General features: G+C 41.5%; 73 protein-coding genes and 2 pseudogenes (2 of these 75 only partly in view). 19 read left to right on the top strand and 56 right to left on the bottom strand.

Going from position 1 to position 115,343, the window contains the following annotated elements; translation table 11 throughout:
• The 13 genes from G4420_RS14985 to G4420_RS14925 form a co-directional block, all read right to left on the bottom strand.
• Window positions 1–25 carry the 5' end (the start) of a FecR family protein gene (locus tag G4420_RS14985; RefSeq protein WP_163324740.1) on the bottom strand. The gene continues 848 nt to the left of window position 1, outside the view, so 25 of the gene's 873 nt are visible here — the first part of the coding sequence; it begins with the start codon at window positions 23–25; its stop codon lies off the left edge, out of view.
• A gap of 4 nt (window positions 26–29) precedes the next feature.
• Entirely contained in the window at window positions 30–530 is a 501-nt protein-coding gene (locus G4420_RS14980; RefSeq protein WP_163324739.1) for an RNA polymerase sigma factor, read from the bottom strand.
• A gap of 139 nt (window positions 531–669) precedes the next feature.
• A complete protein-coding gene (locus G4420_RS14975) occupies window positions 670–1,188 on the bottom strand; it encodes an FKBP-type peptidyl-prolyl cis-trans isomerase (RefSeq protein WP_163324738.1) in 519 nt (172 codons plus the stop codon).
• A gap of 367 nt (window positions 1,189–1,555) precedes the next feature.
• Complete coding sequence (locus G4420_RS14970; RefSeq protein ID WP_163324737.1) at window positions 1,556–3,088, bottom strand: alpha-N-arabinofuranosidase; 1,533 nt, start codon at window positions 3,086–3,088, stop codon at window positions 1,556–1,558.
• 95 nt (window positions 3,089–3,183) lie between these two features.
• Complete coding sequence (locus G4420_RS14965) at window positions 3,184–4,161, bottom strand: arabinan endo-1,5-alpha-L-arabinosidase (protein ID WP_163324736.1); 978 nt, start codon at window positions 4,159–4,161, stop codon at window positions 3,184–3,186.
• A 9-nt stretch (window positions 4,162–4,170) separates the two neighbouring features.
• The gene (locus G4420_RS14960) at window positions 4,171–5,172 is read right to left on the bottom strand and encodes a glycoside hydrolase family 43 protein (RefSeq protein WP_163324735.1); all 1,002 of its coding nucleotides are present in this window, start codon (window positions 5,170–5,172) and stop codon (window positions 4,171–4,173) included.
• A complete protein-coding gene (locus tag G4420_RS14955) occupies window positions 5,172–6,863 on the bottom strand; it encodes an arabinan endo-1,5-alpha-L-arabinosidase (protein ID WP_163324734.1) in 1,692 nt (563 codons plus the stop codon). The genes G4420_RS14960 and G4420_RS14955 overlap by 1 nt, the downstream gene beginning before the upstream one ends.
• A gap of 88 nt (window positions 6,864–6,951) precedes the next feature.
• Window positions 6,952–8,709, bottom strand: a complete 1,758-nt coding sequence (locus G4420_RS14950) for a RagB/SusD family nutrient uptake outer membrane protein (protein WP_163324733.1) — start codon at window positions 8,707–8,709, stop codon at window positions 6,952–6,954.
• A 29-nt stretch (window positions 8,710–8,738) separates the two neighbouring features.
• Window positions 8,739–11,936 (bottom strand): SusC/RagA family TonB-linked outer membrane protein, encoded by a 3,198-nt coding sequence (locus G4420_RS14945; protein WP_163324732.1) that lies wholly within the window; start codon window positions 11,934–11,936, stop codon window positions 8,739–8,741.
• A 25-nt stretch (window positions 11,937–11,961) separates the two neighbouring features.
• A complete protein-coding gene (locus tag G4420_RS14940; protein WP_246241645.1) occupies window positions 11,962–13,719 on the bottom strand; it encodes a hypothetical protein in 1,758 nt (585 codons plus the stop codon).
• A 150-nt stretch (window positions 13,720–13,869) separates the two neighbouring features.
• A complete protein-coding gene (locus G4420_RS14935) occupies window positions 13,870–18,129 on the bottom strand; it encodes a hybrid sensor histidine kinase/response regulator transcription factor (protein WP_163324731.1) in 4,260 nt (1,419 codons plus the stop codon).
• 249 nt (window positions 18,130–18,378) lie between these two features.
• Entirely contained in the window at window positions 18,379–19,380 is a 1,002-nt protein-coding gene (locus tag G4420_RS14930; protein WP_163324730.1) for a family 43 glycosylhydrolase, read from the bottom strand.
• A 1-nt stretch (window position 19,381) separates the two neighbouring features.
• Window positions 19,382–20,722, bottom strand: a complete 1,341-nt coding sequence (locus tag G4420_RS14925) for an MFS transporter (protein ID WP_163324729.1) — start codon at window positions 20,720–20,722, stop codon at window positions 19,382–19,384.
• A gap of 335 nt (window positions 20,723–21,057) precedes the next feature.
• Here G4420_RS14925 and G4420_RS23595 point away from each other — a divergent pair.
• Window positions 21,058–21,180, top strand: a pseudogene (locus G4420_RS23595) (DDE-type integrase/transposase/recombinase); the annotation flags it as partial.
• Between the two features lie 184 nt (window positions 21,181–21,364).
• Here the strand turns inward: G4420_RS23595 and G4420_RS14915 are convergent.
• The 20 genes from G4420_RS14915 to G4420_RS14820 all read right to left on the bottom strand — a co-directional run bounded on the left by G4420_RS14915 (window position 21,365) and on the right by G4420_RS14820 (window position 59,770).
• Window positions 21,365–22,930, bottom strand: a complete 1,566-nt coding sequence (locus tag G4420_RS14915; protein ID WP_163324727.1) for a sulfatase family protein — start codon at window positions 22,928–22,930, stop codon at window positions 21,365–21,367.
• Between the two features lie 123 nt (window positions 22,931–23,053).
• Window positions 23,054–24,694 (bottom strand): hypothetical protein, encoded by a 1,641-nt coding sequence (locus tag G4420_RS14910; RefSeq protein ID WP_163324726.1) that lies wholly within the window; start codon window positions 24,692–24,694, stop codon window positions 23,054–23,056.
• Window positions 24,695–24,770: 76 nt separating this feature from the next.
• Window positions 24,771–26,411, bottom strand: coding sequence for a right-handed parallel beta-helix repeat-containing protein (locus G4420_RS14905; RefSeq protein WP_163324725.1), 1,641 nt, complete (start codon window positions 26,409–26,411; stop codon window positions 24,771–24,773).
• 137 nt (window positions 26,412–26,548) lie between these two features.
• A complete protein-coding gene (locus tag G4420_RS14900; protein ID WP_163324724.1) occupies window positions 26,549–29,689 on the bottom strand; it encodes a glycoside hydrolase family 2 TIM barrel-domain containing protein in 3,141 nt (1,046 codons plus the stop codon).
• A gap of 24 nt (window positions 29,690–29,713) precedes the next feature.
• Window positions 29,714–31,204, bottom strand: a complete 1,491-nt coding sequence (locus G4420_RS14895; RefSeq protein WP_163324723.1) for a sulfatase family protein — start codon at window positions 31,202–31,204, stop codon at window positions 29,714–29,716.
• 132 nt (window positions 31,205–31,336) lie between these two features.
• Window positions 31,337–32,746: a sulfatase-like hydrolase/transferase gene (locus G4420_RS14890; RefSeq protein ID WP_163324722.1), complete on the bottom strand. Its 1,410-nt coding sequence runs from the start codon at window positions 32,744–32,746 to the stop codon at window positions 31,337–31,339.
• Window positions 32,747–32,849: 103 nt separating this feature from the next.
• Entirely contained in the window at window positions 32,850–34,556 is a 1,707-nt protein-coding gene (locus tag G4420_RS14885) for a RagB/SusD family nutrient uptake outer membrane protein (protein ID WP_163324721.1), read from the bottom strand.
• Between the two features lie 19 nt (window positions 34,557–34,575).
• The gene (locus G4420_RS14880; protein WP_163324720.1) at window positions 34,576–37,794 is read right to left on the bottom strand and encodes a SusC/RagA family TonB-linked outer membrane protein; all 3,219 of its coding nucleotides are present in this window, start codon (window positions 37,792–37,794) and stop codon (window positions 34,576–34,578) included.
• A 385-nt stretch (window positions 37,795–38,179) separates the two neighbouring features.
• The gene (locus G4420_RS14875; RefSeq protein WP_163324719.1) at window positions 38,180–42,277 is read right to left on the bottom strand and encodes a hybrid sensor histidine kinase/response regulator transcription factor; all 4,098 of its coding nucleotides are present in this window, start codon (window positions 42,275–42,277) and stop codon (window positions 38,180–38,182) included.
• 123 nt (window positions 42,278–42,400) lie between these two features.
• A complete protein-coding gene (locus G4420_RS14870; RefSeq protein WP_163324718.1) occupies window positions 42,401–43,786 on the bottom strand; it encodes a sulfatase in 1,386 nt (461 codons plus the stop codon).
• A gap of 910 nt (window positions 43,787–44,696) precedes the next feature.
• Window positions 44,697–44,942 (bottom strand): sulfatase-like hydrolase/transferase, encoded by a 246-nt coding sequence (locus tag G4420_RS23590; RefSeq protein WP_163324717.1) that lies wholly within the window; start codon window positions 44,940–44,942, stop codon window positions 44,697–44,699.
• A 118-nt stretch (window positions 44,943–45,060) separates the two neighbouring features.
• A complete protein-coding gene (locus tag G4420_RS14860) occupies window positions 45,061–46,650 on the bottom strand; it encodes a sulfatase family protein (protein ID WP_163324716.1) in 1,590 nt (529 codons plus the stop codon).
• A gap of 72 nt (window positions 46,651–46,722) precedes the next feature.
• Window positions 46,723–48,618, bottom strand: coding sequence for a sulfatase family protein (locus tag G4420_RS14855; protein ID WP_163324715.1), 1,896 nt, complete (start codon window positions 48,616–48,618; stop codon window positions 46,723–46,725).
• A gap of 3 nt (window positions 48,619–48,621) precedes the next feature.
• Window positions 48,622–50,031, bottom strand: coding sequence for a sulfatase (locus tag G4420_RS14850; RefSeq protein ID WP_163324714.1), 1,410 nt, complete (start codon window positions 50,029–50,031; stop codon window positions 48,622–48,624).
• A gap of 5 nt (window positions 50,032–50,036) precedes the next feature.
• On the bottom strand, window positions 50,037–51,488 hold the full coding sequence (locus tag G4420_RS14845; protein WP_204273704.1) for a glycoside hydrolase family 30 protein: 1,452 nt from the start codon (window positions 51,486–51,488) through the stop codon (window positions 50,037–50,039).
• 29 nt (window positions 51,489–51,517) lie between these two features.
• Window positions 51,518–52,933, bottom strand: a complete 1,416-nt coding sequence (locus G4420_RS14840; RefSeq protein ID WP_163324713.1) for an arylsulfatase — start codon at window positions 52,931–52,933, stop codon at window positions 51,518–51,520.
• Window positions 52,934–53,010: 77 nt separating this feature from the next.
• Complete coding sequence (locus tag G4420_RS14835; protein ID WP_163324712.1) at window positions 53,011–54,600, bottom strand: RagB/SusD family nutrient uptake outer membrane protein; 1,590 nt, start codon at window positions 54,598–54,600, stop codon at window positions 53,011–53,013.
• An 18-nt stretch (window positions 54,601–54,618) separates the two neighbouring features.
• Window positions 54,619–57,927, bottom strand: coding sequence for a TonB-dependent receptor (locus G4420_RS14830; RefSeq protein ID WP_163324711.1), 3,309 nt, complete (start codon window positions 57,925–57,927; stop codon window positions 54,619–54,621).
• Window positions 57,928–58,112: 185 nt separating this feature from the next.
• Window positions 58,113–59,147, bottom strand: coding sequence for a FecR family protein (locus G4420_RS14825; RefSeq protein ID WP_163324710.1), 1,035 nt, complete (start codon window positions 59,145–59,147; stop codon window positions 58,113–58,115).
• Between the two features lie 62 nt (window positions 59,148–59,209).
• A complete protein-coding gene (locus G4420_RS14820; protein WP_163324709.1) occupies window positions 59,210–59,770 on the bottom strand; it encodes an RNA polymerase sigma-70 factor in 561 nt (186 codons plus the stop codon).
• A 233-nt stretch (window positions 59,771–60,003) separates the two neighbouring features.
• On the opposite strand from G4420_RS14820, the pseudogene G4420_RS14815 reads away from it, so the two are divergent.
• Window positions 60,004–60,687 (top strand): annotated as a pseudogene (locus tag G4420_RS14815) (IS6 family transposase).
• A 186-nt stretch (window positions 60,688–60,873) separates the two neighbouring features.
• Here G4420_RS14815 and G4420_RS14810 read toward each other — a convergent pair.
• Window positions 60,874–61,581, bottom strand: a complete 708-nt coding sequence (locus G4420_RS14810; RefSeq protein WP_163324708.1) for a FadR/GntR family transcriptional regulator — start codon at window positions 61,579–61,581, stop codon at window positions 60,874–60,876.
• A 224-nt stretch (window positions 61,582–61,805) separates the two neighbouring features.
• Between G4420_RS14810 and G4420_RS14805 the strand changes: the two genes are divergently transcribed.
• The 11 genes from G4420_RS14805 to G4420_RS14755 all read left to right on the top strand — a co-directional run bounded on the left by G4420_RS14805 (window position 61,806) and on the right by G4420_RS14755 (window position 81,179).
• A complete protein-coding gene (locus G4420_RS14805) occupies window positions 61,806–65,156 on the top strand; it encodes a SusC/RagA family TonB-linked outer membrane protein (protein ID WP_163324707.1) in 3,351 nt (1,116 codons plus the stop codon).
• A gap of 27 nt (window positions 65,157–65,183) precedes the next feature.
• Complete coding sequence (locus G4420_RS14800; protein ID WP_163324706.1) at window positions 65,184–66,749, top strand: RagB/SusD family nutrient uptake outer membrane protein; 1,566 nt, start codon at window positions 65,184–65,186, stop codon at window positions 66,747–66,749.
• Between the two features lie 120 nt (window positions 66,750–66,869).
• On the top strand, window positions 66,870–68,501 hold the full coding sequence (locus tag G4420_RS14795; RefSeq protein WP_163324705.1) for a sialidase family protein: 1,632 nt from the start codon (window positions 66,870–66,872) through the stop codon (window positions 68,499–68,501).
• A 14-nt stretch (window positions 68,502–68,515) separates the two neighbouring features.
• Window positions 68,516–70,483 carry a family 20 glycosylhydrolase gene (locus G4420_RS14790; RefSeq protein WP_163324704.1) on the top strand — a complete coding sequence of 656 codons (1,968 nt, stop codon included), beginning with the start codon at window positions 68,516–68,518 and terminating at the stop codon, window positions 70,481–70,483.
• Between the two features lie 15 nt (window positions 70,484–70,498).
• Entirely contained in the window at window positions 70,499–72,637 is a 2,139-nt protein-coding gene (locus G4420_RS14785) for a GDSL-type esterase/lipase family protein (RefSeq protein WP_204273703.1), read from the top strand.
• Window position 72,638: 1 nt separating this feature from the next.
• Complete coding sequence (locus G4420_RS14780; RefSeq protein ID WP_163324703.1) at window positions 72,639–73,313, top strand: GDSL-type esterase/lipase family protein; 675 nt, start codon at window positions 72,639–72,641, stop codon at window positions 73,311–73,313.
• 44 nt (window positions 73,314–73,357) lie between these two features.
• Complete coding sequence (locus tag G4420_RS14775) at window positions 73,358–74,287, top strand: dihydrodipicolinate synthase family protein (protein WP_163324702.1); 930 nt, start codon at window positions 73,358–73,360, stop codon at window positions 74,285–74,287.
• Between the two features lie 79 nt (window positions 74,288–74,366).
• Window positions 74,367–75,467 carry a Kelch repeat-containing protein gene (locus tag G4420_RS14770; RefSeq protein ID WP_163324701.1) on the top strand — a complete coding sequence of 367 codons (1,101 nt, stop codon included), beginning with the start codon at window positions 74,367–74,369 and terminating at the stop codon, window positions 75,465–75,467.
• Between the two features lie 25 nt (window positions 75,468–75,492).
• Complete coding sequence (locus G4420_RS14765) at window positions 75,493–76,665, top strand: AGE family epimerase/isomerase (protein ID WP_163324700.1); 1,173 nt, start codon at window positions 75,493–75,495, stop codon at window positions 76,663–76,665.
• 20 nt (window positions 76,666–76,685) lie between these two features.
• A complete protein-coding gene (locus G4420_RS14760; protein ID WP_214647209.1) occupies window positions 76,686–77,948 on the top strand; it encodes an MFS transporter in 1,263 nt (420 codons plus the stop codon).
• A 624-nt stretch (window positions 77,949–78,572) separates the two neighbouring features.
• Window positions 78,573–81,179 (top strand): TonB-dependent receptor, encoded by a 2,607-nt coding sequence (locus G4420_RS14755; protein WP_163324699.1) that lies wholly within the window; start codon window positions 78,573–78,575, stop codon window positions 81,177–81,179.
• 127 nt (window positions 81,180–81,306) lie between these two features.
• On the opposite strand, the gene G4420_RS14750 is transcribed toward G4420_RS14755, so the two are convergent.
• The 9 genes from G4420_RS14750 to ric form a co-directional block, all read right to left on the bottom strand.
• Complete coding sequence (locus tag G4420_RS14750; RefSeq protein WP_163324698.1) at window positions 81,307–81,504, bottom strand: hypothetical protein; 198 nt, start codon at window positions 81,502–81,504, stop codon at window positions 81,307–81,309.
• A 330-nt stretch (window positions 81,505–81,834) separates the two neighbouring features.
• Window positions 81,835–84,312 (bottom strand): alkaline phosphatase D family protein, encoded by a 2,478-nt coding sequence (locus G4420_RS14745; protein WP_163324697.1) that lies wholly within the window; start codon window positions 84,310–84,312, stop codon window positions 81,835–81,837.
• Between the two features lie 8 nt (window positions 84,313–84,320).
• Window positions 84,321–85,766 (bottom strand): sulfatase family protein, encoded by a 1,446-nt coding sequence (locus G4420_RS14740; RefSeq protein WP_204273702.1) that lies wholly within the window; start codon window positions 85,764–85,766, stop codon window positions 84,321–84,323.
• A 381-nt stretch (window positions 85,767–86,147) separates the two neighbouring features.
• Complete coding sequence (locus G4420_RS14735; protein ID WP_163324696.1) at window positions 86,148–87,335, bottom strand: DUF438 domain-containing protein; 1,188 nt, start codon at window positions 87,333–87,335, stop codon at window positions 86,148–86,150.
• A complete protein-coding gene (locus G4420_RS14730) occupies window positions 87,296–87,862 on the bottom strand; it encodes a DUF1858 domain-containing protein (protein WP_163324695.1) in 567 nt (188 codons plus the stop codon). Before G4420_RS14730 ends, G4420_RS14735 begins: the two co-directional genes overlap by 40 nt.
• Window positions 87,863–87,865: 3 nt before the next feature.
• Window positions 87,866–89,107, bottom strand: a complete 1,242-nt coding sequence (locus tag G4420_RS14725) for a DUF438 domain-containing protein (RefSeq protein ID WP_163324694.1) — start codon at window positions 89,105–89,107, stop codon at window positions 87,866–87,868.
• Between the two features lie 3 nt (window positions 89,108–89,110).
• On the bottom strand, window positions 89,111–89,308 hold the full coding sequence (locus G4420_RS14720; RefSeq protein ID WP_163324693.1) for a ferredoxin: 198 nt from the start codon (window positions 89,306–89,308) through the stop codon (window positions 89,111–89,113).
• Window positions 89,309–89,364: 56 nt separating this feature from the next.
• Window positions 89,365–89,805, bottom strand: a complete 441-nt coding sequence (locus G4420_RS14715) for an RrF2 family transcriptional regulator (protein ID WP_163324692.1) — start codon at window positions 89,803–89,805, stop codon at window positions 89,365–89,367.
• 4 nt (window positions 89,806–89,809) lie between these two features.
• Window positions 89,810–90,538, bottom strand: coding sequence for an iron-sulfur cluster repair di-iron protein (ric, locus tag G4420_RS14710; protein WP_163324691.1), 729 nt, complete (start codon window positions 90,536–90,538; stop codon window positions 89,810–89,812).
• 107 nt (window positions 90,539–90,645) lie between these two features.
• On the opposite strand from ric, the gene G4420_RS14705 reads away from it, so the two are divergent.
• Complete coding sequence (locus tag G4420_RS14705; protein WP_163324690.1) at window positions 90,646–92,886, top strand: nitric-oxide reductase large subunit; 2,241 nt, start codon at window positions 90,646–90,648, stop codon at window positions 92,884–92,886.
• A 323-nt stretch (window positions 92,887–93,209) separates the two neighbouring features.
• Window positions 93,210–93,749, top strand: coding sequence for a CHRD domain-containing protein (locus tag G4420_RS14700; RefSeq protein ID WP_204273701.1), 540 nt, complete (start codon window positions 93,210–93,212; stop codon window positions 93,747–93,749).
• Window positions 93,750–93,874: 125 nt separating this feature from the next.
• Here the strand turns inward: G4420_RS14700 and G4420_RS14695 are convergent, their stop codons facing one another.
• Window positions 93,875–94,909 (bottom strand): alpha/beta hydrolase, encoded by a 1,035-nt coding sequence (locus G4420_RS14695; RefSeq protein WP_163324689.1) that lies wholly within the window; start codon window positions 94,907–94,909, stop codon window positions 93,875–93,877.
• Window positions 94,910–95,335: 426 nt separating this feature from the next.
• Between G4420_RS14695 and G4420_RS14690 the strand changes: the two genes are divergently transcribed.
• From G4420_RS14690 to G4420_RS14675, 4 genes are all read left to right on the top strand, one after another.
• Entirely contained in the window at window positions 95,336–96,346 is a 1,011-nt protein-coding gene (locus G4420_RS14690; protein ID WP_163324688.1) for an aldo/keto reductase, read from the top strand.
• Between the two features lie 297 nt (window positions 96,347–96,643).
• A complete protein-coding gene (locus G4420_RS14685; protein WP_163324687.1) occupies window positions 96,644–97,513 on the top strand; it encodes an alpha/beta fold hydrolase in 870 nt (289 codons plus the stop codon).
• Between the two features lie 126 nt (window positions 97,514–97,639).
• A complete protein-coding gene (locus tag G4420_RS14680) occupies window positions 97,640–98,533 on the top strand; it encodes a carbohydrate kinase family protein (RefSeq protein ID WP_163324686.1) in 894 nt (297 codons plus the stop codon).
• A 203-nt stretch (window positions 98,534–98,736) separates the two neighbouring features.
• Complete coding sequence (locus G4420_RS14675) at window positions 98,737–99,111, top strand: DUF2147 domain-containing protein (RefSeq protein WP_163324685.1); 375 nt, start codon at window positions 98,737–98,739, stop codon at window positions 99,109–99,111.
• Window positions 99,112–99,391: 280 nt separating this feature from the next.
• Here the strand turns inward: G4420_RS14675 and G4420_RS14670 are convergent, their stop codons facing one another.
• The 12 genes from G4420_RS14670 to G4420_RS14615 form a co-directional block, all read right to left on the bottom strand.
• Window positions 99,392–100,513: an aldose epimerase family protein gene (locus G4420_RS14670; protein WP_163324684.1), complete on the bottom strand. Its 1,122-nt coding sequence runs from the start codon at window positions 100,511–100,513 to the stop codon at window positions 99,392–99,394.
• A 19-nt stretch (window positions 100,514–100,532) separates the two neighbouring features.
• Window positions 100,533–102,200, bottom strand: coding sequence for a ribulokinase (locus G4420_RS14665; protein ID WP_163324683.1), 1,668 nt, complete (start codon window positions 102,198–102,200; stop codon window positions 100,533–100,535).
• 89 nt (window positions 102,201–102,289) lie between these two features.
• Entirely contained in the window at window positions 102,290–102,973 is a 684-nt protein-coding gene (locus G4420_RS14660; RefSeq protein ID WP_163324682.1) for an L-ribulose-5-phosphate 4-epimerase, read from the bottom strand.
• Between the two features lie 17 nt (window positions 102,974–102,990).
• Window positions 102,991–104,670, bottom strand: coding sequence for a sodium:solute symporter (locus G4420_RS14655; protein ID WP_163324681.1), 1,680 nt, complete (start codon window positions 104,668–104,670; stop codon window positions 102,991–102,993).
• A 34-nt stretch (window positions 104,671–104,704) separates the two neighbouring features.
• Window positions 104,705–106,216, bottom strand: a complete 1,512-nt coding sequence (gene araA, locus G4420_RS14650; protein WP_163324680.1) for an L-arabinose isomerase — start codon at window positions 106,214–106,216, stop codon at window positions 104,705–104,707.
• A 45-nt stretch (window positions 106,217–106,261) separates the two neighbouring features.
• On the bottom strand, window positions 106,262–106,942 hold the full coding sequence (locus G4420_RS14645; RefSeq protein WP_045028179.1) for an NUDIX hydrolase: 681 nt from the start codon (window positions 106,940–106,942) through the stop codon (window positions 106,262–106,264).
• A gap of 318 nt (window positions 106,943–107,260) precedes the next feature.
• Entirely contained in the window at window positions 107,261–109,399 is a 2,139-nt protein-coding gene (locus tag G4420_RS14640) for a family 43 glycosylhydrolase (RefSeq protein WP_163324679.1), read from the bottom strand.
• A gap of 8 nt (window positions 109,400–109,407) precedes the next feature.
• The gene (locus tag G4420_RS14635) at window positions 109,408–111,213 is read right to left on the bottom strand and encodes a M61 family metallopeptidase (RefSeq protein ID WP_163324678.1); all 1,806 of its coding nucleotides are present in this window, start codon (window positions 111,211–111,213) and stop codon (window positions 109,408–109,410) included.
• A 140-nt stretch (window positions 111,214–111,353) separates the two neighbouring features.
• Window positions 111,354–112,073 (bottom strand): Crp/Fnr family transcriptional regulator, encoded by a 720-nt coding sequence (locus G4420_RS14630; protein ID WP_163324677.1) that lies wholly within the window; start codon window positions 112,071–112,073, stop codon window positions 111,354–111,356.
• An 18-nt stretch (window positions 112,074–112,091) separates the two neighbouring features.
• Window positions 112,092–112,925 carry a M90 metallopeptidase family protein gene (locus G4420_RS14625; RefSeq protein WP_246241643.1) on the bottom strand — a complete coding sequence of 278 codons (834 nt, stop codon included), beginning with the start codon at window positions 112,923–112,925 and terminating at the stop codon, window positions 112,092–112,094.
• Between the two features lie 20 nt (window positions 112,926–112,945).
• Window positions 112,946–115,195: a S9 family peptidase gene (locus G4420_RS14620; protein WP_163324676.1), complete on the bottom strand. Its 2,250-nt coding sequence runs from the start codon at window positions 115,193–115,195 to the stop codon at window positions 112,946–112,948.
• A gap of 43 nt (window positions 115,196–115,238) precedes the next feature.
• Window positions 115,239–115,343, bottom strand: the 3' portion of a protein-coding gene (locus G4420_RS14615) for a fibronectin type III domain-containing protein (RefSeq protein ID WP_163324675.1). 2,538 nt of this gene lie beyond the right edge of the window; 105 of the gene's 2,643 nt are visible here — the last part of the coding sequence; its start codon lies beyond the right edge, outside the window — the gene reads right to left on this strand; the stop codon is at window positions 115,239–115,241.

Below are 115,343 nucleotides of genomic sequence, written 5' to 3'. Positions count from 1 at the left end.
TTTTATTTCCGTTGTTGGTAGTCATTTTTCTAGAATTTGTGTTCAATCGTTTTTTTCAATTCAGTTAAGGCATTTTTCATACGTTTCTCAACAGCTTTTACGCTTATTCCCAGGTTGTCTGCTATTTCTTTGTAAGTGTATCCGTCTATTCTGTTCATTAAAAATACAGTCCTGTTCTTTTCTGTCAACCGGGCAATTTCATTCTGTAGCTTTGTATTAAATTCTTTTAGTTCAAGTTCAAATTCGGGCGACACATCCCACTGGTTACGGTCGTAGTTATTCGCAAACTCGTAAACCACCTGCTGATGCTCGAACCTGTTTTTGCACAAATTATTGGCAATGGTGTACAACAACGACTTCATGGTACTTTGCCTGATCTCCCGGCGCTTTTCCCACACTTTCGCAAATGTGTCCTGTGCAATATCTTCGGCCACCTCAATATCTCCAACCTTATAATAAACGTAGTTCTTTATCGGCTGGAACATTTCGTTAAACAAGTCTATAAATTCTCTTTTCTCTATACCCGGCATAGAAACAGTTTCTGTAAATCGAACTTAATTTAATCAATTTTCATCTGTTTGCAATTGTTTATTTTTACGGAAACAGATGAACTCATCCCGTTAATCCGGGACTCGTTTCATTTATTATACAGCTAGGCAGAATTTTACCCTACTCGGAGCTGTTGGAGACTGATTTTATTTCGTGCATTTCAATAGCAAAAACAAGTGTCTGGTATTCACCAATACTGCCATAACCGTATGAACCGTAAGCAAGATCGGAAGGTATTATAAATTGCATCTGGCTTCCGGCTTTCATCACCGAAAGTGCATTTGTAAATCCGGTTATCAGCGATTGTTCGCCATAAACAAATTCCCAAATACCGTCGGTTGCCCAATCATCTGAGGAGTCGAACAATGTGCCATCAGCAAAATAGCCATTATAATTTATTGAAATGGTATCTCCATCAACCGGGCAGGCTCCTGTTCCTTCTTCCACAACAATATAGTATACTCCCAGCGCCGTGGTATCAATATCATAGCCTTCTGCAACCAGGCTGCTCAACAATTCACCGAGCTCCAACATTTCGTCGGAATAAGTTCTGTCTTCCGTTTCAACGTCGATACACGATGTGAATAAGCCAAGAACAAAAACAAAGCTAAACATCAATCCTAAAGTAAATTTTCTCATTAGTTTCCTTTTTAAGTATTCATATTCCCGGATACAAAACAACCCGCCTCATCAGACGGGTTGCCACTAACTGTTTCCGTTTTTTACCATTAAAACCTCAAAATTGATTACAACTTTATGTGGCAATCATTCTATATACAGGTTTGGTTTGGAATACCCTACTTAATTCGAGAATATTTTGAATACAACTATAAGATTGAAATATCAAGCAGATCGATCATCTAAACAAGAATATAAAATATTGAAGATCAAATAGCTTTTATTGGAGAATTTCACATTACGAAAGAAAACAGAATACAAGCAACTTTTAAGTGCAAAAAAAGGAAGCAATATTGCTTCCTTTTCTATTTTATAAAACGATAATCGCTTATTGTAATTGTACCAAAACAACTGATTTTGATGGTAGCTCAACAGTTAATTTACCGTTTTTTGGTTTGGCAACATCAAAGTCTTTTAAGCTTACCGTTTCCTGCCTGCCAAAATCATTATAGTTATTCATTTTGTCAGAAGTGATAATTTGTCCGTTTGCTGATGAGAAATCATCTCCGGTCACTTCAATTTCGATTGATTCGCTTTCATTCGGATTCAGGTTACAAAGTGTAATTGAAACTACACCATCTTTTGTTGAAGCCGAAGCGTGAACAGTAGGAACTGATTTTCCATCGAGTTCATATTTGTCGGTTTTCAGGTTCGCCGGAATCATTGTTGCATCCTGGTGAACGCTGTACATTTTAAATACATAGTAAGTTGGTGTCAATACCATTTCATCGTCTTTGGTAAGAATAACCGATTGCAAAACATTAACGGTTTGAGCAATATTACTCATCTTAACGCGGTCGGCGTGGTTGTTAAATATATTCAGGTTGATACCGGCTACCAAAGCGTCGCGCAAAGTGTTTTGCTGGTACAGAAATCCGGGGTTTGTTCCTTCTTCAACATTAAACCAGTTACCCCATTCATCAACAATTAAACCAACCCGTTTGGCCGGATCGTATTTGTCCATAATGGTTGAATGACGGTTAACCAATGTTTCCATATTCAGCGTATTATTCAGTAACGAAATCCACTCTTTTTCGCCAAAATCGGTGGCATGTCCTTTATCTTCCCACGCAGTTGTAAAGGTGTAAGCATGCAACGAAACTCCCTGAACCAGGTGAGGATGACGCATGGTTTTTTGCATTACCACTTCCATCCAGTTGTAGTCGGCAACGTTCGGACCACCGGCAATTTTATACTCGGCACCCCCACAGTAGCTGGCAAAACGATTGTATAAATCAGAATAATATTCAGGAGTCATGTTTCCTCCGCAGCCCCAGTTTTCGTTACCAATTCCCCAGTATTTTACATCCCATGGCTCTTCGCGGCCGTTCTCTTTACGCAAGTCGGTCATTGGGCTAACGTTCGATGAAGTAACGTATTCAACCCACTCCGAAGCTTCCTGCACGGTTCCCGATCCAACATTTATATTAATGTATGGTTCAGCACCAATAATTTCACAAAAATCGAGAAATTCGTGTGTTCCAAAGCTGTTATCTTCGGTAACTCCACCCCAGTGAATATTTACCATTGACGGGCGGTCTTTTTGGGGGCCAATTCCGTCTTTCCAGTGGTAGGTATCTCCGAAACATCCTCCGGGCCAGCGCAATACCGGAATATCCATTTCCTGAAGCGCTACAATTACATCATCGCGGAAACCACGGGTATTCGAGATGTCGGAATTTTCTCCAACATAAATACCACCGTAAATACAGCGGCCAAGGTGCTCAGCAAAGTGTCCGTAAATTTCTTTGTTAATTTTTGTCTCTGCCTGATCGGTGTGCAGCTTAAGTGTACTTTGTGCAAAAGACACCGAAACTGCAAACAGAAGTAAAGCAGCTAATGTGATTTTTAATTTTAACATGATTCAGCTATTTTATGTATGTGTCCAATAAAATTTTAATCCAAAGTGGCTAAGCAGAAGCTCTTAAAACAAGCTGCCCAACATTCGGCAAATCGTTATTTCGTTTGATCAACCACCGGCCAGTCGTTCTTATCCCACTGTATTTCCCTAATAATCAGTTTTTGCCTGGCATTGTCGTGTTTGTCGTAGCCATGGCATACCAAATAATCTTTTCCATCAAAAGTATAGGCTGCATTGTGCCCAATGCCATACCAGTTTTCATTGCCTTTAAGCACCAGCGACCCTCCACCGTTTAGCATCGATTTTCCATTTTTATCGAAATAAGGGCCCTCGATGTTTTTTGCGCGACCGACCATTATCTTATAGTTGCTTTCGGCTCCACGGCAACAATAATCGAAAGATACAAAAAGGTAGTAATACCCATTCTGTTTGAATATAAACGGTGCTTCTATTGCACCATCTCCAGCATCTGCTTCTTCAATGTCAAAACTTCTTTGCCGTTTTGCAATAGTATGCCATTCCTCGGGTTGCGCAATGTTTTTTAGGTCGTTGTCTAATTTTACGAGTTTTAGTCCATTCCAAAACGATCCGAAAGACATCCATGGTTGCTCGTCGTCATCAAAAGCAATAGCAGGATCAATGGCATTCCAGTCGTCTCTTCCCGGTACTGACTGAATTACTATTCCGTGATCAACCCACTTATAATCCGTGTCTTCAGGGTTAAGGGTGCTGTTTGTGGCGACTCCAATACACGAGGTATTTTTACCAAATGCCGATACCGAATAATATAAAAAATACTGTCCATTATTGTAGATAATATCGGGCGCCCACATGTGCCCTGCAAAGTCGTCCAGTGTTTCCGAAACCCATTGAGGTGTTTGATCAAAAACGCGGCCTTCTTTTGTCCAGTTTTCCATATCTGGCGACGACCAGATTGTTATTCCCAATCCGGTGCAAAACAAATAATATTTATCGTTTTGTTGTGCTATAACCGGATCGTGAACAAAGATTTGCGAAAACACTTTTCCCGAAAAAAGGACCAGCGCTATTATGATAAAAATTGATTGCTTCATTTGATTTGATTATTGAATTCCTTCAGATGTCATAACTACCCGTTTCATTGTACCATCCGGGTTATAGTGCAGTTCGTCGATACAAACCGACCGGCGAAAACTTCCGCCGTTAGGCTGAATACCTCCGGTGTGATAAATAAAATACCACTGATCTTTAAATTCGATAATAGCCTGATGGTTTGTATTTGAATTGCCGGCCAGTTCATTTAAAATGCCTTTGTATTCCCATGGTCCGGTAATCGATTTACTCATGGCATAAGCCGTTTTCTCGGGAAATTGATAGGCGTATGACAGGTAATACCAATCGCCACGTTTGTGAATCCATGGAGCTTCGGTAAAATAAGGCAAATCAACGGTATGTATTTCGCCATCAAGTTCAATCATATTGTCTTTAAGTTTGGCCCAGTAACAAGCCGTATTTCCCCAATACAGGTAGGCCTGGCCATCCTCGTCGATGTAAACCGTCGGATCGATATCGTCCCAGCTGATTTGTGTTTTATCAGTGGTCATATCGTTTGTTATCAGAGCTTTCCCAAGTGCATCTTTAAACGGACCAACCGGACTGTCGGCAACAGCAATGCCAATTGATTTTCCGGGAATACTGCCGTGTTCAACAGTTACATACCAGTAAAATTTTCCGTTGCGCCCGATTACCTGAGCTGCCCATGCATCACCTTTTGCCCACTCAAAATCTGTTGTTTTAAGTGGAACTGCATGTTCTTTCCAGTTTACCATGTCGGTAGAAGAATACACAAGCCATTCGTTCATCCGGTAAAAGTTGAAATCGTCAGGTGCTTCATCGTGGCCTGCGTAGAGGTACACGGTGTTGTCAGATACCAAAGCTGCCGGATCGGCCGAGAACTTATCGGTAATAATAGGATTATTGATATTAACTTCCTTTACGGAAGTATTGGCCGCAACTTGTGTTTCACCATCCTTGTTTGCAGAAGTACAATTCAATAGGACTGAACCCAAAAGACACACTGCCAATATGTTTGCTGTTGATTTCATTATTTCGACTTTTTACCCCAATAGGTTGCGTTAAGATTTTTCTCCGTTCCGGCATACACCAGCGTAACACGTCGGGGAGAGGCTTCCCAGTCTACTTCGCGTTCAACGCAAACAATTACATTACCAAGTGTTAGTTGTTTTTTCGACTCATTGTAACTCCAGTTACCTGTTAGTGCACCTGTCATCGTACCGTCTGATTTGAGGGTGAGACCGGTGGCGCTATTTTGTTGAGCGAAGCGGTAGCTCAGATTTATATGCTCCCAGGTTCCTATCAGCTCGTTTTCGGTAATTGTACCGTATTCTTCAGGTACGCCGGCATATCGTTCGGGCAATGCAATAGGCCACAGGTTATTGGGTTCGTTTACCGAGGCCGGACACCAAACGATACGACGTACGTGCCCCATCATAATGGCATTGGAGAATGGATTGCCGCCAACGTTTACGGGCAATCGTCCCTGAGACATGTAGAACCATTCGTCGGTATTTTCTTTTTGGAATATACAGCAGTGTGCTATTCCTACCCATCCGTTGCTAAGATTGAATTTGTATGGGTGAGTTACAATCGGGTAACTGTCTCCTTGTCCGTTGGTAAAGTTACGCCCGGTAATATCGTAATAGGGTCCTTCAATATTTTCGCTTCGAACCACCCGCGTGTTGTATGGTACATCAAGGCCATCGTAAGCCATAAACAAATAGTAGTATCCATCTTTGTAAATTACCTCCGGGGCTTCGCTGGCTTGCCAACGCGAGCCATTCGAACGTGTACCGACTCTTGCTCCATATCTCGCAGTGAGTTCACTTGCATTGTCAGCCCAGGGGTTGCCAAGTGTGTTTAACGGTTTTCCGGTTGTTGCATCTACCTGCAAAAGAGCAAAGCCGCTATGCCACGAGCCGTGTATCAGGTAATGATTTCCTTCGGGCGATACGATGTATGTAGGATCGATAGCGTTGTAGTAGAAATATCCACTCCAGTCTGATATACTGGCACGGCTAAAATCAAGACCACGATCTGACGATGAAGTTGTAACAAAACCTTTGTCTTCCCATACCGCTCCTGCCGGATCGGTCGATTCGCACATGCCGATAAAGGCGCGTTCAGTCCAGCTTCCATCAAAGCTGGCAGTAGTGGGGTTTCCGGTTTTTATGTAGTTATGAATAACGATACTATAGTACATCCTCAAAATCTCTTGTCCTCCAACGTTAACCCGCCGTACTACCGGTGCCCAATAACCGTATTGTATATTGTCGTTTGCAATGGCCTCAAGATTCATACGCAAACGAATGGCGTTAAGTGAATCAGCTACCCAGGATGGTGCTTCATAAAAAGGTCCGCCTACCCATTCCCAGTTAACCAGGTCGGTTGAACGTTTTCCCTGAAAATGACCGTGTCCTTCGTGCGAATTACCATACGACGCATCGGTACCGTACATATAGTAATATCCGTTGTAGTAGGCAACTGACGGGTCGTGAACGTTGGCCAGATTCCACTCGTTACGTTTATCCCACGATGCTATTGCGGAATAGTCGTCGGCATATGACGGAATGATAAAATCTATATCGGGATCAGTATTATCATCCGGATCTTCAGGCTTTGTAGTTATGCCTGTTGGTCCCAGATCATCGTCACTGCATCCTACAATCGATAGAGCAGTAATGCTGATAAATAAAATCAGTAAATACTTTAGTTTCATTTCAAATTTGTTTTTGATTAAATGACCACCTTATCGGAGTACCGTTTTGTACTCCGATAAGGAAATCTCTGCTTCTCGCTAATTTTTCCTAATTCAAATCAACAACAGGACGAACCATGTACCCTTTCTCAAAAAAAGCAGGTCCGTTATCCTCGTTCTTATTTGCCGAGTTACCCACAAGATTTGGGTTGGCATTAAGAGTAGATTGAAATATTGGAAAATATTCATGTCCTTTATAGTAATACTTGAACGATGAATCGTCGGCATTTTCAGCAGTAAGTGGTTCTGTTGAAGCAGTACCATCACGCTTATAGTAACCATGTTCAACCAACTGATTCAAACGATCCGAATCGTAAAAGAATCCCCAGCGAAGTAAGTCAATTCCACGTCCGTTTTCGCAACCAAATTCTTTTGGGCGCTCAACGTTTGCAATTTGTTCGAACAACGCATTGGCCGACGGGAAGTCAGCAACCTCAAGATCTTCAAGAGCAACACGGCTACGTACTTCGTTAATGTAATCGATAGCCGTTTGTGTTGGGCCGTTGATTTCATTTTCGCATTCTGCTGCACGCAATAAAACATCGCTGTAACGCATTAGGCGAAGGTTAACACCGCAGTGCAATCCATTTGTAATTGAACTGTAGATGTTGTTTCTCGCATTTGTGAATTTCGCGATAGAGATACCACCCTGTGCATTGTTTGATAGCGGAGTTTCAGTAATTTCCTGCTCGTAAATTGTATTACTACGAGGATCTCCATTAGGATATGCATCAGTTTTCAGACCGGTATAAGTGCTATATTCCGGTTCGTAAGTTACCAGTGTCCAGTATAATCGTGGATCTAAACGGCCATCAGTACAATTCTCTGCTATGAACAGGTTATACAACCATGGAGCTCCTGCAAGGTCGCCCCAGCTACCCAATTGCTGAGAAGCAAAGTTACTTTCTACGGCGTGTCCCTGGGTGGCTTCCGGGCTAATGTTTACCGGAGTCCACTCTTCGTCAGTTCCGCCTGTTCCGAAGTCTAAAAATTGCACTTCGAAAAGACTTTCTGCGTTGTTTTCGGTATCCTCTTTAAAATTGTCACCATAGTCGGCCACCAACTCGTAATGTCCGTATTTACCGGCAATAATCTCTTTCAGTACCGCGTAAGCTTCGTTAAATTTATGACGGAACATTAATGTGCGAGCCAAATATCCGGCAGCAGCACCACATGTCGCACGACCTCCGGCCCACTCGCCACCTTCATCGCGCGACGGCAAAATATTCATCGCTTCGGCAAAGTCGGCCTCAATTTGATCAAATACTTCATCTTGCGTATTGTTAGCCGCATACATGGTATTTATGTCAGAATACGAAGCATAATCAGTAATCAAAGGAACAGTTTGATAATACGTAGCCAATGCGTAGTAAGCCAAAGATCTGAGGAACAGTGCCTGTCCTTTAATCTCGTTGTATGCATCGTCCGACAAATCAACTTCATCAACTTTCGATAATACAAAGTTGGTGCGGTTAACCACATGATAGTTGTCGCGCCAGGGCCACTCGTCACCAATTCCGATTGTTCCCGGAGAGTTGAGATTGTCGTAGTCTAAATACCACTGTTGGGATGAGTTCCAAACTTCATCGCCACGTACAGCATCTAAAGTATAACCAACACGGGCATACGTACCTTCAAGGCGAATGCGGTTGTAGCACGCAATAATCGCCTCCTGAAGTTCAGATTCTGTATTACCAAAATCATAGGTCGTCTGGTTGTTCGGATTCACTACATCCAGTTGCTCATTGCAGGCGGTAAAACCTCCAATAAGCGCCAACATTGCTAGAATTATATTTAATCTTTTCATAATGATTTCTTCTTTATTCGATTATAGTTTTAGAATGAAAGGTTTACTCCGAACATCATGCTTCGTGGTGTTGGATACGAAGCGTAGTTGTAACCCGGAGTAAATGTTCCTCCTGCAAAATCTACGTTGTAACCTTTGTATTTCGACAATGTGGCCACATTTTGAGCCGATGCGTAAACACGAACTCCGCTAATGTATCCGCCAAACCATTTGTCGGGCATATTGTAACCCAGTTCAATGTTGGCAATTTTCAGGTACGAAGCATCTTGAATATAACGCTGGCTAAACATGTCGTTGGTAATTGAACCTGACGATTTGTAAGCAACGCGAGGTACATCGGTGTTTGTATTGTCCGGTGTCCAGGCATTTAATAAATCAACGTTTTTGTTTAGTGCGCCATAAGAGCCTCTTAACGCAACATCAATAAAATCTACAGCTTTAAAACCTGCAGCTCCGTGTGTTGCCACACTCAGGTCCAAACCTTTCCATTCAGCACGTGCATTAAAACCAAAGTTAAAGTCTGGTAAACCGCTACCCAAATATGTCTGGTCTTCGTTGGTAATTTCGCCGTCGTTGTTCAGGTCGGCGTAAGCCACGTCGCCCGGTTGTGCTCCGTTTTGGTTCACGTAATTACCTTCAGAGTTGATACGGGTGTCAATCTCTTCCTGCGATTGGAAGATACCTTCGTAAACGTAACCATAAAATGAACCTACTTCACGACCCACTTCTGTGCGGCTGTTGCCATCGGTACGAGGTTCGCCCGAAACGCCCAACTTGGTCACCTTGTTGTTAAGGGTAGATAAATTGGCAGAAAGATCGAAATTAACAGCATGTTGATGATTGTGGTAAGCAACAAGGAACTCAAGACCCGAGTTTTCCATTGTTGCTGCGTTCATCGTTACAGTTCCGTTGGTAGCACCTGCATTGGTTGGAACGGCTACACTGTAAAGAAGGTCTTCTGATGTTGACTTATACCAGTCGAAAGTAAATTCCAACTTATTGTTGAACATTCCAAGATCAAGACCAAAGTCGATGGTTTTCTTCTTTTCCCACATGATACCTGTATTCACGTAGTTTGAAATTGCAGAACCGGTAACTTTATTATTATCAAAGCTATATGTATAGTTACCTCTTGACATCACATCCATGTACTGGTATTCGCCAATGTTTTCGTTACCCAATTCTCCATAGCTACCACGAATCTTGAATAGATTGACAGTCGATTCGTCTACAGGAAAGAAGTTTTCACGTTCTATACGCCAACCGGCTGATACGGATGGGAACCAGTCCCAACGGTCGTCAGAAGAAAGACGGCTTGAACCATCGCGACGCACTGTTGCCGAAAGCAGGTACTTATCATCGAAATTGTAGTTGACACGACCAATGTACGATGCCAACACGTGTTCGGTTTCAAACGTTGATGCTGCTGTCTCCTCCGCATTGTTTACTTGCAGATAGTATGGCTCGGGCAGGTTAACACCTTTGCCTGCAAGTGTGTGAAAGAGCTCGCGCTGGAATGTTTGACCAGCAAGTACATTAACGTGATGACGTCCAAATTTACCATCGTAATTTAATGTGTTTTCGATAAGTGCATCGCTAAAATTACGATAGCCTTGTGACAGGGTTTCGTTGCTTTTTGACAGGTAGTTTGTTGTACTCTGTATAAATGCAGGGACGAAAGTAAAGTCTTTTGCAGTTGTTTTACTGTACGACAAGTTAAGGTTGTATTCGAAACTGTGATTTTCGCTTTGTAATCCAACCATGTCAATCAGGTCAACATTTGCCGAACCTGAAGCAACAATACGGTCAACAACCGTGTTTCTTTCCAAAAGATTATTAGTAAGTAAAAGGTTGGTTACACGCAAGTCACCGTGAACGTCGTCATAGTAAGTACCATAACCGTAAGAGTCGTAGTTGTATTCTGATGCGGCCGAAATTTTATCGTCAAGCACCCAGGTCGATTCATCGTAAGCTTTAATACTTGGTGGTGTAAGCAATGCCGATGCCATAACCGGAAATTGTGCACCATATAAACCCTGAACATACTCGTTGGCGTTACTCAGCGACATATTGTCCTGGTCACTATGGCTATAAACGAAGTTCGTTTTAATTTTGATGAATTTTACATCCATACTGTTGTTTATACGGGCAGTATAACGTTCGAAGTTAGGACCGGCACCTTCCATTGTTCCTTCCTGGCTAAAGTAGTCGAGCGCAATGTTGTAGGTGTTGTTTTCGCCACCACCCGATAAGTTAATGTTGTGGTTCTGACGGATACCTGTTTTGAATGCTTCCTGAAACCAATCGGTGTTTACTTCGCTCGGATCAAGGTATTTATCACTTGAAGGATTGTATCCGGCAGGAACATCCATATCGCTGTTATTGTAGGCCATGGTAACGTATTGTGCGTATTGCGATGCATCCATAACATCGTAAACACCTTCCTGTACCTGGTCGATACCAACGTAACCTTTATAGTCGATTTTCATCGCCTGGTTCTTTTTTCCCTGCTTTGTGGTGATGATAACAACACCATTTGCAGCACGCGAACCATAGATTGCCGCAGCAGAAGCATCTTTAAGCACCTGCAGGGTTTCGATATCGTTTGGCGAGAAGTCGCGAATTGTTGTTCCCATTGGCACTCCATCAACAACATAAAGCGGAGCAGTGCTACCAAATGAACCAATACCACGAATACGTACTGTTGGGTCGGCTCCCGGTTGTCCGTCAGATGTAATCTGAACACCCGATACTTTACCCTGAAGCATGGTTGAGATGTTTGAGTTTGACACTTTTTTCATCTCTTCGGTATCAACAATTGCAACCGAACCAGTAAGATCAACTTTACGTTGTGTACCGTAACCTACAACCACTACCTGGTCGAGGCCGATCATATCCGGAGCCAATGTTATGCTTCCCAGTTGAGTTTTTCCTTCAACGTTTACTTCAATACTTTTGTATCCGATAAACGAGATTGAAAGTGCAGCATCAGAAGGAACAGAAAGAGAGAAGTTACCATCAATATCGGTAATGGTACCATTTGTTGTTCCTTTTTGTTGAATGGTTGCGCCCGGAAGCGGTTCTCCGTTTTCGTCAACGATTTTACCATTTACAGTTATGTTGTCTTGTTGAGCTATTGACACCTGATCGGCATTACCGCTGCCTTCCGCGTATGTTGCCGTTGAAAATGCCAGCAACCCCAGCAGGATTAAGAATAAATATTTCATGTCTAAATATGTTTTATCAAAGTGATTATTCAACAATTACGATGTAAGATCCTTCCAGCACGATCGCAGCATTCAAATCAGAGCTGTCTACCGTTATTCCTGCATATTCCTGGAAATGTGTTTCGCCGGTGGCATAAGTAACATCGTAACGAATGTCGGCAGTGTTGTCGCCGTTATTGGTAACAGTGATCTCAATTCTTGATCCACTTATGTTTGCTCCAAAAATGTCGAAGTTCCAGTCGTTGGTAGAAGTTGCTGTGGCATAACCATCGCCCCAACCGAAGTTGTCCATACGAACTACACCGTATTCAGTCATGTCAGCTTTACGAAGAATTGTACTCGGACTGTTCCAGTTATTAACTCCGTTAGAGTAGGCGTACATTTTAATTGTTTTGCTTGTGCCTGAAGCAACCGGGTAATCCTCAGAGAATTGTGACCACCAACCGGTAGAAAAATCGTAAACACCTACCTGGCCGATACCTTTAATAAGCGTCATCGTGCATGTTGTAGTTACTGTGCTTGTTGCACCAACATATGAAATAACTGCATCCTGAGCACCCTCGGCAGCCGGAATTGTGCTAAACTGTAGCGCTTCATTCGACAAAACGCCGGTTGTACCATCGGAATAGGTAGCTGTTACAACCAATCCCGTGGTGTTGAATATGATGCCCATGGTATCGGTATAGAAATAGTATTCAGTAATATTTGGCATTGTAGTAACCTCAAGGGCAGTAACCGAGTTGGTAACCTCCAAAGTATATAAGGTTGTTACAGGCGCGCTCAATTCGCCTTGTTTGGTTTTGTTATAAGCTACAATAACTGTTTTCTGTCCAAGCGTGGTCATATCAGGAATTACCGAGAATGAAATATCGGTAGTATCAACTACTTCAGACGAACCGTCGGCATAAGTAACCGTAGCCACTGCATTTCCCCAGAAATCTTCATTCCCGATTTCAACAAATTCAGGAGCTCCTGTAACCGAAATTTTTACTGGCGTAACATCTTCAACAACAGTAACTTTCGATGGCAGAAGATAAGCTTCTTTCATTTCGAAATAACTGGCATCACCAATTAAGAAAGCCGTGATATCTTTAGTGGCCGAAACCGGTTGCTGATAGGTTTGAACCAGTTCAATTCCGTTGGTTCCAACAGCGGTGGCAGTTACAAATACATTGCCGGTAGCAGAGTGGTCTATTTCTATTGTAACATAGGCGCCATCCATGGTCGCGCGGAAGTCGTTCCAAATATCGTCATCTCCATCGGTATCGGGATAGTTTTGAGAGATCATGGCCAGATCGAAATCTTCGTTACCCCAGCCGTAAGCATCAGAACGCAGTACAAAATATTCTGCGTACCCGTCAGCATCACGATCTGCTATTTCGTTGGCTACGCCAAGGTTCCAGTTATTCCAGTTGTTTTGGCTACCACCATTGTGATTCACAAACCCGATATGTAATAGTTTGTTAGAAGGAACAGTGAAATAATCAGAAAATGCAGTCCACCAGCCGGAACTGTAATCTTCAGCACCAACTATCGCTGTAGCAATGTTGATGTAAGTGGTATCACCTGTATCCATATTGGCTTTTGCATCTGCAATTGAGTCGATTCTGCTTTGCAGGTCACCGGGCGCATCAATTGAATAAGTATCCAACTCCTCGCACCCAACTATACTAAATGCTGCTAAAACTACCATATACAAGGCACGCCTCAACAGTTTAGAATTTTTACTTATTCCGGAAGTAAAAAGAAATAAGCTCAATAAATAAGTTAAGTTTCTCTTCATAATTAATAAAATTGGTTTACACGTAAATTCTGAGTGTAAAATTACGTCGGGAGGGTATCCAAAGTGGTGGACAATTTAATATTGATAGTGGACGAATTAGGAAATCTTGTCCAGGGAGGTTCTATAGATGCCTAAATAGCTGGAAATGTATCATTTAGAGAATCCACTGGGGCTTGACCCGTAGAATTTTTTGAAAATACGGCTGAAGTATTTTGGGTCGTTAAAACCGGTTTTAAAAGCGATTTCGGATATGGACTGATCGGTGGTTTTTATCATTTCAACCGCCTTTTTCAATTTGTATGAATTGATGAAATCGGTAATGTTGAGATCGGTTAATGCCTTAATTTTTTTATACAGCAAACTTCGGCTTACAAACATTTCACGGGCAAATTGTTCCACCGAAAAGTCTGGTTCGCTGTAATTTTTTTCTAATACCTGGTAAGCTTTTATAATAAACTCTTCGTCTAATTTGTTTGATGACAATCTTTCGGGGGCCACTGGATCGGGGCTGCTGAAAATGCTTTTAATCTTCCGGCGCGACTCAATGATGTTGCGCATTTTTATTTCCAGAATTTGCAGGTTAAACGGTTTCGGAATGTAGTCGTCGGCACCGGTTTCCAGTCCTTCAATCCAGCTTTCTACCATATTTTTTGCGGTAAGCAGAATAATGGGGATATGACTGGTTTGGATGTTCTTTTTCAGGCGGCTGCACAGTTCAATTCCGTCCATAACAGGCATCATCACATCGCTGATAATCAATTCGGGCGAATATTTTTTGGCCATTTCCAGACCGATTTTTCCGTTTTCGGCACCTAAAACCCGGTACCCCGATCGCAGCGTTTGCAGCAGGAAGCTACGTAAATCAAAATTGTCCTCCACTATTAAAATGGTAGGTTTTGTTTTGTTTCCGGATGTTACTTCATCCAGTTCGTAGTTGGTGTTTCGCGCTACAATATGCTCGGTAAGTACATTTACCCTGCCTTCGAGGTTGATTTCGGTTGGCACATTGGTTTCGTTAATGGCATCCGAATCAAAACGGTCTTTCGAATACGGCAAACACACCGTAAAGGTGCTGCCTTTTTTAGGTTCACTTTCCACTTTAATTTCGCCGCTTAAGGCCTGAATAATCTCGTAAGTAAGTGCCAATCCAATCCCCGAGCTGGTAAAATCGGTTTGTTTTCCCGACTCTGTATCTTTATAAAAGCGGTTAAAAATGTGGGGCATATGTTCTTTGGAGATTCCGCGTCCGGTATCAATAACACTTATTGCCACAAACGGAGTTGGAATACAATCTTCGTGTTTTTCTGTAATTTTCTCAACTTTTAAGGTGATTGACCCGGAAGCTGGAGTGTTTTTAAAGGCATTGGAAAGCAGGTTGTAAAATACGTTTTCCACTTTCTCAGCATCAAACCAGGTTTCTTCGTTTATTTCGGTTTCAATAAAGCGGTAGTTAATTTTCTGGTGTTCGGCCAGGTCTTTAAACGACTCGAAAATACCGTGTAAAAATCCCTGCAGGTTGCCTTTGCTAACGTATAGTTGCAGTTTTCCGGTTTCAATACGGCGGAAATACAGCAACTGGTTAATAAGGTGCAGCAAACGTTGCGCGTTGCGGTTAATAATATTAAGCGTATTTTGGGTGTTAACGTCGGCTTTCATGTTTTTCATTAACTGCTCAAGCGGGTCGATAATAAGCGTTAAGGGTGTGCGGAATTCGTGCGAAATATTCGTAAAGAAACGTAAACGTAATTGGTTTACCAGCTTCACTTTTTCGTTCAGTTCAATTACTTCGTCGCGCTGTTTGGCAATTTGTTGGTTTTGTTTTTCAAGTTCTTCTTTTTGCTCCTCAATTTTAAAAGTACGCTCCCGAACCTGTTTTTCCAGCTTGCGTTTTTGTTCTTTCAGGAATTGCGTACGGTAGCGAATGTAAACTAAAACCATTGCAATGATAAACAACACCGCCAGTATTTGAAACCAGGCCGTTTCCCAAAACGGAGGAACAATGGTTATGGTAAGTGCAGTGTAGTTTTCCGACCAGATACCATCGCTGTTGGCAGCTTTCACCTTAAAAACATACTCGCCCCCCGACAGGTTGGTGTAGTTGGCAAAACGGCGGTTCGACGAAACTTCAACCCAGTTTTGATCCACCCCTTCCATTTGATAGGCGTATTTTATTTTTCCCGGCTGAAAATAGTCGAGTGCCGAAAACTCGATGGAGAAAACAGCATCTTTATAGGAGAGCGAGATTTCCTGTGTTTCGCTTATCGGTGCGTTCAAAATTACTTTTGAATGGTATTTTTCGCCAATGATCACCGGATCGCTAAATACCGAAAATTGTGTAAATACCGGCTGCGGAATATTTGGATACGATTCGAATTCGGCCGGGTTAAAATAGTTCAGGCCCTCTACACCGCCAAAATATAAATTCCCCTGGTCGTCGGAGCAGGAGGCCGACCAATAAAACTGATCGCTCAACAATCCGTCACTTGAGTAGTAGTTCTGGAACGTTTCACTAACCGGATCAAACTTCGATAATCCGTTATCGGTAGATATCCACAAATTTCCTTCTACGTCTTCTTCAATTCCATAAGCAACATTATTGCATAATCCGTTCTGTTGGTTGTAATTAATAAAGCTGCCGCCATTCCCGTTTTCAATGTATTTGCAAATGCCGTTTCCGTAAGTGCCAATCCAAATGGTTCCGTCGTGCGCCTCACAAAAAGAGATAACATAATTGCCGGCTAACGATTCTGGATCAGCCGGATCGGTTAAATATTTCTCGAAATCGAGTTGTTCGGTATTTTCGTCAAGTGCAAGTAGTTCTGATCGTTTGAAACGGTACAAACCATTTTCGGTACCCACCCAGACTCTGTTTTTGCTGTCGGTTAAAATACAACCAATTTCGAGCGCCTGGTCGATGTTCATTTTTTCGTGAACATGCAGGAAAATATTTTCCCCGGGATTATAAATATCAAGTCCTCCTCGCGTTCCTATTAAAATATGTTTGTTGTCGAGGTATTCGAGACTGGAAATAAAGCTACTGCACAGACTTCTGTCGTCGCCGGGTATGTTTACCAGAATTTCAAAACGATTTTGTTTTTCGGAGAGCAATTTGTTTAAACCGCCACCCCAGGTCCCCACCAGCAGGTGGTTTTGGCTGTCGCGGATAAAAGAGGTTACAAAGTCGCTGTTTATACTTTGGGGATTTTCGTCTGAATGTTGGAAATGGATTGGGCTTAGGCCGTTGTCGCTAATACGGGTTACTCCACCACCGGCTGTTCCTACCCATAATACATCATCTTCGGCAAAGATGGAGTTGATGGTATTGTGGCTTATTGAATTAGGATTGGAAGCTTCGTGGGTAAGCGCATTAAATGGCTTTTGATAGGAATTATAATGGTTTATTCCTCCTTTTTCGGTACCAATCCAAATGTTGCCCACCTTATCGGCATACAACGAATTTACAAAAGGGCTGCTTAGTTTCGAATCGTTGGAAAGGTGCGAAAAAGTTTGGTTGTTTTGGTCGAAATAATTCAGTCCGCCAAGTGTGCCAATTATAATTACCCCGTTCTGGTCTTCAACAATGTCGCGAACTGTCAGGTGGTCAAGGTCTTCTTCGCTTGTATTTGTTGCGCCAAAAAACTGAATACTTTTTGAACTGCTTTCGAAATAGTATAAGCCCACTTCGGATGTGCCAATCCATAGATTGCTTCTTGAATCCTGAAAAACAGACTGTATACTAATAGTTCCTATTTCGTCGATCAATAAAGAATATTTGTCAATGATTTTGTCTGTGTTCAACGAAAGCACTGCCAAGCCATTGTCAGTGCCAATAAACATACTTTTTTCGGGGGTGATAAAAATATGGTTTATATTTTCTGCCGGAAGCAAATCGCCAAAACGTTTTTGGCATGATAATGTGCCCTCGACGCTTTTTGTTATTTTCCACAATCCATTTTCTTCAGTTCCAACCCAGATTGCACCTGTTTCGTCTTTGGCTATCGCAGTAACTGAAGAGTTCAGTACTTTACTGCTCAGCTCATTTACGGGTAAAAACCGAAATAACTGATAGTCGAAAAACGACAAGCCTTTATCGGTTCCAATCCAAAGGTTGCCGTCGTCGTCTTCACATAAAGCCTGAATCATATTGCCTTTCAGCCATTCATGCTCTTGTGTATGGAAGGTTTTAAAGGTGTATCCATCAAAACGGCACAGTCCGTTCCAGGTTCCAAACCACATAAAACCCTTGCTGTCCTTTGTAATAACATCAACTGTATTTTGTGGAAGCCCGTCGTTTGTAGTAAGCACATTTAGCCTGATTTGCTCGGTCGATTTTGCAAATACAGTATCTGTAGTAATACAAAAAATGAGGATCAGGAAAGCAACAAAGTATTTACCCGACAGTTTTACCATAAATATGCCCAATTTAAAACCTGGTCGTAAAAATACCTATTCTGACATGATTGACCAACAAGTGAGCGTTTAATTCGGTTTTGATACGCGCTTTGATGTCTTGGCAATCTAACCCTGCTTTATTGTTGCTACACTATTGGAGCATGAGATGGCTACTCAGAGCATGAAGCAAAATAAAAAGTGGGGAACGGTATTGTTTCATACTGCCCCCCACTTTGGTTTTGCCTTTTCGGCTTATAATCGTTTCAACTAAAACTCAAACACCGGTTTACCGTCAGCATCAAATTTAACTTCCATCACGCGTGCATGACGGTTTGGATCGTACAACGGATCCTCAATAATTTCTTCCAGTGGCCGTTTATCGCTTTCAGGAACAACTGCAGGATCACCAACAGCTTTCTCATAATCACGGGCATGATAGATACAAAGTGGCGTTACATCATCTTCAGCCACAGTAAAACAGTTGTGTCCCGGACCATATATTTTCTTTTCATAATCGGTTTCCAGAACCGGATATCTCGATTTCTTCCACGAATTACGATCCAGCAGATCTACATTCTCATCGGCTTCCATCATTCCCATACAATAACAGGCGCCGGTGGCACTTGCCGAAAACGTAATATAGATTTTACCTTTATTTTTGATGACTGCCGGTCCCTCATTCACCCAAAAATCTACTCTTTCCCAATCGTAATCAGGCGTTGTGAGCATAAACTGTACGGTTTTCAGTTTAATGGGCGATTCCATTTCTGCTAAATATAAATTGGAAGCAGCAAACTGACCACCGGTTTTTTCGGCCCAGCAAAAATAGCGTTTGCCCTTATTTTCGAATACTGTTCCATCGAGCGAAAAATCGATGAATGTTTTTTCATCGCCATCGGCGGCCTGCATCATCCCTAGCTCAATCCACTCATCTTTTAAAGGATCCTGGCCGGTGCACTCCAACACATAAGGTCGTAACGCCCAAATGTCTTCCTCTTGGCTGGCGGCAAAATAAACATACCATTTGCCATCGAGGTAATGAATTTCGGGTGCCCAGATATGACGGCTCATCGGCCCGGTTTCGTGCTTGAACCAAACATCAAACGTTTCAGCCTCCTTTAAGCCTTCAATAGTTTTTGCTTTCCGAAGCTCGATGCGATCGTAAGTTGGCACCGAGCCGGTGAAATAGTAATATCCATCAGTATGTTTATACACAAACGGATCGGCGCGTTGCTCAACCAATGGCGCATTTTTTCCTGTAGTATCCATCTTAAATGTGAATTTTTGCTTTTATCGTTTCGTAATATTTGTCGGTAATTTTGTATCGGTAAATCAACATTCCGTTGATCACATGAAAAACACCCGGAATTAGAGTTAGCATAATTGCCAGTCCGGTAAGTGCTGTTTTTGTTTGAATGGCATCGGGAATATATCCAAACGCATCAAGCAACAGGCCAACTACGGCTCCGGCAATTCCCATTCCTGCTTTTTGTGCAAAAGAAATACCTCCAAATGCCAGTCCTGACACACGTTTTCCACTTTCTGCATGTCCGTGGTCAACTGCTTCGGCAATGGCCGACCAAAATACAGGTGCGTGCACATCAACCACTAACGACAGGATAAAGTAGAGCACATAAGCCAACAGTACACTATCGGGTTGTGGTTTAACCAATACAAACATCAAAACACTTAGTACACCCACCCCAAACTGCGACATCCAGAACAGCTTTACTTTACAAAAGCGCTTGGTGATAAGCGTTGACAAAGGCATAGCCAAAATAGCGGCTGCTACACCGGTTCCCATAAAAGTGGATTGCATTCCGGCATCGCCACCCAGGTAATATTTTGCATAAAAAATAGCCACCGAACTACGGATTACATATCCGGTAGTTCCCGACAGGCACGATCCCCACAGAATAAGCCACTGTTTATTTCTGATCAGCAATTTAAATTGCTCGTGTAAGGGCTTTTTATCCACAACGTGTTCAATACGCTCTTTGGTGGTAAAGTAGCTGAACAAAAACAACAAAGTTCCCATAAGTGCCATTAGCCCCATGGCCAGCTGGTAGCCTCTTCCCATATCATCGCGTCCTAACTTTTCGGCCAGAATAGGAACCACGATCGACACCATAAAAGCAGCAACCTTAGCAAAGAAAAGGCGGTAGCCGTTTGCCGACAGACGTTCCTGCGGATCGTTGGTTAAAACCCCAATTAGCGAAATATAAGGAATGGTAACCGATGTGAACATCAGCGTAACAAAAATATAGGTAATGTATGCGTATATCAGTTTTCCGGCATAATCAAAACCCGGCGTGGTGAAGGTTAGAAAAACCGAGATTCCGAAAGGAACCGATAGAAACAAAAAGTAGGGACGAAACCGGCCTCCTTTAAATTTATACTTGTCTGTTATTAATCCCATCAACGGATCGCTAACAGCATCAATTAGTCGAACGAGTAAGAACATTAGGGCGACATCTTTGGGTTTAAGACCAAAAATATCGGTATAAAAATAAGTGATGATAAGGAACATGGAAGATATAACCACGTTAACGGCAGCATCTCCCGATCCGTAGCCAATTTTTTCCAATAAGCTTAGTTTTTGATTCTTCATTGATTTATTTCTGATTGTTTGATTAAATTTAATAATACCGACGTCTGTCAGCTATAAAAACTTAGGGTCAAAGATTAAAAACTAAAACTAAAATTGGGTGGAGTTTTAGGTATAACAGGTGGACTATACAGCACCTGAGGGTTCTTTCGCATTAATCAAACATAAATCTAATCATATTAATTTTACCGCTCAAAATAAATTTCAATTTCATGTTCAAGCACGATTGATACACGAAGTAGTAATCCAACAAGCTGTTTACTTCAAATTAAGATTCACTTTAAGCTTTCGAAATGTGGAAGAAGCGAAATGTAAGTTGTAGTCAATGTAAGTATTAAAACAACATTGTGGAACAGGATCATCGCAATGTCAAACGAAAAATCACTATTACTACAGGATTCAAGGAGTTTGATTCTGCCCAGCGAACTTTGGCTGGAATTGAAATAACAAATCTCATTAGAAATGAATCAGATTATTGATTCTAAATCCACAACTTTTAAAACATTTTATTCTTTGGCTTCATAATTCATCATAAAATATAATTTTTAAAATCGTGCTGGATTAATGCGACAGAATCATAAAAAGAAGCATATAAAAGATTTGTTTACTTTCTTTTTCACTGCTGTTTTTGGTTAGTTATTTGTTCTATTTCAATTCCAACGTTTCAATCTGTTTATCCTGGTCTCCCACAACTTCTCTATATTCTTCTACCATTTTATTAAGTTTTTGAGGATTGCTATTAGCCAGATTCTTCTGTTGACAGATATCGTCCTTCAAATTGTACAGCTGATACTCAGGTGCGTTACCAATCTCTATGTTTACCGAAGCAATTTTTGCCGGGCCTTTGTATGGCGGAATCATCAACCATTGGCCCTTACGATAAGCTGTCCGCGAAGTGGCTTCCAAAACGAGATCTTCTCTCCCCTTTTCTGATTTTCCAAGAAGAACATCCAGTAATTCCTGGCTGTCGGTTGTGCTTTCTTCTGTTCCTGAAAGTTTTGCCAACGAAGCCAATAGATCGATCTGACTGATCAAAGCATCCGATTTTGAGGGAGTAATTTTGCCTTTCCAATAGGTAATAAAAGGAACGCGTGTGCCGGCTTCGAATAAGCTGTATTTTCCGCCTCTAAGCCCTCCATTCTGATCATGATTGCCAATTCGTTCAACAGCATCGTCATAATAGCCATCGTTCAACACCGGGCCATTATCGCTAGAGAAGATAATCAGTGTATTTTCCAAAATTCCTTCTTCTTCCAGGGTTTTCATAAATTCACCAATACACCAGTCGGCTTCAACAATCACATCGCCACGCGGCCCCAGATCGGTACTTCCAACAAACCTTGGATTTGGCGTACGCGGAACGTGAGGTTGCTGCAAGGCATAGTACAAAAAGAACGGTTCGTCCTTATGTTCCTTCACATAATCCTGAGCTTTTGCCAGAAAATGATCGGCCATATCCACGTCGCTCCATTTTGCTTTTTCGCCACCTTTCATAAAACCGATGCGTGGAATGCCGTTAACGATTGAATTGTTATGCCCGTGGTGCCATTTCATGGTTAGCAACTCAGGATTGTCTTTCCCGGTAGGTTCTCCTTCAAAATTCTTCTCGTAATCCACTTCAATCGGATCGTTCGCATCGAGTCCTTCTACCAGTCCGTTTTCAAGATAAACCGTAGGCACTCTGTCCTGTGTGGCCGCCATAATGTAAGAATAGTCGAAACCCACTTCGTTCGGACCGGGAGAAACATGTTTATTCCAATCAACATGCCCGGTTCCCAAGCCGAGGTGCCATTTACCTACTACTCCGGTGTAATAGCCCTGCCCTTTCAGCATTTTCGGGATAGTTACCTGCGCCGTATCAATAATCAGCGGTGCCGTACCCGGCAAAATTTTAGCATCCTTGTTACGCCAAGGATACATGCCGGTCAACAACGCATAACGACTTGGGGTACAGGTTGACGACGAAGCATGTCCGTCGGTAAACATAACACCATCGTTTGCCAAACGATCCATGTTTGGTGTTTTAATTTCAGTTGCTCCGTAGGCCCCCATATCGCCATAACCCAAATCATCGAGGTAAAAAATTACAATATTGGGTTTTGTTTCCGGTGCTGCCGTTTCTTGCTTCGATTGTGTAGAAGATGTGCAAGCCACAAACGACACCGAAAATAGAAGTAGTACGGAATAAAAAGCAGTTCTGAGTTTATTCATTTTAATAGATTTTTCAGTATTAATATTTATAAAAACAAAATTAAACATATGCTCATCATTATATTATTTGATCTTTTGACAACTAACATCGCCTATCATTGCCAGGTAAATCTTAGAAACTGGCTAATTGACTTGATCAGAAATAAATTTAATAACCATTCCAGGAACCGAAATATCGCCTTTGTCTCCGGCCATAGTTCCTATTTCATCAATCAAATTACCTTGAATTATAAAGCCATTCTTATTTCTCTTTATTTTTTTTGTGATGTCGATTGCTCTTTTTGACAACAAATCCTGTCCATAAATCTTAATTTCATCAGGTAAGCTTTCTGAAAATTCGAATGTTAAAGATTCATAGTAACCAAATATACCGATAGGCTTATTAAGCTCCACTTCCTTTAATGTAATTTCAGCCTTTGGATGTTGCCAGCTTTTATCAGGTGTAACCCGCCCTTCAGTAGCAATTGCTATAGCACCATTTGGAAATTTTGAAGCCAGTACATAAGGTGGCATTCCTTCACATTTAACTTCGGGAAGAGCTATATTTCGAGTCATTATTGCAGGAGCACTTTGCCGTACCATCTTTCCATGTGTCGACTTTAGCCAAGTGTCATTTTTTTTGAAAACAATACTGTCGACAAGGCTTTGGGTTGAAAAATGATAGGTTCCATAACCGGCAACCATTGGAGGTGCAATACGCTGCCATAACGCAAATCGATCCATTTCATTTAGTCGTTTGTCTACATGTCGATCTCCGGAAATCTGTAAATGAAAATCTTTTCCATTATATATTCGCGGGGTATTCATCGGGTGACGTTTAACTGCAACAAGTAAACCCAAAGCTGCAGCAATGTTACAATCATCCTGAATATTAAGAAAGGCTTTATAGTCATTGTTACCTGCAGTTTGCACTAATATATCATGTACTCTTTGCATGGTAGTTGTACTCACCAGCAAAGGTGCTGCGTCATACGTTCTGAATACATCTGTATTTTTGATAACATCCAATGATTTTTCTGCTTTTTCTGTAGTCGAATTTAATGAAGCATTCAATTCCTGAGAAACAGCTTTTTGTCCATTATAAACTGAAAGATATGAAGTTAACCCGGGGGTATTCCATTTAGGATTTACCGGTCCTGTACCCGTAATATGCTCCAAAGTCAGCTCAGGATATATCTCATCTTTAATTTTGGAGGCGTAATAATGGGCGATATCCCCTCCATCTATCTTCCAATATTCAACTCCTGCATATTTGTTCCACTCCACAAATTTTCTCATTTCATCCTCCGGCGGATTTCCCCGAACCCATAATCCAAGTCCTTTCCATCCCAGCTCTTTGATATCATGGTTCATTTGTTTTATCCGTTCCTCTGGATCGAACTTTGCGTATCTGGGAAAATCAAGCGTGTCCATTATTAAGGTGAAAAATGTATTATCCTTGATTCGTTTATCTTGCCAGCCGTGGTCAATCACAAAATAATAGTCGCTTCTTGTTTTCGGCAACATTACCACCGCCATGCCTTGCTCACCAAAGATATTCTCTTCGTTCATTTCTTCTCTCGCGGCTTCATTTGTATAAACAGTTGCAGCATCAGGATTTGTTACTTCCTGCCCTTTTAGGATGAGGTAGTTTTGCCAGTACCAGGTACACCAATAATTTGGAGCTGTCCCAACCTCATTCGGGACTAAGCTTTCAATTTTCTTGTCTGTATCGCATCCAAACAAGATTGCTACTAAAAAAGAAATTAGAATCGCTTTGTACATGAAATTATTTTGTTTTTAATCTGCTTGTGCCACACCTTATGAAAACATATATTAGTTCATTAAGCCGTAGCTTATACTATTTGCATTGAATAGCCCCGAGGTCGGGTAAACCTTCTATTTTGTTGCCAAAATAATCATATTCTACGTCTAATCCGATTGTCAAGCCGAGCGGATCTCCCGGAATTGGTTCAATTTTTATCCCCTTATCTTTTATAAGGTCAATGTTAACTGGAATATAATCCTCTTTACTCAGTCCTCCCGGATTTTTAAATTGAGGATCGCCAATAATCTGGTCCTCATCCTGAATTAAAACATCAACGGGCCAATTTTCTTTTTTCAGGTATAAGTTGTTTTTAAAAACGATATTTTCCACCTGCGATTGCCCATCAGTTTCCGGCTTATACTGGTCGCCCTTAACTGCCCGGCTTTCGCCTTCGATGCAAAAAATATTATTGGCAATAAGCACTCCGGATGAAGCCCGGTCGACCGCAATTTTGGCTACAATATTCTTATTAACGTAAATGGTATTGTTATAAAAATAACTATTAAAAGGCCCCTTTCGCGGTTTGTCGCCATTGTATCCGCTTAGCCAAAATATTTTCCCTTCCTGAAATGCGCCATTCTCACCTTTAACACGATGGCCATCGTTAACGCTGATATTGTATCGATATGCACAGTTATAATTATTGCCTAAAATCTCACAAAATCCACCAGCGTTGTTTTCACTAAAACAATATTGAACAACAACATTTTTACAATTAAAATCGATATGGCACCCTGCTGAATCTCCTGGGCCATTAGCATTTCTGAACGAATTGTGTTCGATTAAAACATCAGAGCAACCCCAGGTCCACAAGCCACTGCCACGCCCCCATTTTCGTGAATCGTTATTGCTACCCGAATGGTCGATATAATTTTTTTGAATGTGTGCATTTTTAACTCCGCTCATCTGCATTCCGGGGCCACCGGAAAATAAAACCCGGTTGCTGTAAAGTTTAACCTCACTGATATTTTGGTTTCGCCCCGTTAATTTAATGCCTGTGTGAGCAACATTGCTTACCTCACAATTTTCAATTACGATACTTTTTATTTCCGCCTTCTCCAGCTGATTAATAACACGAATGCCCCAACCATAGCTTTGAGTCCCGTTTGCAGTGCGTACTTCATCCTTGCCTCTTTTATAACCGGCATCTTCAAAAAAAACATCGCGTATCTTTAGGTTTTTCAACTGAATATTTTCATAAACCCCTTCGGTTGTAGTTGTTACCAACACTCCGCAATGCATATTTTGTCCTGAGTTTCCGGCTTGAATAACACCTCCCCCATTTCCGGTAATTTCAAGATCAGACACAACAACATTACTACAGTTTAGCAGTGTTATTCCATTGGCAAATCCTTTCGCATCAATAACAGGCAGATTCGTATTTTCAGAATATTTGTACATGCTAATTTCAACCGGCGAATCAGAAGTTCCCGAAACATCCTCCAAAACCAATCCTCCCTGAAATACAGAACCTGATGCCAACAGAATTTGAGCACCCGGTTTTAGTTCAATTTTAGTTATTCGATCAAAACTTTTCCAGGCAGTTTCCGGTGTCATTCCGTTGTTAGTATCGCTCCCTATTTCGCTATTTACATAGTAAATTTGTTTCGACTGTTCCTCTTTTGAACAGGAAGCAAAAAGCAAGACAATAATTATTAGAAGAAGTTTATTCATGGTTTAGTGTTTAAAATATTCCCTATCTATACATTTATCAACTTAAACTTTTGAATCCGGGAAACAACCCCGGGATACTCTGAGGCTACATTATGCTGTTCGCCGGGGTCTTTTGAAAGATCATACCGTTTTCTCATTTAATTTGAAATTGGAGTGAAGAACAAGCTGAACTGCACAGGTTCAGGTTTTAGCAAATATTTTTCAAGAGGCAACGGACCACAACTATTGCCACCAAGGCCTCCCTGACGGTAGTCAATGTTCCAGTAGGTCTTGTTTTCTTTTTGCAATCCGTAAGTATGAACGGCATCAGACAAAGCCTCTGCACTGTAATGATGCACCGAGGTCTCCAAAGGAATATCGCCTGCAACCTGCAAGCCAATTCCCTTTGAATCGGTAAGCCTGGCCCAGCGAACATCCGTTTTATTGCCGTTCTCCTGCGGAACCACATAATATGTAAACTGATCATCCACAGTACCCGAGTAGTACCCGATTAAAGCACTAACTTTTCGGTCGTTATAATTTTCGTGAGGTCCACGACCATACCATTGGAACTGATTATAAGCATCATTAAAAACCAGCAGGTAACCCAACCGCGGAAGGTTGGGAAGTTCACCAAAGGGTTCCACTTTTGTGTTCATACTGAAGGTTCCGTCGGCATAAACCGTATAATCTACATCGTAATTAAAACCTGCTGTATTCTCTGAATTCGATAGAATATTGTTGGTAACAAAAGCCAATTTCCCGGCGTCCAATTCTTTGATATGAAAGCTTTTTACGGCATTTTTCATTTCATTCAATCCGGCGTCGAGCCAAAGTTTGCAGGTTCGTCTGTTTGTGCCATCGGGCCAGTAGGAGCCGTCGTTGTCGGTGGGTGCCCGCCAAACCTGAAGTGTTGGCCCCTGCTGAAGAATTGGCTCTCCGTGAATTTTATAATCAGTGATAATGCCGTTTTTCTTGTCGAAGGTAAAAACGAAATCATCTCCCGAAACGGTCACATAATCAACTGTTTCTTCAACGCGCAACTTGTTATTTCCCAAATCGATAAATTTGCTGTTAAAATTCCATTCCTGAAGTATAAACTGGTCGTAGGCTATTTCGAAATTTGTCGGCGACCACAAGGTTTCTTCATCCTGCTTTGCGGAAATATTGAGCAGGTATTCTTGGCCTTCTTTAAACTGTGAATAATTGATTGGAATCGAAACATTTTCCGATAATCGGGGCCCAACACTCTCTTTGAACTTCCCGGAAGCAAGCTGTTGTCCGTTTTCTAAAATACTCCAGTAAAAGGTGATGCCATCCAGCGAAATGTGTTGGTTTTTATTTACAATTTCCAGAATCTTTCCGTTAACGAACCTGAACCCTATGTTTTGGTAAACTCTTTTTACTTCAATGGTTTTAGGGGTTACATTCAGGTCGGGCAAAACAATGCCGTTCAGACAGAAATTTTTGTCATTCGGATAATCACCAAAGTCACCTCCATAAGCAAAATACGCTTCTCCCGATGGTACTTTCTGTTCAATGCCCTGGTCAACCCAGTCCCAGATATGACCTCCGATCAGGCCATCAACTTCTTCAAAAGCATCAACATATTCTTTGAGATTTCCCATGGCATTACCCATGGCATGAGCGTATTCATTTAAAATAAATGGTCGTGGATCGTCGGAAAACTGGTACTTGTACAAATCGGCAACTTCAAGGTAACGCCCTTGCCAGATTGGCCCGTTTCCCCGTTTCCAACCTCCGATCACATCCGATGAAACCGGATTTTCGGCAAAATGATAATGTGTCGGCCGTGTTGGATCGAGCCGGTGTGCTTCTTCGTTCATGGCCACTAAATTCACCCCGTTTCCGGCTTCATTTCCGTGCGACCAAAGGATAACGCTCGGGTGGTTCTTATCACGCTGAATCATGGAGCGCAAACGCTGAACATGCGCCTTTCCCCATGCCGGATCTTTAGCCAGTGATTCTGCTTCGTAACGCATGCCATGTGATTCCACATTCGCTTCATCAATCAACAAAATACCGTATCGGTCGCATAAATCGAGTAAATACGGATGTGGCGGATAATGTGCTGTCCGAATGGAGTTAATATTATGTTGTTTCATTAGAACCACCTCGTTTTCAAGCCATTCGCGTGTTACAGTTTTCCCATAAACCGGATGGTGCTCCACCTTATTCACACCCTTGAAAAGAACCGGTTTTCCGTTCAGTAACAATTGGCGGTCTTTGATCTCGATTTCGCGAAATCCGGTATTACAAACCACTACTTCACTCAGCTCTTCATCGTCCTTTAAAAGCACACAAACTTTGTACAGGTTGGGTGTTTCGTGTGTCCATTTTAGTGGATTTTCAACCTTGACCTGCAATTTAATCTCACTTGTTTCGCCCGGCTTAATACCGGTTAGTTGTTGAGCAGTTTCACCTGCTAGCTCAATTTCGTTTCCAATAACATCCAGCAGCTTAAACTCAACAGCACCGTTCTTAAAAGAACGTTTATCGTAATTTTTTAATTTGATGTTTACATTAATAACTGCATCCCGGTAATGATCATCCAGGTTGGTGGTCACAAAGAAATCCTTAATCTGCATTTTGGGTGTAGCATACAAATACATATCCCTGAAAATTCCACTCATTCGCCAGCCATCCTGGTCTTCGAGGTAACTGCCATCGCACCACCGAAAAACCTGCACGGCAATTTTGTTGTCGCCCTTTTGCAAATAATTGGTGAGGTTGAATTCTGCCGGAGTGCGGCTTCCCTGACTGTACCCCACTTTTTCGCCGTTCACCCAAATGTAAAAAGCTGAAGAAACTCCATCAAAATGGATAAAGACTTCTCTTCCATCCCAATTTTCGGGAATAGTAAACGTTCGCAGGTACGAACCAACCGGATTGCCATTTTCTCCCGAAATTTTGGGAGGATTTTTGTCAAACGGATAGGTAATATTTGTATAGATGGGTGTGCCAAATCCTTGCATTTGCCAGCACGATGGAACCGGAATTTCAGCCCAATCAGATGCATCAAAATTCGTTTGAAAAAAATCCATTGGCCGGTCGTCCACATTGGCTACCCAATTGAATTTCCACGTACCGTTCAGGAGTTGAACCCATTGTGATTTCATTCCATCCTCAAAAGCATCTCCCACTGAATTTAAGGGGTAAAAAGTGGCGTGAACAGGTTCTTTGTTGATGCCGATTACCTGTTCGTTTTCCCAATCGGGTTGAGCGAGAACGATCGAATTCAACAATAATAGGGCAAATACAGCTGTAATTTTATCCATTTTTTATTTCAATTATGACAGTGATTAATACTTCCTGCTATTTTCTTTCAACCAATTATTATAAGCGTTTTCAAGCTCTTTTACTTTTTCGGGCATAGAAAGCGCAAAATTATCACGCTCTCCCAGATCATCAGCAAGATTAAAAAGTTTCAGGCTCAGATCATCAGATATCGGTTTAATATAAAAATCGGACGGACGGCCTTTTCCCCATTGTTCGTTCGTATTGGTAAGTTTCCAGTTGCCTTTACGCACTGCCCAGGTATTCCCCCACCGCCAAACCAGCACACGATCCTGGTTGGGGTGTAAAAGGTCAATTCCATCTATAGTCTCGTCGGTCAGTTCAATTCCGGCGGCATTGCTGATGGTTGGTAAAATATCGGTAGTCGAAACATAATTGGTTTCAACTTTCCCGGCTTTCACTTTTCCTGGCCAGCTTATTGCCATCGGTACCCGTATTCCGCCTTCCCAAAGCGAATATTTACCGGCTGAAAGCGGAGCATTTTTAGCGCCGGTTAACGGAGAACCACCATTATCGGAAACAAAAATTATCATTGTTTCCTGATCGAGTCCCTGTTCTTTCAGCGCATCCAGTACACGACCAATGTTCTCGTCGAGACAATCCAGGTTGGCCAGATAAAACTTTCGCATGTCCTCATCCTGAATGGCACCAAGTCGCGTATATTTTTCGTAATAAGCTGAATAAGATCCCGGTTTTTGATGATTAAATGTTTCCATCGAATCGGGTTCATAATTATGGATTGGATCCACCTGGTATTTATCCAGGTATTTTTGCGGGACTTCGTGAATTACATGGTGTACGGAGTTGTACGCCAGCGTTAGAAAGAAGGGAGCATCTTTTTCTGATTTCAAGTATTTGATGGCTTCGTTGGTAAAAATATCGGTCAGGTATTCCTCATCAGGATAACTTTTGTAGCCCTTGTTTTCCATTAATGGCCCAAGGTGTGCGCTGGTTCCATTCGGATCGGGTGTACGGCCAGCAATCTCTTCCGATGTTAACCAATAGTCGTGGGCATGGGCGCTGAATCCTAAAAAGTAATCATAACCGTGATTTAAAGGATATTCACGCACATCGAATTTATGGTAATTTGTTCCAAAATCAGCTTTCCCAATTCGGGCAGTTGTGTATCCTGCTTCTTTCAAATATTCGGCAATGGTTTTCACATTGTCGGGCAATCCGGGTCCCCAACTTGCTTTCTCATCCCAACGGAATTGGTTCTTCCCGGTCATTAACCCTGCTCTGGAAGGGCTGCAAACCGGTGCCGTTGTATACGCCTCGGTAAATACCGTACCCGCTTCGGCAAGCCTGTTCATACTTGGGGTTGAAACTTCAGGCGAATGATTTTCAAACGGTTCAAAATCGGCATAGCCCTGATCATCAACAATGATGAGCAAAACGTTTGGTTTTTCGTTTTGATGGGATGTTTTCTGAGAACACCCCAACAAAATTACCGAGAAAATAATAATGAGAAAAAATCCATTAAAATGGTTCATCATGTTTAGTTCTGTGTGTTTATAATTTCAAGTATTTATTGCAGCCGATTGTACGTTTAAAAGAACGCTACCGGAAACAACAAATACACCAGCTAATACAATAAGTTTATTAAGGTTCATTTGGTTTAGGTTTTCTTATTCTGTAAGCTTTTCAAATCTTTCAGGATGAAGCTCATTATATTTCTTATCCTGACTCAATCCCATAAAAATCGGATCCTTCATATTTCTGTTCCAGTTCTGAAATTCTTTGGTTAGCTGTAAAACTCTATCTGGCCTCTGTTCCTCAAGGTTGTTTTCTTCCGAAATATCATCAGTGAGGTTAAAAAGCATGTTTTTACTTTCAGCTTTGATCAGCAGTTTATCATCTCCCTGGCGAACGGCATAATCCTGTGCATCAAATTTTCTCCAAAATAATTGATCGTGTGGTTGCGAATTATTCTCCCCCTTCAGATACGGGATCAAATCGATACCATCAATTTCGTTTTTCAGCGGGATTTCTTTACCACTCTGAGCGATTATCGTTGCAAAAATATCGAGTGAGATTATGGGATTTTCATATATTTCACCTGCCGGAATCGTTCCGGGCCATTTCATGGCAAAAGGTACTCGTACTCCCCCTTCAAATAAATCGCCTTTTTGTCCGCGCAAAATTCCGTTATCTGAAGCGTTGTGATTTTCAGGTCCGCCGTTATCGGATAAAAATACCACGAGTGTATTTTCTTCCAAATTCAGTTCTTCCAGTTTATTAAGTATGAGTCCAACTCCATCGTCAACCGCGCTTACCATGGCTGCGTAGGTTTTTCTTTTAATATTATCAATGTTATTAAACCTGCTCAGGTATTTTTCGGTGGCTTGCAAGGGCGCATGTGGTGCATTATAGGCGAGATAAATAAAAAACGGATTGTCTTTGTTTTTTTCAATGTACGAAACCGCTTCACGCGATAAAGCATCAGTCAAATACTCTGTTTCATCCACTCTTTCGTAATTTCGTAGCAGGCGTGTTTTGTAACCGTCGAATTGTGAGGTTGCCTCAAACGGATCATTCAGGGTCAGTTCTTCCGGAAAATATCGGTGACCACCACTCAGAAATCCGTAAAAATCATCAAATCCTCTTTTTAAAGGGTGTAACGATTCATGTGCTCCCATGTGCCATTTTCCAATTGCCAGCGATTTGTAACCCGCCTTCTTTAAGGCATCGGCAAGGGTTTCTTCAGTTAACGGCAAACCCATCCCGGGATCGTTTGGTGCAAACAGAGGATTTCTGCTAAAACCAAATCGGTCCTGATATCGGCCAGTGAGTAGACCTGCCCTACTTGGGCCACAAACGCAGTAACTAACGTAACCATTGGTAAAACGCACACCGCCTTCCGCCAATTTATCAATATTAGGAGTTGGAATGTCGGTGCAACCATTAAAGCCAACGTCGGCATACCCCATGTCATCCACCAAAATCAACACCAGATTTGGAGAGCTGTTTTTCTCATCGCGGGTGCACGATGCGAAGATTACAGCAATAAATAAAAAGCAAAGAAATCCTGTTTTCATATCAATTCATTTATAAAGATATAAGTGCTTTAGGCGCTGTTCAAGTTTGGAAACCCAGGGACCAAAATATGGCCCCCGGGTAACCTCCCCAAACCAAACTATTCTAGTATCCCGGATTTTCAACCAGGTTCGGATTATCTGCTATGCGATCCAGTCCAATTGGCAAATAATAGTTTCTTTCGGCAAAAACTCTCTTTTGTCCAAAGTCCGCATCTTTAATCTTTAGTGTGTACTTATCTTCATCAATGTAATAATCCCAGGTTACACCTTTAAATCCTTTGTCGTTTAATACGTCAACGGCTATTCTCCAACGACGTAGATCCCAGTAGCGGTGCTCTTCGATATAAAGTTCCACAAAACGTTCGTTACGTACTTCTTCCAAAGTCAATGTCTCTTTATCAGGCATTCCTGCTCTGTTTCGTATTACATTAATCAAGTTTCTGGCATCTTCTTCTTCGCCCATTTCAAACCTGGCTTCCGCTGCATTTAGGTACATTTCGCCTGTGCGGAAAACAGTCCAGTCAGAATCGTCCTCGTTGTTGTTCAGTCCGATAAGCGACTCATTAACACGCTTTTTAATCAATATACCGGTTTTAATCCGGTTCCTTCGGGGTGCAACACCAGGCCAATCGGAACCGGAAGGAATAGTGCCTTTTGTTGTATTGTGCACATAAACTTTACCGTCTCCCCATGGTGTTTCAGGATAAAATGCCGAGGCAAGGAAGCGCGGGTCTTTGTTCAAGATAATTTCATCGAGAGAGAACTTGTTATTTCCATCCAGTAAACTTCTGTCCCAAACGGCAGAAGAACCGTCCTTGTACTCATATTTTTCCCATGCTTCCAGGTACATCCAGTTATTGGATCCCCAACCGGTTTGAAATCCGTCGGGCATACAATAGAAAGTCCAACCATGCGCTTTTAACAGCCCATAATCATACACTTCGGCAAAAATAACTTCCGAATTTCCATCGGCTAACATCAATTCGGTGTAGTTTTTTACCGGATCTGCATTCTCCTTATACAAAGGATGCATTCCTCCGTTAATTATTGCCATTGACGCATCGTATGCTTTTTGGTAATAGGCATTTGCCTCTCCTGAAGGTATGCCCAACAGACCATCCAATTGCACCGAACCATATTTTGCAATACTACCGGCATATAACATAGCACGGCTTTTTAATGCATAAGCTGCCCATTTTGTAGGCCGCCCAAAATTACCTGAGTCGTAACTATCGGGTAAAAGATTAACCAATGCATCCATTTCCGATGCAATAAAATCATAAATCTCTTTTTCTGAATTGCGCTCAACGTATAACTCTTCAATGGGTTGATCGATGCTTTGAGCCTCAGTAATTAATGGAACACCACCGTAACGTTTTACCAGTTCGAAATACATAAATGCTCTTAACCAACGTGCTTCCGCAGTTTTCTGATCCACCAGATCCTGATCAAAAGTGGCTTCTTCCAGAATTTCCATTATTTCGTTACACGAACGAATATTTCCGTAAGGCCAGTATTCCAATGCTGAGTGTGCACCATTTTCATCAATAATTTTCATGGCTGCTCCAAATGGTGTTTGCCAGCCGGCAAATACATTCGATTCATCCGACATCACGTTTAATAAGGCATTTCCTTCACCCCCTGATTGAAACCTGGTGTTATTATAGATTTTATTCAAGAATGCATCCACAAGGACCGGGTCATTTTTCACAGCATCTTCTGATATAATATTGGTAGGAGCAATGTCTAATAAGTCGCTACAACCAAACAGAAGAACAAATAATGGTAGTATAAATATTATCTTTTTCATCGTTCTAATCATTTAGAGTTTATAAAGTTAACCTAAGTCCAAATGTCATCGTTTTTACCGGCGGATAATCCCTGTTGTTGGCTCCGATAATTTCCGGATCAAATGACTTTTTCCAGATATCCAAATTACTAATTGTGAATAAATTAGTTCCACTGAAATAAACAACACATTTGCTAAAACCAACTTTTTCAAGTAATGATTTTGGGATGGTATAAGAGATGTTGATGTTTTTCAATCTTAAATAAGCTGCATCATAAGTCCAGAAATCTGATGTTTTGCCATTATTTGCAGTCCTGCCGTTTTGGGTTACAGGAGGAAGCTTAAAATCATCTGGATTCGTGATGTAGTCCTGTCCATTTCCGTCCTGACCAATGATTGCGCGATAATCATAATGCTGTGAAAGTGGTATTGATTCGTTGCTAAATGGAGCCGAAGCCGATCCTCCAACCACTACCACGTAATCGGCAGCTCCCTGCCACAACATTCTCACACCAAGACCTTTCCACTGCGCTCCCATATCCAGACCAAACATGGTATTGGGCAACGATGCTGAATTATCTGTATTGGTACTTCCCTGTGCAATAACCTTTTGATCTCTCCAATCAATCATATTATCACCATTCAGGTCTTTATATATAATATCACCCACTTTAATCGTTTGATTTTCTGCCTGATCCTGATCGATCACATGGTTATCAATCTGTTCCTGATTCATAAAAAATCCATCGGAAACATACCCCCAGTAACGGTTGTCCCACTGGCCTTCGTTAACATATCTTTCATTCCATAGTTTATTAAACTCAAGCGTTTCGGCATCCAAATCACCGGTTGTAGGCAAAACATCTTCATCCAGTTCAACATATTTACCTCTTGTCCATGCATACATCGGTGAGATGTCATAGGAGAAATCGCCAATTTTATTGCTATGGGTTAATGTTATCTCAAATCCACGGTTATCTCTTTTATTTAAGTTGGTTCTGGGCAAATTTGCACCAAAGGTACTGGGTACCTGCTCGGTTGGTTGTGCCAGAATATCTTCTCTTAAGCGGTAAAAGCCGTCAACTTCGAATCCGAATAAACCATCCCAGAAAGTTCCATCGATACCAACATTACTCATTTTCATGGTTTCCCAGGTAATGTTTGGGTTTGCTAAACCTGCTGATGCAATTACAGGGGCCGGCGACGCACCAAATACGTAGTAATCGGTTGAAATAGTATATCCGGTCAGGTAATCGAACGACGACACTGCATCGTTACCCAGAATACCGTAAGAACCTCTGATTTTTAAATTATTCAGATTGCTGAAATTATCTTTCATAAACGCTTCCTCAGAGATTCTCCATCCGGCACTTACACTTGGGAAATAACCCCAGCGTCCTTTAGGAGGATATTCACCGGAAGCATCGGCACGCATTGAAAATTCGGCCATATACTTACCCTTGTAATCGTAATTAATACGACCGATTACTGAAGCACGGGCGCGTTCAGTTACACCAACATTACCGTTAGTTTGAAGATTCTCGGCATTATCTTTTCCTTCTTCGGACGCATATATCAGGTAAGGTGCCTCAAATGATAATATATCTTTTCGTGATCCCTGCAAACTGGTCCACTTGTAACTCCAGGTCTCGCCAACAACCATTGCTTTAAGAGTATGGTCGCCTATAATTTTATCGTACTGTAAACTTATTTGCGGTAACAATTCAGTTGAGCGGTTAGAATATACTTTCATGCTATTGGCATTCTGAGTTCCCCATTTCACCCATGGATCGCTTCCTTCCGATGCCGCAACTGGATCATATTCCCAAACATCGTAAGGTTGTGAAACAGTTTTATTCCACTTTAGTGCCTCTTCATAATTCAATCGGGCTTTTGCGACTAATCCTGTAACAAAGGGAACGTTGTATTTCAGTTCTAAAGCGCCTTGCAGTACTTTATCCCGGTTATCCTGAAATCCGGAAAAATCCTTAAACGTTTGATGATAAGGCGATCTTTGCAAAAATCCGGAACTGGCAGCCCGTGTTGGATCTTCCTCATGATAATAAGGATAAACAGGTTTAGCAGTTTGAAGTGAGTTGTACATATCGTCCACCCCAAAATTCGCCTTATCGATTCTTGAACTTCGATAAGCAAAATCAACAGAAACGGTCAGGTTTTCTTTCACTTGCGCATCGATATTCGAACGAATGTTATATCGGTTAAAATTGTAATCACCTGAAGTAAAAACACTGGACTGATCGACATAACCTGCAGAAACAAAATATTTGATTTTATTGGTTCCGCCTGTTGCACTAATGTTATGTTGCTGCTGGGGTGTCCAGTCGCGATACAAAGCCTCATCCCAATCATAGCCATAGTAATCACTGTCGTCCATGGTATTGATCAGTCTTTTGGTATCGGAATCATAATGAACATGGGCAGGACTGTAATCATCAGGATTTAAACCCGATTCATTCAACAACTCGGCCCACTTACGAGCTTCAACAAGATCGGGAAGAAATGTTGGAGCTGTAAAAGAAACGTTACCGTGATAGGTTATTTGCGAGGGTTTATCAGTTCCCCGTTTTGTTGTTACCAGGATAACTCCGTTTCCTGCCCGGGCACCATACACTGCTGCCGAAGCATCTTTTAATACGCTTATTGATTCGATATCGTTTGGATCAACCTGTCCGAGGCTGCCTTCAATACCATCAATTAAAACCAGTGGATTATTTCCATATCCCCTGATGTTTAATTTTGTTCCATCGGCTCCGGGCAGACCCGTAGTTTGCAAAGTATACAAACCTGCAACCTGACCTTGCAACAGTTCTGTTGAGTTGGCTGCCGGCCGTTGTAACATCTCCTCGGCTTTAACATTACCAACAGAACCGGTTAAGGTTGCTTTTTTCTGAACACCGTAACCTACTGCTACTACTTCCTCCAAACCTATGGCATCTACTTTCATCGTAACATCGATTGTTGTACGGCCATTGATCGTTTCATTTGCGCTTTGCATACCAACAAATGAGAACAGCAACGTTCCGCCATCGGGAACCTGAAGTGAGTAATGTCCATCAATGTCGGTTACGGTACCAGTTGTTGTACCCTGCAGAACAACTGCAACACCGGGTAGCGATTCCCCGGCATCATCGGTTACTTTTCCGGAGATAGTTTGTTGTGCCCATGCAGATGAGGCCAGCAATATGACCACAAATACCAAACACAACTTTCTGATTAGAATCTGATTAGCTTGTTTCATAAGAATTTAATTAGTTATTATTAGAGAAACATAAATAGTAAAATCACGATTGCGATAAGTAGGAGGTAAAGGATGACATTAAAAGCGCGAAAGGCGAACAGTCCTTTTGGAATGTTTTTTTTCTTGTCCATAAGTTTCGGTTTAGTTTTACAAAAAACTACACTTCAAAACTCGAGAATTTGACGCTTTTAAAAGGACGTACCTTGGGAAATGATGGGTGAAATTCCGTTCAATCCTAACTTATTTTACTTTTCACAAGAAGGGGAATATTCGGTCAACAAAAATCGCAACAGCCTGATATTATGAGTATTAAAATAACCAGACAATCATTTTGGCTCATACCATTATGGCCATGAATTTTTACTGACCTATTAAAAATCTGCGGTTATAACTTTTGACGATACTCAGTAGGAGTACATTTAAATTGCTTTTGAAAGACGGTTCGAAAATGTTTTACGTCGTTAAATCCAACATCGAATGCAATTTCGGTAATGGTCTTTTCTTTGTCGGCCATAAGCTGAGCGGCACGTTTTATTCTTAGTGATCGAATAAACTCAGCGGTTGAATATCCTGTTAAACTCTTCAGTCGGCGATAAAGCGATGAAGTGCTCATATTCATTCCTGAAGCGAGGGTATCGGAAGTAAAATTTGAATTCTGCAAATTGGCTTCAACGATAGAAATAGCCTTTTCAATCATTAGTTCTTCCGAAGCAGTTATCTCAACATCAGAAGGTTCCAGCCGAACTGATTTACTGTATTGTCGTTGTAATTTTTTCTGCCGCGAAAGAATATTCTTAACCTTTTCGATCAGTAAAATCGGATCGAAAGGTTTCGTAATAAAATCATCAGCTCCAAGTTGTGTTCCCAACAATCGAAACTGCTCATCCCCTTTTGCGGTTAGAAAGATAAGCGGGATAGTCGCCATATTCTCATCTTCACGCAATTTCTTGCAAAATTCGAAGCCATCCATCTCCGGCATCATTACGTCCGTAATTATCAGGTCGGGTTTCAAACGCTGTGCTTTTTCGTAACCTGCCTGCCCGTTTTCTGCCGATTCAAGGCAATATATAGGTGACAATATATTGACGAGGTAATCGCGCATCTCCGGATTATCTTCAACTACAAGTATACATTCAGCCGATGCAACTGATACTCCTGGTTTGTTCGGAAAGATATTCTTAATCAGTGCATCGTTTAAACCGGGGCGCTTTTTATCGGTTTTAGGCTCAACAATTTCTTCCGGTTTTAAATGCCCCGTTCCTTTAGGAAGCGTAACAGTAAACTGCGTTAGTTTGAAAGATTCGCTAACCACCGATATATTCCCCTTATGTAATTCGGTAAAACGTTTTGCCAGGGCCAGACCAATCCCTGAACTACCATCCATTTTGCTGTCGGCACCCCTGTAAAAGCGGTCAAAAATAAATTCAAGCTCGCTTTTGGGTATCCCGCGCCCATTATCAGATATTGTCAGCAACACCTCTTCCTCTTCTTCGTACAGGGCAACTTCAACTTTGCCATTTTCCTGTACGTGCTTAAAAGCGTTGGATAATAAATTATTGACAATGATCTCTATTTTATCCTTATCAACCCAAACATGTTTAGTTTTAATATCGAGCTTAGTTTTAAATATGATGTTATTTATTGCTGCCAGTTCCTGAAATGGCTGACATAATTCGGCAACTAATTCTACCACATTCGTTTCTGATGCATACAGTTTGGCATTACCCGTTTCCAACTTCCTAAAATCGAGCAACTGATTGATCAGTTTCATCAGGCGGACCGAATTATTATTGATGATCTTTATCTTATGCTCTGTTTCTTCTGTAAGCTGATATTCTTCTTTTTTACGCAACAATTCTTTTAGTGGAGCCAGTATTAAGGTAAGAGGTGTGCGAAATTCGTGTGAAAGATTGGTAAAAAAGCGTAAGCGCATTTCATTGATCTTTTGATCCTGTCGGTGTTTTAACTTCTCCATCTCCAGGCTATTGGCCAAACGCACCTGTTTTACTGCATTCCACCTGATTACTGTAACAATACCAACCACAAGCATGATATAAAATAAAAGTGCATACCACGTTTGCCAGATCGGAGGAAGAATTTCGATCGTCAAACTCGTTGGTTCTTCATTCCAAACGTTGTGACTATTGGCACTCATTACAAGTAACTTGTATTCTCCGGGCCTTAAACTGTTAAAATTCACAAACCTCCTTGTACCGATATATTGCCAGTCGTTGTCGTATTTTTCAAGTTTATACTTGTAAAGATTTCCGCCCTGAGAACGGTAATCAAGTGCTGAAAACTGTATTTCAAAATTATTAAACCGATACGGAATTGCTATTTTATCTTCGTGAATGATGGACTGATCCATAATCACTTTTGATCCAAACTCCTGATTAATGGAAACAGGTTCATTCAGAATTTTGAGTTCGGTAAATACAGGTTTGTGTGCAGATGGAAGCGCCTCAATTTTACCGGGATTAAAGTATGTGAGACCATTGGAACCGCCAAAAAATATTTCGCCTTCGCCATTTCGAAAAACAGATGCTTCAGTAAAATTCTTTCCGCCCACTCCATCACTTTCATTGTAATTTCGAATGGTAGTACCATCTCCCTGACCATCAATCCTTGAGATTCCCAAACTAGTACTTATCCAGATATTTCCTTCTGAATCTCCCGATATTCCCTTGATAAAATTACTGGCAAGGCCATCTTTTTCGGTGTATAATTTTAACGAGAAACGCGAATTATCAAGTTCTGACAACTTGTTAAGACCATTAGGTGTACCTATCCACAAATTCCCGTTTATATCCTGATCGATACAAGTGATGATGTTACCGGTAAGTTCACCGTCGATATTAAAATAGTCATCTGCCAAAACAACCGTTGTATCCGAAGGATTATAAATATGTAACCCATTATAAGTTCCCACCCAGATACTTCCGCGGTTATCTTCAAACAAATAACTTATTCTGTCACTGTTCAAATCACCCGATTCCTTATCATTTATATCTAAATATTTAACCAACTTATAATTGTTCGTCTTATCCAGAATATACAAGCCATTCATTAAACTACCTAACCACAATTTATCCTGCGCATCGATAATTGAAACGATCTGACGCCACCTGTTTGGATAATTCGGATCAAGGTTTGGATTGATCATCTGTGGCACGTTATCCCTGAATTCAATAATGTAGGTTCCAATATTTGTCCCCACCCAAATTATACCGTCTTTATCTTCGTTTAAATATTTTATGATCAGGAACCTCGACTTATCAATTCCCTCAGGATAGGCTACGGGATAAAAGTTTTCGCGATCGGGCGACCATACCAAACCACTTCCGATTGTTCCCAGCCAAAGGTTTTTATTTTTATCATCAAGTACCGTCATTATGCGTGTATTCCGAAGTCCTTTAAATCGACGAGGATTAAATCCAACAGTTTTAAAGTCTAATTTAGGCGTAAGCACACATATACCTCCGCCGTTTGTTCCCAGCCAAAGGTTATCATCTTTATCCTGGAAAATATTTAAAACAGCATCATAATCCTTGTTCAAGGTTGCCCTGTTTTCAGGATAAATCTGGTAGCGTTGAAAGATCTCGCTTGCAGGATCGAAATAATAAAATCCGGTTCCCCAGGTTCCCAGCCACACCATTCCACTCTTATCTAAAGATATCGATTCATAAGCATGAATGGTTTGACCTTTAAATGCATTCCCAATTTCATAGTGGGTTTGTTGGTAGGTATGCAAATCGAACCTGGTTAAGCCTGATTCTGCGATCCACAACACATTTCTTTTTTGGTCATATTCAACTTCATGGCACACCAACTGAATTCTCGGTTGTTCAGCCTGTATAACACTATCTTTTGTACTGATAAACCTGAAAAGGCCATTATTACATCCTACCCAAATATCACCGTTCTGGGTTTCTACAATTGAATTTACTGCACCACGTAAGAATTGGACTGATGTTTTTTTATGCTCATCATAAACAATCAAACCGTGGTTCCACGTTCCCATCCAAATGCGACCGTTCTTATCTTCGTAAAACGATAAAACCCGGCTATCAGGTAAAACCTCACTTTTATTCCTGTAATTTGAAACGATATTCGAAAATTCTTCTTTATCAGGATCGTATTTACTTACACCGCCAGACTTGGTTCCAATCCAAATATTTCCTTTTCTATCGACGAACAACGATTCGATGGATGGGTTAACCAAACTGTTGGAATCGCCCGGAACCTGGTTAAAAATCTTAAAATCGTAGCCGTCGTAACGGTTTAATCCACCACGTGTTCCAATCCATATGAATCCGTCGTTATCCTGGACTATCGAAGTTACTTCGTTATGTGACAAACCATTGTCAACGGTGAAGAAATTTTTGAGTAATTGTTCGGGCTGAGCGTTAACAACAACTGACCAATAAATCAGCAAGAGGGTAAGCTGATATTTGATCAACTTTGTCATTTCAGTTAATCTCATTCTTTTGTTCTATCCGTTTAAGTGCAAGAAATTTATCGTCCACATGCAGGACTTAAAATTCAGGCCATGGCAAGATAATAATTCTATTGAATATGCCTGCGTCCAACAATGGTGTAAATGTTCCTATTCAGGCTGAAGCAACTGATATTGATTGTCATAAAGTTTTAGCTGACGGCTTTTCCAAACCGCTCCTTCCAAAAACACCGGGTGCGGGAGCGACACGTCCCAATCGCCAAGTTGCTTTAACAACGAAGTCGTAACGTCGAGATGGTCGAGTGCAACATTATTTTGTTCGGAAATATCTTTCGACAGATCAAAAAGCAGGGGCAGACGATCGGGTAAACGCACCAGCTTCCAGTTTCCCTGCCTGATGGCTGCACTTATTGTAAACCGCCAGTTGAATGATTCGTGAGGCTCACCACTTGCTTTATCCTTTAAATACGGAACCAGATTCACGCCGTCGAATTTTACCTTTTCAGTTTTTACACCTCCTGCCAAATCGAAAAAGGTGGCCGCCAGGTCCAGGGAAATAACCGGATTTTCATAGGTTTCTCCCGCCGGTAGATTACCGGGCCAGCTCATTATAAAAGGAACATGTATTCCGCCTTCAAGCAAAATGCCTTTTTGCCCGTTAAAAGGTGCATTTATCGATCCGTTCGAATCACACGGGCCACCGTTATCACTCAGAAAAACGACCAGGGTATTTTCAGCGACTCCATTTTCTTCGAGTGCCTGCATTATCCTGCCAACATTAACATCGAGCCGGTGAACCATGGCGCAATAGCTGCGTCGTTTTTCATCCTTAATGTGCTGGAACAACTTAAGATCTTCTGCAGTTGCCTGCATTGGTGCATGCGGTGCGTTGAAAGAGGCAAACAGAAAAAATGGCTCGTCCTTGTGGCGTGCAATAAAATCAACGCACTCATCGCCCTTATCATCGGTAATATACGTAAGTTCCTGAGGAGTTTTATAGTTACACTCAATTGGTGCCTGATAACCTTTTCCGTCGGTTTTTGCTATGAAATAGTCGTGGCCGCCACCCGTATATCCCCAAAATTCGTCGAATCCGCGATTCAAGGGGTGAAATTTTGGAAGCATCCCCAGGTGCCATTTCCCAACCAGCCCGGTAGTATAGCCGAGATCCTGCAAACGTTCAGCAATAAGCGTTTCGGTTAAAGGTAACCCGTTGTATTCCTCATCAAATCCAGGGAGAACACCTCCCAGATTATTGTCGTGTCCAAAAGTTACCTGGTTTCTACCGGTGAGTAATCCCGCCCTCGACGGACTGCAAACCGGCCCCGAAACATATCCATTGGTAAAATTGATTCCATTTTCAGCCAACTTGTCGATATGAGGAGTCGAAATCTGTTTACTTCCGTTTAAACTCAAATCAGCATATCCCAGGTCATCTGCCAGTACAATAATAAAGTTGGGTTGTTTCTGCTGTGCAAAGCTTGTAAAGGCTCCCAGCAAAAGGGTAGTTACAAGTAATATTCGATTAAGTTTCATTATTAAGTCCTTAGTTATTAGCTTTATTAATACAACTATTTTATTGAATCACATTCTCAGTGAAAGCTGTCCATACATTCCTAAACAGGTATTCCCTCGTCAACTAACTAAATGGGTAACTTAATTTAGCGTCCATCAATCGGATTTTAAGGTTGCCAGCCCTCATCCATAAAAATGAATGTGTCGGTCTTTCCTTCTTCAGACAGAATGCAGGTGTTTTACGATTAATCAGTAAAATCACGATCTTTACCAACACATTTATTAATGATTTCTTCCCATTCTCCCATAACATCTTCCAGGGTAAAGATAGACCTATAACTTCATCTCATGTATGTTATTTTATTCAAATACGGGGGGTGTATTAACTTTTATACTCATGCAACGCTCAAACAATCAAAAGTAACTCACTCATTTTCTACATCCAACATTATCACATTACCTTTTACAGCTAAGAACATGGGACAATAGAGTTTATCCACTCTTTCCTATAAAATAATGTGCTTGTGAAACGAAATACACCATGAAGATTTGTTTTGCAGTTTTATTATTTGCAAACTTTGAAAGACCACTGGACAATGTAAAAAGAAGAATCACAATTACTATAGGATTTAATTAGTTTGATTCTGCCCTGCGAACTTTTACAAAAATTGAAATAATAAATATCATTAGAAAGAATCACATTATTAATTCAAAATCCACAGTGTTTAAAACATTTTATTCTTTGGCTTCATAATTCAGAATAAAATACAATTATGAAAATCGTGCGGGATTAATGCGACAGCCCCAGGTCGGATAACTTAAATTAAGATATTAGTCCATTTTGTATATTTGAATCAAGAAATAATATTGTTGAACTAAAAGAGCTACTTTTCCGAGAACAAAAAACCCAGACCGCTATATAAACCTGATTTTAAGTGGATAAGGAAAATATAAATCGCCTTTTACTGGATGGACTGCAAACGGATCCTGTCACATATCCGTTGGTAAAATTACCTCCATTTTCCGCGAGCTTACCGCTGTGAGTTGTATGAATTTTCGGGCTTCCATTCATCCTTAAATCGGTGTATCCCAAATCATCGGTCAGGATAATAATAAAATTGGGCTTTTTGTTAAGTGCAACTATTATTACACTTACAAACAGAAAGATAAGTAACAATAAATTTTAAATCTTAATAATATTCATTAAAGGAAGGATCCAATTTGCTAACTAAGATATTCCCTCAATTTACCATCTGTACTTTTCTAGTCGTCTGAACTATTACCCCGGATATACATTAAGGATATTCCTTTAAATCAGCATCGTAATCACTCTTATTCACCCAATTGGCAGGAACTTCTTCTCCCTGCATATAGCGGTTGTAATAATCTTTTACCACACCGGAATATTCGTAATTATCAAACACATCGCCATTTCCGAAAATCCGGGGATCACCTTGTTTTTGCAATTTCGCTGTCATCTCCTTACCCATCGTATTTCTGAGTTCGGTATATTCTTCGCTGGCTGCAAGGTTGTTCATACAGAACGGATCTTCTTCAATATTATATAGCTCTTCTGAGACGCGTTTACCAAAGTTAAGTTGCCAGTACTCCGCTTCTCCTTTCTTTCTTCTTGTATCAAGAATGTATGTTTTTGTCGGGCTACCATCGCAATTCAGGTATCCGGTTTCAGGATTGCCTGCAGGCCACCGCTGTGGTTTAAAATTCAGGAGATACAAATAATTATCACGGATTATTCCACGTATAGGATAACCTTCATCATTCGGGCGGCCAACATCATGGCGTTCCTTCCCTATCAGCACAAAATCACGATCAGGATTAATGATTCCCGCCTTTTCAGAATAAAAAATATCGGTAAGGCTGGTCCCTGTAGTTGGCTGTATTCCAACCGCTTCGACCGACAAACCGGTTAATTCAAGGTAAGTAGGCACAAAATCAATAAAATTCACAAAATCATCAACAACCCGTCCCGGGTTTTTTATCCCGTTGGGCCAGCTAATTGCCAGTGGCAAATGATTGGAATACTCGTATTCCTGTCCCTTAATCCGGGGGAATGGCATTCCGTTATCGGCTGTAACAATAACGATGGTATTGTTTAATTCTCCTATTTCGTCCAACTTCTGCAACATTCGGTTTAAATGCGCATCAAAATATTCAATTTCAAAAGCGTAATCCAACATATCAGCCCGCACGGTATCCACATCGGGCCAAAAGGGCGGAACTTCATCAATCTCATCCATCTTTTTGTTTCCCTTATTTATTCCCGATTTGAACTCGTATCCGCGGTGTGGTTCGTAACAACCAAACCAGAAACAAAATGGTTTATCGGCAGGGCGTGCTGTTAGAAATGCCTCAAAATTTGCCGCATAGTCGTTTGTTGAAATTCCGGTGGTAAGCGGTGTTGTTTTAAGCTCAGAAAAATTGGTTCCGGTTAGCGCTCTTCTTTTCCCGTCAATTTCTCCCGGATTGCCCGGAGCCCAGCCTTTTCCAACACTCCCAACAAAGTATCCGTTTGCGCTGAGCGCCTCGGGGTAAGTTCTGAATTTTGCCGGAAAATTTGGCGAATGATTACAAGCTTCTTCCAGTTGCCAGCTGTTACGGCCGGTTAATATGCACGACCGTGAAGGGGCGCATTTTGCATTAGGCGTATAGGCACGGGTAAATAAAATACCGTTATCCGCCACCCGGTCAAAAGCCGGAGTGTTTACCCAATCGCAACCATAAGCTCCAAAATGTTTCCACGAGGCATCATCAGCAATGGCGAAAAGAATGTTGGGAGCTCGTTTCTTCGCTTTTTTGGGATTTTCCTGACATCCACTCAGGATTGCAATAAGCGAAATCACCAGCAAAAGAATAGTTTGTTTCATCCGTTTAGTTTTAATTAATTCGTTTCAGTTACGCTTCTTTTTCTTCACTTGGAATAGTTCTTTCAAAGATACTTATTCCCGGTATTCATAAGTATTAGGCACCAAATTCAAACTTCCCAAAAAATCCATACATGCTGCTTTCACATCATATCCTCTGTTGGGCAGATCGTGAACCGCGGTAATGGTTCGAATAAATGGCTCTTTATTTTCAATGTACATCAGGAAATTGATGGTTAAGAGAGCGATATCCATATTCTCTGACCGGCAACTTTCAGCAAGAATTTCCTTTGCCTGTCCGTTGTTCCACAGTTGGTACGCAATTGCAGCTGCCCCGATCCGAACCAAAGCATAGTCATCATTCATTGCTGTTTCGATGTTTTGGCGATAAGATTCCAGTGTTTCGGCTGACTGGCTGCGTAATCCCATAATTGCCCAATACCGTACAATCCGGTTTTCACCGTTCAGAAGTTTAACCTGTTTTTCCGCAAAACGTTGCCCTCTTTTCCCCGACAATGAAGCAGCGGAATAAATCTCCTCAAAGGGATATTCTTTCTTGTTCAACCGGTACTCATATGGTGTAGTGGTTTTTGAAATTAGCCCAATTTCGTATTCAGGTAAAAACATCACATCCCGGGCATTCAGCAAGTTTTCGTCCAGTTGCTTTCGCATCCTTTCGAGTACGGTTTTGTATTCCGGATCTGAAACCAGGTTTTTTGTTTCCCAAAGATCATTTTCAATATCGAATAAATATTCATCCGGTCGGGGTTCAAAATAACTTTGCTGAAGCGAATCGAGCAATCCTTCGCGGTAATCGCTTCGCATTTGCTGAACGATCTCTCCAATATACATGTATCGGATGTAACGCCCCTGCGGGATAAAGGGCAGGTAATTGCGTGAATAAATGTACCGGCCATCCGTTATTGTGCGTACCATATCAATTCCATTGTCGGACCGATCGGCAGATAACAGCAAATGATCAGTGGTTTCAGACCGATCTTTTCCCATCAGGATACGGCCTTCCAAATGTTCCGGAATTTCTCCGCCAGCCATGCTTATCAGCGTCGGGGCCAGATCTTCAAAACTTATCAGCTCATCAGTTACAACGCCAGCTGTTCCCCAGGGCGACAGATCTTTATACATTTCAGGAAACCACACCACAAAAGGCACGCGGTAACCGTAGTTTATACCATTGGTTTTTCCACGTGGTTCACCTTCACCATGATCGGCATAAAAGAATATAATGGTGCTGTCGCGTAGATTATCCGCTTCAAGCCGATCAAGCAATTCTCCGATTCGCTTGTCGGTAAGCGAAATTGAATTGTAAACACGTGCAAGATGTTTACGCATTTCAGAACTTTCGTAGTAAATAGGCGGCATCTCAAAACCATCTTCGGCAATACGTTCATCCTCATCCAGCTGATTCCAAACATTTTCGGTATACCATTCATAAGGCATGGTCATTGTTCTTGACTGGTGTGATTCGTTAAAATTAAAAATAGCGAAAAATGGCTGCCCCGGTTTTCGGTTCCACCACCCTGCTTTTCCCGAGCTTTCGTTCCAGGCTTCGCGAATAAAATCCTTTGCATTTGCAACATTATAGTCGGTTTTCGAATTGTTGGACACATAGTAGTCCTGCTGTTGCATGTAATACGGAAAACCTTTTATTGATTCGGGAACAGGATAATTGCTGCGGTGATTTCCGGTGCCGGCTTTAAAAGTTCGCACTCCGGTTATTATTGTACTCCGGCTCGGAGAACAGACCGTTCCGGTTGAAAAGGCATTGGTAAATCGAACTCCTTCACTGGCGAGCTTATCAATTGCCGGTGTATGGGCATCCTGATTTCCGTAACAGCCAAAAAACTGAGGCGACGAGTCTTCAATGGTTATCCAAAGAATATTCGGTTTTTGTTGTGCACTGGCCGACAATACAAATAAGATCAGGATTAATGAACAGAAATAGGTTTTCATAGTTTATGGTTTGTTTTGATATTCAGGATTTAGTGTTTTAGGAACAGGAGCATTGGTTTCAATTCTCCAGTTTTCGAGAATTTCCAGCAACTCTTTAGCCTTATCGGGTTTCGATTCTGCCAGGTTATTTTTTTCACTAATATCATCCTTAAGGTTATATAATTCAATATCGTTATTTTCGAAATATTGGATCAGCTTCCAGTCGCCAAGCCTCACTGCTGAGCCCGGACGGGTTCGAAACAGCGGATCCTGGGTGGTAGTATCGTTCTTAACATAGGCTTGCAGGTATATGGGAAAATGCCAGAATAACGGACGCTCCTCAAGTGTTTGATTATCGGTTAGAACCGGCAAAAGCGATTTTCCGTCGAGCACTTTATCTTCTGGTTTTTGAATGCCCGCCACTTCAAGTATTGTCGGATAAAAATCGAGATTGGTAACCGGAATACCGGATTTTTCTCCTTTTGGAATTTTTCCTTCCCAAAAAGCAAACATCGGTTCGCGAATTCCCCCTTCGTAATACGCTCCCTTGCCCGAACGTAAGGGCCATTGTTTGGTAATTCCGTAATGCCCGCCATTGTCGGAGGTAAATAAAACAAAGGTATTTTCTAACTTTCCCTGCTCTTTCAATAGTGAAATTATCCTACCGATTTGTGCATCAACATTCTCCACCATCGTAGCATATTTAGCATTATTCTGGCCGTTCCACTCTTTTTTGTTTTCGTACTTTTCCATAAGTTCTTTTACGGGCTGAATTGGCGTATGAACAGCATACGGAGAGTAGTACAAAAAGAACGGGCCGTCCTGCACCGACGATAGAAAATCGAGAGTTTTGTCGACTACCAGATTGGTTAAATAATAATCATCAGAAGGAGGTGTAAGCGACGGAACACTTTTGTAAGGAGGATAATAGCTTCCCGGGTTCCCGGCATGGCTTCCGCCTATATTTACATCAAAACCACGTAATGATGGATCATCTGAAAGGTGCCATTTCCCGGCATGGCAAGTGGTGTATCCATGCTGTTTCAGAATTTCCGGAATAAGCAAATTATCATCGGGCATGTACTCGTTATTGGTAACAGGAATTAGTTTGCGGTCTTTACTTTTTCCCCGGTCTGAATTGCTTACCGTATAAATTTCATGACGTGGTGTCCACTGCCCGCTCATTAAACAAGCGCGGCTTGGTGCGCAATTAGCGGCACCGGCGTAGGCCTGGGTAAAAATCATTCCGTTAGCTGCAAGCGCATCAATGTTGGGCGTTTCGTAGTATTCCGATCCCATAAAACCAACATCGCGCCATCCCATGTCGTCGATATTAATCAAAAGGATATTCGGTTTTGCTGTATCATTTTGTACCGGAACACAACTAATATTCAGCAGCAGAACCAGTAAAATTATCAGATTATAGTATTTCATAAGAGCTAATAATCTGCTTGAATTAGAAATGTAGTTAATGAGAATTTTGGAGCAGAATAGCTTAGTACGTCCTTTGCTTTTACGGGAGCAACTTTTTGGCAGTTCTCGGTTTCGCTTGTTCTGAATACTTCTGAAATTCGTTTGATTTTCTGATTCCCTGTAAATTTCATGTTCACAGGTTTCGCGCTATCCGTTGTATTTAAAACGGCCACTACAATTTCCTTTTTATCCGGACTTTGTGCTGCCAATATCGCATTGTTGTCGGTTTCCAAAATTTGGTATCCCTGTTTGAAAAACCGGGTAATCTGCATACGTACATACAAATTTTTCAGAAGCTCGTATTCTTCTGTTTCAAAGTTGCATTTTACCAATCCCCACACATCGTTATTCTCCTCCATCAACTGCCAGTCGAGCCAGGCCTGAGGTTCCATAATTCGCAAATCATCAAACATTTTTTGGGCAAGCAGCAAATTATTTTCAAGCCCCCTTGCCGGTCGGGGTAATCCCATTGGCCCAGTTTCCGATTGCCAAAATTCTTTTCCCGAAGCTTTAACCAGTTCTCTCGCTATTTCCCTTTCCTTGTTTGTTCCGCCATAAGTGTGCGTGTTTAACTGCTTTATTTTATCCAGAATATCACCGGCTTCCATATAACTTTTAACTACCCTGTTAAACGATTTCACATTGGTTTCATCGGAAGCTGAAATGGCAGTTTCCAAACCCGACTTTTGCAATTTCGGATACAATATCCTGATGATCTCCATCTGTGTTTCAGGTTCGAAATGGCAGCCTTCCTGGCTTCCCAGATAGTTCCAGTACGCTGATGTTGATTCGTTAAAAGGCTCCAGTGTTTTAAACTCAATACCGTATTTTTCTTTGTAATGTATGCACACATCAAGCAGGTAATCGCAAAACATTTCATAAAACTCTGGGCGAAGGTTATCGTCGGCAGCATTTACATTTCCTGCCGAACAACCGCTGTAGGTCATCCAGTACGGCGGTGAATTTGAAAAAGCCTCAAAAACTGCATCATGACGTTTAGCCTTAATCTTTAACATGATATTTCGTTGAGCTTCATCCGCCTCCCAATTGTAAGGCGATTGGGCCGAAGCTTTAAAACCTTCCATTTCGGCCCGTTTCCCTTTTCCTTTTACCATGTGCCCGCCTGCGTGCGACGGATCGTCTCCTCCACCTATATTGTACCTGAAAATGTTCATATTTAAACCTTCGGGGGAGGTAAACAAGTCAATCATGCTATCCACCAGGGGTTCGTTCCAGCTTCCAACCTGTCCTGCCCACCAACACAATGAACTCCCCCAGCCTTCAATCGTTTGTTTGGTTTTTTCAGTAGAAATCTCCACCTCCTGCATTTCATCCCTTTCTTTATTTACCTGAGCAGGAATAGCCTGAATATCAAATAAAAAGCACAAAAGCAGCAGGTTTAAAACAGCATATTTCATAAGTTAAGGTTTAATTGAACAGATCAAATTTATTTTTCGGTCTTAAATTTATATATTTCACTGGTTTCGTGACTATTAAAAAGCGTTTCTTTTAAATCAGAAACCTTATCGGGATACTGATCCAATACATTAAAACACTCTCCCGGATCGTGTGTTAAGTTGTACAATTCATAAGATTCCTGTTCAGGTTTATTTACATTTAATCGGATTAATTTCCAGTTGTCCTTTAGTACCGCTTGTTTGCCGCCCTGCTCATGAAATTCCCAATACAGGTAATCATGCTTTTTTTGTTTTGTTTCGCCTGTAATAGCAGGAAGAAATGAAATACCATCAACTGCCTCCGGCACCTTAACATCGATTAAATCGCACATGGTTGGCAAAAAATCCCAGAAAGCAGAGACATGATAAGAAACAGAGCCCGCTTTTACTTTAGCCGGCCAGTGTACAATAAACGGAGCACGGATTCCTCCGTCGTACAAATCACGTTTCCACCCACGGAACGGACCATTGCTATCGAAATGGTTGGGCAAATGTCCGCCTTCTTTGTGGTTACCATTATCGGATGTAAATATCACCAATGTATTCTCCAAAATACCCATTTCATCCAGTAAATCCATTATTCGTTGTACATCTTTATCCAGCAGACTAACCATTGCGGCATAAACGGCCTTTGGTTTTTGCTGTGCAATATAATGCTGTCCATCGGGATGTGGAATTTCGTGAAATTTACCATCGTACTCTCCAATTAATTCTTCAGGTATATCAATATCGGCATGCGGAATTGTTGGTGTCAGGTAAAGAAAAAAGGGTTTATCAGCACTTCTGTCGATAAACTCAAGTGCTTTATCCATAATTAAAGAGTGACTGTACACTTCTTTCTTCAACTTGATTTTTTCTTCATTTTCATACAGAAACTCGGGATAATACCGGTGAGCATTACCTTGTCCCAGGTAACCAAAAAAGTAATCAAATCCCTGTTTGTTAGGGTGTCCTTCTGATTCCGGACCACCAAGCCCCCACTTGCCTACGCAGGCTGTTTGGTAGTTTTTTTGTTTCATCAGTTCAGCAACAGTAATTTCATTGCCGGCCAAGGGATAATCATATTTTACACCATCACTTGCTGTTACACCTTTGTTGCCGCGAACAAAGGAATGCCCCGTATGTTTTCCGGTCATGATGGTACACCGTGACGGAGCACAAACTGTACTACCTGAATAGTGTTGCGTAAACACCATACCGTTTTTGGCAAGTGCATCAATTGCCGGTGTTTTTATCACATCCTGCCCATATACACCAACATCCCCAATACCAAGATCGTCGGCCATAATATAGATCACGTTTACAGGTGTATTGTTTTGGGCTGAGGCTACTTCGCTGTTCAGACATGAAAAACCAAGAATAAAGCTAAATACGATTAGTAATTTTTGAACCATTTTCTTCTTCATTTTATTATTATCAACTTATCAGTAAGTAAGAAAAACAGGCCCTGATTAAGGGCCTGTTAAAAACTAACTAAACCTAACTATCGGTATCCATTGTTTGTTGGATCAGTTTCCAACAATACGGGATTTAATTGGATTTCAAGCAAAGGTATTGGATACAATACATGCTTTGGTTGAATATTATTAGCCGGATTGTTCCAGCTGCGGTGTTCAACCGATTTTACAACATCAAGTAAAATACCCCAGCGAATAAGATCCATACGACGGTGCCCTTCAGCACACAATTCAAATTTTCTTTCGTCATACATCGCCAAACGAAACTCCTCCTGAGACATTCCGCTCCAGGGCTGATCGGGATCAAATGCCCGCTCCCGCACTTTATTCACATATTGATAGGCATTGTCCGGGCCATTTAGCTCATTCTCTGCCTCGGCTGCCATCAAATAAGCATCAGCCATACGAAATACGATGTAGTTTTCGGGATGGTTGCCCCGAAGGGAGTTTTCCTGATCGAGATTCCAGTTTTTTCTGAAGTATGGGAATTTCAATTTCCATCCAATGTATTCAGTTACAATAGTCGCATCATAGCGTAAATCACCGTCCTGCCAGTTTTCGCGTCTTGCCAGTTCGGGTAAAGGAACCGACCACCCGTAACCTGTCATATCTTCGTTTTGGGCTTGCAGCAAACTTTGAAAATATTCCCAGTTTTTCATCTGCGTACCATTCGGTTTTAAAACCGGATTACCATTTTCATCAACAGCATTTGCACCCCGGTTAGCGGGTTCGTCACGGATTCTGGGATTATAATCATCCGTACGTGTAGTATTTCCTTCACCAAATGCAGGATCTGCCGTAAAATCAACAACAAAAATATATTCATCATTATACTGATCTGCGGGATCGGTCTGATCAAACACATCGGCGAAGTTATCCAGTAAGCGGTGTGGCGAATTATCTATTATTGATTTACATTCGGTTAAACAATTCTGCCATTCCTGGTCGAATAAATGGTATTTGGCTTTTAACATGGTGGCCGCCCATTTTGTAGCACGCCCAAGGTCAGATCCAGCATACGAACCAGGTAGAAGGGTGATTGCTCTTGCGAGATCTTCTTTCATATCGGCCCTGATCTGGCCTTTTGGACTACGGGTAATGGTTGAAAGCTCTTCATTACTTGGCAGCTCTCTGAAATACGGAACATCGCCCCAAATATTTGTTAAATGGTAATAACACAAAGCCCGCATAAAAAGGATTTCGCCAACCGCCTGATTACGTGCCGATTCCGACAAATTTTCATTCCCATCGACATTTTCAAGAAACAGCGATGAGTTACGTGCTAATTCATATAATGTATTCCAGGTACCGTATCCGTCAGCAACGCCTTCTGCGAACAAATAATTATGTACTTCTCCATTCACATTTCGGCTAGCAGCTACCACATCAGCTCCATGTGTATAAAAATTATCGAGTCCGCGTTGACGATAAAGATTATTATTATGCAGTAAACGATACAAACCGTTAACAGCCAACTGAGCTTCGGCATCGTTGTTAAAAAAGTTATCAGTAGTAATTCCGCTACGGAATTCTTCTTCCAGGAAACTGTCGCAACTGCTGAATAGCAGCAAGCCCACCAGAAAGACACTTAATAATATTTTAGATATATTCTTCATTTGTTTAAGTTTTTACGGTTAAAAATCGATTTTTACACCTACTGTATAAGTTCTCGCATAAGGATACTGGCCCGTTGCTACACCCTGAGAGAGGTTATTGCTGCCATAGTTACTAACTTCCGGATCGCCAAGCGTCCAGTTAGTGATCAACAACAGGTTATTACCTGCAACATAAACATTAAAACGGCTAAACAAATTATCGATTCCAAGCTTTTTAACCGGAAGATTATAGCCCAGCGACATTGATTTCAAACGAATGAACGAGGCATCTTCAATTAATGCGGTACTGTTAGGATTAAACAAACTTGTTGAAGTACCGGCCCGGGGAACATCAGATGTTTCATTCAAACCTTCAACCCAACGATTTGCAACATCGGGAACCAATACCTGATCGCCACGACCAAACCATCCAACATGTGTTAGCAAGTTGTACATTTCATTCCCGTATGAATACTGAAAGAAACAGTCGAAAGTAAATCCTTTATAGTTGAGTGTATTTCGTAATCCGCCGTAAAAATCAGGCTGCGGACTACCGATCGGCAATTTATCTTCATCGTTAATCACCGAGTTTCCATCTATATCAACATAACGCGGACCTCCGAGAAAAGATACTCCAACGCGGCCATCGTCAATAATTTCCTGTTCTGTTTTATAGGTTCCCAGGTAAGTTGCACCAACAAACACAGGTGCCGGTTCGCCTGGAATCAAGCGCAATCCTGCCCCTCCCTGGTTACTCGGCTGGTTTAAGTTTATATAATCGTCTCCGCCAAGGTCGAGAACCTTATTTCGGTTAGCAGAAAGTGTAAAAGTTGTTTCCCAACTAAAATCAGATTTCGAAATGTTTACTGAATGAACACTAAACTCCAGTCCCTTATTTTCGATCGATCCAACATTTTGCAACTGCGACCCACCGGCTGTTCCGGGTAAATCACGCGCCAGCAGCAGATCTTCGGTTGTTTTTTTATACAGGTCGACTTCGAAGCCAAAGCGGTTATTCAAAAATCCCATTTCAACACCAAAATCCCATTGTTTTGTTGTTTCCCAGGTTAGATCTTTACTAGGCAAACCACCAATAAGCACTGCAGGTACTAATGTTTCGTTAAAATAGGTTGCCGAACTGTTGAATTTAGCCAAGGAATTATATGGATTAACCCCTTGTTCTCCAACAATACCATAACTTCCTCTTAGTTTCAACATGGAAATGGATCCAAAATCCTCCATAAACTGCTCTTTATAAACGTTCCACGCAACACCAACTGACGGAAAGAAGGCATATTTATTCCCGTTTTCAAAAACAGAAGAACCATCACGTCGTCCCACCAAGGTTAACAGGTATTTTCCTTTATAACCATAGTTAATACGACTAAGCATTGAAACAAAAGTACGTTGGTTGTAACCCGATCCTACCTGGTTTAACAGCGGATCTGAACCAAAGCTAAGATTGTTAAACTCCAGAACATCATTTGGGAATCCCTCGGCTGCAGTACTAACTGATTCGTTTGAAATTTTTTGCATGGTAAAACCACCCAGAACTTTAATATTGTGATCTCCCAAATCTAAATTGTAGGTTACCGTATTTTCATTCAAAATACTTTGTTTCTGGTTGGTATCGATACTGGCATATCCGCCAACTCCCTGGGCTGAACGCTCGGGCAGTGCTCCGGGATTGTATACATTACCTTTAAAGTAATTTAATTCAACACCAACAGAGCTACGAAATACCAGGTCCTTAAGCGGCTTAAATTCCAGGTATGCGTTTGATATAATATTTGTTACCAAATCGTGATTAACAAGCATTTGAATATCCGCTTCAGGGTTACGCTGTAATGACCCACTAACAGGATTGGTTGAAGTAAAACTTCCGTCTTCCGTATATACCTCACGAATAGGAAGTACTGCCGTAACAATCTGACTATATGCAACTTTATTGTTCTCCTTTTTAAACTTCGAAATGTTTAAACGAACACCCGTTGTAAATTTATCAGACAAATTAAAATCCAGGTTGGTACGTAATGAAAAACGCTCAATACCTGAAGCTCTTACAACTCCTTCCTGATCAAAATGATTAAAAGAAATATAATAATTGGCCTTATCGGCATTACCGGTAATTGATACGTCGGTATTATTAATTAATCCGTTTTGAGATACCAGGTCAATCCAGTCGGTATACGGTGCCGATGCCGGATCATCGAAGATCAGTGGCAAGGATGAATCAGTATATCCATAACCATCGGGTCCGGGGACAAACTGTGCTTCTTCATTACGATATTCAGCATACAGTTTTGAGTCGGCCAGCTCAATTCGGTTTGCTGTTTGCTGATAACTCAGGTATTGGTTCACACTAACCTGAGTTTTACCCTTTGCAAGGTTTTTACCATTTTTCGAGGTAATTAAAATTACTCCGGAAGCTCCCCTTGTACCATAAATAGCAAGTGCAGTTGCATCTTTCAGCACTTCAATCGATTCAATGTCGTTAACGTTAAGGTTGTTTAGGTTAAAATCTGTTCCGGCAATAAATCCGTCAATTACATATAACGGGTTGTTATTACCGTTAATCGAACTGGTTCCCCTAATACGAATGACTGCATTACCTCCCGGAACACCACTGGTAGAGGTAACCTCAACACCTGCAGCACGCCCCTGCAGAGCCTGATCGACACGAACTGTTGGCTGATTTTCAATAATTTCGGCTTTTACCTGTGCTACAGATGATACCAGATCTTCTTTCTTGGTAGTACCGTATCCAATGGCTACTACCTCTTCAATACCGATATAATCCTGTATCATCGTTACATTAAATTCCTCCTTACCATCAATACTGACTTCCTGAGTCATCATTCCAATAAATGAGAAAACAAGTACCTCTGCATCATCAGGCATTATCATCGAATAATTGCCATCAATATCAGAAATTGTTCCCTGGGTTGTACCTTGAAAAACAATTGTAACACCCGGCAAGGGTTCACCATTCTCATCTCTCACAGTACCCTTTATTTGCTTATTTTGTTCGCCATCCGAATTCAATTCGGAGTTTGACAAAACAATCTGCCGATCAACAATGGTATACTCCACAGGTGTTCCATTGAAAATCACATCAAGTACCTCCTCAATTTTTTTACTTTGAAGGCTTACATTTATTTTACGTTCAACATCAACAATTTTGCTGTTGTACAAAAAATAAAATTCGGTTTCGCTTTCAATTTGTGTTAATACTTCGCGAACGGTTGAGTTAGAAACCTCAAGGCTTAGTTTTGTTACCTGAGAATAGCTATCAACAGCAAATCCCTGAATAACAGCGAGGAAAAAGACATACAATGTTAACCTCATACACAAAAAAGTTTTAGTAGCCCATAGCTTTTTCAGCCCGGGCCAATTCATTCCAAATTTTTTCATAAGTTTACTTCGCTTTTGAATTAATAATATTTATTAGTTCCCCTTTATCTTTGGCCAAAAAGACAAAGGGAAAGTACAATGGGAAGCGGGCCAACGCTTCCCTTTGTTTTATATGTTAGTTATTTTTCGATGATCTCAATCTCCATTTTGCTAAAGGTATTATCGGCTTTGCGTTTTCTATTTTTAATTCTATAATCAATTGGTGCAGAAAGTTTTAGCAAATCAAGCACCTGAATCAGGGTTTCGTCTTCAAATGTGGCGGTGTATACATAGTCCTCAAGGTAAACGCCACTTATATCAATATCAACATTGTACCAACGATTAAGTCGTCGTACAACGTCTTCCATAGAATCGTCGCGAAACATTAATACTCCATTTTTCCAGGCAATGTATTTGGCCACATCAACCTGTTCTACAAAAAGTTTGTTATCACTACCCGCAAGCGTTGCTTTATCACCGGGTTTTAATGCCTGAATTACACTGCGTTGCCCGGAAGCGGTACATTGACAAAGGTTAACACTGCCTTCAACCAAAACGACTTCAACGAGTTGTTCATCCGTGTAATTTGAGGCTTTAAATTCTGTACCTGTTACTTCCACTACAATTTTTCCGGTGTTAACAAGAAAGGGCTTCTCGTCATTTTTCGCCACGTCAAAATAGGCTTCTCCCTGAAGCTCTACTTCCCTTGTATTGCCCGAAAAAGCAAGTGGGTAGCGCAAGCTTGTATTTGAATTTAAGAATACGTACGTTCCATCGGGTAATTCGAATTGCGATCGCATTCCGGCTTCAGTTTTTAGGGTATACCACTGTTGGGTTTCCGGTGTGATATCCGGTTCCTGCAAGTAGAAATAGATACTGGCGAACAACAGCGGCAGAATTAGTACCGCTGCAACTCTTTTAAAAATCTCTACAAAGCCGGTTTTTGTGGTACTATGTATTCGTTTATGAACCTTTTGAAGTGCCTGAACGGCATCATACTTTTGCATGCTCCGAAGACGCTCTGTTTGCTGCCATACTTTTTCAAACTCGTTAAAAGATTTTGCATTTTCATCTGAAGCATCTATCCAGTCTGATACTTTTTGTTTTTCTTCTCGGCTAAGTGAGTCTTCAAACCAGCCCGGAAGTAATTCTTCGATATATTGTTCTCTGCTCATTTTGATTTAATGACGAGCAGGAACCTAAACACACATATTTATTTTGAAAGAAATTTAGTTTTCTATAAAAATGGAAGCAGCACAACAGGGAGATATGGCTTCAGGTCTTTACGCAAAGCCTTTAGTGCATTTGTAATCTGGAGTTCGACGGTGCGTTTCGAAAGCCCTAATTTATCGGCAATCTCCTGATTTTTTAATCCATCAAAACGACTCATCACAAATATTTCCCGACAGCGGGGAGCCAGCTTAGTAATACTATTCTCAATTATGTCGCGAAGTTCTGATTCTACCAACCAATTTTCAGGAGTAGACTCATCAACATCTCCTTTTCCATGGTTCAACCGGGCTGAACGTGATTTAACATTCTGATGTTTTAAGAAGTCTAAACACCGGTTGCGTACCGCTGTAAACAGATAGCTTTTTAACGAGCCATTTACTAAAATCTTTTTTGAATTAATCCAGATTTTAACAAACAATTCCTGTACAATATCTTCGGCAACTTCTTCTTCCCTAACAATCGTCTCGGCATAAGCACATAAACCACTGTAATAGTATTGAAACAAGAAGTCGAAAACAATCTTATTCTGTTCGTTAAGACCTTTTTTTAAGAATAGATCATCCACGCAATTAGCTCGTTAGTTAGTGTAATCTTACAAATATTAATAAAATACTACACTTCTTGTATGACAAGCAAAATTATTTTTCAAGAAGTTGGACAATTGTCTGATTCCCCCATTTTATTTAATACACAAAACAATGGTTCAGCCGATATTATGCTTCTCAGCGCACCAAGTATTGTAACCAGTTGTCTGGAACCTCACAATCTGACCACAAAAATCGATATGAAGTCCCATTAATTTTACCGCTCAATTTTTATTACACGTTCAAGCACCACCGATATCCCAAGGCAGTAATCCTTCAAGCTGTTTATTTCAAGTTAAGATTCACTTTAAGCTATCGAGATGTGGAAGAATTGCTTTTAATAAGAGGCGTAAAGGTTAATCATTCTACTATTCAGAGATGGGTATATAAGTTCTCTCCAATCATTGAAGTTAACATGCAAAAGGAAACGGCAATTTTGTAATAGCTGGAGAATGGATGAAACTTACATTAAAGTAGGTGGCAAAGATTGTTTTCTTTATAGAGCTGTGGATAAACATGGAAATACAATTGATTTCTTGTTGACCAAAAGGAGGATGAAAGGATCTGCACCGAAGTTTTTTAATAAAGCTAATCGTAATAATGGAAAACCTCGAGTTATAAATATCGATAAGAGCGGTGCAATTAAAGAAGGTGTTAAAACCTTTAACAAGCGAAATTTTGAAAATATGAAATGGAGGCATTGTAAATATTTAAACAACATTGTGGAACAGGATCATCGCAATGTCAAACGAAAAATCAATATTACTGCAGGTTCAAGGAGTTTGATTCTGCCCAGCGAACTTTGGCTGGAATTGAAATAATAAATCTCATTAGAAAGAATCAGATTATTGATTCTAAATCCACAACGTTTAAAACATTATATTCTTTGGCTTCATAACTTATCATAAAATATAATTTTTAAAATAGTGCTGGATTAATGCGACAGAACCATAATAATCAGTATAAATAAACTGAATATTAATTGAACTGCATGACTATGCATTGTATTCATAGTCTAATCGTTACCCCCCTTTTCACAACGGGCTGATAAGCTAAATATTTAGAAATTTAAGAAGAAATATTTCTATTCAAATAGTCGGTTAAAATGATTGTCCAGGTGTTTGCGCATGCCTTCTCTGAATTTTTTTGGCGTTCCGTTTTTAAGAATCTCTACCAGTTGTTTGTGCGAAACATATTTTTTCTTTTTTACTGGTCTGTTCATCAATCCACTATCATAAGCAAAGTTAAAAACAGGAAGCAAAATAGTTTGGAAACTCATTAACGTGTAATTATTTGTTATTTCATAGAGCTTACCATGAAATTTAATTTCGTGATCAATATCAAATAATACATCTCCTGTCGCTTCAGGTTCAGAGTTTGTAATATTCTCAAGTTCCTGAATATCTGCATCAGTAATATTATTAAAAATAGAATCTGCCATTCCTATCTCAAGAATCAACCTAATCTCAAATATATTCTTAAGAGTTTCGTCATCAAGCACTTTGGGAATCATCGATTTTTGTAGAATCTGTGCAAGGTTCGGGCTTGTTAACACTGTCCCTTTATGTTTGATCGAATCTACCAGTCCCATCGCCTTTAGTCTGGTTAACGATTCCCGAATCACCGTTCGACTTACGCCCATAGCATTCGCAAGCTCTAATTCTTTTGGGATCATATCGCCGGTCTTCAAACCTTTATTAATAAAAATCTCCAGCATTTGCATTTCCACGCGATCAACCAAGCTGCTTGTATCGACTGTCTGTATCTGATTTATCAAGTTATTTTCTGCCATATTGTAAGTATAACACTATAAAAATTAAAAACATACAAATTTTATAAAACCTTTTGAAATAACAAACAAATATATATATTTGCCTGCATTATGTCATACATAAGGCAATTAAAATATAAGATTTGTGAAAGAAATTATTTAAAAAAGTTATTCGGACAGGGTGTTATTTTGTCAGCCCAAGGAATGATAAATAAATATGAATCAAACATTTAAAACAATCACTTATGAGAAAATCGACAAAGAGGGAGCTTAAGAAAAAAAGATTGCTCTTTAATTCTAAGGGAATTTTTCTTGCAATTCTGTGTTTCGCTTTTATTCAAATTCAAAGTTTTGCACAGACCAAAAACATTACAGGAAAAGTAACCGCTGAAAATGGCGAATCGTTGCCTGGTGTTTCAATTGTTCTAAAAGGAACTACAAATGGAACCATTACAAACATTGACGGGGAGTATCAACTCGCCACAGAAAGTGGCAATGTATTGGTATTCTCGTTTATTGGAATGCAGTCGCAGGAAATCACTATAAATGGAGAAACCACGATTGATGTGGTATTATCGGCGGCCACAGAAGCCTTGGATGAGGTTGTTGTAACCGGTTATGGTGGAAAACAAAAACGTTCGAAATTAACGAACTCCATTGCTACGGTAAAAGAGGAAACCTTTACTACCGGAACACATGCCAACCCGGCACAGGCACTTACCGGTGCGGTATCTGGATTGAAAGTTACCACCGTTTCGGGTAACCCCGGTGCTACTCCTTCAATCTATTTACGTGGTGGTACCAACTTCGACGGAACTGGTTCACCTCTGGTTTTAATTGATGGTCAGGTTGGAGCTTTTAACGACATCAATCCAAACGACATTGAGTCGATTGAAGTGCTAAAAGATGCTGGTGCAACAGCATTATACGGCGCCCGCGCCAATAATGGTGTAATTTTGATTACCACTAAAAAAGGTGGCGCTCCGGAAATAAAGCTGAGCGCAAAATATGGATTAAATTACCTGAACAATACCTATGATTTTTTTGGTGCCGAAGATTACCTGTATTGGGTAAGAACAGGTTATAGAAACGCTGCCCGAATGTATCAGGGAGCTGATGGTAGTTATTATGGATATGGAAGTGATGCCTCTCTAACCGCTGCTGCGCCTTATGGTTTAGGCAACCGTTATTTCGACGAGAATGGGAATCCATTGGACGGAAACAAAACATCATTGGCCGTTTACAGCCCGATGGTTTATTCTCAGGATTTGGCTTTTTTGTTGAATGAAGGCTGGCAAACTATGATTGATCCAGTAACCGGTCAGGAAATCATCTTTTCAGAATTTAATAAAGAAGATGCTGCATTTAATAATCCTGCATTGACGCAAGATTACAACATTAGTTTTAGTGGCAGCAACGACCGTGGAAAATACTATGCAGGGATTGGTTATTATGATGCCGAAGGACAACCGGTCAAAACCTGGTACAAAAGATTAAACTTTACCTTTAATGGCGAATATAAAATTCGTCCGTGGTTTACTTCAAACAGTAATTTCCAGTTTACCGATGCCAAATGGTACAATATCTCAACTACCAGTGAAAGTAACTATTTCGGACGTATTCAAAGTACCCCGCCAACTCAGCGCGAATACAATCCTGATGGTGAGTTAATTTTAGGAAACAACGTGGGCGATGGTAACCCGTTAGTTAATGTTGACAAACTGAAAAGAGATAACAACACCAATAAGTTTATTATGGGGCAGGGTTTCAAGCTTGATTTTCTACCCAATTTAAGCTTGAAAGTAAATGCTCACTGGTTGCTCGATCAAGGCTATTATGAGTCTTTCAATAAAGACTATTTATCAAGGCCAGGGGTTTGGAGCAGGAGCCGCAACTCATCGGCAAGCTATAGTAAGTCACTGAGTAAAACCTACAATGCGGTATTAAATTACGACATTACCAAAGGCAAACACACCGGAAATGCATTGGTGGGATACGAATATTACGATAAACAATGGAGAGGATTAAGCGCCAGCGGTAGTGGTGCACCAACCGACGATTTTAGCGATCTTGCACTTACTTCTACAGACGAAGGAAAACGTTCGATCGATACCAATCACGCTGAAGAAAGAATTCGATCTTATTTTGGGAGAGTGAATTACGATTATGCAGAAAAATACCTGATTTCGGGTACGTTCCGATACGATGGTTATTCGCGTTTGTTAGGCGATAACCGCTGGGGATTTTTCCCTGGTGTATCGGGTGGTTGGATTGTAAATAAAGAAGATTTTATGAAAGATTACAGTTCAGTTGTTTCTTTCTTAAAGTTAAGAGCCAGTTATGGTTTGAATGGTAACGTATCCGGAATTGGCGCCTATGAACTACAGGGTAGTTATGGTTCAACCAACTACAATAACCAGGTTGGTTATGCTGTTGGCAGCATTGCAAACCCCGGATTATTGTGGGAGCGTACAAAAACAGGTGAGTTTGGTATGGATATTAGTTTTCTTGAAAACAAAATCAATGCGAACTTTACTTACTATAATCGTTTAACTTTAGATAAATATGCAAACATCCCGTTACCTATATCTTCAGGGATCAGTTCTATCCGGTCAAACAACGGAGAGTACAGAAACAAAGGATTAGAAGTGGATATGTCTGTTAAAGCACTGCGTAAAGGAGACTGGAGCTGGGATGTTTCAGGTAATATTTCTTATGGCAAAAGTATTGTCGAAAAACTGCCTGATAATGGTCTTGAACGAAACCGACAGGGCGCTTTTCAGGTGTACGATGGAACAACAGGAAACCTGAAGTGGGTTGGTGGATACCAGGAAGGACAGCAACCAGGAGACTTGTACACATTTAAAGCACTGGGCGTGTTCAACGATTGGGATGAAGTAAATGCAGTTGCTGCCAATCGCAAAGACATAAGTTATGGTATATATAACTTGGGAAAAACCTTATACGGACCTGCAGCATGGGAAGCGCTGGGCGACAATAAAGGCACTGCACTACCAATAAAACCTGGCGATATGAACTGGCAGGATGTAAACGAAGACGGCGTTATCGACAACTTCGACATGGTTAAAATGGGAAACACACGCCCGAAATGGTTTGGTGGACTTACTTCAACCCTGTCGTACAAAGGATTTAAGTTTTATGCAAGGATGGATTATGCACTTGGCTTTGTCCAGTTGGATGATCAGACAATGTGGTTTATGGGAATGGGACAAGGTACATACAATACCGTTACTGCCACTAAAAACACCTGGACGCCCGAAAACCCAACAGCCGAATATGCCGAATACCGCTGGGCTGACCAGTTGGGATCTAACAACTATTTTCGCCGCTCATCACAATATGTCTACAAAGGCGATTATCTAGCCTTCAGGGAGGTGTCGTTGTCGTATTCGCTTCCAAAAACGCTGCTCGATGACATCGGAATGAAAGCCGTAACATTCTCGGTAACTGGCCAAAACCTAGGTTATTTAACAGCATCAAAGCTTAATAATCCTGAGAACTTTAGCTCAGGTGCTCAGTGGGCCGGATACTCTGTGCCACGAACCGTAATTTTTGGCGTAGACGTGAAGTTTTAAAAGACATTAATTTAAAATTGAAAAGAAATGAAAAAGCATATTGTAAAAATAAAGGTACTACTACTTTTTTTGGTTGCATTAGTGTCTTGCGATTCGCTTGATTTGGGGCCGCTCGACTACTACGGAAGTGAAAACTTCTGGCAAAACGAAGCGCAGGTTAATGGCTATATATTGGGTGTTCACAGCCAAATTCGCGGCCAACACTCAACAATGTGGTTGCTGGGAGAGTCCAGGGGTGGACTTCAAAAGTACGGCACAGGTTCTACCGGAGCTGCACTGAATAATTCAAGCCCGTTTAAAGATCAGGATTTTACGAAGGATAAAACCGGAATTAGCTCCTGGGGTGGATTTTATGGCCCTATCCTATCCATCAACCTTGGTATTTACCAATTGGAAAATGAAGTTGATTTTTTAAGCGATGACAGTAAAAGCTATTACCTGGGGCAGTTATACGGGTTAAGAGCATTTTTATACAGCTATTTGTATAAAACCTATGGTGGTGTACCCATTATCTCCGACCCGAAAGTGATGCAGGGCGAAAACACAGCTGAGCCTTTATACACCGAAAGAAGCACACCAAAAGCAGTGCTCGATTTTATCAAAAGCGACTTGTCGAAATCAGAAAACAATTTTGGATCAAATCTTGATATTAAAGACCAAAAAGGATCGTGGTCGAAATACGCCACGTTAATGTTAAAAGCAGATATTTATCTGTGGTCGGCAAAAGTTACAACCGGCGATCAATCTCCTGCTTCGGGCGATTTGGCAGTGGCCGAAAGTGCGCTAAACGAAGTAAAAGGAAAATTCTCGCTGCTCGATCAATATTCGTCTGTTTTTGATTACAATAACAAAGGAAACAACGAAATCATTTTCGCACTGCGTTTTCTCGAAACAGAGGCGACAACCTTTCATTCGCTGTTTAGATACCAGCTTAACACAATAGCTACCAAATACTTGGCAGATGGTTCGCAAGCAGTGGATCCACTTGAAACCAAAGGAAATGGTATTCTTCGTCACGAATACATCTGGCCATTCTTCGAAAGCTACGATGAGCTTGATTCGCGTAAATATTCCACTTTCCTTGATATTTATGATAAGGATGCTTCAACAGAAGAGTTAATAAATCCCGGATTAACAATGCGTAAATTCTTAGGCCTGATTAATGCCGATGGTAACCGTGTTTATTCCGACGATATTCCGGTTTACCGTTATGCCGATGTTTTGTTAATGCTGGCCGAAGTAGAAAATATGAAAGGCGGAAATCCTGCGCAATATATTAACATGGTGCGTGAAAGAGCTTATAGCGACAATTACAATCCGGCAGAACATGCTTATACCAATGGCGACTTTGCTACCAACGAACAGGCAATTCTGGCCGAACGCGACAAAGAATTTGTTTGCGAAGGCAAGCGTTGGTTCGATGTACGTCGTATGCAAGATGCTTCCGGAAATCCGTTAGTATTTTCCGATGCTGTTAATTATGGTAATCCAGCTGTATTAAGCACCGGAGAAGCACATAAATTGTTGTGGCCGGTTGACGTGAATACCTTAAATGTTGATCCGAAACTGGATCAAACACCAGGCTATGAATAATCGATTCGCATAGATTTAGTTTTGTTATGAAATCTAGTCAGGGGCAATTCTGCCCCTGATTTTAGATTTCCATAATTAACTGATAGTCTTTATCATTGTGATACAATAAATAAATTAATCATGAAAAACTACCTGCTTATTTTATTGGCCGTATTTGTAATTAACTTCACCGGCTGCACCACAAAAATTAAGTACGAATTAGAAGGAGTAACAAACACTACTGTCGAACAAAAAAAAGTTCCATTATTTGTTGACCGCGAAAATCCGGATGTTTTCCAAATACATCTCGATATTGAGCAGGGAAAAATTTATGACCTAAAAAGAATTACCTTAGTACTTAGTGAAAACAGTCAAGCTGAATTTTTAAACTCAGTTAATTCTGAATGGAGTGCAGCCCTACCCCAAGATACACTCACAACAAACTTTTCACAAACACACGTTCTTTCCAATAACACAATTGTGATTGAAGGTGATGCTACATTTACCAATGGAAGTCATTCCCTGGCTTTTCAGTTTCAAGTGAAAAACGATGCAGTATTAAGACAGCGTTTTTCAGTTGAAAAGGCCATTTTAACATTGGGGAAAAATCGCCTCGCAATCGAAGTGGAGCAACCCTTTGCTTTTCGTCCTGCAAAGGTAGTTCGCGCTGCTGGACAAGATAACTGCGATACTTACCGCATTCCTGGATTAATTACAACCGGCAAAGGAACTCTGATTGCCGTTTACGATAACCGCTACAACAATAGCAAAGATTTACAGGAAGACATTGATATTGGTATGAGCCGCAGTACCGATGGCGGACAAACCTGGGAACCTATGAAAGTAATTATGGACATGGGCGAATGGGGCGGTTTGCCTCAGGAGTTAAATGGCATTGGCGACCCCAGCGTGCTTTACGATCCCGTAAACCACACCATTTGGGTAGCCGCAGTGTGGATGCACGGATTTGACAAAAATCAAATGGGCTGGTGGGCTTCAAAACCCGGTATATCGCCAGAGAAAACCGGCCAGTTTATGCTGGTAAAAAGTACCGATGACGGACTCACCTGGTCGGAGCCAATTAATATTACCGAACAAATTAAAGACCCCGCCTGGCAGTACCTGCTGCAAGGACCCGGAAAAGGAATAACTCTTACAGATGGAACTTTGGTGTTCCCGGCACAGTTTAAAGCCGAGTTGGGCGAGAAAGCAATAGATGGCGGCCCTTACACACCACATTCTACTATAATATACAGCAAAGATGGTGGCGAAACATGGAGCATTGGAACAGGAGCCAAAACCAATACTACCGAAGCACAGGTGGTAGAGTTAAGCGACGGAAGTCTGATGCTGAACATGCGCGACGACCGTAACCGAAAAGATAAGTCGGAAACAAACGGTCGTGCCATTGCTATTACAAAAGACCTCGGCAAAACCTGGGAGATTCATCCTTCTTCGAATTCCGCTTTACAGGAACCTAATTGTATGGCCAGTTTAATTGCCAGCAAGCAGGAATTAAACGGTGAAACCAAACAGGTGCTGTTCTTTTCAAATCCAAATAATACGAATCAGCGTACCAACATGACCATCAAGGCCAGCCTGGATGAAGGGATGACCTGGCCCGAAGCGTACCAATTGGAATTGAATGAAACAGGTGGTTACGGTTATTCTTGCATGACCATGGTCGATGAAAATACAGTTGGTATTCTTTATGAAGGAGTAAAAGAACTTTACTTCCAAAGTATTCCAGTTACTGAAATCATCCGACAGTAAAATGTAAACCAAGCATGAATGATACAATGTCTAAATATTTCAGCTTCCTGACAGCATTTGTTGCTGCCTGGATGCTTTTTTCTTGTAACCAAGAGAAAGATCCGATCCCGGCGCTGATACCAATGCCGCAGCACATTGACTGGGGCACATCGTCATTTAATATGGCCGATACCAGCACCTGTTTTGTACAGCGCATTGTTTCCGATATTCCGGAGGTTCCACTGAACAAGGAGGAAGCCTATCGCTTAAATGTTTCGGCCGATTCGGTAATTCTGGAGGCTACAACCGAAACCGGAATTTACCGCGGCCTGCAAACTGTAAAACAGCTGGTTTTCGAAAAAAACGGAAAACGTTACCTGAAAGGCTGTGCGATTGTTGACTGGCCGGCTTTTCGCATTCGTGGTTTTATGCAGGATGTAGGCCGGAATTACCAGCCCATGGACATGCTGAAAGAGCAAATCGATGTATTGGCGGCGTATAAGTATAACGTGTTTCACTTTCACATGACCGAAAATCCGGGATGGCGGTTGGAGAGCAAAATATATCCGGAGTTGAACACGGAGGAAAGTATGACGCGTGAAAAAGGAAAATTTTATACCCAGCAAGATTTTAAAGAGCTGGTGGCTTATTGCCGGGAGCGAAAAATAACGCTGATTCCAGAGTTCGATATTCCCGGGCACAGTGCTGCTTTTCGTAAAGCAATGGGTTTTGAAAAAATGAGCGATCCGCGTGTACAGCCGGTATTAATAGACCTGGTTGACGAATTATGTAGCCTGGCACCGGCCAACGTGATGCCCTACATCCATTTAGGAACAGACGAAGTTTGGCACGATTATGAAAAACCATCACCAGCTTTGTTACCGGCATTGCTCGAGAGGGTAACGCAACACCACGGCCGCGAACTTATTGTTTGGCGTCCGGGGCAGCACATCGAGGACGACTCGGTTTCTATCACACAACTTTGGTCATCGAGCGGGCACCCCAAACCGGGGCACCGTTACATCGACTGCCGTTTAAATTACGTCAACCATCTAGATCCTTTGTCGGGCATGGTGCAGTTATACTTCGATAGAATTAACGGTACTGCACATGGCGATTCGCTGCGTATGGGAGGTATTTTCTGCTGTTGGAACGATAACAATATATACGAGGCTTACGACATTCTGGAGCAAAACCCGGTGTATCCGGGAATGGTTACCTACGCCGAAACTTCATGGACAGGCCAAAAAACATATGTTGGAGAAAACTATTTAGCAAAATTGCCGGAAAAAGGAAGCGAGCTTTTCAATGAATTCAGTGCTTTTGAGGTCCGGATGATCGAACATCGCGATAAATATTTTCAGGAGAAACCGTTTCTGTATGTAAAACAATCAAACATTGAATGGAAAGTTCTGGGGCCAATTGCCAATAGTGGCGATGTTGATGCTACCTTTCCTGTGGAAAACGAGTTGTTTGAAACCTACCGTATCGACACAGCAAATTACACCTGGCAGGGACCGTTTTATGGCGGAACCATTCAGTTAACGCACTACTTTGGTTATCCGTCACATTTTCCCAAAGAAACAGGAACTTATTATGCCTACACGCAAATTTGGTCGCCAAAAGAACAAACGGTTGAAGCCTGGATCAGTTTTCACGACTGGTCGCGTTCCGGTGGCCGCCGGGGAGGTCCGTTTCCGCAAGACGGGGAATGGCATAATACGCACCCCAAAGTCTGGTTAAACGGCGAATTAATTGCCGCGCCCGAATGGAATAATCCGGGGCTGGCGAGCAACACGGAAGAAATCCCCTTCACCGATGAGAATTACTTTTTCAGAAAGCCGGCTTCTATTCAACTCAAAAAAGGATGGAACGAAGTGTTGCTGAAAATTCCGGTGAAAAAAGATACCTGGAAGCGCATGTTCACTTTTGTGCCCGTTCAGGAAGATAATGGAAATATAAAAGAAGTTGAAGGCTTGAAGTTTTCAGCTGAATTGAAATAAAAAATCGCTTTTAAAATGAAATTGCGTAGAATAACACTTTTCGTCAGTTTGATGCTTTTGTTTGGCATAGGGCAAAATGTATTAGGCATCTCTTCAAAAGAAAATGAAGAAAAGAAAATAAGGGTAGTCTGTGTGGGAAATTCGGTTACGCGTGGTTATTTACTGAAGAATCCTGAACGATATTCCTATCCCTCGCAGTTGCAGAATTTATTGGGAGACGCATATGAAGTGCAGAACTTCGGGCACAGCGGAGCCACACTTTTAAGCAAAGGACACCGACCTTATATTGAAACGCCGGAGTATCCTGAGGCTTTGAATTTTGATGCCGATATTATTGTTATTCATCTTGGTCTGAACGATACCGACCCGCGCAACTGGCCCAATTACCGCGATGAGTTTGTGTCGGATTACATGGCTCTGATCGATTCGTTTCGCCTACACAACTTCAATAATCCGCAGGTTTATATTTGCAAAATGACGCCGATTTTTAACACGCACCCACGTTTTAAATCCGGCACACGTGACTGGTTCTGGCAAATTCAGGACGCTATCGAACAAGTAGCTAAAAACAGCAAAGTAGGGCTGATCGATCTGCATCCCCCACTCTACAGTCGTCCCGAGTTATTTCCCGATGCCCTCCATCCGAATGCAGAAGGAGCCGGAATTTTAGCGCAGACCGTTTACGAAAACATAACGGGCGATTTTGGAGGATTGAGCCTGGCTCCGGTTTTTATGAACCACATGGTGCTGCAACAAGAACAGCCCATTCAGGTGTTTGGAAAAGCCAACAGCAGAACAAAACTTACGCTGAATTTTGCCAGTCAAAAAAGAACATGTACGGCCAACGAACACGGCCAATGGTCGGTTACCTTCAATGCGGTGGCCGCCGGAGGACCTTACGAGCTGAAAGTAACTTCGGATTCTGAAGAATCCATCTCGCTCTACGATATTTTAGTGGGCGAAGTATGGGTTTGTGCCGGGCAATCAAACATGGAGTTCCAGATGAAACAAGCTATTAATGCTTCAAGGATGATTGACGATGCAGCTGAATATCCAAATCTTCGCCTGTACAATTTGAAAAGCATTGTACGCACTGATAATAAAAACTGGGACTCGACGACGCTGGTAAAAGTCAATCAACTAGATTATTTTGAAGGCGAATGGGAACGGAGCAATTCTGATGATGCGGCCGAATTTTCAGCAATTGGCTATACTTTTGGCCGACAACTGAATAAAAAGCTGGATGTTCCTATCGGATTGATTCAGATAAGCGTTGGTGGCGCACCGGCAGAAGCCTTTATCGACCGCAAAACGTTGGAGTTTGATCCGTACATGGTAGATGTACTCACCGATTGGAAAAAGAACGATTTTATTCAGGGGTGGTGCCGTGAACGTGCTGCTATAAATATTGAATTGGCCGAAAACAAATTGCAGCGTCATCCTTACGAGCCAGCCTATATTTACGAAGCCGGTGTAAAGTCGGTGGTGGGAATTCCGGTGGCAGGAGTAATATGGTATCAAGGCGAATCGAATGCCCACAATGCCGAACATTATAAGCATGCTTTTTCGGCGCTGGTATATTCATGGCGCTCGGCTTTTAACGATGCTAAAATGCCTTTTTATTTTGCGCAGTTATCAAGCATCAACCGCCCGTCGTGGCCTTATTTCCGCGAAACACAGCGGGAACTGGCGCTTAGTATTCCCAACACCGCGATGGTAGTAACAAGCGATTTAGGCGATTCGCTGGATGTGCATCCGAAGCACAAAATCGAAATTGGCGAACGTTTTGCCAACCTGGCCTTATCGCACGACTATGGAATGAAAGATGTTCCAAATGGCGGACCACAAATCAGTAAGGTAACTGAGGAAAAGGGAAAAGTAATTCTTACTTTTTCGCATGCTGTGCAGTTAAAAACATCGGATGGTAATCGTGTTCGGGAATTGGAAGTGGCTGGAGCAGATGGACTTTTCCATCCCGTTAGTGCAAAGCTAAAGAATAATAAAATCATCATCGATTCAAAAGATAAAAAGATAGAACAGGTTCGTTACGGTTGGAAGCCTTATTCGCGTGGCAATTTAGTAAATGAATGCGGATTGCCCGCATCTACATTTCAGGTTGAATCCCCTAATTCGAATGCAACTAAAACAAAGTAATATGAGAACTTTAAAAGTCATATTAATACTGTATTTCGCGCTCTGTTTTTTACCTGGCGTGAAAGCTCAGGAGGCGAAAAAGTCGTTTCAAACCACTTATTACGAGCAGCGAAGAACATTGTTTGAAAGTCTTCCAAATTCCAAAAAGGAAATCATCTTCCTGGGGAACAGCATTACTGACGGTTGTGAGTGGGCCGAACTTTTTAATAATTCAAAAATTAAAAATCGCGGGATTAGCGGCGATGTAACAGAGGGAGTCCTGTTCCGATTAAATGAAGTAACAGAGTCGCAACCGGAAAAAGTCTTTCTGTTAATCGGAATCAACGATCTTGCCCGGGGAATTTCTCGAGACACTGTTTTTAGTAACATCTGCAGGATTGCTGAGCGAATTAAAGCCGATTCACCGAAGACACAACTTTACCTGCAGAGCATTTTGCCAGTAAATCCTGAGTTCGGAAAATTTCAGGGACATTGCTCGAAAACCGAAGAAATTCTTTGGATCAATCAACAACTGAGAGGTTGGTGTGCCCAAACTTCCGTGCAGTTTGTGGATCTGTTTTCAAGATTTAAGAATGACGATAGCAATTGGATGAATCCACTTTACACTAATGATGGTTTGCATTTAAAAGGAGCAGGATACATGGTTTGGGTTGAATCGATAGGAAAATATTTATAGACCAAGTAATTGGATAATTATAAACCAAAATAAGCATAAGAATTATGAGCATAAGTACTAATAAATTTGAAGGATTGGTAGCAGCACCATTCACTCCGATGGACAAGAAGGGAGAAGTGATTTATGAAAGAATTTCGGGATACGCCGGATTATTAGAGAAGAACAAAGTTGTAGGTGCATTTATCAATGGCTCTACAGGCGAAGGAGTTTCGTTGAGCCAAAAGGAAAAAATGAAAATAACCGAGGCCTGGGTACAAGCAACTTCAAACACGAAAAACGTGAAAACCATTAACCTCGTTGGTGGAACTTCATACATAGAATGTATTGAAAACGCGCAACATTCAGCCGATTGTGGTATAGACTCAATTGCTTTGCTCGCACCATACTATTTTAAGCCTGCCGCTGCTGGTCAATTAGCAGAGTTCTGTGCAAAAATAGCCGAAGCTGTGCCGAATACTCCTGTCTACTTTTATCACATTCCTGTGCTGACTGGCTGCAATGTGTCTATGTTTGATTTTTTACAGGAAGCAGATTCGATGATCCCAAACCTGGCTGGTATTAAGTATACTCACGAAGATTTTATGGATTTCCAAAGCTGTATGAGCTTCAAAAATGGTAAATACGATATGCTTTGGGGACGCGACGAAAACTTAGTGTCAGCACTGGTCCTGGGGGCACGTGCAGGAGTCGGTAGTACGTTCAACTATGCTGCCCCACTCTATTATCAGCTCATCGATGCTTTTAATGAGAGCGACCTGGAAAAAGCACGCAAATTGCAACAACAATCAATCGACATGATTCGCCTGTTGGGAAAATATGGAGGAATCGCAACCGGAAAAGCCTATATGCGTTACATTGGTTTTGAATGTGGGGAATTCCGTTTGCCAATAAAAAACATGAGCAATGAAGCATATAAAGAGTTTGAAAAAGATGTTCAGGGATTACAAATGCAAGATCTTTTCAGTACGCTTTAAGCGAATAACTAACTTATTTTCACTACTCATTCTAGGGGGCGTTATATCACAATGCTCCCCGGTTGATAAAGAAATAACTATGAAGATTAATTGGGGAAGTTTACCGGATGTACCGCCGGCCACCAATCAGCAGAAACAAAAAGGGCTTGCAGGCGCTTTGGCCGGCGTGTCTTCCGAATCATTACTTGTTGCCGGAGGTTCGAATTTTCCAGACGCTCCCCCCTGGAATGAAGGTACAAAAACATATTACGACGATATATTTTTCTTTAATCTGAAAGAAAATAAAGGACCATGGGAAGTGGCGAAGACAAAACTTCCGGCTCCAATGGCTTATTCAGCCTGTGTGTCGTTAAACGACGAAGTTATTTGCATCGGCGGCGAAAATCACGACGGACTGCTTTCAAAGGTGTTAAAACTGAAGTTAAACAAAACCGATGTTGAAGTTAGTGCACTTACGGATTTACCCGTAGCCATGTCGAATGGCGGGGCTGCAACAATTGGTTCGATGGTCTACGTAGCCGGTGGTGCTGGAGCCGAAGGAAACCTGGCCTCGTTTTATTGTGCTGATTTTTCGAAAGATAAAGTGGAATGGAAAGAACTTCCTGCTTTGCCCGGGCCGGTATCGAATGCCGTGGTAGCCGCCCAGTGGGATGGCACCGAAAACTGTATTTATGTACTTGGTGGCCGCAACCGAACCGGGGAGTTAACCACTTTTTTTAGTTCGGTTTGGAAATATTCGCCGTCAAAAAACGAATGGCAAACCGATGGGCAAATCAGCAGCGATGGAGAAACTCCCTTAACGCTGGCTGCCGGAACAGGTGCCGCAGTTGGTAAAAACTACATTGTACTGCTAGGGGGCGATAAAGGAGCGCTTTTTAATAAAACCGAGGAATTTATTAACGCCACAGCAACTGCCGAAACGCCAGAGCAAAAACAGGAAATTATTAATCAGAAGATAAAACACCTCGAAAGTCATCCGGGATTTAGCAAACAGGTGTTTTTATACAACACGGTTACCGGGGAATGTTTTGAAAAAGAAAAACTTCCGTTTCCGGCACAGGTAACCACGCTGGCGGTAAAATTCGGTAACAAAATTTATGTGCCCAACGGCGAAATCAGGCCGGGAGTGCGCACACCAGGTGTTAATTATGCAGAAATTTCGGTGGTTAATCCGAATTAAGTTATCACGTAATAAAGCTAAAAAAATGGATTTTAAAATCTTTGCAGAACAATATAAAAACGAGCTGTTAAACAAAGTGGTTCCGTTTTGGGAAGCACATTCGCTCGACAAAGAACATGGCGGTTATTTTACCTGCCTGAAACGCGACGGTGAAGTTTTCGACACCGATAAATTTATTTGGCTGCAAGCCCGCCAGGTGTGGATGTTTGCCAAATTATACAACGCAGTAGAACAGAAACAGGAATGGCTGCAGATTGCCCTTGATGGTGCAGCTTTTCTACAAAAATACGGTCACGATGGAGAGCTAAACTGGTATTTTTCGCTTACCCGCGAAGGTGAGCCGCTGGTGCAGCCCTACAATATTTTTTCCGATTGTTTCGCCACCATGGCTTTTGGGCAGCTTAGCAAAGCAACCGGCAACGAAACGTTTGCCAACATTGCAAAAGCTACCTTCCAAAATATTCTGAAACGAAGCGATAATCCCAAAGGCAACTACAACAAACTGGTGCCCGGTACCCGTCCGTTAAAAGGTTTCTCGCTGCCCATGATTATGTGTAACCTGTCGCTTGAAATCGAGCACCTGCTCGAACCTGAATTGGTAGATAGCACCATCAAAGAGGTGTTGCATGAAGTGATGGAGGTATTCTATCAACCGAATTACGGATTGATTCTGGAAAATGTAAATCCTGACGGAAATTTTTCCGATTCGTTTGAAGGACGTTTGTTAAATCCGGGGCATGCCATCGAAGCCATGTGGTTTATCATGGACCTCTCGGAACGATTGAAAAGACCTGAACTGGCACAAAAAGCAGTAGACATTGCCCTGCGTACCTTAAAATATGGCTGGGATGAAAAATACGGTGGAATTTTCTATTTCCTCGATATAAAAGGAAACCCGCCGCAACAACTCGAATGGGACCAGAAACTTTGGTGGGTACACATCGAAACATTAATTACGCTGATTAAAGGTTATGCGCTAACTGGCAACCAGGAATGTTTAAGCTGGTTTGAAAAAGTACACGAGTATTCGTGGGCACATTTTGCCGATGCTGAGTATGGCGAATGGTACGGCTATCTGAACCGCCAGGGAGAGGTGTTGTTGCCCTTAAAAGGCGGAAAATGGAAAGGTTGTTTCCATGTGCCACGCGGCATGTTCCAGGTGTGGAAAACCCTGGAGAAAATAAACAATGATGGATAATTAAATCAAAACGAATTAAAATGAATCAAATCAAAGAAAAATCATATTATCCATGGGTAGTTGTGGGTCTCTTGTGGGTTGTAGCCTTGTTGAACTACATGGATCGTCAGATGCTTTCAACCATGAAAGTTTCGATGATGATTGATATTCAGGAACTGGAAACCGCCGAAAATTTTGGCCGCTTGATGGCCGTTTTCCTTTGGATTTACGGATTGATGAGTCCGGTGGCAGGTATTGTAGCCGACCGGGTAAACCGCAAATGGCTGATTGTTGGAAGTTTAGCCGTATGGTCGGCGGTAACACTATCGATGGGTTACTCCAATAGTTTCCAGGTTTTATATGCTTTGCGTGCCATTATGGGAATTAGCGAAGCTTTATATATTCCTGCTGCGCTGGCGCTTATTGCCGATTATCACGAAGGACGCACTCGTTCGCTGGCAATAGGTATCCACATGACTGGCTTGTATTTAGGACAGGCAGTTGGAGGTTTTGGAGCTACCGTAGCACATCAGTTTTCGTGGCAAACTGCTTTTCATTCGTTTGGACTGGTTGGGATTGCCTACAGCGTAATACTTATCTTTTTCTTGCGTGAGAAAAAAGACCGCTTTGCAGCTGCTCCGGATACCAAAGAAGCAAATACTGAAAAAATAAGTGGCTTTTCATCCATTACAAAAAGTTTGGGCATGCTGCTCGGAACAATAAGTTTTTGGGTGATTCTCTTTTATTTTGCAGCACCGAGTTTCCCGGGATGGGCAACCAAAAACTGGCTGCCTACCTTGTTCTCTGAAAGCCTGGGCATGGACATGGCAAAAGCAGGACCGCTGGCCACCATTACCATTGCTGCCTCGTCATTTATCGGTGTTATTTCGGGCGGTCTTCTTGCCGATCGCTGGATTGGCATCAACGTTAGAGGACGAATTTATACCGGCGCTATTGGGCTTTCATTAATGATTCCGGCGTTGCTTTTACTCGGTATGGGACACGGTTTTGCAGGTATTATCGGCGGGGGCGTTTTGTTCGGAATTGGTTTTGGAATGTTCGATGCCAACAACATGCCAATTCTTTGTCAGTTTGTATCGCCACGCCATCGTGCAGCGGGCTACGGTTTAATGAACCTTACCGGTGTTTTTGCTGGTGCATTTGTCACTGAGTTATTGGGAAAATCAACCGACTCAGGCAATTTGGGTCGTGATATGGCTATGCTGGCCATTCCCGTTGCAGCAGCAGTTCTGCTTCAACTATTAGTACTGAAGCCAACAACAGCCAATAAAGAAAGTGATTAGGCTCAACCAATTTATCATTGAGCCTGTTGATAGCGAAAACGATGGATTACAACGGAGTAATTTTTGATCTTGACGGTACCCTTGTATGGTCACCAGGAGAAATTCAAACAAAAACAAAAGAGCACTTAAAATCAATACCTTAAGTGCTCTTTTGTTTTCCTCAGGATTCAAAAAAGCACAAAAAAGTCAAGATAAACGAGACTTTACCGAGAACAAACATTTTTTAAAAATCTGTTCTCGATTTAGTCTCGACAGTTCTCAGAGTCTCTCTATTTCAGTATTTAAATTGATACGAATTGACTCAATTTGATATCGAAAACTAGCCTCAAAAAATAATGGAAGAACACCTTTTTACAGGCACATCACTCTAATTTACTGAAGCATTGGACTCTTTACCAGTAGAAGACCGTATATTAAGCATTCTTTGATTTCTTTCTTTGAAAGAAGTTTAGTCGGCCAAATTGCAGATTCATTCTTCTGCTTTCTACCAATTTGGTATTTTCATTTATATGACGTTTTCTCCCCCTATAAACGATACATTTTCACCTTTCCTACAACAATAATTTAACTATTTTTGCCGCCATTAAAAGACAATAATATCTTTAATAGTTTACATAACCAATTATGAGAAAATTAGTAACAGTTTCCTTGATATTTATTTTTGGCTCGTTGTCAGCATTTGCCCAAAAGACTGCGGTAAAAGGAGTAATAATCGATAAATCAACAAACGAGTCAATACCGTACGCCACAGTTGCCCTACTGAAGGCAGGTGATGAAAATGCATTTGCGGGAAGCGTATCAAGCGAAAACGGGAATTTTATTATCGAAGATATTCCCTACGGAACCTACACCATGTCGGTTTCTTTTATCGGTTATCAGTCTCAGGAATTACCGGGTATAAACATTTCTTCCGGCAACAAGAATATCGATCTGGGAAAAATTACTCTTGAGCCTGATGTTATTGGAATTGAAACCGTTGAAGTAACAGCTGCATCAAGAACTTCGTCAAACAAAATAGACCGGAAAACCTACCAGGCTTCCGATTTTGAAACAGCAAAAGGAGGAACAGCCATTGATGTGCTGAGTAAACTTCCATCGGTTTCTGTTAGCAGCGACAACGATATTTCAGTGCGCGGATCGTCTGATTTTGTGGTTTATTTGAATGGTAAACCAACCAATACCAGTGCATCGATACTACTTGGGCAAATTCCTAGTGAAAATATTCAAAACATCGACATAATTACCGTTCCTTCATCGAGATACGATGCGCAGGGAAAAGGAGGGATCATAAACATTACCACCAAGAGAAATACCAACAGAGGACTTACCGTGGTAGCAACAGGTATGCTGGGAGGAACGCCATGGAAAAATGAAACCGATGTATTCAGTAACCAGAAACGTGACAACAACAGAATTAATGGCGGCTTAAACCTGAATTACAACCTGAACCGGATTAGTCTTCACGGTGCTGTGAATTACACCAACCGCCACAACAAGGGAATTGGCGATATTTACACCTATATTTACCAGGACGAAACACAACCCAATTCAGGTACCTACTATATTTTGGATGGTATGGGTGCACGGCCCAAATGGGATGAAAATTTTTATACCAATTTGGGTGTGGATTTTAAGCCCGGAGATAATTCTCAACTGTCGGCCAACTACCAGTACTCCAGAAGACACACCGGCAGAACCGCCCATTATAAATACGACACGTTTTTCAGTAACAGCACAAATGGAACACCTATCGACGGTACGCTTTACGAATTGTATAACCCCAATGAAATTCACCGAAAAGGACACTTTCAGAACGTTAGCTTTGACTACTTTTGGGAGAGCGGCAACAATTCAGCGCTAAACATCTCCTTTCTGTATGAAAACTCAAACCTCGATCAGACGATCGATAACAAAGAATTTGCGTACGACAACGACAGACTTTATTACGACTACAATTCCAACGAGCATGGTAATCCGGTGTTTCATTCCTACCAGCTCGATGAAACACCTCTTGATGCCTACCGTTTCGAAATAAATTATCAGAAAGATTTTGATAACGAAAGTTCCCTCAACCTGGGAGCAGTATCGGAGTTGGTGCGCTTAGACGGTATTTATGAATACGACACGGTAAATGTAAACACCGGAGATTTTGCGGGCTATGATTATTTTAACAACACCATTGGCCTAAACCGGGATATTTATGCGGCCTTTGCCGAATTTTCAGGATCGGCAAATAAGTTAAAATATATTTTAGGCTTGCGTATTGAATACCTTAATCAGAATATGAGTGTAAGCAGTACCCGTTATTTTGAGGAGGTTTATGATGTGTTCGGGGAAATTGGCCGCGATTTTAATGAAAAAGAATTCGAACAGAACAAGCTGGATCTTTTTCCGTCGCTACATTTAAGTTACCAGCTTAACAATGCTGATATTCTTACTTTAGCCGCCAGCCATCGGATTAACCGCCCTCCGGCAAAAGATATGGCACCATTTTTATACCGTCGCCATCAGGAAATTTTTGAGATGGGCGATCCCTTGTTGGAACCCGAATATAGCTGGAATGCCGATCTCACGTACAACCACCTGTTTGGCAAACACAATCTTTCGCTTACCGGTTTTGTTCGTTCAACAAGCAATGCCATTTACCGGGTTAACCGTCTGGATTATAGCCTCGACAATCAGGGAGGTGTGTTGTTGCGCAGTTTTACCAATGCCGGAACTCAGTTAGCCACAGGTGGTGAGCTGGGATTCAACTTCGATATCATGAGTAAGGTGAAACTATTTGTGGGCGGTTCAGTTTACCAGTTTTCGGTAGAATCGAATGAATCACTTTTTGGCGATCAGAGCAGCAGCAACAGCGTAAACTGGGATGCAAAAACGAACCTCAACTGGACGATCATAAAACCACTGAAGTTTACACTCGATTACTCCTACAAATCGGGAAGTGTTACGCCTCAGGGCGAGGATCTGAAATTTCAGTTGATGAACGCGGCGCTGAATTTTACTCCTGAGAAACTGCAGGGCTGGAATTTTTATGCCAAAATGTTGGATGTAATTGGGACCAACCAGGCCGGCGGATTTACAGGAGCAACAGCGAATGGCATGGCCGTATTTCAGCGCGACTGGGTGTACGATTACGAGGGGCAGATTGTAGAAATTGGCGCCTCATTTACCTTCAATCAGCGCAAAGAACAAACAAAACAACGATTGATCGGGGATAAATATTTCTAGAGATCAGGGTCCATTCAGAAAAAAAGCGCAAGTAATGGCATCAAATTCATTGCTTGCGCTTTTTTGTTTATACCTGGCTTATTTAACTATTCACGAATGGTAAGATCAGCATCGTAATCACTCTTATTCACCAAATTAGCAGGAACCTCTTCTCCCTATAGCGGTTATAATAATCTTTTACCACACCTGAATATTCGTAGTTATCAAACACATCGCCATTTCCGAAAATCCTGGGATCACCTTGTTTTTGCAATTTCTCTGTCATTTCCTTACTCATCGTATTCCTGAGTTCGGTATAGTTTTCGCTGGCTGCAAGGTTATTCATACAGAACGGATCCTCTTTAATATCATATAACTCTTCTGAGACGCGTTTACCAAAATTAAGTTGTCAGTACTCCGCTTCTCCTTTCTTTCTTCTTGTATCAAGAATGTATGTTTTTGTAGGGCTACCATCGTAATTCAGATTGGCGAGAAGAATGTTGGGAGCTCGTTTTTCCGCTTTTGTTTTGGATTTTGCCGATATCCACTCAAGATAATTATAAGCGGAAATACAAGCACAAGAATAGTTTGTTTCATCCGTTTAAAATATTTCGTTTCATTCGATCATATCTTCTGGTTAAATGTTGTTAGCGGATGATATTTTACTACTAAATATTTAAAACGTAATTTCTATTTCCGATTCAGTATCTCCAGAGGAAATGCCCGTCACCTCTTTTATCGTGTTCTTCTCGGGGTAGGTAACTTTTATGGTGTACTTCCCTTTTTGATAAGCGACGGGGTGAAACTCATTTCCTTTAATCCGCACGATACTTTCCGTTTCCCCGGTTTGTTCATTAATCACTTCAACCACCGGGTCGGCATCTCCCAACACCTTTATAGTTGGAAGCTTTATCTGGTTTACTTTTCCAAAATTATCAAACTGTGATATGGTTAATGGCCATCCTGAAAAGTGATCTTCATTTTTTGGATTTTCGGCATCGGCCAGGAAACGTATCGCATCCAGGGTTATATTTCGGGTTTCAGTATCCAACTCAATTAAACCATAACCCGATGATCTTAGGTTAGCCATAACATACCTGTTCTCATCCGTCTTTTTTCTGCCCGGATTACCTACAGCATAAACATAGGTTTTATTACCAAAAGCATCTTGGTAATTACCCGTGTTTGGATGATTATGCGAAGGGCGGTTTTGAACAGGAATTCCTAAATCGTCGGGTCTGAACCAGCGTTGATAGCCTACAGTAATAGCAGGAGTACAGAAACACCAGCCGGCATCCTGGTATTCATCGATACCGTACTGTATGACGCTGGGCAAGTGCTGATCGCCTGCAACTTGAAAAGCAGCCGCCTTACGAATAATTTTTAGCGCTTTGTCTCTTCCCGATTTTGGCCATCCTCCGGAATCCATATCTCCGTAAAGATATCCGTTGTATGAACCGTGATGAGTGGCAGTATTGGCAAAAATGGTTTGGTTTAGCAAGACTTTCATTTTTGCATGTTTCCAGTCTTTGATCCAGAAATTAAGAAAATCCAGTTGTCGATCGCCAAGCATTTTTAACTCCGGTTTTTCAACCTGTGAAAAGTTTTTTAATGGTTCGCTGATATGATCTTTTCTGCCGTCCCAGGTTGATACCAAATCAGGGCCCGACTTAAAAATGCGGTCGCTGATTATTGCAAAACTTACTCCACCATAAACCAGATGAGTATACCACACCGACATACCATTGCCAATTGTTGTTGGATCGTAAGGATCGGGAAGATGCGCACATTGACTTCGGTTCACTGCATTCACCATTTTAACTGATTGAGCAAATCCCTGCCGGTCATCTGTATTATAGTTTTCGGGTGATTTTTGCTCTCCCGAGGCTCCCCACAAATTTCCTTGATACACATCATGATCATCGGGAGTTACGATGGTTGGCCGGTCGCGCATCAAATCACGAAATGCCCATCCGAACATATAATACTTGCCGAGATAATTCAGGATGGACAAATCTTCCGGATACCTGATTATGCCGTATCCTCCATTCGATTCATATATCTGGTCGCCCGAGAAATAAAGCATATCCGGGTTTTGTTTATTTAAGTTTTTTACCAGCGGAGAATAAGGAAAACCGTAATGAAACTGACATGTGAGTCCGGCCAGCTTCAAGGGTTGGCCTGTTGGTTCTTTACGGATAGTGCCTTCGTAGAAATGTTCTTTTTCCCCATCCCGGAAAACAAGCCGATAGGGTACCTCCTTATCGGATTGCCAATCTTCAACTTTAAACGTAGCGGTTCTGGAATCAGGATCAATCGTTTCGCTGGAATACGCAACCCAATCAGTGTCTTCTTTTAACTGCAACTCAATCTCATGGCTGTCTTTTTCGCCAAGCGGAGGAAGTTGAGCTGTTAGCTTAACCACGCCCCTGCTCAATGTGTACATACTGAAAAGAATCGGGCCAAAACTATTCCCGGGTTGATGAATCACCTTATTTCCTTCTAGCTCCAAATCATCAAACCAAAAGGAAGGTCCGTTCGCTTTCGCATCTGCAGTTTGAAAGTTGTTCACGAGCTGAATCAATCCTGAAATTTCTCCTTCAAAAGATTCCTCAATACGAATGCTTTCCGTCCCGTCAGCACTTTGAACCGTCATCTTCAGCTGCGTAAGATTATTACTTTGCTTTCCGGTTAATGAGATTGTACTGCTTTTCCAATCAAAATCGTCGGGTAATTCGATTTGATTCTGACCGAGAAATGCAAAACCACCGGTATGTAAACCAGCGTTTAAGCCTTTGCCAAAATAGCACGCAGCCCGCACATCATCTTCCTCTATTGCTTTTACACCCACCGAGAGGCCAACAGAGCCCGGGTTATTCCCATCCGCTGCAAGGCCAGTTTTAATACGAATCGAAAAAGTTCCATCGGCTGCACTCAAGGGGTAGGTTAACAGGTTAACCCGGGAGTTGAGCACTTTCCCGTCGCATACTATATGTCCACTTTTTACCTGCCAGTTTTCCAACGGAACAGACCAGAAATCCTCACCAATCCATACACGATCATTTAGATGATCAAATTGAAAAGTTGTCTTTTCGTCTTTTGTGCAGGCACAAAAAACAATAAAAAACAGTATTACAAAATGTAGTTTTTTCATACGTTAATTTAGTTTTCGGTTCCGGGCATTGTTCCTCTTATTTGTTCCGTTTTTAATCTTTCTCCTGTTTCACGGTCAAACCAGTCGGGGGTTAAATTTTCAGGAGTTGTATCACCGGTTTCGTTTTGCCAGTTATTTAATATGGTTCTCATTTCAACCAGTTTTTCGCGATAACGACTTAGGGAAGCCACGTTTAGCAATTGCTCTTTTTCAAGGTTAAGGTCAAAAAGTTCTTCAACAGGCCGGGGCGTAACAAAAATATCGGCCTGTGCCGGAGATAATCTGCCAAGGTCGCGCAGTTCGTTCAGCGACGCTTGTGTTGGTGAGTTTTTCGAGTCGGCCGGACCACAATTGCTGAGATTTGGCCGTGCGTTAAAAAGGTAAAGAAAATCTTTTGTCCTCACCATTCGTTCATGCGCTTCATAATCATGCCAGTTGTGTTCTGAAAAAACCATCTGCCTGACTTCTGCTTCCGGATTTTTCAGAATTTGCAGAAAACTTACTCCCTGGTAGTTTTCGGGAACAGCAACATCGGCAATTTCCAGAATGGTAGGTGCAATGTCGACGGCGCTAATCAGACTTTCGGTATAACCTGCATTTTTATCCATTTGTACAGGCCAGTGCACTACAAAAGGTGTTTTCATTCCACTGTCGTAAACCCGGGTTTTACTCCTAGGGAAAGGCCGGCCATTGTCAGCCATAACAATAATAACGGTATTTTCCAGCACTCCCTGTTTTTGTAATTCCTGCTTAACCAGCCCGATATAGTAATCAAAACGGGCAATTTCGTTGTAATACGATGCGATGTCCTGCCGCGTCTCCGGCGTATCATTGAAATATACCGGCACTTCAATATTTGCGGGATCATGCGTTATTTTAAAAGTATCGGCTCCCCACGCACGATGAGCATCGTACGACGCCAACCAAAAAAAGAAGGGCTTATCCTTGGGACGTTCTTTAATAAATCGCACCCAGTTCGCTTCACCACCATCGCCGTTTTTATATCCGTTTCCATCGGTATAGCGATCAAAAGCCCGGTGTGTTGCTTCTCCCATGTGCCATTTGCCGGCATGAGCTGTGTAATACCCGTTTCCCTTCAACAATAAAGGAAATGGGATTTCGGACTCGGGTAATGCGGTGTGCAGTTCTGCAGCACCATTCGAATGAGGGTATTTACCCGAAATTATGCTGCAACGGCTGGGACTGCAGGAACTGGCGGTAAGAAAAGCATTGTTGAAAAGTAATCCTTCGCTGGCAAGTTTATCGATATTGGGTGTTTTAACAACTTTATTTCCGTAACACCCGAAATCGTTCCAGCTAATATCATCCGCTATAATAAAAACAATATTAGGCTTTTGCGAATCGGAGCCTTGTGTTTGGTAAATTCCAGAGAAAAATACGACTGTGCACAAGACAATTAACATTAGTTGAGGTTTTAATCTTTTTAGGTTCATTTGTATTAGTTTAGTTAGTATTCAAGACCGCGTTAAATGATTACCGACACAAATAATCGCAAAAAAATTTATTGATTGAATCCAACCCCACAGCGTATTGTTCTCTCAGGATATGTCGTATTACTCAAACATAAATCTAATAATATTTATTTTATCTCTCAATTAAAATTTCAAATGAACCACCCCGCTACAAACAGACTGGGTATCCCGAAAAAGTATGATGTTTCTGAATTCGCCCCGGAGACGGGGAATTGACCTCATTAGCACCCGATTGCTACGCACCGGGATCAGTTCGTCTTCAGTATTTCAGTTCTCCGTTAGCTAACGGATGCAGGAATTAAAGTCTCACTGATTAAAAAACCACTTAGAGACTCTTAACTATCACCAGTCGAGCAAGCGTTTTTCACCCTCCAAAGCTTTGATACCGGAAATTTCCTGCGACACTTCAATCACTCCTTTGTAATTACCCGATTGATCTCTTACAGCAAAATACTGAATAAGAATAAACTCTCCTTTCATTCTTATCCAGAATGAAGCATCATCCTTTTCTCCCGACCTAAACGATTCCACAATTTTCTCCACCACATGTACACTTTCCGGAGGATGGCAATTTTTAACCTCGCGCCCTATAATTGCAACCGTTCGCGGGAAAATTCTTTTTGGAGGAGTAGAAAAATACTGAACCTTGTTGTGTTCGTCAACATAAGTAATATCAACGGGGAGATGATTAAAAATCAGTTTAATTTGTTCTGCTTTTAAAATTCCGGTTCCAAGATTTATAAATCCATCAGCAACACTAACTTGTTCTTCCTCGGTAATATTTCGGGGTTGAATATATGGATAGCCAATTTCAAAGCCCAAACGATTCATCGCTTGTAATTCTTCTTCGTCTATGGTAGAAAGAATCACAGGAAACAAGATATGTTCTTCCCTGAATTTGATGGCCATCATACTAAAAAAGATATCGCCCACGCAACGATTAAATTGTTTTATTTCAATTGATCCATTTTCAAGTTGGGCGATCACAAACTTTATATTAGCTCTGATATCATCATGGATAGACCACATAACCTGCAGGCAACGGTAATCGGGCCAGGCTTTTTCAATGGCCGGAAAGAGTACGTTTTCTTTAATTGTGTAATGTTTTACAAAAACCTCCAACTGTTTGAATTTGCTGAGCAATTTCGTTTGCAAAGCATCGTTCCCGGGATCTTTTACAAAGGCTTTAAATACCGGTCTTATTTCATCCAACACCAGCACCATTTCCCGGTTATTTTGTTCCAACACCGCTAAAAAAGAATCGGTAGGAGGTTCTATTCGCGGGTAAGTTTCAATGGAAATATGAAATATATTCAAAAGTTTACTCGCAAGCTTTTTTAGGTCCTCAACCGGGTATCCTTCTTTTACCAGGCTATCGAATAGGGCAATAAAATCACCGGGAATAACCGATGGTATAAAATCTTTATTTGTGATAACAAAGGAATGTGCATTTCCGGTATCAAGGATCAGTTTTGAAAGTTCTTTTAATTTTATGAGCCTTTTCTCGTTGGTTTTTGTGAATTCCGACATAAAACTTCGTATTTAACAAAAAATACCCAATATTCTTCCTCCGACTTCTTGTTAAGCCAGTGGCTGTAGTTCATGCTTAGTGATTTATCCAGCAACGGAGCCGGAATAAAAGGCGCTATTACTTTCAGTATTTCACTTTCTTTCAATTTTTTAATTTGCGACATTACTTCATGAACCGGTTGTTCTCCTGCATTCAACATCTCCCGGATATCAATTGTTTCCATGATATTGCTCTCGTTAAACCATTCCGGTTTTTCAGTTTTATAATGTACACTTTCATCGCCAACCGTATCAACATTGCTCTGGCCAACCTCACCTCTCAGTTTATTGATCAGCTCTTCCACTTTCAATCCGCCAATAGTAGCTGCCTGGCTTAAAGTTGTAATTTTGGTAATGGTTTTTCGCAACACCGGATTCCGGAGCTTTTTAAAAGGAGGTGCTGCACTAATCAGAATATCTTCCAACTGTGGATAGGCTTCCAGCAGATCAAATATTTTCGTTTTGGGTGTGATAATCAGTTTTTCCATCTCTTATTCTTTTTCGTCAGTATAAGATAAGATCCTTCGTTCGCCTTCCAAACTTCGGTTCTCGGAAAGGTCTTGCGAAACCTCTAAAGTTCCAAGGTAGTTGCCATTTTCATCACGCAAAGCGAAATATTCGATTTTAATGAATTTGCCTTTCATTTGTATCCAGAAAGGTGCGTGTGAAGCTTTTCCCGACTTAAAATCTTCCAATATTTTTTCAACAATATGAGTACTTCCCGGGGGGTGGCACAAACGCACATCGCGGTTTATAATGGAGCGACTGCGGGCAAATATCCTTTCTTTTCCCTGGGTAAAATATTTCACTTTGTCGTTTTTGTCAACAAAAGTCATGTCGAAGGGAACTGAGTTCAGAATAGCTTTTATTTCCTCGGCAGAAAAACTCCCCGATGGCAACTGAATATTTCCGTCAGAAGTAATGTTACTTTCCGCTGCTTCTTCGGTAAGGCCCTCAGGCTTCCATTCAACTTTTGGATCATACAGCGAAAAACCATATTCCAGTGTTTGTTTATGAATATTCCACCAATCTTCGGTAGTAAGCACATCCATGGCCATGGGGAACAAAATCTCTTCCTCTTTTTTAATCATATCAACCAAACCCTGAACAGTGACATAAAACAACAATTCAAGCGAATCAAAAAGATCTTCCAGTTTCAGTCCGGGTGTTTTCAGAATGGTTATACAAGCTTTCAGTTGATCTCGAATTTCATCGTGTTTGCCCCACATTACTTTTGGCGGACCGGTGATTTCATTTTTTTCGAGATAAGGAAAAACCAAATACTCTTTTCGCTGGTAATGTTTGTCAACATCCATTAACTGGTTAAAAAGACCTTCCAGCTTTAGCGCATAGGTTTTAAAGTCACCTTCGCTTATATGTGGCAGCTCATCGAGCTGCTGTTTGGCCTGTTCTGCCACTTTTCGCAGCTCAACATTCTCTTGCTGAAATACATCAACCGGATGTCCTTCAGGAATGGTTTTAGCCCCCGACAAATCAACATTTCCCTCCAGCACCGAGCCATGAACATCGCAGAGTTTTAATACCTCCTCTTCCGGCAAACCCTCCTGCATCAGTTCCTGTTCTACTTCAACTACCTCGCCGTAAGGAATATTTTTCAGTGATTCCACCAGTTCTTTCCGAACACTATCAGCCGATTCTCCCTTATGCAGTTTTAAAATCAAATGCTTTAGTTGTTCCTTCCTGTACTTCGAATTGTTAATTAGTTCACTCATAGCTTATTCCTCAAATATTATAATTTGTACGGGGCAATTTTCAGCTGCTTCTTTAATTTCCTGTTCGTATAAGGTGTAATCAAGCCCCGGCACCACAATCATTTTATCGAAAACTTTAAATACCCGCGGCGCAAACAGATTACACATTTTACAGGCAATGCAGGTGTTTAAGTTATCGTCTCGCCAAACTCGTTTAATCATCACTCAAAACCCGGTTAACAAGGCACCAACAACTATTTCTATCAGGGAAGGTATTACTAAATAATTCCTCTGTTTAAAACAGCTTCTCCCCTTCTTATTTTATCCGACAGTGCTTGTATGGTTTCTTCTTTTACGATTTCAAAAAATTTATCGCGTACTTCCTTGTACTGTTCATGTAACGGACACGGATTATCATTGTTACACGATTTTAATCCGAAACCACATCGATGAAAACAGGCATCCCCTTCCATCACGTGAATCACCTGGTACAGCGTCAGTTCTTTCTGTTCACTGTTAAAAAAGAATCCACCGCCCCGGCCTTTTGCCGAGTCAACTAATCGGTGTCGGGTAAGCGTTTGCAAAATCTTTGCTGAAAACGCAGAAGGTGCCTCTATTTCTTTTGCAATCTCGATAACACCCGGTCGTTTCTCCTCCCAGTTTCGGAGCTGGATGAAAACAAGTGCCCGTATTGCATATTCAGTACTTTTAGCCAACATAAACTTAGTTTTTCGAAATAATTTCTTTTTCCAAAGCTAATGCTTTCAAAAATAAAATATTGTTTTCTAAATGAATATGTCGATGTAAATCCTGCTCAAAATCATTCAATGTTTGATAAGTAATACGGTAAGTATTACATGCATCGGGCGGACAGGTATAATTAGATGTTAATGCTGCAATTTCGAAAAAGCGCTCGCCTTCAGCCTGGTGTTCGTTCAACATGTCCTGAATGGGTGCATCAATTCCTCCAAATTCGGGCAATCCCTGATTTCCTCCGTTTCTAAATTTGACCAATTTGCGGATATACGGGAACAAATCCAACTCTTCCTTTTGCATGTGTGCCGCCAGGTTACCGGCTGCCGTTTCAAACATTTCGCGAACCTTAAAAAGCTCCGGGTGATTCTCGCCATGCACACTACAGAGTTTATTAAGCTTTTCGCTTAGAAAAGGAATATTGTCGTTGACATAAGAGTGATGCCTTTTTTCGATGTAATCGCACAGTTCGTTTAGCTGCATCGAATCGATATATTTCGAATCCGGATCGTTGGCCAGCACTACTGCTTCCAATTCAGGTAACAAAGTTGCAATATCAATATTTGCTTTTTCACAGGCTTTTTCAAGAGTAATACCGCCACCACAACAAAAATCGATGTTGTTACGATCAAATATTTGTGCTGTTTTATAATTCTCTTTTACAACCTCGCCTACTGTTAATTTTTTACTGATTTCCATAGCTATTCTATTATTTGACAAATATAGAAACATTTTATCAAAGGACAACAGGGTCCTTTTATAATTTTATTATACATTTGCTGTACTAAACTTTTAAATCATTATTTATGAATTCTAAAAAACTCTGGATCGGTTTTATCCTCGTAATGGTAATTTCGTTTGGAATACTTGGTTATTTTGGCCGGGAAATCTACCGACAAGCACCTCCCATTCCTGAAAAAGTAGTATCGCCTGATGGTACAGTTTTATTCACCTCGGCCGATATTAAAGACGGCCAAAATGTCTGGCAATCGATGGGTGGACAGGAAGTTGGAACCATATGGGGGCACGGCGCCTACAAAGCCCCCGACTGGACAGCCGACTGGTTGCATAAAGAAGTCCTTTTTATTTTAGACACCTGGTCGTTGGCCGAATTTTCTCAATCGTATGATGACCTGCAGGACGAAAAACAGGCGCTTCTTCAAAAACGCCTTCAAAACGAACTGCGGAAAAACACATACGACAAAGCTTCGCAAAGTCTCATAGTTTCAAAAGTTCGTGCCGAAGCCATTAAAAGTAACAGTGCCCATTATTCCGGTTTATTTATGAATGATCCTGATTTGGCACATCTAAGGGAAGCATACGCTATTCCGGCCAACTCGATTAAGGACGAAGCCCGAATGGACAAAATGAATGCATTTTTCTTTTGGGCAAGCTGGGCAACGGTTACCGAACGCCCCGGAAAAGATATTACATACACCAATAACTGGCCTCCTGAAAAACTGGTTGGTAACGAGCCAACAGGCTCATTGCTTTTATGGACTGGATTTAGTGTAATTATTTTGCTTTTCGGCGTTGGTCTTTTGGGATGGTATTATGCTACCAACCGCGAAGAAGATACAAATCCGGATATTCCGAAGGTAAATCCTTTATCGGGATCTCAACTTACTCCGTCGATGAAAGCCACCTTAAAGTATTTCTGGGTGGTAACTGCACTTATACTGGTACAAATATTAATGGGTGTAATTTCTGCGCATTACGGAGTAGAGGGCCTGGGTTTCTATGGCTTACCTTTAGCTGATGTCCTCCCGTATTCTATCTCAAGAACCTGGCACATACAGCTGGCCATCTTCTGGATAGCAACCTCGTGGCTGGCTACCGGATTATTTATAGCACCGGCCATTTCAGGTAAAGAACCAAAATTCCAGCGTTTTGGCGTAAACTTTTTGTTTATCGCCTTGCTGATCATTGTTGTTGGCTCCTTAGCCGGCCAATGGATGGGCGTAATGCAAAAGCTGGGACTTGTTGAAAATTTCTGGTTTGGACACCAGGGCTACGAGTATGTTGACTTGGGACGGTTCTGGCAGATTTTCCTACTGGTAGGTTTGGTATTGTGGTTATTCTTAATGGGTCGCGCCATTTGGCCGGCATTGCAAGCAAAGAATGAAAACAGGCATTTACTTACCATGTTCCTGATTTCATCGATTGCGATTGCAGCTTTTTATGCTGCCGGTTTAATGTGGGGACGCCAAACTCACCTTTCAATTGCCGAATACTGGCGTTGGTGGGTTGTTCACCTTTGGGTTGAAGGATTTTTTGAAGTATTTGCAACTGTCGCAATCGCCTTTCTCTTTGTGCGAATGCAGCTGATTCAAACAAAAATTGCAACAGCAAGTGTACTGTTCTCAACGATAATTTTCCTTTCCGGGGGTATAATCGGTACCTTCCACCACTTATACTTTACAGGTACACCAACAGCTGTACTTGCCCTGGGAGCAACATTTAGTGCTTTGGAAGTAGTTCCACTGGTATTAATGGGTTTTGAAGCCTATCACAACATACGAATGAGCCGCGCCAAAGAATGGGTTACTGCTTACAAATGGCCGATATACTTTTTTGTTTCGGTGGCATTTTGGAATTTCCTTGGTGCCGGAATCTTCGGATTCTTAATTAATCCTCCAATAGCGTTATACTACATGCAGGGATTAAATACAACTCCGGTTCATGGTCACACCGCTTTATTCGGAGTTTATGGTATGTTGGGAATCGGACTGATGCTTTTTGTTTTGCGCGATATGGATTTAAATGCAGTCTGGAAAGAAAAATCGATACGCAACGCATTCTGGATGATGAACATAGGACTTTTGTTAATGGTAGTACTTAGCGTGTTGCCTGTAGGTTTGGCGCAAACGGTTGCCAGTGTGAAGCATGGTTTGTGGTATGCCCGTTCAGCCGAATTTTTGGAAAGTCCTACGCTGGAAACAATACGCTGGCTACGTGCTATTGGCGATACCATTTTTGCAGTTGGGGCACTGTATTTGGGCTGGTTCGTTTTCGGTTTGAAAACGGGATGGTCGATAAAAAAATAGCTATGGTGTTATTTATAAAAAGGGAGTAAACATTTACTCCCTTTTTATTTGCTGATTAATCAACAAAAAGTCGATTAGGATAGATCTTAGTTCTCATCAATTTTAACGTAATATTTATTTAAAGGACATATTTGTCTTTTTTTCAAATACTTCGTAAATTACTACAACCAACAATATGAAACAGACAAGAGTAAAACACTTTGTGAAGGACTGCAATTAATTGATGGAATGAAAAGGATCGGGGACGATCATAAAGCTATTGCCAACTCAGTAAAAGGGGATATTGCAGGAGTTGAGGTATATTAATTAAAACATTAAACATTATGAAAAAGCTTTCAGTATTGATGGTACTAATAAGCATCTTTGCTTTTGTATCATGCGAAAAGTCTGATCTTATACCTGAAGATCAGCAGGAACTAGTTACCAAAAGTGCTAAAAAGGTTCTGAATTTCAGAACGCATTTATCAGGAGATAATGAGGTGCCTTCTGTGGAAACGATGGCTACCGGACAAGCCATTTTCCAACTGAGCAAGGATGGAACTGAATTGTCGTACAAAGTTATTGTTGACAGCATCATGGATGTTAGAATGTCACATATCCATTGGGCTGCAGAGGGCGAAAACGGACCGATAGTTGCATGGTTGTATCCATCGGCACCACCGCCAGTGGTTATCGAAGGTTATTTCAGTGGGGTTCTGGCCGAAGGTGTAATTATGGACTCCGACCTAATGGGGCCACTTGCAGGTGCGACTGTAATGGATTTGGTAGAGCAGATTTATGCAGGAAAAACCTATGTAAATGTGCATACGATACAAAATCCGGGTGGTGAGCTTAGGGGACAGATAAAAGGTAACATGCCCTAGTCGGACAAGTAAAATAAATGAAAGAAGGCAAAATTCTAAAACATACAATTGATTAATGAAGGGCAACCATAAAGGTTGCCCTTCATTTTTTTAGTGTATTCAAGATGATTCTTAATACTATTTATTCATTCCCCAAACTTTAAATAAAAATCAAAAAACGGCAGTACCTGCTGCGGAATACGCCCGTCTTTGGTATAAATTCCACTTCCGTGCGTACCAATATATTCTTCGGCAAAATGAGTGATACCGGTGTTTTCGAGCCGTTGGCTAAACATATCACATTGCAGTGTAAACCGGTCGCCGGCATTTCGGCCCCAATCGAGTTTTATAGCTTTTAGTTGCTGCAGGTTTTCAAGGTTTTCATCAATCATATGAACAGGCATATTATCATACCATTTCTGCAGTACCTCCTGATTAACAGTGAGCTCATCTCCGTTATAAACAAATGGAAAATCACAATAAAACGGAGGGTTCTCAGGATTCGGTGACCACGAGCGGCCAAAGGCCATCATCACACTCCCGAAATAGGATTTTTTTAATCCTTCAATTGTTTTGATCGCCGACAATTCTCTGAATGTATTACTGTTTGGCCCATACTCGGCAACAATAGTTAAAGCTCCCGGGCTAATCGCATAAACCGTAGTAAATATATCGGGATGGTGCATGGCAATTTTTAAAGCGCCATAACCACCCATGCTGTGACCGGTAATTCCACGACTTTCTTTTTTCGGAATAGTTCGGTAATTTTCATCCATATACTTTACCAGATCGAAAGCCGTAAAATCTTCCCAATTCCCAAATACACCCGAGTTACTGTAGAAACTTCCCTGGTAAGTGGTTTTTTCATCGGGTATAACCATTATAAAAGGTTTGATTTTGTTATCGGCAATTGCATAATCAAGAAGACCTGACATCATCTCCATCATTTTATTATCGCCCATAAAACCATGCAGAAAATAGATAACCGGATAACGCTGATCGCTGTTTTGATAGTTCGGAGGAAGATAAACCGAAACAGCACGGTTTGGATTCTCTCCAAAATCATTTTCCAGATTTTGAGAATAAATCGTATCGGTTACTACTGTTCCTTTATCGTTTTGAGCAATAGACAGTATAGAAACGTTGAGAAATGCAATAAGTAATAGAGATTGGATTTTCATAGTCAAAATTTAGGTTCTTCGAAATATAATAAAAATAAAGAAAGATGAGTGAAGTTAGTAAGTAATAGACTACATCATTAAACATCAGACGATACTACTCAACATCGCTTCGTGGAAAAGTCAATTTTAAAGGATTCCCCACTATCCCTTGCAAAAAAGAAGGCAAAGTATTAAATTACAGGTATAGAGTTTATTACTCACAAATACTTTGCAAATGCAATTCTTTGTTTTCGGAATTTAAATTCAAAAAGCAGTGAAACTTGCAAGATGAATCAGAACAGACATTGGACTGTTTGCAGTAGAACTAAAACCAACAAATCATGAATTCGAAATCTGCTATCATTGTCACTCTTTATCTAAGGCTCATACAAAAATGAAAGCCTTCGAAAGAGGATGACAATTTTGCTAATACAAAAAACATATATCATGAAGTACAATTTATTAGGAAACACAGGATTATACGTGTCAGAACTTTGTTTAGGCACCATGACTTTTGGTGGCCGCGGCATGTGGACAGCTATTGGAACACTGCCACAAGACCAGGTAAACAACTTAGTAAAACAATCGGTTGACGGCGGAATAAATTTTATTGACACCGCTAATATTTACAGCGAGGGCCTGAGCGAACAAATGACCGGGCAGGCCATCCGCGACCTCGGGTTAAAACGCGACAACCTGGTAATTGCCACAAAAGTACGCGGACAAATGGGCGAAGGACCCAATGAAGTGGGGCTGAGTAAAAAACATATTCTGCAACAAGCCGACGAAAGTCTAAAGCGTTTAAACATGGACTATATCGACCTCTACCAGATTCATGGTTTCGACAGACTTACTCCTCTGGAAGAAACGCTTGAAGCACTCGATTCGCTGGTCAAAAGCGGAAAAGTAAGATACATAGGCTGCAGCAACCTGGCCGCCTGGCAACTTATGAAAGCGCTGGGCATTTCGACACAGCAACACCTTAGCAAGTTTGTTTCGTTGCAAGCGTATTACACCATTGCCGGGCGCGATTTGGAACGCGAACTGGTTCCGCTGCTTCTCGACCAAAAAGTGGGTCTGATGGTTTGGAGTCCGTTGGCGGGAGGATTATTAAGTGGTAAATACAGCCGCGATGCAGAAACAAAAGAAGGCCGGCGGGTAAATTTCGACTTTCCACCTGTAAACAAAGAAAAAGCCTATGACATTGTGGATGTTATGCGAAAAATTGCTGACAATAAAGGCGTTACAGTGGCCCAAATCGCTTTGTCGTGGCTTTTGCATCAACCTGCTGTTTCATCGGTAATTATTGGCGCCAATAAACCCGAACAACTTGCCGATAACTTAAGTTCCGTAGATGTAAAACTGGAAGCCGAAGAACTCGACCAATTAAACGAAGTAAGTAAACTGGCTCCTGAATACCCGGGTTGGATGATCGAACGCCAGGGCAGCGGCAGATAAATTTTTTATACAGACTACTTTCGCAACATAGTGTTTAGCTACTGCAGTTGCAGAGAAACCAATACTTCAGAAAATTAAAAAAGAGGGCTGCCAAGTCCTCTTTTTATTTCCTCCCCCGCAGCATTTTCAAAATTATCGACCCATCAATTTAGAAGCCAACAAAAGTATTTCTCCCCCATTCCCTGATTTCGGTTTATTCTTGAAAGACTAAAAATTGAACTGAATTTATTATCTTGTTACCATTGAAATCTAACGAATTAGACACAATTCTCAATTGTTTCTGGCTAAACTACAACTATGAAAAACAGATTCTTCTTTATCACCATTCTGCTTCCGGCAATTTTCATAATTACAAGTTGCGGGAATGAAACACCAATAACCGCAACATCAGACGATGGCGTCACAATAGCTTTTAGCAGTAAGGGAAAAGGAAAACCTGCTGTTATTTTCGTTCATGGATGGACAAATCCCCGAACGATATGGGACGATCAAATGGAACAGTTCTCGGAAAAATACAGGGCTGTTGCCATTGATTTGGCGGGCTCCGGCGAATCGGGTAATAACCGTTCTGAATGGACAATGAATGCATTTTCAAACGATGTAATTGCGGTAATCGACAAATTAAAATTGGATGAGGTTGTGCTGGTAGGATTCTCGATGGGAGCTGCCGTTGTTGTTGAAACAGCCAATCAAATCCCGGGAAAAGTAAAAGGAGTGGTCATTGTCGACAATATGCAGAATCCGGAAAGGAAATTACCTCCGCAAATGATTCCCGTAGTGGACAGTATGATGATGGATCTTTTAAATAATATGAGCAACGAAAAACTGGTTGCAATGGGATTCTACAAAACAAATCAGGAAGCTAATTTCGAACGGGTGCTCAGTCTTTACCCTGAAAATGTATCTCAGGTTGGATGGCAGGAATCACTTCATGGAAACATTAAATGGATGAATGAAAACTGTATCGAATCGCTTCAGCAATTGCAGGTTCCGCTTCATGCCATTAATTCGGATATGGAACCAACCGAAGTTGAGATCTTCAAAAAATATGTTCCCGGGTTTAAAGCTAAAATCATAGCTGGTGTTGGTCATCTTGTTTTTTGGGAAAAACCAGGCGAATTCCAGCGTTTATTAGACGAAAGTATTCAGGAATTTATAACGCAGTAATAAAGCATTCAAAGCCCCCGGTATTTTTAAATTTAATCACCGTTTTAAGGAAACGACAGACTGTTATTACAGTCGCCCCTTAATACAAGTTGAAAGAAAAGAAGTACAAAATATAGACTAATAGAAATGAATATTACAAATAACGAAATCCTATGTTTTGGTGAGGTTTTGTGGGACCGGCTTCCATCGGGAGCAAAACCCGGTGGTGCTCCCATGAATGTTGCTTTGCACCTAAACGCAATCGGACTTAATGCGGCAATTGCCAGTGCTGTTGGTAACGATGATGCAGGAAAACAACTCCTTGACTTTTTGCAAAATTCAGGAGTAGATACCTCGTTGATTCAAATCGATGAGACATTGCCTACAAGTGAAGTTCTGGTTCACCTCGACGAGCACAACAATGCCTCATACGAAATATGTGAACCGGTGGCCTGGGACAATATTCAGCTTAGCGATGAATTAGCTAAAAAAGCACAATACTCGGGACTGATCATTTATGGTTCGCTGGCAGCACGAAAGCAAACTACGCGCGAAACACTCTTAAAATTACTGGATAACAAAGCGGTAAAATTAATTGATGTAAACCTGCGCCAACCTTACGACAAACGAGATGTGCTGGAACTTCTGCTGGCTAAATCTGATATCGTAAAACTAAACGATGATGAACTACGCGTTTTTGCCGGCTGGAACGGAATTGAGGGCAAAACAGAGGAAGAACTGATAAAATGGTTTGTTCAGCTTTACAAGGTAGAGATGCTTTGTGTTACCCGTGGCGACAAAGGAGCAGCAATGTATTTTGAAAACAATTTTTACGAGCATCCCGGATTTAAAGTTAACGCAGTAGACACAGTTGGTGCCGGCGATGCTTTCCTTGCCGGGTTGGTAGCGGCTTTCCTGCAAAAGGAATCACCTGCAGAAGCGATTACCTTCGCCTGCGCAACAGGAGCTTTTGTGGCGTCGAAAGCAGGGGCAACACCGAAATACGACATGGATGAAATTCAGGCAATAATCAATCAGTGAATAGTAACCTGAATTCGTTTTCATATAAAAACAGTTTCTATAAAAATACCTTTTCTATCGATAAAAATCCCGGGTTCTTCTATTATGTTCCTTCAATAGCGGATTCATAAATAACTTGTTGACAATAATTAAAAATGTGGGAGATCGTAAAAATTAACGATACCAACTACATACATTTTAATAACTTAAAATTTCAAAAAACGATGAAAAGAATCTTATTTTCTTCAGTAATGGTATTTATCTTTTTGTTGGGCATCAGCGCAACAGCAAGCGAAGGTATTACCGGAAAATGGCAAGCAAAGATGGGGCCAGACGGCGACATGGTGATTACTTTCGATTTTAAAGTGAACGGTGATAAACTTACCGGAACCGTTTCTACCCCGATGGGTGACCAGGAGATCAGTAACGGAAAAGTTGATGGTAACTCTTTGTCATTCGAGACAAAGATGATGGACAGCACCATTAAACACACCGGGAAACTGGACGGTGAAGTAATTAAATTGAAAGTAGAAATGCCGGAAGGCGGTCCTCAAGGTCCTTCTCCTGGTGATGGAATAACATTAAAACGTGTAAAATGAACTACCTCGCAGTGAGCTAACGAGGTATGAATATGGAATTTAGTTAAAAACGATGCAAGCATCGGAGTATTAACTCATTTATCCCGATACGCTATGCTATCGGGATTAGTTCAACTATCAGATTACAGTTCGTTTCTCTCCTGTAATCTGGGTCTCACTGAATAAAAACAAAAAGGAGGTTGAAATCAACCTCCTTTTTTTAGGTTCTTCCTGCCTGCTAAAACAAATCAGAACCTTTAACTAACTATTAATTAACTTAAAACAAAAAATCTTTCGTTTTCTATTCTTCAACACCAAATTTGTAGATACAAACCGAATAGTACTCATCACCCGGATTTATAATAACACTTGGAAATTCAGGCTTATTAGGACTATCAGGGAAGTGTTGTGTTTCTAAACAGAATGCACTTCTGAAATCGTATTTAATATCTTCTTTTCCGGCAGTTCTTCCATTAATGAAGTTACCGCCGTAAAACTGAATACCCGGTTCGTTGGTGTATACTTCCAGTACTCTACCCGACTCCGGATCAACAACTTTTGCAGCCAAAGCGCTTACGTCATTCTCTGTATTTAAAACCCAGTTGTGGTCGTATCCACCTCCAACTTTTAACTGCTCATCATCAGCTTCAACACGTTCGCCAATGGCTGTGGGAGTAGTAAAATCGAATGGTGTTCCGGCAACGGCAGCCAACTCGCCTGTTGGGATTAAACCCCCATCAACAGGAGTATAATAATCGGCATTCAGATACATCACATGATCGTTGATAGAAGTTCTTCCACCGTCTTTTAAGTTGAAATACGAGTGGTTGGTAAGATTCAATACCGTTTTCTTATCAGTAGTGGCAAAATATTCAATTTTCAGTTCGTTTGCCGCTGTTAACTGGTATTTCACTTTTACGCTTACAGTACCCGGATAAGCGGATTCCATATCAGGCGAAACCAGGCTAAAAACAACTTCCGTGTCGCTCAGCTGCTCAGCATCCCAAACCTGGCGGTGAAAACCATTGGTTCCACCATGCAAATGATTCGCGCCATCGTTTTTCTGCAACTGGTATTCAACACTGTCAATTGAGAATGCAGCACCGCCAATGCGGTTGCCGTAACGCCCGATCACTGCTCCGTAAAAATTCTCCGGTTTTTCCACATAATCTTTACCCGAACCGTAACCAACTATTACATCTGCCAGCTCGCCATTTTTGTCGGGGGTATACAAACTCACCACCCTTGCGCCAAAGTTGGTCAACTGACAAACAAGGCCGTTATCGTTTTTTAGGCTGTAAAGCTCAATGGGTTTCCCATTGTTATCAAACGCAAAATCTTCGCTTGATAGTCCCACTGAGGCTTCTTTCTGCGCACAGCCAAAAACCATTAAAACTAAAGCCATAATTCCTAAGTACTTCATAGGTTCTATTTTTTGGTTATTAATTCAAATCAAATTCAATAAACTTACCCAGTTTGTTGTATTTCTCGTAAAGCGCTTTGTATTTCTCCACATTTTCAGGAATTGGATGGTATTCCATTTCAAATCCGCCACCCATTTTTGCCTGCGCTTCGCCAAGATTTTCGTAAACACCGGCTACAACTGCTGCTGCCATTGCTGTACCCAATGCACAAGCCTGTTCCGAACGAGCCACTTTAATTGGCATATCCAGTACATCGGCAACAATTTGCATCACCAGTTTCGATTTTTTCGCTACACCACCCAGTGCAATCACACCATCGATGCGGATTCCCTCAGAAATAAAGCGGTCGTTAATGGCTTTTGAACCAAAAGCAGTAGCTTCAACCAGTGCACGGAAAATACGTGGTGCATCCGATCCAAGGTTCAAACCGATAATCGCTCCTTTTAATGCCTGGTTGGCATCCGGAGTACGACGACCATTCATCCAATCGAGTGCTACGATTCCACTTTCAGCGATTGGAATTTTCTCCGCTTCCTGGCTCAATTTTGCGATAATCTTACCTGAAGTTTCATCGATCAGCTTTTTCTTGGTAGCCTCATTGATCAAATCAGAGTCAGCTAAAATATTTTGCATTGGCCACTCCAGTAAACGGCGGAACCAGGCGTAAATATCGCCAAATGCCGATTGACCGGCTTCCAAACCTAACATACCCGGAACGATCGATCCGTCAACCTGACCACAAATACCGCTTACCAGTTTATCACCCACTTCTTCAAGCGGCGCGATCAACATATCGCAGGTTGATGTACCCATAACTTTCGACAAGTGATAAGGCTCGATTTGAGCACCAACAGCACCAAGGTGAGCATCGAAAGCTCCTACCCCAATTACCACATTGGTTGATAAGCCTAATTTCTTCGCCCACTCTTCGCTTAGCGTTCCTGCCGCTACATCGCAGGTATATGTTTCTTTAAACAAACGGTCTTTTAATCCGCTTAACATTGGGTCAAGCTGAGTCAGGAATTCTTCTGATGGCAGACCACCAAAAGCCTCGTGCCACATGGCTTTATGCCCCGCTGCGCAACGGCTTCTTTTTAATGTTTTTGGATTTGTATTTCCGGTAAGAACTGCCGGAATCCAGTCGCAATGCTCAACCCACGAATAAGCTGCACGGTAAACACCTGCATCTTCGCGCGTTACATGCAATAATTTGGCCCAAAACCACTCTGACGAATAAATTCCACCTTCGTATTTAGTGAAATCGATATCCGATTTTTTAGCCAATTCGTTAATTTCTGCTGCTTCTTTCACAGCAGTATGGTCTTTCCAAAGTACGAACATCGCATTTGGATTTTCTTCAAAACCCGGAGTTAATGCCAGTGGTGTACCTTTTTCGTCGACCGCTACCGGAGTCGATCCGGTGGTGTCAACAGAAATACCCACAACATTTTCGGCCACACCTTCAGGAGCTTGTTTCAGCGCCTCAACGATGGTGTATTCCAATCCTTCTAAATAATCTTTCGGATGCTGACGAAACTGGTTGTTTGGCGCGTCGCAATATTCTCCTTTTTTCCAGCGCGGGTATTCAAACACAACGCTTGCTACCTCTTCGCCGGTCTCTACGTTTACGATTAGTGAACGAACCGAATCAGAACCATAATCCAGTCCAATTGTATATTTTGCCATTTCTTTTGATTTAAAAAGGAGCAAAAGCCGGTGGAGAATTCACTTCTCCACCAACTTTTCGTCCTTTAATTTTTGTAACTGATGGACAATTACTGTCCGTAGTATGCATTTTTACCGTGCTTGCGCAGGTAATGCTTATCTAATAAAAATTGATCGATCTCAGCTCCCGGAGTTAACTGTAAAGTAGTGTGCGCCATTTTTGCCACTTCTTCCATAACTTTTGCATTATGAACGGCACTATGGGCACTTGTTCCCCACGAAAACGGGCCGTGGTTATTTACCAGAACTCCCGGAATTGCCACCGGATCAAGTCCCCCGAAAGTTTCCACAATTACGTTTCCGGTCTCCTCTTCGTATGCTGAAGTTACCTCCTCCTCTGTAAGTTTACGGGTACAAGGAATTGCACCGTAAAAATAATCGGCATGTGTTGTACCCAAAGCAGGAATACTTCTTCCGGCCTGCGCCCAGCTGGTTGCCCAGGCCGAGTGCGTGTGTACAACTCCCGATATTCCTTCAAAAGCTTTATAAAGCACCAGGTGAGTTGCGGTGTCGCTCGATGGTTTCAGATTTCCTTCAACCACATTCCCTTCCATGTCAACAACCACCATATCGCTGGCTTTCATATCTTCGTACGAAACTCCGCTTGGCTTAATTACCACCAAACCTTTTTCGCGATCGATAGCACTCACATTTCCCCAGGTAAAAATTACCAGGTCGAGTTCAACCAGTTCCAGGTTCGCTTTAAAAACTTCTTCTTTTAACTGTTCAAGCATAATTTATTCTTTTTATTCTACCAGAAGTAGATGTAAAACGCTACTGTCAATCCAAGGATAACAGCGGTATGGAATACATCCCAGCCATTCCAGCTGGCGCGAGTAGCAGCTTTTTGCTCCGGTGTATTAGTTCCGAATACCAAGCCCTGAATTTTTTCGGCACTTGGCGCTTTGGTTAACAAACTTACAACAATAACCACTACCAAACATACCAACAACATCCATCCGCAGAAGAACAACCAGTTCATATCGAAAAACAGGCTTTTAAACAAGTTGTCGGCTGCTCCCTCTACATTCTCGTAATACACTTTGGCACCCAAACGGGTAATACCAATTATAAATCCTGCCATCAGTCCCCAGAATCCACCTTGGGCTGAAGCACGTTTCCACGTAATACCCAACAGGAATGCTGCGGCAATACCAGGAGCCAGAACGGATTGTACGTCTTGTAAGTATTCGTAAAGCACATCGCCAATACTTCTCATAATCGGAATCCAAAGGATACCCAGAATTACGATTACAACTGTTGCAACCTGACCAATTTTAACAAGCTTTTTCTCCGGAGTTTCCGGTTTGAATCGTTTGTAGAAGTCGATGGTAAACAACATCGCCGAAGAGTTAAACAGCGAAGCCAGCGAACTCATCAAAGCAGCCAAAATACCACAAACTACCAAACCTTTAATACCGGCAGGCAGCAACTGGGCCACCAACGACGGGAAAGCAGCATCGGCACTTGGCAAGGTATATAATTCGCCGTTCAGCATTACGTTTCCTTTGGCACTCATTGCATAAGCAATCATACCAGGAATAAGGAACAGGAATACCGGTAACAATTTCAGGTAAGCACCAAAGATTGTACCTCTACGTGCATGTTTTTCGTTTTTACCTGAAAGCACCCTTTGCACAATAAACTGGTCGGTACACCAATACCAGAAACCAATGATACTGGAGCCGATTAAAGCACCCAGCCATGGGAAATCGGCATCGCGGTTGTCCCTGATCAGGTTGATCATACTGTCGCCATATTCGTTAACCTGGGTTGCACCAGCAATTTCCAGAACCTGATCCCAGCCACCAACAGCTTTTAAACCAAGCACCACAATTACCAGCGATCCACCAAGCAGAATAGGTGTTTGAAGTACCGAGGTGTATAACACCGATTTCATTCCTCCGAAAATGGTATAAAGCGCAGTTAACAACACCAAACCAATAGCCGAAATCCAAAAGAAATCGATTCCCCACATGGTTTCGATACCAAAAACCTGCTGGAATACCAATCCTCCGGCATAAACCGTTACCGCAACCTTTGTAAGTACATAACTTACCAAAGAAATAAGTGACAGTACTGTTCTTGACTCGGGATTATATCTGCGTTCCAAAAACTCGGGCATGGTAAGCACCATACTTCGTGAATAGAACGGTACAAACACCCAGCCGAGAATCAAGATCATCCATCCCTGAATTTCCCAGTGCGCCATTGCCATACCACTTGAGGCACCGGCACCGGCCAATCCAATAAGGTGCTCTGATCCGATATTCGAAGCAAAAATCGAAGCTCCAATCGCAATCCACGAGGCATCACGTCCTGCCAGGAAATAGTCGCCTGAAGTTTCTTCTTTCTGACTTAAAACCCAAACGATAATGCCGATAAGTGCAGCACCAAACAGGCCAATTACAATCCAATCTAGTAATTCCATAAAAGTTGATTTATTTTTTTGATTTAGTTTCTAATTATAATCCTTTGGCCAAATGATAGTAAAGATCGTTCCAGCGCAGTTCTTTTTTGAACGTAGGAATGGTAGTGTCTTTGTCGATTACTACAGCTTCGATTCCTGCAATTTCAGCAAAGTCCAGTAAGTCTTCAACAGAAAGGTCGTAAGAGAAGCTGGTGTGGTGTGTACCACCGGCCAAAATCCATGCAGCTGCACCTACTTCGAAATTAGGTTGTGGAATCCAAAGCGCACTTGCTACCGGTAATTTTGGAAGGTCTTTTGATTCGATACAATCTACTGCGTTAATGATCATACGGAAACGGCTTCCCATATCTACTACTGTAGCGGCAACACCAGGTCCCGTTTTACTTTTGAAGATAACACGTGCAGGATCGTTTTTACCACCAATTCCCAATGGAAGTACATCAAGAGTTGGTTTGCCATCGGCAATTAACGGAGAAACTTCTAACATGTGTGCCTGTAGAATTGAACTGTTTTCACCATCGAAGTTCAAAGTATAATCTTCCAGGAAAGAGCATCCTTTATAGTCTGGCATTTCCTGGCTCATAAACCACATCGTACGGCATAAAGCTGCAGTTTTCCAGTCACCTTCAGCACCAAATCCATATCCGTCAGCCATTAAACGCTGCGACGCTAAACCTGGCAACTGATCGATACCTTCCAAATCGTCGAAGTTAGTTGTGAAAGCTTTCGCTCCTTTTGCTTCTAACAGGCGACGCAAAGCAATTTCAATTTTAGCGGCATGCGCTACCTGCTTCCGATCTTTCCCCCCCTCTTTACAGCTATCCGCAAAATTGTATTCTGCTTCGTAAACTTTTACCAATTCAGCAACTTCTTCGTCTGTTACTTTATTTTGTACGGCAACAAGCTCGGCAATAGGACAGTAATCTACGTGATATCCGAAAACTCTTTCAGCATCTACTTTATCACCATCGGTAACTGCCACGTTGTTCATTTGATCGCCAAAACGCACAATTAACATATCTTGCGAATCAGCCCATGCAGCAGCTACGCGCGCCCATGAAGAAACCTGTGAAACGGTTTTAGGATCCTGCCAGTGACCTACAACCATTTTCAGGTTGTAACGCATACGTGCGGTAATGTGACCGAATTCCCGGTCGCCGTGTGCACTCTGGTTCAAGTTCATGAAATCCATATCGATTTCGTTCCATGGAATTTCTTTGTTGTACTGAGTATGCAGGTGCAACAATGGTTTGTTTAATTCTTTCAATCCATGGATCCACATTTTTGCAGGCGAGAAAGTGTGCATCCAGGTAATGATACCAATACAGTTATCATTGCTGTTTGCATCTTTACAAATCCGGTGTATTTCTTTTGATCCGGTTCCTGTTGGTTTAACCACAACTTTTACCGGAATTTCTGTAGATGCGTCAAAAGCAGCAGCAATTTCTTTTGAATGCTCTGCAACTTGCTCCAATGTTTTAGGTCCGTAAAGGTGTTGGCTACCTGTTACAAACCATACTTCCATTTCTTTTAATGTACTGCTCATATTCTTTGATTTTATTTTAAATGTATATATTACTTTTATATGCTTTTAAACTTTTACAATTCGGTCGAGACCGCGCTCTGTAACTTCGTTTTTACAGGTGTAATAAAAAGCACCTTTTTTCGATTCTGATAAATCTTTTTCATTCAGGCGCTCCAACACATCAAGTGATAATATTTTCTTTCTGAAGTTTCCGGGATCGAATTCACGCTGAAATATAGCTTCGTATAATTTGCGTAATTGAAGTAAGGTAAATTTATCGGCCAGCAGCTCTTTTCCTATTAAGCGATAGCCTGCTTCCTGTTGCAGTTTTACCAGTGCCTGTTCCACCATTTTGCCATGATCAAAGATCATTTCCGGCAATTCTGAAATGGGCCACCAATGTGCACCATTCTCTCTGACACAGGCTTTATCGTGTTCGTCCATTCGCACCAATGCATAATAGGCAAGACTAATTACCCTTGCTTCCGGATCGCGGTCGGGATTGGCAAATGCAGCCACCTGCTGCATAAAAATATCTTCAAGACCTATGGTTTGTTTTAATACGCGCTTGGCGGCATTGTCCGACGATTCTCCATCCTGAACAAATCCTCCCATAAGAGACCACGCTCCTTTTGATGGCTCAAAACCCCGCGGATAAAGCAACAAACAAAGTTCACCTTCGTCGTACCCCAGTATTACGCAATCAACTGCTACAAAATGCTTCGGATGTTTAGTATAATGTTTCATAGTAATATTGATGGAACAAATCTATAAAAGTATTTTTAACTTTTATTATTTAAGATCTGACAAAATGAATTTTTATGCTGAAAAACATAAATAAAAATCTTTGTCACGCCAAGACCACAACCAGCACAACAATTTAATTTTCTGATCTTTACAAATCATTCGCAAATTACGAATTTATCCTACAACCAAGCGGTTTATGTTTCTTCACCAAGTAGGTATTTAAATTCATTCTACTTAAAAAAGGAGCCAAAAAGCTCCTTTGTTACGAGTACTATGTACTATTATTTCTTAATTGAATCTCTTATACGATTAAGCCATTTATTTCAAAGCTGATTCGTGGTAAACCTTTGCAATCTCAGATTGCAACAAAGCATAATCATACATTTGAAAAGAAGCCATAAGTCCGGTGTAGAATTCACTTGCATCCGAAGCTCCAATCCTGATCTTTGCATTTTCAATTGCCGACGATAACAGCATATTTTGAGCAGTGTCCAACAAGCCATCCACATAAACCTTTTCCACTACCCCATCGAATGTTACAACAATGTGGTGCCATTTATTGGCTTCGGGAACTTTGTTATACGGCAAGTCAAAATGCCCGTCGAGATGAGCTACCGCCCCGTAGTTACTTTTATTGTAATGAACTGCGTTGTACGAATTGGCCAGGTAATGCGCGCTTCTGTCGCACCATGAAGCCAGACACTCGTCTCTGTCGCTTACTTCCGGGTTCTTCACCCAGGTAGAAACTGTAAAGGCACCGTTCCATTCTAAACTTTTTGGAACAGCAATTCCGTCCAATTCCAAAGCTCCTCCTGAGAATTCAATTGCCTTTGCTCCGCTTTCTTTATCGGCAACGATCTTTACATTTCCTTTTCGAACCAAATCGCCACCTAACGAACCAGCATTTGCCAGTTTATCGAACGATTTACCGGAAAGTGAATTTGCATCAAAACCAACAATCATGCTTTGTGAACTTGCTGCTCCCTGCTCATTTTCCGATGGTTTATTCACCAGGTTCAAAGGAATATCGAATGTTTCCTCGTATACTTTCATGTTCCACACCGCGGCGTATGTTCCGGTTTTTTCGGTTCCCTGAATGGTAAGTTTCACGAAGCGCGCCCTCACGTCATGATCGTCGATCATCGGGCTTCCCGGTATGCGGTTATCCGAGCGGTCGGCATATACTTCCCAATTTGTGTTATCGGTAGAATATTCAATTTTGTACTGATAATAGTAGGGAGAGAATTCAAACTGTGTGGCTATACGTTTAATGTTCTTTTCTTCGCCCAAATCAACCGACAGGCTTTGCGGAAAAGTATTGTCGGCAGCTTTCCACATGGTAGCATTGTCGTTATCAAACGCATAATCAGGCAAATATTTGTAATCGTAAGCCGGTGATTGCAAATGATAAAACGACGAAGCCGACGCAGTTGCCTTGTAAGCAATATCTTCCGGCACTTCACTCGGAATAAAAGCCTTGATACCTTTTTGCGATGGCACCACCGCTTTTATCGTTGAATCGTTTTCAAATATCATGCTGTCGATACACACCTGACGCGCCATTCCACCAGCAGTAAACGGAACATCGTGTTTGTGGTAAACGATGTAATAATCGTCGCCATTTTCCAGCACCGAGTGGTGTCCTGGTCCGTGAGTTGTTCCGTCTTCGCTGGTCTGTAAAATCGGGTTATTTTCTCCCGGAGTAAATGGCCCGTACGGATCGTTTGCGTATGAATACAACACCTTGTATGTTTCGTTGTGGCACGATTCGGCTGAGTACATCAAAATGTATTTATCACCTTTTTTCATCATGTAAGCAGCCTCGAAAGGATTTGGCGTTTGTACCAGCGGAATATTTGTGGAGTTTGACATTACATCCATAGTTTCTGCATTTAACTCGCCAACCGCATAACCGCTGTTGTAGTGCACCCAGGTTCCCCAGTAGCCATAAATGCGGCCATCATCGTCCTGAAAAAACTGAGCATCCAACGATGGAAACCCGTCGATCGGATAATTTTGCGCAATTACCGGTGTATCATCGTCGTGCAATTTTTCCCACGGGCCAACCGGCGAATCCGAAACATAGCCGTAAATGTTACATCCTGCCTGACAGTTCCCAAAATACAGGTAATAACGGCCATCTTCACCCTGCATAATATCGGGTGCCCAAAAGTTGCGCAGCGCCACCGAATTTAAAGTTGGCACTTCCATAATGTAGTTGTACCAGTTTTGCAGATCGCGACTATACCAAACAGTTGGTGCTCCCGATGCCAGCATTTCATTGTCGGTTGTGGCGTAGATATAAAAAATATCGCCAAACTTTTTAATTGTAGGATCGGCAAACCAACCGGGCAAAACCGGGTTAGAAATGTGTGTTGTTTTTTGTTCTGTTGCTTTATTTCCGCACGACGACAGGATAAAAACTCCCGCAATCATGCTCATTAGAAATTTCCTCATTTTCTTGTCTATTTTTCGAGAATCCAGCTCTCCAGTAATTGTTTTTGGTTATCGTTAATATCGGTTTTCACCTGCATTTTATAATCACACCATTCCTGTTCAAAAGTCGGGATGGTAAATTCTTTCTCGCCGCTTCTGCGTTTTACTTTCAGTGTAATTTCACCTTGTTTTTCAGGATGCGTTAACGAACCGATCAGCGCTTCATTTGCTGCTGTTCCGTTAACGGCAAGAATTTGGTCGTTTATACTCAGACCAATTTGCCATGCCGGCGAATTTCGGTCAATGTCGGTGATTTGCCAGCCCTCTCCAGGTTTTCGCAAAGTCAGTCCGAACGACACAGTTTTGGTTGGCTTGAGATTCATTTTTACCCCCACATAGTCCAGGTATTTCTGGTAATCCATAAGCTTTGTTGTTTCGGCGTAATGAAAAATCTCTTTCAGTGAACATCCGGCAATCGTTTCGCAAACTTCGCGGAATTCTTCGTCGGTGTAACCGCGGTTTTGCTTTTTATGGAAATCGTTATAAATGGTGCGCATTACATCTTCCAGCGACTTTTCGCCATCGGTTTCGTACCTGATCTTTAAATCGAGCAGCATGCCCAAGGCATTACCAATATCATAGTACGAAATGACAGTATTGTCAGTGTGGTTGTTCCAGTTGAAGAAATTGAGCCAGGTATCGTAACTTGCCTGACGGGCCGTTAAATGTTTACGTCCGTTGGCATTTTCGAAGTTGGCAATGGTTTTGCTGTAGGCGTCGAGCACCTCCTGCTGCGACATTAATCCGGCACGATTCAGCACCATGTATTCATAATAAACCGTCAATCCTTCGGCTACCCAAAGCATATTCGTGAGGTTTTCGTTGCAATAATCGAACGGCCCCAATTCAATCGGACGAATACGTTTTACATTATACAAATGAAAAAATTCGTGCGCAATAAACGCCAGCCAAGATTGGTAACCTTGACTGTTGGTAACATCGTAGTCTGAATTGGAAAAAACAGCCATTGAATTGCTATGTTCCAGCCCACCAAAGCCTTGATCCATGATCAGAAATGAATAGTGCGAATACGGAATATCACCCATTAAGTCAGTGGCACTTTTTACTACTCTTTTGAAATCACCGATGTATGTATCACGGTCAAACTCTGCCGGATTCTCCATTGATATGGTATATGGAATTCCATCCACCTCAAACGAAAGGATTTCCATATTTCCGGCAAGAATCGGGCTATCATAAAGCACATCGAAATCTTGGGCTCTGTAGATATGTTCTTTTTCGTTTAAACATTCCAAACCGGTTGTAACGGTCGACCACTCTTTATAAGGATTTACCTTTAGAACCACTGGCTTTTTTATCAATTTTTGTGAAAACATAAAAACACCGGTTGGCTGAATAAAAGCACGTCCGTCGTCCAACCACGGATCGGCAACCGAACGTTCGTAGGCATAAACATCGTACGATATTTTTACTCGTTTTGCGTCACCACTTTTTATTTGCCAGGTATTTAAGTCTGTTTTTGAAAATTTCAGCGGATTATCTTTTTCATCGCTGGCGGAAAAGCTGGTTACATTTTTGGCAAAGTTCAACATCCAGTAATAACCGGGCGTCCAAACAGGCATTTTTACTTCGAAATTTTGCACACCATTACTATTAAAATCCATTTCTACCTGGTAATAGTGTGTGTGCGGAGCATCCATCGAAACGGATGCAAAAACAGTGTCAGGCGTGTTTTGGCACATTGCAACTGCCGCTGCAAGTACAAACACTGTTATCAATATTATTTTCCGGAAATTCATTTTTAGATTATTCATAAGCAAGTTAATTAAGACAGGTTTTAAAATTAAGAAAAAGCCAGCCCTGCATTACACAATGGCAACCACAGGCACTGACTATCCCACCTAAACTTTGTTCTATGAAAACAGGAACTAACTTTATCTACTTCTTTATAAAATCAGATATTTGCAATTGCCTGCAATTTCTTCGTATCGAGAAATATTATTTTTCTTCCGGTAAGGTCTAACAGATTTTCATTTCTGAATTCGGACATTACGCGGATGAGCGATTCGGTAACTGTACCAACCATATTTGCCAGATCTTCGCGGGTTACGGCAATTTGAAGCGCATTGTGTTTATTAACTCCAAATTCGTCTTTTAAAATCAGCAGCATTTCGGCGGTACGTTCGCGCACGGTTTTCTGAGCGATATCGGTAATAAATGTGTTCGATTCACCCAGTTCTTTACACATAAACTTCATCATTCCGTGCGTAAAATCCCAGTTCTGTTGAAATAATTGCAATAGGATATTGTACGGAACGTGACACACCAAGGTGTCATCGTAGGCTTTTGCCGAAGTACAAGCCAACTCGTTGGTGAGCAATGAGCGGTAACCGATAAGATCGCCCTGCTGCGCAAATTTTAAAATCTGCTGCTTCCCGTTTCCTCCAATCTTATAGATTTTCACAATGCCTTTCAGAATAACGTACAAACCAGCATGCCTGCAACCTTCCCGGTAGATTACAGTGCGCTTTTTAAATGTTTTATACACGGAATTAAATTCCAGGTCGAGCAATTCGGTTTCTGACAATTTCCGAAACATGTGCATATCGCGCAATCGCAAATCGTCTTTTACGATTGATGCCACCCTACGTATTGGCTGAACGAGTATTTCCATATTAATTTCGTTTACAAGTTACTGCACGTATAAATTAACAGCAGCGTGGCACGATGGGCTATGCTCAAATTCGGGAAAATAGCGCCCCACAATTTCGTATAAATCAGGATCGTACTTTTTCATATCCGATCGGGTATTTACCCAATTGTGTTTTCCGTCAGTAGTCTCAACTTCGGCATTTACGTTAAACCAGTTTTGCACACCTTCGGCCCAATATTCCCAGATATTGGTGGCAGCATAAGTGTTCTCGTATTTTCCGGCAGCCATTGCGGCATCAAGCTTTTCCTGAAGTAAATCGTTAAATTTATCATCAAGCGGCATAATTCCAACACCGTGAATGGTGTGTGCAAATTCATGAATCAGAATATCCTCGGCATGGTATTTATCAATCTGGTAGCACAGCAGGTTTTCTTCGGCACAAGTTGTCAGCGGATCTTCCATAGTTCCGCCCAATCCGCGTGCACGAACATCCCAGTTTAGCGTTGTATCGTTGGCTAAATGTGCATGTTCAGGAATATCGGTTGTTCCTTCGTAACGTGCCATAATTCCAACGCGTGTATTCAGTTTTACCATCTGATCCAGCACTTCGGTTGGTAATCCGCCAGTCATAAAATCAATGATCTCGCAAGCCTTAACAAAAGCAGAATCGGGCACCCGATGCGAACTCATAATATGAATGCCATTTACATTGACATACTTTTTATAAAACGGATCGAGTTTCAGTTCTTTGGGCGGTTTTACAATTTCGTACTCCTTGGCCGGCACCTTGGCCGCCAAGCAGGAGAACGTCAAGATTCCGGCAAGCAATACCACCAGAATCTTAGCATTTTTATGAGCGAAAAAGTTAGTCATTACAGAGTTTTTATAATTTGCTAATTTGATTTTACAGCATTCCAATCAGGTGTTTCTTCTTTTAGAAAATTACGGATGAAGAAATCGCGGCGCTTTTGCTCACCATACGTTCCTCCAAGTGTGTGGTTTACTCCAGGCAGCACCACCAGTTCAAAGTCTTTGTTAGCTTTTATCAATGCATCTGCAACCTGCATAGTTGATGCCGGATCAACATTATCATCCATTTCGCCAACAATCAGCATCAGTTCACCCTGCAGTTTATCGGCATTTTCCACGTTCGAACATTCGGCATATTCCGGCCCGATCGGGTAGCCCATCCATTGTTCGTTCCACCAGATTTTGTCCATACGGTTATCGTGGCATCCACACGAGGAAACGCCGGCTTTGTAAAACTCAGGATGAAATAACAGTCCGGCCAAAGTACTTTGTCCACCGGCTGATCCGCCAAACAAACCAACACGGGTAGTATCCATATAACTGTATTTTTCTGCCGCGGCTTTTATCCATAAAATACGATCGGGGAAACCGGCATCTTTCAGGTTTTTCCAGCATACATCCTGGAATGCTTTCGAACGGTTCGATGTTCCCATTCCGTCCATCTGCACAATGATAAAACCTAACTCGGCAAGGCTTGAGAAAGCATAACTAACCGGGCTAAAACTTTTTTGAACAAACGAATCGTGCGGACCGGCATAAATGTATTCGATAATCGGGTAATTCTTGTTTTTGTCGAAATTGGTTGGGCGGTAGATATTTCCCCAAATGTCGGTTTTCGCATCGCGGCCTTTTGCCACGAACGGCTCGGGAGCAATCCATCCTTTTTCCTTCAAGTCTGAAATATCGGTTTTTTCCAACTCAACCATCACTTTACCATCAGCAGAACTGCGAACTACTGTAAATGGTGGCGTTTCAACTGTTGAATAAGTATCCGTAAAATAGCTCATATCTTTTGAGAACGACACGTCGTGGTTCATTTTTTCCGGCGTTAGATCAGTTAAGCCGCTACCATCAAAATTTATTTTGTAGCAATGCAGATAATACGGATCTTCATCCGCGTTTTTGCCCGATCCGTTAAAGAATATTGTGCGATTTTTCTCGTCAACTTTTACTACATCCCGAACTACCCACTCTCCTTTTGTAATCTGATTTTTCACTACTCCTGTTTTAGAATCGATCAAATACAGGTGATTCCAGCCATCACGCTCCGACGCCCAGATAATTTCATTCGTTTCTTCCAGATCGTAACGGTAATGTTTTCCGCTGTAATCGATAAATGTCGTGCTTTGTTCGTCGATTAAAACCTGAACATCGCCGCTTTCGCCATCCACTTCAACCACTTTGTAAGCCTGATGGCCACGTTGGTTAAATTCAAAAGTAAATACTGAAGCATCTTCTTTCCACCTTGGGTTGGTGAGGTTAAACTGATGTTCAAAAGCCTTGGTATTTACCGAGATCTGCTTTTTGCTTTCCACATCGAACAAAGCAGGATGTTTTATTGGCATAGCATCGCCCGGCTTGCGGTAATCGCGTTTATGCAAAATAGGCTGCAACTGGTCTTTTGGCGACGATTCAACAAAAAAGATCTCACGCTTTTCAGCATCTCGTACCTTGTTTACCGCCAGCTTTTTCGAGTCGGGCGACCACGAAAAAGACGACGAATAAAAATCTCCGGGTGCTCCGTCATAACTTAAGCGGAACTCCTTATTGGTTTTGTTGTCTTTTATAAAAACGTTCTCCTCCCTTATAAAAGCCGACCATTTCCCATCAGGAGATGGCATCGGATCGTTTCTTTTTTCATCGAAATAATCCCCCCAGTAACGATCCCTTTTTCGCTCCTTTTCAACCGAGTCTTTTTTTAACTCATATTTTTTCAGCTCACAAGTCCAGTAAGCCTTTTTGAAATTAAAATGAATTGTCTTTTTATCTGCATCAAATTTCAGATCGTGCAAAACCAGGTCGTTCGCAGAGATATCTTTCTCCAGCTGCTGATTCAAAACATCAACCAGCTTATCGGTATCAAAAGCAATTTTTTTCGATCCTTTTTGCGCATCCACCAGCTGATACTTCATACCATCGCGTGTTTTTAGACGATACCAGAATACGACCGAAGAATCGACCCAGGTAATTTCGGTAACCTGGTTGTAAACCAACTCACTAAGTTTCATTACTGAATCAGCTTTTGCATAATCTTCTTTAGTGATTTGTGCAATAATGTTATTGCCTGAAGATGCAAGCAGTAACATTATCATAAGGGAAAAAAATTTCTTCATTATCATATTTCAAGTTTACACACAATCATTGTTTTCGGTATTTCTATTTCACCAAAAACTGATGTGTGTCGTTTATTTCTCCGGTTCTTACACTTACAAAGTAGATACCTGATTTTAAGTGACCATCCAACGGAATATCAAAGCGATC

This window comes from Draconibacterium mangrovi, assembly GCF_010586825.1.
Taxonomy (GTDB): Bacteria; Bacteroidota; Bacteroidia; order Bacteroidales; family Prolixibacteraceae; genus Draconibacterium; species Draconibacterium mangrovi.
This window is presented reverse-complemented; position numbering and strand designations above follow the sequence as displayed.

Coding starts and splice junctions, on each gene's coding strand:
- G4420_RS14980 (WP_163324739.1), bottom strand. CDS start 530: ATGCCGGGTATAGAGAAAAGAGAATTTATAGACTTGTTTAACGAAATG.
- G4420_RS14975 (WP_163324738.1), bottom strand. CDS start 1,188: ATGAGAAAATTTACTTTAGGATTGATGTTTAGCTTTGTTTTTGTTCTT.
- G4420_RS14970 (WP_163324737.1), bottom strand. CDS start 3,088: ATGTTAAAATTAAAAATCACATTAGCTGCTTTACTTCTGTTTGCAGTT.
- G4420_RS14965 (WP_163324736.1), bottom strand. CDS start 4,161: ATGAAGCAATCAATTTTTATCATAATAGCGCTGGTCCTTTTTTCGGGA.
- G4420_RS14960 (WP_163324735.1), bottom strand. CDS start 5,172: ATGAAATCAACAGCAAACATATTGGCAGTGTGTCTTTTGGGTTCAGTC.
- G4420_RS14955 (WP_163324734.1), bottom strand. CDS start 6,863: ATGAAACTAAAGTATTTACTGATTTTATTTATCAGCATTACTGCTCTA.
- G4420_RS14950 (WP_163324733.1), bottom strand. CDS start 8,709: ATGAAAAGATTAAATATAATTCTAGCAATGTTGGCGCTTATTGGAGGT.
- G4420_RS14945 (WP_163324732.1), bottom strand. CDS start 11,936: ATGAAATATTTATTCTTAATCCTGCTGGGGTTGCTGGCATTTTCAACG.
- G4420_RS14940 (WP_246241645.1), bottom strand. CDS start 13,719: ATGAAGAGAAACTTAACTTATTTATTGAGCTTATTTCTTTTTACTTCC.
- G4420_RS14935 (WP_163324731.1), bottom strand. CDS start 18,129: ATGGTAAAACTGTCGGGTAAATACTTTGTTGCTTTCCTGATCCTCATT.
- G4420_RS14930 (WP_163324730.1), bottom strand. CDS start 19,380: ATGGATACTACAGGAAAAAATGCGCCATTGGTTGAGCAACGCGCCGAT.
- G4420_RS14925 (WP_163324729.1), bottom strand. CDS start 20,722: ATGAAGAATCAAAAACTAAGCTTATTGGAAAAAATTGGCTACGGATCG.
- G4420_RS14915 (WP_163324727.1), bottom strand. CDS start 22,930: ATGAATAAACTCAGAACTGCTTTTTATTCCGTACTACTTCTATTTTCG.
- G4420_RS14910 (WP_163324726.1), bottom strand. CDS start 24,694: ATGTACAAAGCGATTCTAATTTCTTTTTTAGTAGCAATCTTGTTTGGA.
- G4420_RS14905 (WP_163324725.1), bottom strand. CDS start 26,411: ATGAATAAACTTCTTCTAATAATTATTGTCTTGCTTTTTGCTTCCTGT.
- G4420_RS14900 (WP_163324724.1), bottom strand. CDS start 29,689: ATGGATAAAATTACAGCTGTATTTGCCCTATTATTGTTGAATTCGATC.
- G4420_RS14895 (WP_163324723.1), bottom strand. CDS start 31,204: ATGATGAACCATTTTAATGGATTTTTTCTCATTATTATTTTCTCGGTA.
- G4420_RS14890 (WP_163324722.1), bottom strand. CDS start 32,746: ATGAAAACAGGATTTCTTTGCTTTTTATTTATTGCTGTAATCTTCGCA.
- G4420_RS14885 (WP_163324721.1), bottom strand. CDS start 34,556: ATGAAAAAGATAATATTTATACTACCATTATTTGTTCTTCTGTTTGGT.
- G4420_RS14880 (WP_163324720.1), bottom strand. CDS start 37,794: ATGAAACAAGCTAATCAGATTCTAATCAGAAAGTTGTGTTTGGTATTT.
- G4420_RS14875 (WP_163324719.1), bottom strand. CDS start 42,277: ATGAGATTAACTGAAATGACAAAGTTGATCAAATATCAGCTTACCCTC.
- G4420_RS14870 (WP_163324718.1), bottom strand. CDS start 43,786: ATGAAACTTAATCGAATATTACTTGTAACTACCCTTTTGCTGGGAGCC.
- G4420_RS14860 (WP_163324716.1), bottom strand. CDS start 46,650: ATGAAACAAACTATTCTTTTGCTGGTGATTTCGCTTATTGCAATCCTG.
- G4420_RS14855 (WP_163324715.1), bottom strand. CDS start 48,618: ATGAAAACCTATTTCTGTTCATTAATCCTGATCTTATTTGTATTGTCG.
- G4420_RS14850 (WP_163324714.1), bottom strand. CDS start 50,031: ATGAAATACTATAATCTGATAATTTTACTGGTTCTGCTGCTGAATATT.
- G4420_RS14845 (WP_204273704.1), bottom strand. CDS start 51,488: ATGAAATATGCTGTTTTAAACCTGCTGCTTTTGTGCTTTTTATTTGAT.
- G4420_RS14840 (WP_163324713.1), bottom strand. CDS start 52,933: ATGAAGAAGAAAATGGTTCAAAAATTACTAATCGTATTTAGCTTTATT.
- G4420_RS14835 (WP_163324712.1), bottom strand. CDS start 54,600: ATGAAGAATATATCTAAAATATTATTAAGTGTCTTTCTGGTGGGCTTG.
- G4420_RS14830 (WP_163324711.1), bottom strand. CDS start 57,927: ATGAGGTTAACATTGTATGTCTTTTTCCTCGCTGTTATTCAGGGATTT.
- G4420_RS14825 (WP_163324710.1), bottom strand. CDS start 59,147: ATGAGCAGAGAACAATATATCGAAGAATTACTTCCGGGCTGGTTTGAA.
- G4420_RS14810 (WP_163324708.1), bottom strand. CDS start 61,581: ATGGCAGAAAATAACTTGATAAATCAGATACAGACAGTCGATACAAGC.
- G4420_RS14805 (WP_163324707.1), top strand. CDS start 61,806: ATGAGAAAATCGACAAAGAGGGAGCTTAAGAAAAAAAGATTGCTCTTT.
- G4420_RS14800 (WP_163324706.1), top strand. CDS start 65,184: ATGAAAAAGCATATTGTAAAAATAAAGGTACTACTACTTTTTTTGGTT.
- G4420_RS14795 (WP_163324705.1), top strand. CDS start 66,870: ATGAAAAACTACCTGCTTATTTTATTGGCCGTATTTGTAATTAACTTC.
- G4420_RS14790 (WP_163324704.1), top strand. CDS start 68,516: ATGAATGATACAATGTCTAAATATTTCAGCTTCCTGACAGCATTTGTT.
- G4420_RS14785 (WP_204273703.1), top strand. CDS start 70,499: ATGAAATTGCGTAGAATAACACTTTTCGTCAGTTTGATGCTTTTGTTT.
- G4420_RS14780 (WP_163324703.1), top strand. CDS start 72,639: ATGAGAACTTTAAAAGTCATATTAATACTGTATTTCGCGCTCTGTTTT.
- G4420_RS14775 (WP_163324702.1), top strand. CDS start 73,358: ATGAGCATAAGTACTAATAAATTTGAAGGATTGGTAGCAGCACCATTC.
- G4420_RS14770 (WP_163324701.1), top strand. CDS start 74,367: ATGAAGATTAATTGGGGAAGTTTACCGGATGTACCGCCGGCCACCAAT.
- G4420_RS14765 (WP_163324700.1), top strand. CDS start 75,493: ATGGATTTTAAAATCTTTGCAGAACAATATAAAAACGAGCTGTTAAAC.
- G4420_RS14760 (WP_214647209.1), top strand. CDS start 76,686: ATGAATCAAATCAAAGAAAAATCATATTATCCATGGGTAGTTGTGGGT.
- G4420_RS14755 (WP_163324699.1), top strand. CDS start 78,573: ATGAGAAAATTAGTAACAGTTTCCTTGATATTTATTTTTGGCTCGTTG.
- G4420_RS14750 (WP_163324698.1), bottom strand. CDS start 81,504: ATGAATAACCTTGCAGCCAGCGAAAACTATACCGAACTCAGGAATACG.
- G4420_RS14745 (WP_163324697.1), bottom strand. CDS start 84,312: ATGAAAAAACTACATTTTGTAATACTGTTTTTTATTGTTTTTTGTGCC.
- G4420_RS14740 (WP_204273702.1), bottom strand. CDS start 85,766: ATGAACCTAAAAAGATTAAAACCTCAACTAATGTTAATTGTCTTGTGC.
- G4420_RS14735 (WP_163324696.1), bottom strand. CDS start 87,335: ATGTCGGAATTCACAAAAACCAACGAGAAAAGGCTCATAAAATTAAAA.
- G4420_RS14730 (WP_163324695.1), bottom strand. CDS start 87,862: ATGGAAAAACTGATTATCACACCCAAAACGAAAATATTTGATCTGCTG.
- G4420_RS14725 (WP_163324694.1), bottom strand. CDS start 89,107: ATGAGTGAACTAATTAACAATTCGAAGTACAGGAAGGAACAACTAAAG.
- G4420_RS14720 (WP_163324693.1), bottom strand. CDS start 89,308: ATGATTAAACGAGTTTGGCGAGACGATAACTTAAACACCTGCATTGCC.
- G4420_RS14715 (WP_163324692.1), bottom strand. CDS start 89,805: ATGTTGGCTAAAAGTACTGAATATGCAATACGGGCACTTGTTTTCATC.
- ric (WP_163324691.1), bottom strand. CDS start 90,538: ATGGAAATCAGTAAAAAATTAACAGTAGGCGAGGTTGTAAAAGAGAAT.
- G4420_RS14705 (WP_163324690.1), top strand. CDS start 90,646: ATGAATTCTAAAAAACTCTGGATCGGTTTTATCCTCGTAATGGTAATT.
- G4420_RS14700 (WP_204273701.1), top strand. CDS start 93,210: ATGAAAAAGCTTTCAGTATTGATGGTACTAATAAGCATCTTTGCTTTT.
- G4420_RS14695 (WP_163324689.1), bottom strand. CDS start 94,909: ATGAAAATCCAATCTCTATTACTTATTGCATTTCTCAACGTTTCTATA.
- G4420_RS14690 (WP_163324688.1), top strand. CDS start 95,336: ATGAAGTACAATTTATTAGGAAACACAGGATTATACGTGTCAGAACTT.
- G4420_RS14685 (WP_163324687.1), top strand. CDS start 96,644: ATGAAAAACAGATTCTTCTTTATCACCATTCTGCTTCCGGCAATTTTC.
- G4420_RS14680 (WP_163324686.1), top strand. CDS start 97,640: ATGAATATTACAAATAACGAAATCCTATGTTTTGGTGAGGTTTTGTGG.
- G4420_RS14675 (WP_163324685.1), top strand. CDS start 98,737: ATGAAAAGAATCTTATTTTCTTCAGTAATGGTATTTATCTTTTTGTTG.
- G4420_RS14670 (WP_163324684.1), bottom strand. CDS start 100,513: ATGAAGTACTTAGGAATTATGGCTTTAGTTTTAATGGTTTTTGGCTGT.
- G4420_RS14665 (WP_163324683.1), bottom strand. CDS start 102,200: ATGGCAAAATATACAATTGGACTGGATTATGGTTCTGATTCGGTTCGT.
- G4420_RS14660 (WP_163324682.1), bottom strand. CDS start 102,973: ATGCTTGAACAGTTAAAAGAAGAAGTTTTTAAAGCGAACCTGGAACTG.
- G4420_RS14655 (WP_163324681.1), bottom strand. CDS start 104,670: ATGGAATTACTAGATTGGATTGTAATTGGCCTGTTTGGTGCTGCACTT.
- araA (WP_163324680.1), bottom strand. CDS start 106,216: ATGAGCAGTACATTAAAAGAAATGGAAGTATGGTTTGTAACAGGTAGC.
- G4420_RS14645 (WP_045028179.1), bottom strand. CDS start 106,942: ATGAAACATTATACTAAACATCCGAAGCATTTTGTAGCAGTTGATTGC.
- G4420_RS14640 (WP_163324679.1), bottom strand. CDS start 109,399: ATGAGGAAATTTCTAATGAGCATGATTGCGGGAGTTTTTATCCTGTCG.
- G4420_RS14635 (WP_163324678.1), bottom strand. CDS start 111,213: ATGAATAATCTAAAAATGAATTTCCGGAAAATAATATTGATAACAGTG.
- G4420_RS14630 (WP_163324677.1), bottom strand. CDS start 112,073: ATGGAAATACTCGTTCAGCCAATACGTAGGGTGGCATCAATCGTAAAA.
- G4420_RS14625 (WP_246241643.1), bottom strand. CDS start 112,925: ATGACTAACTTTTTCGCTCATAAAAATGCTAAGATTCTGGTGGTATTG.
- G4420_RS14620 (WP_163324676.1), bottom strand. CDS start 115,195: ATGAAGAAATTTTTTTCCCTTATGATAATGTTACTGCTTGCATCTTCA.